Genomic DNA, 108,725 nt, shown 5'->3' with positions numbered 1-108,725 from the left:
TGATCGATGACAAGATCGTCATGAGCCTGACCATCAAGGTCACGGGCAAGCCGACGTATCTGGCGGTCTAAGCTATGGCCAATCGCGAGAAGGGTCAGGTGGCGTTCGACGTTGAGGGCAGGACGTATCTCCTCGTCTTCAACGTCAATGCTCTGTGCGAGGTCGAGTACCTTCTAAACCTCTCGACGGACCGCATTCTGGCCGCGCTGATGGTGTCGCCCCCGCTCCATGTCGTCCGCGCCCTGCTTTGGGGCGGGCTGCGCCAGCATCATCCGGAAGTCGACCTAAAGATCGCGGGCGACCTGATCGAAAGCGCGGGTGGTTCCGGCCCCGCTCTTGAGAAGATCGGCGAGGCACTGATGTCCGCCTTCCCTGAGGCTGAGGAAGGCTCGGATACCTCGCGCCCTCAGAAGGGGGCGACGACTGGGATTGGTCGTCGCTCCTAAGATCGTGGGTAGCCTGTAACCAGGACCCAGACGCCTTCTGGCGCTTCACTCCCCGGCTGATCGGTATCGTCCTGGCGGGAGCCTCTGAGCGGTTTGAGCGCGAGCAACAGGGCCGGGCTTGGCTGGCGTGGCATACGGCGGCCCTGCCCCGAATGAAGACCTTCCCGAGGCTGGAAAGCCTGATGGGTATCAAGCGCGAGATGCGCCGCCAGACGCCTCAGGAAATCGAGGCCATCTGCCGGGCCATGGGGGGAGGATAGAATATGTCTAAAGCCGTCGTCGGTTCGCTCAGGGTGGATCTGGGCCTGAATTCCGCGCAGTTCACCGAAGGGCTGACCAAGGCGCAGATCGGCCTTCAGCGGTTCTCAGGCTTGGCCAAGACCGGAGCGCTGGCCATTGCCGGGGCCATGGTCGCAGCCGGCGGTGCAGTCGCCCTGGCGATGAAGGGGATCATCGACCGGGCCGATGAGATGTCGAAACTGTCGCAGTCGATCGGCATCCCGATCGCCGACCTGAGTCGACTGGGCTATGCCGCCGACTTGGCTGGCGTGGACATGGAAGGGCTGGAAAAAGGCGTCAAGCGTCTGTCCGTCTCCATGCTGGACGCGAGCCAGAACATTGATGGAGCGGCGGCGCAGAGCTTTACCGCCCTCGGGCTCAGCGTGCAGGATGCGCAGGGCGATCTGCGAACAGTCCCCGACATGGTCGCGACGATCTCCGACCGGTTTGCGGCCATGCCTGACGGTGTCGAGAAGACCGCAATGGCAATGCGGATCTTCGGCAAGTCGGGCGCTGACCTGATCCCGTTGCTGAACGGCGGATCGGCGGCGCTGCGCGAGGCCTATGCAGAGGCTGAGCAGCTGGGCATCGTGCTGGACGAACGGACTGGCAAGGCCGCCGAGGCGTTCAACGACAATCTAACTCGCCTCGGCGTCGTCAAGGACGGCATCGTCACGAGGATCACAGCCGGGATGCTGCCCGCGCTGCTGCAACTTTCGGAATCCATGGTTGGCGCTGCCAAGAACAGCGACGCCATGCGGATTGTCGGCGCCGCTCTGGGCTGGACGCTGAACAGCCTGGTCACCGTTGCAGTGACCGTGGGGGCCGCTTTCATCGGCGTCGCTTCTGATATCGGGGCGGCGTGGGATGCAGCCAACCGCTTCGTACGGATGGACTTCTCAGGGGGTGTCGCCGCCTTCCGTGCGGGGACGAGCAGAACACAGACGCTTCTCCGGGGAGCGGAGACTTTTGTTCGCGATCTTTGGCGCCCCCCCTCTGGACCGCCCCCCGCAACCCAAGCCCTGAACACGGGCCTGGCTCTCATCCCCCCAGCTGCCCGCGCTGCGACGCAACAGGTCGAGCGTCTGACCGATGCAGAACGCGAAGCGCAGCGGGCCGCAGAAGAGATGACGCGGTCTGGTCAGCAAACCTTTGAGCAAACGAGGACGGCGGCCGAGCAATACGCCGCCCGCGTCGCCGAACTGAACCGTCAGCTTGCGGCGGCGGCGATCAATCAGGATACGTTCAATCGTGCCATGCGTGATGCGAAGGACGCCTTTGACGCCAGCGATCCCAAGACCGCCATGCGCCAGCAGCTCGCCGACGCTGCACGGGACGCGCGTGCCGAGAACAAGGAAGATGCGATCCGGCTGGCGGCAGATCACGAAAAGGATATGCGCGACGCAACCTATGACGGGATTTCCGAAGGCTTACATGCTGCGGCGGACGGCACGCTTCTCGAATATCTGAAGACGCGGATGCGCGAGGCATTGTTCGACAGCGTCGCTGACAGCCTGACGAACCTGATCCGACCAGCCGGCGGCAAAAAAGGTGGCGGGATCTTGTCGTCGCTGACGTCGATGCTAGGCAGCCTGAGGCTGCCGGGCTTCAAGACCGGCGGCAGCTTCAAGGTCGGCGGGTCCGGCGGTGCGGACAGTCAGATGATGGCGTTCCGGGCCACGCCGGGCGAGATGGTCGACATCCGCCGGCCGGGTCAGGACGCAGGCGGCGGGGCTCTGGCGGTGCATGTGAACCCGTCGCCCTATTTCGACGTGAGGGTCGAGCGGGTCGCCGGGCCGCTGGCGGCGCAGGCGGGGCTTCAGGGCTTCAGCGCGGCGCGGTCGCAGGTTCCGGCCGATCTGGCCAAGAACAGCCGGTATCGGACGCGCTGATGGCTGTCCTGCCCCTGCCATCCAGCCCCCAGCCCCGCTCGGTCACGCCCCGGCTGATCACGGCGCGTAATGAACTGACGCCCGCGTTCGGCGGCACCGTCCAGCGGCTGAACCGCAAGGGGTCGCGCTACGCTCTCGCGGTCGAACTGCCGCCGATGAAGTATGTCGACGCCCTGGCGTGGGACGACCTGATGGCCGAGGTGGACACGGTTCTGATGAACGTGCCCCAGCCGGGTCTGGTCATCGGCTCGCCCGGTTCGCCTCTGGTCAACGGGGCCGGTCAATCGGGATCGTCGCTGACGCTCGACGGCCTGACCGGGGGTTATGTGATCCGCAAGGGGCAGTGGCTGTCGGTCGTGATCAGCGGTCGGCGCTTTCTGTATCGCGCGGCCTCTGCGGCGACGGCCTCGGGCGGTGGCACGGTGACCGTGGCGCTGCGGACCATGCTGCGGTCCCCGCCGCCCGACAATGCCGTGGTCGAGATCGCGGCGCCGATGATCGAGGGGTTTGCGCGCATGGCCGATGATGCCCTGGCGGTCGGGATCGAGCATCTGGTCTCGCTGAGCTTCACGATCGAGGAGCGGGCCTGATGGATTCGTCGCTGGTCGCGGCGCTCCAGGGTGATGCGCCGGTCAAGGTCACGCTGGTGCGGATCGCACTATCGTCCGGGGCCGTGTGTCTGACGGACGGCGGGTTCGCCGTGTTCGACGCCGGGTCGGGAAACGAGACCTATTTCGGTGAGCATTCGACCATCGGCGTGCTGTCGTCGGTGTCGTCGATCTCTGACGGGGCTGAGGCGACCACGACGCGGGTCGAAATCGCCCTGTTACCGCGAGACGACACGGCGGCGGCGGCTCTGGGATCGCCCACCAATCAGGGCTCGCGGGTCCAGTGGTGGGAGGGGGTCATCGACCCGGCCACCGGCGGCCTGATCGGGGCCCCGCTGCTGAAATTCGACGGCGAGATCGACAAGCCACGGCTGTCGGTCGGGGATAGCTGGTCGCTGACGCTGGAGTGCGGGACGCAGGCCGAACGCCAGCTGGAGCCGAACGCGGACTGGCGGCTGAACGACGCTTTTCACCAGAGGGTCTGGCCCGGCGAAACCGGCCTGATCAACGTCACGAACACGACGGTCAAGATCTACTGGCGGCAGGCCGCCCCTAACGGCGTGGTGACGAACCGATGAGCCCGACACACCCGTTGATTCGGCGTCAGCTGGCGGCGCAGGCCTGCGTCGAGCGGTTCGCCGGCCGTCCATACGAACCCGGTTCGCGAGATTGCGCCAAGCTGGCCGCCCATGTCCTGCATAAGCTGAACCGGAAGGTGCCTTTCTTGAAGGGCGTCCGGTGGAGTTCGGAGGCGGGCGGGGTTCGGGCGCTGAAGCGTCTCGGCTTCGACAATCTGCTTGAGGCCGTCGATGCGACCGGGCTGAGCCGCATCGCCCCGGCCGCCGCCCTTGTCGGCGATATCCTCGCGCTGCCCACAGCGTCGTCGATCGGCGCGCTCAGTGTAGCAGTCGGCAACGGGCGGGTGCTGGGCTTCATCGACGGCGAACTGGCCGCGACCATCATACAGCCGAGCGATTATGTCGCCGCCTGGAGCGTGCTCTAATGTCCAAGGCGCTGCGGACGGCCGGAACTGTCATTACGATCGCGGCAGGCGTTGCGCTGGCGGCGGTCACGGCTGGCGCAAGCCTCGGCATCTCCGCCGCCGCGCTCGGTGGCATACAGGCTGTCGGTGGGCTCATCGCGGCTGTCGGGACCGCGCTGCAAAAGCCTGAAATCGCATCAGGCAACCCGACCGACTGGGTCGCCGATCCGGACGCGCCGATCCCGTTCGCCTTCGGCCGCGTCGGTGCGGCCGGCAACATCGTGCACCGGACGACGTTCGGGCCGGACCTGATGTACGAAGGCTTCGTCACCGTCCTGTCGGGCGGTGGGCCGATCAACAGCTTCGTCGGCTTCACCGGCGACGACCAGTCCGTGACCTTCGACGGTGCGGGCAAGGCCAACAGCTCGCAGTGGACCGGCGAGATGTGGATGAAGACCAGCCTCGGGTCGCAACCCGCCTCGGCTCTGGTTTCGCCGTCCGGCCTGAAGAACAGCGCCGTGCTGCCCGCCTGGGGAATCGGCTACGCGCTTTCGGGCAAGGCGGCCTATATGCTGGTGCTGGGGGAGAACTCCAAGCGCACGGCCTATCCGACCGGCGAGCCGAAACCGCTGTGGGTGATCGAGGGGCTGAAGCTCTGGGACCCGCGTCTGGACAGCACCTATCCGGGCGGGTCCGGATCGTGCCGGCTGAACACGCCGTCCACCTGGGTCTATTCGACCAATCCGATCCTGTGCGGCCTGAAGTGGGCGCTGGGGCTGTGGGAGGGTCCGACTGGCCAGGGGGCGCCGGGCGTCGACTATCAGGTCGGCGGGATCGGGGCCAAGGTCGAGGGGATCGACGTCCCGGCGTTCGTGTCGGCGGCCAATATCGCCGACGCGAACAGCTGGTCGGTCGCGGCCTATCCGACATCCGATGACGACAAGGCGCAGGTGCTCGACGGCTTCCTGCAGGCGGGTGGCGCCATCTATGCCCAGAAGGCCGGTCGGGTCAGCTGCATCCAGCGAGCCGCCCCGCGCACATCCATCGTCACGATCAGCGCGACCGACACGGCCGGGCCGATGGAGTTCGACACGGCCGCCAGCCGGATCAACCGGATCAACACCCTGCGGCCCCGGTTCTGGTCCGAGGCCAACCGCTGGCAGATGACGGCGATCGATGAGGTCACGTCCAGCACCTATCAGACCGAGGACGGCGGCAAGCGCACGCGAGGGATCGACTTCCCGTTCGTGCCGGGTCAGGTCCAGTGCGGCCAGCTGGCGGCGCTTCAGATCGCCCATACCCGCGAGGGTATCACCGGGACCATCCCGCTGAAGCCGCACCTGCAGCGGATCGCACCGGGCGACGCCTTCACCATCACCGAGGCCGGGTTCGTCCTGAACGCGCTGAAATGTCTGTGTCTGAATACCGAATATGATCCGGCGACGGGGGTGCACCGCGTCACCTTCGTGTCTGAGACCGATGCGAAATACGCCTTCGCCCTGGGCCAGAGCCCGGACGCGCCGGAATCGCCGACGCTGACGCCGGTGATCACGTCCTATGTAGAGCCGCCCGCTTCTGGCGACTGGACCATCACCGTGCGGGCCACGGCCGCTAACGGCACGCGGGTTCCGGCATTCGACCTGGTCGGAGCGGTGTCGAATGCCACGGCCACGGGCCTGCTGGTCGAATGGGGCCTGATCTCAGACTCCAGCGATGCCGGGAACTGGACGATGGCCTATGAGGGTCCGGCCAGCGCGACCAGCGTGCCGATCACCGGCATGAACGCAGGCGCCGCCCTTTATGTCGCGGTCTCGCATCGGCGCGGTCAGAACATCTCGGCGCGGACTCTTTATGGTCCATTGACGGCCGGTGGCCTGATCGGAACAAATGATGCCGCGATCCTGGCCGCGCTGGATCGCATCGCCTCGGATGGATGGCTGACCAGGGGCGAGAAGCCCGAGGTCATCCGGCAGCACGGCTCGATCAACGGCGAGTATGCCGGGCTGGCGGCGCAGGGGAGCGCTCTGGGGCTGTCGACGCAGGTCACCGCCTATTTCGACGCCGTCACCGCCCTGAACACCTATCTGGCGGGCCTGACGCCCGCCTGGAACGACACGGCGTCGGACACCTCCATCGTGGGCACGACGTTCCGGTCGAAGTTCGTCGGCGCGTTGGTGGCCAAACAGGCCCTGATGGACGCCATGTACGGCGACCTAGGCGCCGACGTGACGGCCGCGCTTTCGCGACTGGACGTGATCGCGTCGGACTCGATCCTGTCCGCCGGGGAGAAGGGCGAGGTCATCCGGCAGCACGGCGCGATCAACGGCGAGTATGCCGGGCTGGCGGCGCAGGGGAGCGCTCTGGGGCTGTCGACGCAGGTCACCGCCTATTTCGACGCCGTCACCGCCCTGAACACCTATCTGGCGGGCCTGTCGCCCGCCTGGAACGACACGGCGTCGGACACGCCCATCGTCGGCACCATGTTCCGGTCGAAGTTCGTCGGTGCGTTGGTGGCCAAACAGGCCCTGATGGACGCCATGTACGGCGACCTAGGCGCCGACGTGACGACCGCGCTTTCGCGACTGGCCGCGATCGCCTCGGACTCGATCCTGTCCGCCGGAGAGAAGGGCGAGGTCATCCGGCAGTACGCGCAGGTGACCGGCGAATATACCGGCATCGCGACCCAGCTGAACGCCCTGGGCCTGACCTCGGCGCTGACGACCTTCAACAATGCCTACACCGCACTAGGCGTCTATCTGGGCGGCCTCTCTCCGGCATGGAACGACACCACCTCGGACACGCCGATCACCGGGGCGACCTTCCGGTCGAAGTTCAACGACTACTATCTGGCGCGCGAGGCGGGGCGGACGGCCATCGCCGATCGCAACCACACCGACGCCACCAGCGCCCTGGGCCGTCTCGACATCATCGTTTCGGACGGGTGGCTCTCCCAGGTCGAGAAGCCGGAGGCCGTCCTGCAAGTCGGGGTTCTGAACTCGGAATATGCGGGCCTGGCTGCTCAAGCCTCGGCGCTGGGCGTGACCACGGCGCTGACCAACCACGCGACCACAGTCAACGCGCTGAACGTCTACCTTGCGACCCTGTCCCCAGCCTGGAATGACCTGACGCAGCCGACGCCGATCACGGGCACGACCTTCCGCAGCAAGTTCGCTGATGCGTACGGGACCAAGACCGCCCTGTTGAACGCCATGTCAGCGGCCCTCGGCGCCGGGGTGGATACGGCGCTGGGCCGGCTCGATGTGATAGTGTCCGACGGCTGGCTTTCGCAGGTGGAAAAGCCCGAGGTCATCCGCCAGCACGCCACCTTCAACGGCGAATACGCGGGCCTGTCCGCCCAGGCCGGCGCGCTGGGCGTGTCGATGACCGACCACTTCAACGCCGTCACGGCGCTCAACACCTATCTGTCGAGCCTGAGCCCCGCGTGGGATGATCTGACCCAGCCGACGCCAATCACGGGCGCGACCCTGAGGTCCAAGGTCAACGACGCCTATCTGAGCAAGGGCGTGTTGCAGAACAACATCGCGGCGGCCTTGAGGGGCACTGGGGCTCGCGTCCCGGTGAGCCGGTCGGCCGCCTTCCCCGTCTCGTCCAGCCTGTCGACGCAGATCGATGTCGCCGCCCATAGCGTCGTCCTCGTTTCGGGCGAGGTGATCAGCATCCCCGGCGGCGCCCTGACGGGCCTGACCGCGTCGACCACCTATGGCGTCTTCTACCGATCGGACGAGGGCCTGACCTGCGCCGCCAGCCCGGCGGTGACGCTGATGTCCACCGGCGCGCGCATCTTCCTGGGGTGGCAATCGACGCCCTCAGGCGGCGGCGTCTTCCCCACGCCGCCCACGCCGCCCGGCGGCTACGGCGGCTCGGGCGTTACCTATCAAGAACCCTGATCCGGAGCCAATCATGAGCAAGACCACCCTCGATCGCCATCTCGACGCCCGCGCCGAGGTCGATGCGACGGTCGCAACCCACGCCCGCGCCATCACCGACTGCATCAACGCGGCCCGGGCGGAGGGTCTGTATCCCGATGGCTTGACCGTGAACCTGCAACGCGCCCTGAGCGTGAACCAGATGCTGGCGATCGAGCTGGGGCCAAAGCCTGAGGCGGTCGATGACGTGCCGGTCCCGGCGATCGTCGAACCGAACGCCTAACGCGAACCCGGTTCGCCCCTCCCCTTTAGAGAAACCAGAGCAACGGCAGGGCAAAAACGATAAGGGCCGCGGCGCGGTTGTGGCGGTGAAGAAACGCAAGGGTTTCGCCGAACATCAGGTCCGTCCTCTCAGGGGTGGCCAACCTCCGCTTATCGAGATGAACCTGGTGTGAAGCCCACGCCTTGCGTCGGCTGGCCATCCCTCCCTCAACATCGGCGCGGAGTTTTCGCCCATGACCACGACGAAGCCTCGCGCACCGCGCGCGATCCCGAACCGCTGTCCGGATGCCGAGTCTGCCGACCGGATAGCGGCGGCGATGGAGCGGATCGCCGACAGCCTGGAAGACCTGAAGCCCGCCGCCGACGTGATCCACGACCTGGCCGGGCGGCTGGACCGACTGTGTCAGTTCATGCGGCGGCGCGGGCCGTGGATACTGGCGTCCGCGCCCGTCGTCTTGTCGGCCATCGGGGCGATCACGCCCGAGCTGGCGGCGGGCCTCAAGGCTGCGATCGCCGCCCTGATCTCCGGAGCCGGTTCCGTCGGCTGATTTCTGAGTTCGGGCATCAGCCCGGCGGCGAACCCGGTTCGCGTTTTCACTTTTCCCCAGATTCCAGGAGATGACCATGCCCGGCAATGTCGCCATGCCCGCCAATATTGCCCCGATGCAGGCCCTCGCCTTTGGCGATGAAGGGAGTGCCGCGACGGCGGTGTCCCGGGCCCAGCCGCTACCGGCGACGCTGGATGGTCTGCTGCGCCCGTTTCGTGCGGTGGCCACCTTCAGCCGCCCGGCGGACGCGGTGGCCTATGCAATCGGCGACCTGATCGCCAACAGTACAACGGCAGCGTCGGTCACGCCTCTGTCGTTCACGGCTGGGCGGCTGGACTCATCGAGCGTGCTGCGCAACGCGAACGTCCTGATCACCTCCGTGCGGATCATCGCCAGCAGCGGGGCCCCGGCAATCCTGCCCCGGTTCAGCCTGTATGGCTTGGCCGGTCCGTTCGCCGCAGCCGCCTATCCCGCCGACAACGCCGTGCTGCGCGGGGCAACGGGTGCTCTGACGACGGCGGCGCTGGAACTGGAACAGATTGTCGGCGACGTGACGGCCTGGACCCAGGCGGCTTCCGGGCTGGCCTATGCCGACATCATCCCGACCGTACCCCTGCCGGTGACTACGGACGCGGCCGGCTTGGTGCGCGGCCTGCTGGAGGCCCGCAACGCCGCTACCCCGACCTCGGGCCTGACCTATACGGCGATCCTGCGTGGTCTGCACTGATGCTGGCCGCGCTCTATCCGACTGTTTACTCCCCCAACAAGGGCGTGGGGGACGTCCGCAACTGGGACCGGGCGGGCAACCTTGCGAACCTGCGGGCGGGCATCGCCGCTGTCCGTGCAGGAACGGGCATCTGCAAGATCGACTGCTACGGCGACAGCGCGACCTTCGCGGCCCTGAGCGCGGGCGTAAACACTCGTTCGCAGGGTTATCCAGCCCGCCTTGCCGCTAACCTCGTCCGGCGCGGGCTCTTCGCCGCCAATCAGGATGACTTCGGCGGCCTGGGGGCGTCAGCCACGCTCGCTGACTATACGGCCGCTGAGGCGCGGGGAGCTTTTGGACCGGGCTGGGCCGTAACAGGGCAGGGCTCTCTCGGCGGCAAGTTCCCCAACGCGTCCATCAGTGCGACCGGCGCTCAAACATGGACACCGACGGAACCGTTTAATGAAATCGAGATTGAGTATTTCCGTAACTCGGCAAACGGCAAGATCAATGTAGACATTGGCGGCGCGGTTCTAGCCACCGTCAACTGTGCGGGCAGCGCGGCGATCCAGAGAGCTATCGTTTCGACCGGGGGCGCTACCGCGACAGGCCTCGTCAACCTTAAGAATGATGGGACGGTCGGAACGATCTTCCCGTTCTATGTGCGCACTCGGAACACAGCCCTGAAGGCGGTGGAAGTCAGCAACTTCGGCTGGTCCGCGTCTAAGTCCGGGGACTGGGCCTCAACGGCTCTTTCTCCCTACGACCCCCAGTCGCGCATTGCCTTCAGAGCCCCGCATTGCGGCATTCTCTGCTTGGCTATTAATGACGCGAATGCGGGAACGTCACTGGCGACGTTCATCGCCAACACCCAAGCGCTGATCACGAAGATCAAGGCGACGGGCGACTGCATTCTCGTGACGCCGATGCAATCAAATCCCGCTACGTTCGCGTCGCTGGTCCAGCAACAGACTTACGTTGACGCGCTCTACGCCCTTGCCGACAGCAACAATGTTCCGCTGTTCGACCTAACTAAGCACTGGGGAACCTACGCCCAGCTTGTCACGCAGGACGGAAACGCGGCGGGCATTTACGGCGATGACCGCCACCCCGGCATTAACGGCAGCAACATCTGGGGCGACTGGATCGCGAGCTACATCGCGCGGCTCTAGACCCCCACGCCCCTTCATCAAATGGGGGGGGCTGAAGGATCTGGGCGGCCGTGCGTTGAGATGAATCTTGCGGTCGCCTACCGTCGGTTCAATGACTCCTTCCGACTGGCAAAGATTTCTTCAGAGCGGCCAGAGGTCGGAGCGGGCCGTGGGCCGCCTGTCAGCGTATCTCAACGGATACCTCAAGGCGTCGGACCGACAAGTTCGGATCGGTCATGATTACGTCGCCAAGGCAATCGAGAAACACGGCCTCACGATCGAGCATTTTCCGGTGATGGCGGAAGCGCTAGCAAACGGCGAAGCCTATCATGATCGCCCGCGACACCTGACGTTCCTGTACTTCTCGAGCGGCCATCAGCGATGGTTTCAGCTGACGGTGAAGTGCTGCACGGAGAAACGTCGACTGTTCGTGACGACCTTTCATGGCATGGCGCCCGACGATATTGAGCGAAAGCGGCGGCGCTATCAGGTCGTCTGGCCAGTGCTCAGTTAGTAAAAAGGGGCGGTCGCCCGCCCCTTTTGCGCGGTGGGGACTCCGCTTCCCCCACATGGCACCCGTCTACTTGCCTTAAAACAGACTGGCTACGGCCCGGAGATTCACCGTGTCGCGCGCGAGTGCATAATGCACGAGACGCCCGATAAGGTCCAGTTCGCAAGGTTCGCCTAGCGGCTGACCCACGGCCAGACTGTCAGCCCGATCATCACCGCGACAGCGATGATCATGAGCGTGATCCAAATCCATTCCTCGTGGTCGCGGCGTCGCATTGCGATTCCTCCGCTGATCTTCCCGGCGAAACGACCCGGCGGGCTTGGAAGAGGGTTGGAACCAGCCGGGTCGTCCGCTCCGAGGCCTGATCCTCGTTGCCCCATCGATATGACACGGACGGACGTTGTGCGGCAAACCCTCAACAACCAGAGATGATCAGAAGCCTGATCCCGGTGACCGCTCAGCGTTGATCAATGGCGGCCCGACCTCGCGTGGGGGACGCGGGATAGCCGGGCCGCACACCGGGCTGCAGACGGCCCGGCCTCGACACTCTGCCGATGCGCACGCTGTGCGCCAACCCCCGAATATCGGAGACCACCATGGACGTGCGCGACCTTCAGCGCCGACTGCATGCACTTGGCTGCTATGCAGGGGCGATCGATGGCTCATTCGGCCCGGCCAGTAAGGCGGGACTGAAAGCCGCTCTGACCGGCCCCCGCGACCGGCTGGCTCCCGAACAGATCGCGGCCGTGGCGGCGAGCCTGGACCTGACCCCGGCCCACGTCGGCGCGGTCTATGACGTCGAAAGCCGAGGCAACGGCATGGCGTCGGATGGTCTGCCGATCATCCTGTTTGAGCGCCACTGGTTCGCCCGCCTGACGAGCGGCAAGCACAACGCCTATTCCGCGATCTCCAATTCCAAACCCGGCGGCTATCCGAAGACGCAGGCCGAGCGCTGGGACCAAATGCTCCGCGCGGTCGCTCTCGATCCTAACGCCGCATTGCAGTCCGCCAGCTGGGGGCTGTTCCAGATCATGGGCTTCAACCACGCAGCGGTCGGACAATCGACGCCCTGGGCTTTCGCCCGCGAGATGGCGGCCGGCGAGGGCGCGCACCTTCAGGCCTTTGCCGCCTTCATCAAGTCCAAGGGGCTCGTCGACGAGCTCCGGGACAAGCGGTGGGCCGCATTCGCTCGCGCCTACAATGGGCCGAACTACGCCATCAATGCCTACGACACCAAGCTGGCGGCCGCCTACGCCGCACGGGGCGGAAGATGACCCCGCGCGCTGTGTACCTGGCGCTGGCCGTGGTCGGCGCGTTGGCCCTTCTGACCCTCGGCTACTGCCAGATCACTGGCCCGTCGCGCGAAGCCGCCCGCCAGTCCCGCAACGACGCCACCATGGCCCAGACCCGCACCGAGTCCGCGGTCGAGGCCATCTCCGAAATCGGCGGGCTTCAAGAGCGCGGCCGTGTCACCGAAACCCAAGTCCTGGAGGCTGAGAATGCAATCCGCCAAGCTGCTCCTGCTGACCGCGACCGCGTCGCTCGCCATCGTCTCTGCGTCCTGCAGCACCGTCCCGATTGCGACCGGCTGCTCGGAACTGGCCCGACCGATCTTGAACCGGGAAACGCCGCACGCTGAGATCGGCGACAGCGGAGACGTTGCTCTGGACTGGCAGCTTTATGGCGCCGCCGAGGCCGGCCAACTGACGAAGGCGAACGACGACAAGGGGACCGGGTTCGCGATCATCAATGCCTGCGAGGTCAGGGACGCGACGATCACGGCAAGGCTGAACCGACCGTGGTGGCGAACGCTCTTGCCGGGCTAGCTGGCCCTGTAGAATACCCAGATCCAGCGTCGAGCCCCGGCTCCGCACCTATCCGCAATGCGGCTCGCGGCCCGGCGCGCAACCCGGGTCATCCCAAACACTGGAGTAAGACCATGATCACCATGCGTGCCAAGCTTCACGTCGGTAGCGTTTCGCCGACCGTTCAAACCGATGGCGTCACGACCCAGGAGCGCCTCGTGTTCCACGGCGTCGCTGCCAACAGCTACCCGAACGACGGATCGGACGAGGACAACACCTACGCGAAGTTCTCGCCTTCGGCCCTGTTCGATCTGACGCTGGCCAACCCGGATCTGATCGGCAAGTTCGCGCCGGGCGACACCTTCTACGTGGACTTCACGCCGGTAGAATAGTCGACTGCAAGGCCTGCCCTCGAAGCCCGTCCCGGTCACCCGGGGCGGGCTTCTGTCGTTTCAGCGGGCGCTGGGGCTGTATTTCTTCAGGAGTTCGACTCCGCCCGTCAGTCCATGGTGGGCCGCCCAGTCGAAAGGCTGTCTGAGTTCTATAACGGCGACCCGGTCATTGGTGTCGACGGAGCGCACGATGAAGTCGCGAACGTTTGGCGCCGGACCTTTCAGTTCGGCCAACCAAACGCTCTCGGCTATCTTCGAAGCCTTCCAACTGTCCCGGAGGAGTGCGTACAGATTGTCATAGTTTCGACCTGGCTGGCAGAGGTCGTAGGTGATCAGAAACAGGCCCATCAGGCTGCGCGCGGAAGCGAACGCTGACGTTCGCGTTGCTCGAGCGCCGCGATGGTTGCGGTCGCCTCGGCATGTCCGATCTTCTTCTGGCGGACCTGGTCCTTCAGATAGTCAGGCATCTTCAGCGGGACGTAGACCTCGCGGAGCCAGCGCTTGAATGCCCCAAGCGCCTCTTCGGGGTAGCAGTAGGGCGTTTGTGGATTCGACAGCGACTGCGCCCAATACGCCGGGAAGTGATGGTCATATCGAGCGCGCGTGCCGTAGGTGGCCTCAAGGCCAGCGGACACCCAATGCTTGGACCAGTGACGTCCGACGCTGATGTCGAGCAGAATCCGGAGGCCGGGGTTGATGCCGCCCCGGATCATCGAAGCATAGAGGTCCGCCGTTTCGCGGAAGATGCAGAAGAACCCGGCCGGCACCTGATCGCTGACGAGATCGAGCCGGTCGGTGAAGATCTTCCACGACCGGTCGGCGGCGCCCGCGCCGGTCATCCATTCCAGCACCCACTGGGAGACGAGGACGGCGAAGCGGGGCGAGGCCCACTGTGCGAGGTGGATGGCGACCTGGGGGTGGACCCAAGTACCCTGCAGCGTGGCCACACCGCCCGAAAGCGATTGAACAAGGACCGTAGTCGGAATTCCGACCTCGGTCGCTAGGGCGTCGAGGAAGTCCTTCGTTGATCGGTTTTCACGGTAGTGTTTGAACTCGCGGCCCGCGGCCTGGCACATAGCCGTGGCGTTGATGTAGCCGTCCTTCGCTCGCTGCCCGATGATGGAGCCGCGATAGTCGTGGGGGATGAGGTCGAGCCTCGGTTGTGTGGGAGTATTCATGGTTGTCGTCGTCCTGTCGGCCCTTCCGGGTCCGCTAAACGGATCGTTGACGACCACCCCATCAGAGTGCTTACACTCCGCTTGAGAGCTGGTGGTAGTCGCTGCCGGTCGATCCAGACCCCGGCAATATCGTCAGAAGTAGAGGCCGTCGGCGCGCCAACGCCGGCGGCTTTTCTTCATCAAATATCAACAGTCATATGGGGCGCAGATGCCTAACCAATGGTCAACGGGCTTGACTGTGGAATTCGTATCGAATCACCGCAGCCGCGGGGGATGAGCCTGTGCAAAAGCCCTGCTGCAGGGTGCGCTGGCTTCCGCTGAAGGCTTGCAAGAAGCCGTGATCGGGAACGACCGCATGAAGCGGCAACCGCAACAGCGTCAGAACATCTCGACAGCTTGATTGGTTTGGGGCGGGTAACACCAGAAGGCCATACGCCCGCCGCACCGCCAGCGTTTGCAGCGGACGGACCTCCCCCAGAGAACGTAATCCCAGCCCTTCGCGGAAGCCGTCACCTCAAGATGGACCGGCATCGGCAAGTCGCATTGCTTGCACCGGGCGATGACCAGAAAGCGGTGCTGGCGCAGGTCGGCGAGCGTCGGCGCCCGATCCCGCCACATGGCAGGCGTCCAGTTTCCGTAACGAGGGTTGTGCGCCAAACCGGCCTCCAGCGACCGAGGGCGGCATAGAGGCGAACCCGGTTCGCGGGCAAGCGGAACGTGAACCTAACAAGAACGCACTACGGGACTATTCCGGGACTTTCGGTCCCGGAGAGGACCGATCTTCGCCGAATGTTCCCATACCCACAAAAGTGATAGCCCAGAGAGGGGAGGCTAACCGGCGGAAATGTCGGAAGAAAATGGCGCACCCGACAGGATTCGAACCTGTGACCCCTGCCTTCGGAGGGCAGTACTCTATCCAGCTGAGCTACGGGTGCATCCGCCGGGCCTCGCGGCCGGACGAAGGGCTTTACAGCAGGTCGCGGCCGGCCTCAATCCCGGAAAGGCTTGACCCGGAACGGCTTGGCGAAGGGCGCGGCCCCGCCTAGCGTGCCGGGGTCTTTGCGGAGTCCGTCCATGCGTCGCCTGTTCCTTGCCGCCCTCGCCCTGCCCCTTCTGCTGGTCGCGGCCTGCGCCAGCGCCCCTGTGCCCGATCCGTCCGGCGACAGTCTGGACGCCGTGGCGCGGGACTATGTGGCTCTGATCCTGGAGATCGGCGAGCGCGAGCCCGGCTATGTCGACGCCTACTACGGTCCGCCGGAATGGGCTGCAGCGGCGAAAGCCAACCCGCGCGAGGTCCCGGCCCTGATCCAGGGCGCCGCCTCCCTGACCGGGCGGCTGAACGCCCTGTCGACGCGGGGCGCGGAGCCCGCCGTGGTGCAGCGGAAGGCCTATCTGCTGGCCCATGTCTCGGCGGCATCGGCCCGTCTGCGCATGATCGGCGGGGAGCGGATGAGCTTCGCCGACGAGGCCTATGCCCTGTTCGGCGTCCGGCCCGAGCTGAAGCCGCTGACCGCCTATGATCCGATCCTGGAGCGGATCGACGGTCTGGTTCCGGGAGCCGGCCCCCTGGCCGACCGGGTCTCGGCCTTCCGCAACGGCTTCGTCATTCCGACGGACCGGCTGCAGGTCGTGATGGACGCCGCCATCGCCGAGTGCCGCGCCCGGACGATCCGCCATATTCCCCTGCCGGCCAACGAGCAGTTCACCCTGGCCTTCGTCACCGACAAGCCATGGTCGGGCTACAACTATTTCCAGGGCGACGCGGCCTCGAAGATCGAGATCAACACCGACCAGCCGATCTTCACCGACCGGGCGATCGACCTGGGCTGCCATGAGGGTTACCCCGGTCACCACGTCTACAACGCCCTGCTGGAACGGACCTTCGTCGCCGAGCGCGGCTGGGTCGAGATGAGCGTCTATCCGCTGTATTCGCCGATGTCGTTCGTGGCCGAGGGCAGCGCCAACTACGGTATCGACCTGGCCTTCCCGGGCGACGAGGCGGCGACGTTCGAGCGCGACGTCCTGCTGCCTCTGGCGGGACTGACCGGCGCCCCGGTCGAGGAAAAGGCCGAGCTGAACGCGCTGGTCCGCCAGCTGGCGCGGGCCGAATACACCATCGCCGACGACTATCTGGCCGGCCGCGTCGGTCGCGAGGCGACCATCGCCAAACTGTCGAAATACATGCTGACGACGACCGAGCGGGCGACCCAGCGGCTGCGCTTCATCGAGACCTACCGCAGCTACATCATCAACTACGGCCTCGGACGCGACACGGTGCAGGCCTGGGTCGAACGCCAGGGTCCGGATCACTGGCAGGGAATGGAGACGCTGCTGTCCAGCCAGATCCTGCCCGCGGATATCATCTGAGGCGGCCCGACCCAAAAACACCGTCCGAAGCGTTCGATGCGTCCGAAGCGATCGGATGAAAGGCAGCGAGACTCCAGAATTGGTGGGGCGGAGTCGACAGAGTCTACATCGACGACGGTTCGGAATGGCGATGTCAAAGACCGGCTGATAGTATCGCACGGTTTTCGGGGGCGCCTGCGATAAAGCTTTGTTTTGAGGCCTGGCGTTGATCCGATTGAGGAAATCGAACGATCCGTTGATGGGTATGGCCCTCAAAGGTCCCTCTCACCTTGCGGGAGAGGGAGGCGGCGCACGAGAGCGCAGCGATCGTCCTTGCGCCGGCGGGTGAGGGGTGACGCAGGCGCTCACCGACAGATGGCAGCAAAACCCCTCACCCTTTCGGCCGAGACGCATTGCTGCGCTCTGCGGGCCTCAAGCCCTCTCCCGCAAGGGGAGAGGGAAAACGGCTACTGGGCCGTCATGCCGCCGTCGATCTTGAACTCGGCTCCCGTTACGAATTTGGCTTCGTCGGAGGCGAGGTAGAGGACGCAATACGCCACGTCGTTCGGTTCGCCGATCCGCTTGAGCGGGATGCCGCGCGCGAGGCGTTCGTGGGCCTTGGCCTCGTCGCCGCCGGCCATGGCGATGAAAGGATCGAGGATGGCGGTCTTGATGAAGACCGGGTGGACCGAGTTGACGCGGACATTCCACTCCATCTTCGCGGCCTCGAGGGCGACGGTCTTGGTGTACATCCAGACGCCGGCCTTGGTGGCGTTGTAGGCGCCCATGCCCGGCCCTGCGGCCAGCCCGGCGATCGACGAGATGTTGACGATAGCGGCCGAGCCAGACGCCCGCAGATGCGGCATGGCGTGTTTGCAGCCGAACATGACCGAGCGCAGGTTGATCTCGTACTGGCGCTGCCAGTTCTCGGTCGTGTCCTGCTCGACGAAGAGCAGGACGTCGCCAACGCCGGCGTTATTCACCAGAATGGATAGACCGCCCATATCGGCCGCGGCCCGTGCGACGACATCGATCCACTGGGCTTCCGAGGCCACGTCGTGGGCATAGGCGAAGGCGGCGCCCGGGATCTCGGCGTTGATCCGTTTGGCCAGATCTTTCGCGCCCGCGCCGTTGATGTCGGTGATCGCGACCTTCGACCCTTCGCGCGCCAGCATCCAGGCGATGGCCTCGCCCAGTCCCTGGGCCCCGCCCGTGATCAGCGCGGCCTTGCCCGCGACGCGTCCAACCGTGCTCATTGTCATTCCCCTCCCAGGGATTTCGCGGCGGCGTCGATGAAGCGCGCCATCGTCGTGTCGAGATCGGTGACGCCGTCGACGTCGTGGGTCGTCAGCAGCACCGTGACCCGGTTGTAAACGTTCGACCATTCCGGATGATGGTCCATGGTCTCGGCCTTCAACGCCACGCGCGTCATGAAAGCAAATGCGGTGTTGAAGTCGGCGAATTTCAGCGTCCGCTCGATCGCGGGGCGGTCCCCGTCGTGGACGGACCAGCCGGTCAGGCCCTGGATGGCGGCTGCGGGATCGAGGGTCGGTCTGGCCATGAATGTCTCCTGATCGTCGGGGGTAGCGGCAGCGCCGCGCCCCCGCAAGGCGCCGCTACGTCAGCCGGCCGGCACTGGAACAGACGAAGACGCTGAGGCGTTGGGAAGCGTCACCATACGGAACGGAGCTACATCGTGGACAATCTCTGGATCGCCTCGCTGGACGACGCCGACCGCAAACGGCTGGAGCCGCACCTGGCCGAACGGGCTTTCACCCAGGGGCAGATGCTGTACGACGCGGGCGAGGCTGTGGACCAGGTCTGGTTCCCGCTGAACGGGATCGTGTCCCTGATGACCGTCCTGGCCGAGGACAGGATGGTCGAGACCGCCGCCATCGGCCGCGAAGGCCTGATCGGCGTGACCTGCGGCCCCATGAACGCCCGCGCCTCGAGCCGCGCCATCGCCCAGATCGAGGGCTCCGCCGCCTGCTGCTCCTCCGACGTCTTCTCCGATGCCCTGGCAGAGAGCCCCGGCATGCGCACCGCCCTGTCCAAATTCACCGAGAGTCTGTTCGCCCAGGTGCAGCAGACCGCCGCCTGCAACGCCCAGCACCGGCTGGACGAGCGGCTGGCCCGCTGGCTGCTGACCCTGCACGACCGCGCCCAGTCCAACCGGTTCCACCTGACCCAGGCCGACATCGCCGGCATGCTGGGTGTTCGTCGCGCCACCGTTTCCGAAGTCGGGGCCGAGCTCGAGGGCAAACACCTGATCCGGCGCGGCCGGGGCTGGGTCGAGGTGCTGGACCGCACGGCGCTCGAGGAGGCCGCCTGCGGCTGTTACGGCGCCATGCGCGGGGTGATGAAGGATCTCGGCGTGCCGCGGCCCAGGGCGCCGAACGCCTGAGTCGATGGCCCGCGACGGCGAGGCCCGGTGACGCAGGCTTCACAGCGCGCTAGACCGCAAAGATGAGCGCTTCTCCAGATTCCTCTCGGCCTCGGGGCCCGCACTCGTCAGGCGACACCTCCTCCTTCGGTTTCCGCGACGTGGACGCCCGCGAGAAGGTGCGGATGGTGCGGGGCGTGTTCGACAGCGTGGCCTCCAGCTACGACCTGATGAACGACCTGATGAGCGGGGGCGTGCACCGGCTGTGGAAGGACGCGGCCGCCGCCAGGCTGAACCCCCGGCCGGGCGAGACCATCCTGGATGTCGCGGGCGGCACCGGCGACATGGCGCGGCGCTATTCGAAGATGGCGCGGCGGGCGCAGGAGCGGCGCGGCGGAGACGACGCCTCGGTCATCGTGCTCGACTACAATGCCGAGATGATCCTGGCCGGCGTCGAAAAGGGCGGCGAGCCAGAGATGATCTGGACCGTCGGCGACGCCATGGCCCTGCCGATCCCCGACGCCTCGGTCGACGCCTATTCGATCAGTTTCGGCATCCGCAATGTGTCGGACATCGCCGTCGCCCTGAAGGAAGCGCGGCGGGTGTTGAAGCCCGGCGGGCGGTTCCTGTGCCTGGAGTTCTCGCGGCCCACGGCCGAGGCGGTGCGCAAGGCCTATGACGCCTGGTCCTTCCACGCCATTCCGCGCATCGGCGGCTGGGTGGCCAAGGATCGCGACAGCTACCAGTATCTGGTCGAGAGCATCCGCCGCTTCCCCGACCAGTCGACCTTCAAGGCCATGATCGAGCAAGCCGGGTTCTCCCGCGTCGCCGTGACCAACCTGTCGGGCGGCGTCGCCGCGATCCACTTCGGGTGGGCGGTCTGAGCTTTCCGGCCGCATATCGGGTCGCGCCCGCCGCCCCGCCGACCGTGGCCGTGCGCGATCCCGTCGGCGCGACCTGGCGGTTGATCCGCTGGGGCGCCGCCCTGGCCAGGCACGACGCCCTGCTGCCGCGCGAGATCACCCCCCTGCTGCCCGCCTGGGTCAGGGTTCTCGCGGGGTTCATCCACCTGTTCGCCGGGCGCGAGGGTCGCGACGGACGGCCGGGCCAGCGTCTGGGTCGGGCGTTCGAAACCCTGGGGCCGGTGGCGATCAAGCTCGGTCAGGTCATGGCCACGCGGGCCGACATCTTCGGCATCGAGTTTGCGCGCGACCTGGGCCGGCTGAAGGACAAGCTGCCGCCCTTCCCGACCGACGAGGCGCGCCGCGAGATCGAGCGCTCGCTGGGTCGGGCGGTCGAGAGCCTGTTCATCGATTTCGGCGATCCGATCGGGGCGGCGTCCCTGGCCCAGGCACACCCCGCCTGGCTGGCCGATGGGCGCAAGGTGGCGGTCAAGGTGCTGCGCCCCGGCGTGGAACGTCGCGTGGTCAAGGGGCTGGACGCCATGCGTCTGGCGGCCGGACTGGTGCACAGGCTGGTCCCCGCCGCGCGGCGACTGGAGCCCGAAGCCTTCGTCGAGACCGTGGCCCGGTCGATGTATCTGGAGCTCGACATGCGGCTGGAGGCGGCGGCAGCCTCCGAACTGCACGACATCATGGAGAAGGCCCGGGCCGACGGCGCCCATATGACCGCGCCCAAGGTGGTCTGGGACGGGGTCGGCAAGCGGGTGCTGACACTGGAGTGGGCCGTCGGCCTGCCGATGACCGACCCGGCCGCGATCGAACAGCCGGGCATGGACATCAACGCTCTTGCCGACAATGTCGTCCGCGCCTTCCTGGTCCAGGCGCTGGACTACGGGACGTTCCACGCCGACCTGCACGAGGGGAATCTGTTCGCCTCGGCCCCGGCCGAGCTGAGCGCCGTCGATTTCGGCATCATCGGCCGGCTGAACCCCGGCGAGCGGCGCTATCTCGCCGAGATCCTGTGGGGCTTCCTGACGCGCGACTACCCGCGCATCGCCCGGGTCCATTTCGAGGCCGGCTACGTGCCACCGCACCATTCGGTCGAGGCCTTCGCCCAGGCTCTTCGCGCCGTTGGAGAGCCGGTGATAGGCCGGGCCGCGTCCCAGGTCTCGATGGGCCGGCTGCTGGGCCAGCTGTTCGAGATCACCGCACTGTTCGACATGCATCTGCGGCCCGAACTGATCCTGCTGCAGAAGACCATGGTCTCGGTCGAGGGTGTGGCGCGACGCCTGAACCCGGACCACGATCTGTGGGCCGCGGCCCAGCCGGTGGTGGAGCGCTGGATCACCCGCGAGCTCGGCCCCAGGGCCCAGGTGCGCGACGGCCTGCGCGAGATCCTCTCGGGCGCCCGGGCCCTGTCGCGACTGGTGCAGGAGCCGCCCACCAGCCAGACGGTCATCGTCGAGCGGGTGAAGACCCCGACCTGGCTGGCCGTCTGCGTCGTCGTCGCGACCGGCCTCTCCGCCGCCGCCCTCATTGTGTCGCTTTGGCCCCGGATTGTGGGCTGACACAGTCGGAGTCCGCATGACCGTCTCGATCAAGATCCCCCTTCTCGTCCTCGCCCTAGCCGCCCTGGCCGGGCCCGTGCTCGCCCAGTCGACGCCCCCGGCGCAGCTGGCCCCCCGCGGCGGCGCCGCCGCCACCCTGCCCAACACCTTCGACAACCCGACCGCCCCGGCCGCGCCCGCCGTGCGTGCGCCCGCCGTCCCGGGCGGTCAGGTCTCGGATGCCCAGATGGCCGAGGCCGCGCTGCGCGCCGTCATCGAACAGCTCAAGGCCGGCGACATCCAGGAGGCGATGTTCACGCCGGACCTGGGGCGTCGCCTGAACAGCCAGATGACCACCTTCTCGCCCCTGGTCCAGGGCTTCGGCGACCTGCAGACGATCGAGCCGTCTGGCGTCGACGATGGCGTGGCCCAGTATCTGGTCACCTTCGACAATGCCGCGACCCAGTGGCTGATCGGGCTGGAAGAGGGCGGACTGATCGCCGCCCTGCTGTTCCGCCCGGCGCCGCCTGAATCGTCCGAGCGGTCGTCGCCCGACGCCTGATCCCCTCCGCCCCTCCTTTCGGGAACCCTCCATGAAGCGTCTCGCCCCCATCGTCCTCGGCGTGGCCGTCCTGGGTCTCATCCCCGGCGGCTGCGCGTCCGGCCCGGGAGGCCCGATGGGGGGCCCCGGCGGTGCGCAGGGATCGGGTCCTGGTCTGTTCGTCAGTCCCTTCGGCGAGCTGTTCTTCGCCGAACCGGGCGAGCCCTGGCCGGTCGCCGGCTGGTTCTCGGGCGCCGATGCCGACAGCGACGGCAGGGTGACGCCGGAGGAATTCACCGCCGACGGGATCCGCCAGTTCCGCGCACTGGACGTGCGCCGCGACGAGCGGCTGACCCCCGACGAGATCGCGGCCTACGAAGCGGATCTGGCGGAGGCCCGCGCCCGTCTGCCGGGCATGGCGGGCGGGCCCCGTGAGCCCGGGCGCCGTCTGCAAGGCTTCAGCGGCGGCATGGCCCTGGGTCTGGCCGAACCCGCCCAGCAACAGGGCAGCCGCAGCGCCCCCCGCCAGCGCGCGCCGACCGGCCCTCTGGCCTACGGACCGATCGCTGCGGCCGGGTTCTTCAACTATCCGCAGCCGGTCAAGGCCGCCGACCTCGACATCAACCAGACCGTAACGGCCCAGGAATGGGCGCAGGCGACGGACCGCTGGTTCATCGCCCTGGACACCGATCAGGACGGCGCCCTGACCCTGGCGAGCCTGCCGCGCACGCCGCTGCAGCAGATGATGGATCGCGGTCCGCGCTAATCCAGCGTCGGCTTGCCGCGTCCGCTCTTGATCGTGGCGCGGCCCGACTTGGCCTGAAGACGGCGTTCTTTCGATGCCCGCGTCGGCCGGGTCGGGACGCGGTAGGTCGGGGCCACCGAGGCCTTGTCGACGAGGTTCTGAAGCCGTTCGATGGCGTCGGCGCGGTTGCGCTCCTGGGTCCGGTGACGAACGGCGGTGATCAGGATCACGCCCTCCAGGGTCAACCGGCTGCCGGCCAGTTTCATCAGCCGTTCGCGCACGGGCTCCCTCAGCGAGGGCGAGTTCTTTGCATCGAACCGCATTTGAACGGCGGTCGAGACCTTGTTGACGTTCTGGCCGCCCGGCCCGCCGGCGCGGTAGAAGTGAAACTCCAGCTCGCTCTCGGGGATGGTGGTCATCGCGGCGCCCGCTTCGCCATGATCACCGCGCGGTCCAGCGCCTGAAGAAAGGCCGAACGGTCCCTGGGGCCGAACGGCGGCGGGCCGGAGGTGGCGACGCCCATGGAGCGCAGATGCTCGCCCACCATCCGCCCGGCGAGGGCTGAGCCGATCGAGTCCGGCGTGAACGGCTGGCCGTTCGATTTCAGCGCCTGGGCCCCGGATTTCAGGCAGCGGTCGGCGAGCGGGATGTCGGCGGTGATGACGATATCGCCCGGTCCAGCCCGTTCGGCGATCCAGTCGTCGGCGATGTCGGGACCGGCGTCGACGACGATCTGTTCGATCCACGTTTCGCGCGGCGTATTGATCCAGCTGTTCGAGACCACGAACACCTGCAGGCCATAGCGGGCCGCCACGCGATAGACCTCGTCCTTCACCGGACAGGCGTCGGCGTCGATGAAGAGGCGGGGGGCGGACATGAGCCGGAGATAGCCCTTCTCCCCTTGCGGGAGAAGGTGGCAGCCGAAGGCTGACGGATGAGGGGTCACGCTGACCTGACCGGTCAGCGCTGCCAGGACTTGTCCCGACCGTCGGCGTGACCCCTCACCCGCCCGCGCAAGAACGATCGCTTCGCTCTCGTGCGCCGGCTCCCTCTCCCGCAGGGGGAGAGGGCTTTAATTCCCATACGCCACCGGCATCCCTCCGGCCTGACGCCCGCCATTGCGATAGCGGTCGCGCAGGAGGATCTGGCGGCTGGTCAGGGACTGTTCCTGGCCGTTGATGAACTCCGCCGTCACCGACGACAGCGGCTCCAGCGGATCGCCGGACCAGACGACCACATCGGCCGCCGCGCCCGCGCGCAGCTCGCCGAACTGGCCCGCCATGCCGAAGATACGCGCCGGATTAACCGTCAGGGCCGCGATCGCCGCCTCGAACGGCAGGCCGTGGGAGACGGCGTTGCCGGCGTTGTAGCGGGCCTCGCGCGCCCGGTGGACCGAGCCCTCGTTGCCCTTGATGGCGATGACAACCCCGGCGGCGTTCAGGGCCGCGGCATTCTCCATCCGCGCCGCCCGGGTCTCGAGATCGCCCGGCAGGTTGGAGATGGGGTTGAGCAGCACCGGCACGTCGGCGGCGGCAATATCGGCGGCGACCAGCCAGCCTTCCTCGGCGCCGTCCAGGATCAGCTTGACCCCTTCCTCGCGGCCGAGACGCAGGATCTGCTGGATGTCGGCCGCCCGGTGGACGGTGACGATGAGGGGCATCGAACCGTCAGCCACCGGGATCAGGGCCTCGAGATCGGCGCGAGAGATCGACAGGTCGCGCAGGGCCGCGCGGTCATAGGCGGCCTTGTTGCGGGCATAGAGGCGGACCTCAGCCAGTGTTTCCTTGAACAGGGTGAATTCGGCGCCGCGCGCGCCGCCGGCGACGCCCGCCCCGGCCTCGCCGAACGGAGCGACCATGGCCACGCGGGGCTGGACCAGGATGTCGGTCCCGGCCGCCAGGTGGATCACCGAGGCCGTACCCGCGAACAGGCCCGGCGTCTGGAACCCGCCCGAGCCGGCGCCGGCGAAGTCCGAGTCATCCTGATGCTGGTGACCGCCCGAGCCGCCCGGATGGTTGGGGACGACGATGGCGCGGGTGATGCCGCCCAGACGCGCGACCGGAATGGCGATCGACCAGGGGTCGAGGCCGTAGCTGACGTCGAACGAGGCCGAGATGGTGTTGGCGCCGTTGGACTGATCCTCAGACCCCTCGACAGACGAAATCTCGGTCAGGCCGAGGCCGGAATCGACGGCGACGAAACCGGGGGTGACCACCTTGCCACGCGCGTCGATGACGCGCGCGCCGGCCGGAGCGGCGCCGGTCCCGACCGAGACGATACGGCTGCCGGAGATGACGACCGTGCCGTTCTCGATCACCGACGTGCCGGTGAGGACACGCCCCCCGGTGATGGCGGTCACCTGCGCCAGTGCGGGCATGGCCGACAGCGCCAGAGCGGTAAGGGAGATGAGGGCGAAACGGCGCATCAGCGGGCTCCCGGAACGATGTTGGCGGCGGCGATGCCGAAGCCGGGCTGGCCCAGCTCGAAGTCCGAGACCGGCTGATAGCGTGGGTCGAAGCGGTCGAACGTGAGAGCGCCGTCAATGAAGACCTGATCGGCGCGGGCGTAGACCGAGAACGGATTGGCGCTCCAGATCACCACGTCGCCGCGCAGGCCCGGCGTCAGCGCACCGGTCTCGTCGCCGATTCCGATCGAGCGGGCGGCGTTGGAGGTGATCCAGCTGATCGCGTGTTCTTCACTGATGTTCAGCCCGGCGCGACGCCCCGCGGCGAGCGCGGCGGCGACTTCCTGGTTCAGGCGCTGGGTCAGCTGGGCGTCGTCGGAGTGGATGACGGCGCAACCGCCCTTGGCGGCATCGACCAAGGCGGCGTTCTCCTCGACCGCGTCGAGCGCCTCCATCTTGAAGCCCCACCAGCCGGTCCACATGTCGGCGCAGACGCCGGCGGCGGCCAGTTGCGGCGCGATCTTGTAGGCCTCGATGGCGTGGTGGAAGGCCGTAACGCGGTAGCCGAACTCATTGGCGATATCGAGCATCACCATCATCTCGTCGGCGCGGTAGCAGTGGTTCTGGACCAGGATCGACCCGTCCAGCACCCCGGCCAGGGTCTCGTTCTGCAGGTTGCGGGTCGGGGGCGAGCCTTCGCCCGTCTCACGCCACTTGTCCCATTTCTCGCGATAGTCCTGAGCGGCGATGAAGGCGGCGCGATAGCCGGCGACATTGCCCATGCCGGTGGCCGGCGACTGGTTGCGGCCGCCGTAGACGCGCGACGGGTTCTCGCCGCAGGCCATCTTCACGCCATAGGGGGCGCCGGGGAACTTCATCCCCTGCATGGTGATCGACGGGATGTTGCGCACCGTCACCGAGCGGCCGCCGAACAGGTTGGCCGAGCCGGGCAGGATCTGGAGGGTCGTAACCCCGCCGGCGCGGGCGGTGTTGAACCCGGGGTCCTGGGGCCAGATCGAATGTTCGGCCCAGACCTGGGCCGTGTTCGGGCTGGTCGCCTCGTTGCCGTCGCTCATGCCGCTCACGCCGGGCGAGGGATAGACGCCGAGGTGGGAGTGGACGTCGATGACCCCCGGGGTCACGAATCGGCCGCGTGCGTCGACGACGCGGTAGCCGGCGGGGACAGGCGTCGAGGCCGGGCCCACGGCCTCGACCTTGCCGTCCGACATCAAGACGACGCCGTTCTCGATGCGCTGGTCCGTGCCGGTCAGGACCGTGCCGCCGACGATGGCGACGTTGTCACGCGGCAGCGGCTGGTAGGTCGAGGGATAGGGATCGAGGTTGGTCGAGGCGTCCAGACCGCGCGCCATGGTGCGATCCGTGGAGGCGCCGCCGCTGCTCGAACCGTCGGCCGCGGGCGGGGCGTCAGTGTCCGTGGTGGCACAGGCCGATAGCGCCAGAGCGCAGGCGACGACGGCGAGGCTGGAGCCCCTCAAGGCGTGACGGATCATTGAACGCTCCCCTTCGCGCCGACGGCGCGGAACGGGGCGGATTACAAAAGCGTCCCAGGCCGTCCGTCAAAGGCGGAAACATTACATTCCTGTAAGGCGGGCGCGAAGCTCCGCATCATCACGGCCTTCGACCTCGATCATCTTCAGCCGGGACTGTCCGCCGCGCGCCAGGGACACTGCCGAACGGGCCACGCCCAGAGATTTCGCGAGCAGCAGGATCAGGGCGGCGTTGGCCCCGCCTTCGACCGGTCGCGCGCGCACTCGGACCTTGAGGACCGGCCGCCCTTCGGGGTCGACATCCCAGCCGTCGATGCGGTCAGAGGCGGCGCCGGGGGTCAGTTTGATGGCGATCCGGGCCATGGCGTCGCCCTGATCAGGCCGCCTTCGCCCGGTTCCGCGGCGACAGGCAGTAGCCGAAGGTCACCGCCATCCCGAGGAGCACCGCGCCGCATCCGACCACGACCGCCGTCATGATGGTCGGCGCGAAGACGAACGCTCCAGCGTAGACGAGGCCGCTGAGCACCATGGACCAGGCGGTGACGCGCTGGGCCTTTCGGGCGCAGTTGCTGGGGGCGAAGGTCTTGGGTATGCGATTGCCGAACGAGGCGATCATCAGGCCGGTGGCGCCCAGGACGATCCGGATCGTCGTCTCCTGGTCGATGAAGCCGAGGTTGCGGGCGAGGCTTGCAGCCAGCGCCAGCACGAGGATGCCGCCGCCCCAGGCGAGGCTGTTGATCAGGTCCTTGTTCATTTCGCAGGCTCCTCTTTGGGCGTCGGCGTTTCCGCGCCGCGGCCGAATGAATGGACGAAGCCCAGCAGGGCCTCTTCGAGCACCGAGAGCTTCAGGTGATAGATGACGGACTTTCCGACCTTCTCGGCGTGGACCAGATCGGCCTCCTTCAACACCGCGAAATGCGCCGACATGGTCGGTTTGGAGACCTGGAACCGGGCGCTGAGTTCGCCGGCGCTCATCGGCCCCTGACGCAGGAACTGAAGCACCCGCCGGCGGGTCGGATCGGAAAGGGCCCTGAAGACACTGCTCATAATGCGATAATTAGCTAATCATCGAAATGAGTCAAGAAGCCTGATCTCCGGGCATTAAAAAGGGCGCGGGCCTATCGGCGCCGCGCCCCCGTTCGAAGCCTCAGAAGGCGTTAGCCCAGAGCGGCCATCAGCTCCGGCACGACCGTCTTGTAGTCGCCGACGATGCCGAAATCCGCGACCTGGAAGATCGGGGCGTCGGCGTCCTTGTTGATGGCGACGATGATCTTGGAGTCCTTCATCCCGGCCAGGTGCTGGATGGCGCCCGAGATGCCGATGGCGATGTAGAGGCCCGGAGCGACGACCTTGCCGGTCTGGCCGACCTGATAGTCGTTGGGGGCGTAGCCGGCGTCCACAGCTGCGCGAGACGCGCCGACGGCGGCGCCCAGTTTGTCGGCCAGGGGATCCATGACGGCATGGAACTCCTCGGCCGAGCCCAGGGCGCGACCGCCGGAGACGACGATCTTGGCGGCGCCCAGTTCGGGACGGTCCGACTTGACCATCTCCTCGCCGACGAAGGCCGCCTTGCCGGCGTCCGAACCGGCCACGGTCTCGACCGGGGCCGAGCCGCCGTCAGCCGCAGGGACGAAGGCGGTCGGACGCACGGTGATGACCTTTTTCGCGTCCGACGACTGGATCGTCTCCAGAGCGTTGCCGGCGTAGATCGGGCGCACGAAGGTGTCTGCGGCGACGACCTCGACGATCTCGGAGATCGGGGCGACGTCCAGCTTCGCCGCAATCCGCGGCATGAAATTCTTGCCGTCCATCGAGGCGGGAGACAGGAACGCGTCGTAGCCGGCGGCAAGGGCCACGACCGTGGCGGTCACGGCCTCGGCCAGCTGGTGGCCCAGCTCGCCGCTCTCGGCCAGCAGCACCTTGCGCACGCCAGTGATCCTGGCGGCGGCATCGGCGGCGACCTTGGCGCCCGAGCCCACGACCAGAATGTCCACGTCGGAGGACAGGGCGAGGGCCGCGGTCACGGTCTTGTTCGTGCTGTCGCGGACGGCCGAACCGTCGTGGTCGGCGATGACGAGGACGGCCATTACAGGGCTCCCGCGGTCTTGAGTTTGGACACCAGTTCGGCCGCATCGGCGACCTTGATCCCGGCCGAGCGGGTCGGCGGGGCCGTCACCTTGACCACCGTCAGCCGGTTGGCCGTATCGACGCCGTAGTCGGCGACCGCCTTCATCGCGATCTCCTTCTTCTTGGCCTTCATGATGTTGGGCAGGGAGGCGTAGCGCGGCGTGTTGAGGCGCAGGTCCACCGTGATCACGGCCGGCAGGGCCGCTGACAGGGTCTGGTTGCCGCCGTCGACCTCGCGCGTGACCTTTGCCGTGCCGCCGGCGATCTCGATCTTCGCCGCGAACGTGGCCTGGGGCCAGTCGAGCAGGGCGGCCAGCATCTGGCCGACCGCATTGTTGTCGCCGTCGATGGACTGTTTGCCCATCAGGACCAGGTCGGGCTTCTCTTCGGCCACGACGGCGGCCAGCAGCTTGGCGACGGCCAGCGGCTCCAGGTCTGCGTCGGACTGGATCAGGATGCCGCGATCGGCGCCCATGGCCAGGGCCGTGCGGATGGTTTCCTGGGCCTGGGTCACGCCGATGGAGACGACCACGATCTCGGTCGCGGTGCCGGCGGCATGATGCTCCTTGCCCTCTTTCAGACGAACCGCCTCTTCGACAGCGATCTCGTCGAAGGGATTCATGCTCATCTTGACGTTGGCGAGATCGACGCCGGTCTGGTCCGCCTTGACGCGAGCCTTGACGTTATAGTCGATCACCCGTTTGACGGGGACGAGAACCTTCATGTTTGACTGTCCATAGGATCGCCGGAATGTTGCGGCAGGGAATGGAACGGGCGAAGGAGCCTGTCAACGTAACGCGACGTGAACTTGAAGCGTCGCCGGGAATGAGATTTCGATGAACCGCTTCCTGACCATGCGACGCCTGTCGATCCTGTTCTTCGGACTGTTCGCCGTCTGCGTCGCCGGAGCCTTCGCCTTCCAGCGCTTCTATGTCGCGCCCGCCGACGCCTGCGCGCAGAGCGGCCGCTGGTGGTATGAGGAGGGGCGCGAGTGCGTCCAGCCGATCTACCTGCCCGACATCACCGGCCGCCCGGCCGGCGTGACGCGGGCCGAGGCTTCGAATGAGCAGAACCGCCAACTGCTGGCGATCGAGGACCGGCTGGCTGCCGAGCGCGCCGCCCGGGCCGCGGCGACGGAGCGCGACCGCGCCGACTACGCCGCCAAGACCGGCAAATGATCTAGACAGCAGCGTCGAACAGGGCGTCGCGGGCGATATCGGGGCGCAGCATCGGGAAGAAATGCGTGCCGCCGGCCACCGTCTCGACCGAGACCAGCGGCAGGCCGCGCGGCGCGGCCTCGACCGCACAGGTCGAGTGGATCTCCGCCTTCAGGATGCGGATCGGCCGGCCGCAATCGCGCATCGCCTTCCAGGGATCGTGCCCCTGGGCGCAATAGTTCGAGGCCTCCCACGTCGGGGGACAGGCCAGGCCGAACCCGTCGCCGTCCTCGGTCAGGCCGGCGCCGAGATAGTCGATCACCATGATGTCGGACCAGCCCTTGAAGGCGCCCCGGCCGCGATAGGCCGCCAGAGCCTGTTCCCGGCTGTCGAACCGCGCACGACGTCTGAGCGCGCCCTTCACCAGCGGGATATGGCCGGGCAGACGGTTCAGCAGCGGCAGTTGCAGCGCCGCCACCATCCAGCGCTTCCAGACGACCGGATCGAGGGCGACGACCTGGGAGACCTTCCCGGGCCGTTCGGCCGTCGCGAGGATGGCGCTGGTCGCGCCCATGGAATGGCCGGCCATGACCACCGGCGGTCCGTCCAGGCTGTCGAGCAGTGAGACGAGGTCGTCGCGGTGATCCTGCCAGCCCTTCCGGCCGGTCGGGAGCGGCAGGGTGGTTGCCCCATGCCCCCTCAGATCGGGCGCGAGGATGCGCAGGGACGACGTCAGCGGCGCCAGAATCGAGCGATAGGTCGCGGCGTTGAAGCCGTTGGCGTGACAGAAGATCAGATCGACAGGCCGCCTGGGGTCGCCGAAATCGAGCAGCGACATGTCTCCGTCGCCCCATCGATTGGCGATGGGCACGGTCATGCGGCGGGGCGGGGAGAGCCGGGCAGCGTTCATGCGGGAAACCTAGGGAGCCGGAGACCCCGACGCCAGCGTCTATCCGCCTATGCGGCGACGCGGTTTCCCGGTCATGCCGCTACACGGCAGGCGGGACAGCGGCCATGGCCCTCGATCGTGGTCCGCTCCAGCGCATAGCCGGCGGCGGTCGCGGCCTGTTGCAGGGCTTCGCCCTCCGGCGGCGTGACCTCCTCGGTCGCGCCGCAACAGTCGCAGATCAGAAAGGCGGCGGCGTGGGCCCGGTCACCCACCGAACAGGCGACATAGGCGCTGATGGAGGCGATGCGGTGGGCCAGCCCGGTCTTCTCGAGAAACTCCAGCGCGCGATAAACGGTCGGCGGCTTGGCGGCGACGCCGTCCAGGCCGTAGCGGGCGATCAGGTCATAGGCCTTCACCGCCTCGCCGGCCTGCAGCAACAACTCCAGCACCCGGCGGCGCGGCGCGGTCATCCGCTCGCCCTGCTGCACGCAGCGGGCCTCGGCAGAGGCCAGGGCGCGGCCGACCTCTCCGGCGTCGAGGCCGGTTTCGTCGTGCGCGTGATCGCAATGGGAACCCATGGGCCAGAGCTAAGCCGCGCGAGGCCCCATCGCAACCGTCGCGGCTTGACTACGCGTGATGTTATCTCATAACACTTCGACCTCTTGCTCCCGAGAGATTGTCATGCGTCCTGCTTACCTGTCCCGTTCCGCCCTTCTCGTGGCCGTCGCCTCGAGCGCCCTCGCCGGCGCCGCCTCCGCCCAGACCGCCCCACCCGCGCAACAGGCCGATGCGGTTGAGGACGTCATCGTCACGGGACGTCCCTTCGGTGTCACCGACAACGCCAGTCTGATCGCCGTCGACGTGCTGGACGAACAGGCCCTGGCCGTCGCCCCGGTCCAGACCCTGGGCGACCTCGTCGCCGGTCTGCCGGGCGTGCGCTCGTCCAGCTTCGCGCCGGGCGCGAGCCGCCCCGTCATTCGCGGCCTGTCCGGTCCCCGGGTTCAGGTCCTGACCAACGGCCTCGGAATGATCGACGCCTCGGCCGTCTCGCCGGACCACCAGGTCGCTGTGGATCCCGCCGAGGCCAGCCGGATCGAGGTCGTGCGCGGCCCCTCGACCCTGACTTTCGGCGGTTCGGCCATCGGCGGGGTGGTCAACATCCTCGATGAACGCATCCCGACCCATGCGGTCGAGGGCGGCGTCGACGGCCATGTCTCGACCCAGTATTCCAGCGTCGACCAAGGCTATGGCCTGGGCGCACGCCTGGCGGCCAACGCGGGCCCGTTCGTGTTCACGGTCGACGGCTTCCGGCGCGACAGCGGTGACTACGACATCCCCGGCTCGGCCATCTCACAGCGGCTTGCGGATGCAGATGGCGTGGCCCGCGATGACGCCGGCACCGTGGTCAACTCCTTCGCCAAGATCGAACAGGTCGGCGCCGGCGTCTCCTATGTCGACGACCGCGGCTTCGTCGGCGTCTCGATCAAGAACACCCGGTCCAACTACGGCACCGTGGCCGAGCCCGATGTCTCCATCGACCTGGAACAGACGCGCTACGACTTCCGAGCCGAGCGGGAGCTTGATACCCCCTGGTTCCAGTCGTTCAACCTCTCGGCCGGCTATGCCGACTACGCGCACACCGAGTTCGAGGGCCCCAGGGTGGGCACCGTCTTCCAGTCCTCGGGCTATGAGGGCCGGGCCGAACTGATCCAGCGCCAGCGCGACGGCTGGCAGGGCGTGGTCGGGGTCCAGGTGCTGGACCGCGAATTCGACGCCATCGGCGATGAGGCCTTCGTCCCCGCGACCTCGATTCAGGAAACCGGCCTCTACACCGTCCAGCGGCTGGATCTCGACGCCTACGGCTTCGAGGGCGGCGTCCGCTACGACCGCCGCGAGCTGTCCGCCACCCCGATCGGCGGGACGTCGGAGATCAATCGCCAGTTCGATAACTGGTCCGCCTCGGGCTCCGTCTTTGTCAAGCCGGCCCAGGGCCTGTTCCTCGGCCTCAGCCTGTCGTCGAGCGAGCGAGCGCCGAGCGAGGTCGAACTGTTCTCCGACGGCGTCCACGTCGCCACGGCGGCCTATGAGCTCGGCGATCCGACGCTCAATTCCGAGAAGGTCCTGACCCTCGAGGGGACGGTCCACCTGTCGCGCGGCGCGCTGGACGGCGATCTGCACGTCTATCGGGCGAAATACGACGGCTTCATCGACCAGCGCCCGACCGGCGCCGCTTTCGACTTCGACGGCCAGCCCTTCCCGATCTTCGCCTATGTCCAGACCGACGCGACCTTCACCGGCTTCGAGATCGAGGGTGACTATGCGCTGTGGGAATCGGGCGAACGCAGCCTGAAGCTCGGCGGCTCGGCCGACTATGTGAAGGCCGATACCGACCTGGGTCCGGCCGCGCGCATTCCGCCATACTCGGTCACCGGCCGCCTGATCTGGACCGACGCCCGATGGGACACCCAGCTTGAGGTCCGCCACGTCGGCGAACAGGACAAGACCGCCGCGTTCGAGCTGCCGACCGACAGCTACACCATGGTCAATCTGTCCGGCTCTGTCCGACCGTTCGCGGACCGCAACGTCACCGTCTTCGCCGAGGCGCACAACCTGACGGACGAGGAGGCGCGCGAACACGCCTCCTTCCTGAAGGACATCGCGCCCCAGCCCGGACGGAACCTGCGGGTCGGCGTCACCTGGCGCTTTTAAGCGCGACAGGCGCACCGGTTTGCGGCGGCGGGCCGGTTCCGCTAGAAGGCCCGCCTTTCCGTCATTCCCAGAGCTCTCGAGTCCATGACCGACACCACCGCCTCCAACGACTCCGGCCTCGACGGCAACGTCCTGTTCTACGCCAAGCCCGAGCCGCTCTCGAGCGACCTGCACGGCAAGCTGGGCGTCAACCCGATCGACAAGCCCTACGCCTTCGTCGCCGCCTCGCACGTCGTGCCGCTGACGGTGACCGAGTTCGCCCCGGCTGCCCTGTCCTACCCGGTGGTCTTCCTCGGCGAGTCCAAACAGCCGGTCGCGGTCATGGGCCTGCGCCAGAGCGAAAACCTCTATGTCAGCGCCAAGGGCGAGTTCCGCCCCGAGGCCTACATCCCCGCCTACGTCCGCCGCTATCCGTTCGTCTTCGCCAACGACCCGCAGGGCCAGCGCCTGATTCTGTGCATCGACCGCGATGCGCCGTTCATCGTCGAGGGCGGCCAGGCGCCGCTGTTCGAGGACGGCAAGCCCTCCGAATACGTCAACCAGGCCATGGAATTCTGCAACAACTTCGAGCAGGAGCGCCAGCGCACCGACAGTTTCATCAAGCTGCTGACGGACCTGGACCTGTTCGACGTCCGCGAAGCCGTCTTCACGCCGCGCAACGAGCGCGGCGAGCCGGGTGAACCCCAGAAGCTGGCCGACTATTTCGCCGTCTCGGAAGAGAAGCTGAAGCTCCTTCCGGCCGAGAAGCTGGCGGAACTGCGCGACAACGGCGCCCTGGGCCAGATCTACGCCCACCTGGTGTCGCTGCTCGGCTGGGACCGCCTGATCGCCCTGGCCTTCCAGCGCGCGAACGACAACGGCGAACTGCCAGCGGGTAACGCCTAAGACTGAAACGTCTCCTCCCCGTTCGCGGCTTCGCGAATGGGGAGGTGGATGCGAGCTCTTGCGAGCAGACGGAGGGGTTCTGCGCGCACAAAGAACCCCTCCCGTCGTCGGGTCGCATGCGGCCCTTCCTCCACTCCGCTCCGCTACGAGCCACCTCCCCATCGCTGCGCGACGGGGAGGAGACTTCTCTTCACCTACCGCCTGACGAACACCCCCCGGGTCAGGCACGAGAAGACCAGCCGGCCGCCCTCGTCGAGCAGGTCGTGCTGGGCGATGACGATGCCCTTGTCGTCACCCACTGGGTCCTTGCCCATCACCGTCATCCGACCGCGCAGCAATTCACCGGCCGGCGGATTGCGCATGAAGCGCAGGCCGTCGACCGCCAGCAGTTTCGACTGGGCCCAGCCGGCGGCCTTGTCGGCCGTCAGCCGGCTCCACAACGCATAGACGAGCGCATCCGGCGCGCCATAGGCCGGATCCCAGCCTGGCGCGAAATGCGCCACGAACAGCTCGATCGCCGCCTCGTCCACGGCGCAGGCGCCGAGCTGAAGCACCTGGCCGTTCTCGATGTCCTCAAAATGAACATGCAGCGGATCGCTCATGGTGTCCCTTTGTTCGATCAGGCCGGTTCTTCGGAGACGCGTACCAGAAGCTTGCCGTCATGGTCGCCGGTGAAAAGCCGATTGAGCGATGTCACAGCGCCTTCCAGGCCGTTGTCGACATGGACCTTCCACTGGACCTTGCCCGACGCCAGCCACGGCCCGACCTCGGCGATGAACTCCCTGGCGCGCGGCGAATAGTCCATGACCAGGAAGCCCTGCATCGTCATCCGGTGGGTGATCAGGCGGCTGAGATCCGGCGACGGCGGCCGCTTGGTGGCGTTATAGGCCGAGACCATGCCGCAGACGGCCATCCGGGCGTGGATGTTCAGCCGGTTCCACACCGCGACCATGATGTCGCCGCCGACATTTTCGAAGTTCAGATCGACGCCGTTCGGGGCCAGCCGGTCGAGCGCCGCGCCCACGTCCTCGTTCTTGTAGTCGATGGCGGCATCGAACCCGAGTTCCTCGGTCAGCCAGCGGCATTTCTCGGGTCCGCCGGCGATGCCGATGACATGGGCGCCCTTCTGTTTGGCGATCTGGCCGGCGATCGAGCCAACCGCCCCGGCTGCCGCCGAGATGACCATGACCTGTCCCGGCTCGGGCCGCAGCACGTCGGTGACGCCGGCCCAGGCGGTCAGACCCGTCATGCCCAGGACTGACATGTTCGCCGTCAGCGGCATGCCCGGGGCGCGATGCACCCGGCTCACGCCGCTGTCCGGCACCACGCCATAGTCACTCCAGCCGCCCATGGCCGTGGTGACGAGGTCGCCTTCCTTGAATTTTTCGGACTTCGACTGCTCGATGACGCCGAGCGTCAGGCCGCGCATCACGTCGCCCAGGCCCACCGGCGGCAGATAGCCGACCGCGTCGTTCATCCAGGTCCTGTTCGTCGGGTCCAGCGACAGATAGACGGTGCGGACCAGGACCTCGCCGTCCTTCAGATCACGAACCGGACTCTCGACCAGTTCCAGGTCGTCTTGCTTGATCAGACCCTGCGGCCGCTGGCGCAGCACCCACTGGCGATTGGTCAGGGCCATGGTCGTCATCTCCGGGTTGGTTTCTTTTGCAGACCCATCATGGGCACAGGCCGCGGGCAGAGCAAAGAAAAAGGCGATCCCCTGGGGGATCGCCTTGAAGTGGCATCATCGAGAATGAGGCGCGAAGGCGGCAGGACCGGCTGAGGCCGGTCCGGTCGGGGGGGGCGTCGCCGCCTCCGCAGATTGAGAACGACGTCATTTCATAACGGTTCCCCTGTTCGGCGATGTTTTCTCGCTGCTTGCACGACAGGCCGCCCGGACGGAACGGCCCCGCTCGCCGAAGCGTTGTCTGACCTGGACGTTCACCGTCGGAAAGCAGCCCCATGACCCATCACGACCCCCATTCCGAAGCCGCCGACGCCGTCCACGAAGGCCGCCCGGTCGATGCCCAGTATGTGCGAGGCGCCAGACCCGGCAAACGCATGCTGTTGCTGCTGATCGTTTCGGCGGGTGCGGCGGCCATCCTCCTGCTGGGGATGTGGTTCGTGTCCAACGGCGGCTTCGCCTCCCAGAACTCCAACACCGGCGCCCAGGCGGTGGATGCCGCCGCCTTCGACAATTCCGGTCCGCCCACTCCCGATGCGCCCACCACCGCCACGGGCGAGCCGACCTCGCCGGCGGCCGGGACCGCCCCGAACGTCAATCAGCCCGCCAATTGATCCCTGCACACGAAGAAGCCCCGCCGGACCGATCCGGCGGGGCTTTTCATTGCCTGGGCGGCGCTGGGATCAGGCGACTTCCTTCTGGCGGGTCGGGTGGAAGAAGAGGGCCTGGCTGATCGCCGCCTTCACCGTTTCCGGCTGGAAGGGCTTGGTGATCAGGAACGTCGGTTCCGGCCGCTCTCCGGTCAGCAGACGCTCGGGGAAGGCGGTGATGAAGATCACCGGCACGTCGAACTTCTTGAGGATATCCTTGACCGCGTCGATGCCCGACGAACCATCGGCCAGCTGGATGTCGGCCAGGACGAGGCCCGGACGATGGCGGGCGACCGCATCGACCGCCTCATCATGCGTCGTCGCCGTGCCGGTGACATTATGCCCCAGTTCGCGAACCAGGCTCTCGATGTCGGCGGCGATGATGGCCTCGTCCTCGATGATCAGGACGTCGGTAGCCAGTTCGGCGTCGATCTCGGCCTGGGCGTCGCCGATCAGCCGCTCGACCGAATGTGCGTCGGCCGAGAGGATCTGCGCCGCTTCGGACGGCGTGAATCCTTCGAGCGCGGTCAGCAGGAAGGCCTGACGCGAACGCGGAGCGATCCGCATCAGTCGGCTGGACGCATCGGTCAGCCCTTCCATGCCGCTGGTGTCTTCCAGCTGGGCGCCGGTCGTGGACCAGATCGTATGGAACACATGATACAGGGCCACGCGCGGCGTCATGTCGGGCGACAGCTGGCGCTCGCCGGCGGCCAGGGCTTCCAGCGCCACGCGCACATAGTTGTCGCCCGTTGCCTGATCCCCGGTAAGGGCCCGCGCGTAACGGCGGACGTAGGGCAGGTGCGGCGCAAGTCTGGCCAGAAGGCTCATTTAGATATTCCCCGACAAATCGACCGTGCGCCTTTAATCGCGGCACGCCTGGCGATCGAACGTATCACGACCGTCACGGTTCCAACGGATCTGATTTAGCTTCACCATAAAATGCGCAGCCAACGGAACTCGTGCGCGCGAGCGACGTTGACGGCCTGAACAAGAAGCCCGGCGCGTTGAGCCGGCGCATACTCGCGGATGAGTTTCAACGATTGGCGGCGCAGACATACATGATCGATTCATCGGACTCCGGGCGAAAACCCGCCAATGCCCGGCCTGCAGGCGGGGAGCCGCCGCTTGAGGAAGCGCGGCTGCGTCAGCAGGCCATCGGCGTGAAGCTGCGCCACCTGTTCGACGAGGTCGTCAACGAGCCCGTCCCCGATGAGTTCCTGGAAATCCTGCGCCGCGCCGACCAGCGCGCTTCCGACGAGAACAAGGCGTGAGCGTCTCAGGCCGTTCGACCGCGCCCAAGCCTCCCTCCGCCGACGACGAGGGGTTCAAGCGCGAACTGGTCCAGCTGATCCCGCATCTGCGCGCCTTCGCCCGCACCCTTACGGGCGATCCGACCGCCGCCGACGACCTGGCGCAGGACGCCATGATGAAGGCCTGGGACGCCCGCGCCTCCTATCAGATGGGCACCAACATGAAGGCCTGGACCTTCATGATTCTGCGCAACCAGTTCTATTCGGAGAAGCGTCGCTCGTGGCGTTCGTCCCAGCTGGATCAGGAAGCCGCCGAACGGACCCTGGTCGCCGTCGATGATCCCGAAGCGCCGGTCGCCCTGGACGAGTTGCGTCAGGCCCTGAACACCCTGCCCGAGGAACAGCGCGAAGCCCTGATCCTCGTCGGCGCGGGCGGCTTCGCCTATGAAGAGGCGGCCGAGATCTGCCAGTGCGCCGTCGGCACGGTGAAGAGCCGCGTCAGCCGCGCCCGCAAGGCCCTGGCGGCGACCCTGGAGCGCGGCGGCTATGGCCGTGACGGCCGTGCGGCCGGCGACGCCATGCGCTCCATTCTTGCCGACGCCGACCGTCTGAGCGGCGCTCGGCAGGGCTGATCGTGGATTCTCCCAGGCCCGCGCGGGGTCGTATCGCCCGCCGCGCGGCCTCTTCCTTCAGTCGGTTCTGGGCGCGACGCGCGGGCGCGTCCGGAGGCGGGCGGATTCACGTCCAGGGCATCCGCTTCCGACTGGGCCTGGCCATGGCCATCGCCCTCATGCCCATCCTCCTGCTGGGCGCCTTCCAGGCCCAGGTGGAGTTCCGTCGACAGGCCGAGGATCGCCGCGGCGACCTGCAGTTCGCCGCCGAACGGACCGCCGAGGCCGCCAAGTCCCGGCTGGACTCGGCGAGCGTACTCCTGAGCGCCCTCGCCCCGGAGGCGAGCGGACCGGACTGCGGCCCGCGTCTTGCGGCGCTGGTCCAGCGGCTCGACGGCTACGACGCCCTCTATCGCATCGGCATGGGCGGACAACCGGTCTGCGACTCCAGGCCGACGCCGATCGTCGGCGAGGGGGTTTCCTTCGCCGACGGCCCCTGGTTCCAGCGGCTGCGGCAGGGCGAGGAAGTGACTCTGGCTCGCGCCTCGTCGGACCTTAGCAGTACACCTGCGCTGGTGGTCGGGGTGCGTTGGGACCGACCGCGCGGCGTCTTCGCCGGAGCCATGGCTGCGGTCCTGCCCCTGTCGGTGTTGCAGCCGGACATCGCCGACCCGTCCCTGCCGGACGACGCCCAGGCCGCCCTGACCGACGCCGAGGGCCGCGTCCTGGTCTCTACCGACATCCGCGCCTTCACCTTCAACGAAGGCCCCGGCCTGCTGGGCTGGGTCGAACGCGCCCGCGAAGACCAGTCCTCGGTGTTTGAAGCCGACGACGCCACCGGGAAGCATCGCGACTATGCCGGGGCGGCCCTGGCCGGCCGCGATGTCTATGTGGTCATCTCCGCCCCCTCGCCGGGTCTCCTGTCCTGGGCCCGACTGAACCCGATCGGCGTGCTGATCCTGCCGCTCGCCGCCTGGGTCACGGCCTTCGGGGCCGTCATGCTGGTGTCCGAGCGGATCGTGGTGCGCTGGCTGGACTATCTGGAGCGGATCGCCGCCCTCTATGCGCGCGGCCGCTATTCCGTCCGTCCGGTCCAGGCGGCCCAGGCACCCGCCGAAATCCGCCGGCTGGCCCAGACGCTCGACGAACTGGCCGAGGCCATCGCCACCCGCGACCGCTCCCTGCACGAAAGCCTGTCGGAAAAGGACGCGCTGATGCGCGAGATCCATCACCGGGTGAAGAACAACCTGCAGATCATCTCGTCCCTGCTGTCGATGCAGCAGCGGGCCCTGAAGGACGAACCGGCCAAGGCGGCGCTGGGCGACACCCGCCAGCGCATCTCCGCCCTCGCCCTGATCTATCGTACCCTCTACCAGTCCGACGACATCCGCCACGCCGACGCGCGCGAGTTCATGACCGAGCTGGTCGGTCAGCTGGTGGCCTCGGAATCCGGACGCGGCCACACCGTCACCAGTTCGATCGACGCCGACAGTCTGGTGGTCGATCCCGACAAGCTAGCGCCGCTGGCCCTGTGGCTGGTCGAGGCCATCACCAACGCCCAGAAGCACGCCTTCGCCGGTCGCGGCGGGGCGCTTCAGGTCCGCTTCCGCGTCCTTGGCGACACCAGTACGCTGGAGGTTCAGGACGACGGTCCCGGCTCTTCCAACGAGGCGGGCCGCAGCGGGGTTGGTCGCACCCTGATGGGCGCCTTCGCCAAACAGCTGCGCGGCGAGGCCGAGCTTCTGCCCGCCCCCGGCGGCGGCACGATCGCGCGTATGGTCTTCGCCACACCCGAGGCTGTGGGCCCCACCAATCCCGACGACCTCAAGCCCAGCGACGCCACGGTCACGCCCGGAACCCTCAGCCGCACCTCGCGTTGACATCTCACACGGCGAGATCCCTCTCCGCCTCGAGATTTCAGGAGTTCCTCATGCGCAAGCTTTTCGTACTGATCGCCGCCGCCGCCGCCCTGACCACCGCCGCCTGCAACACCATCTCGGGTGTCGGCCGCGACACCTCGGCCGCCGGCCAGGCCGTCACCGGCGCCGCGGAAGAAGCCAAGAACTGATCCCTTTCGGGTCGCGGTCTCTCGAGACACGGCGTGGATGAAGAAGGCCCGCCGGTCCCCCGTCCGGCGGGCCTTCGCTTGTCCGCTTGGCCCCCGCGAGAGACGCCGCTAGGCTTATCGCGAGGCGTCCGGCAGACGACGCCCGGACTCACAGGCGGGGAAAGCGATGACCGACACGACCACCGAGCAGGACACGGATGAACCGGGTCTGAAAACCGTCGTGACGGCCTCGGCCGCGGGCACGGCGTTCGAGTGGTACGACTTCTTCATCTTCGGCTCGCTGACGACCATCATCGCGCACCATTTCTACGCCGACGTCGGCGAGGCGACCTCCTACATCCTGGCCCTGCTAACGTTCGGCGTCGGCTTCGTCGTGAGGCCGCTGGGCGCGCTGGTGTTCGGCTGGTTCGGCGACAAGACGGGGCGCAAGACCACCTTCCTCGTGACCATCTCCCTGATGGGCGTGGCCACTGTCGCCATCGGCCTGTTGCCTGACTACGGCCAGATCGGCATCGCCGCGCCGATCCTGTTGCTGTTCATGAGGGTCCTGCAGGGCTTCGCCCTCGGCGGCGAATACGGCGGCGCCGCCATCTATGTCGCCGAACACGCCCCGCCGAAGAAGCGCGGCTTCCTCACGGGCTGGATCCAGACCACGGCCGCGATCGGCTTGATCATGGCGCTGAGCGTCATCCTGATCACCCGCTGGATCCTGGGGACCGAGGCCTTCGACGCCTGGGGCTGGCGCATCCCCTTCCTGCTGTCCTTCTTCCTTCTCGTGATCAGCCTGTGGATCCGGTTGAAGCTGAACGAAAGCCCCGCCTTCAAGCGCATGGTGGCCGAGAGCACCGAACGACAGGCGCCCTTTCGCGAAAGCTTTGGGACCTGGAAGGTCGGCAAGTTCGTGCTGATCGCCCTGGTCGGCATCATGTTCGCGCAAGGGGCCGTCTGGTACGCGGGCTATTTCTACACCCGGTTCTTCATGGAGCGGGTGCTGAAGGTCGAGGTCGCCACAGTCGACATGATGATCCTGGCCATCACCGTGGCCTCAGCCTTCCTCTATGTCTTCTTCGGCTGGCTGTCGGACCGGGTGGGGCGCAAGCCTGTGATGATCGGCGGCATGGCCCTGTTCCTGATCGCCATCTTCCCCGGCTTCCACGCCCTGACGCAGGCGGCCAACCCCGCCCTGGCCATGGCCCAGTCCTCGGCCCCGGTCACCGTCATCGCCGACCCGGCGACCTGCGCCGTGCAGTTCGATCCGGTCGGCAAGACCGCCTTCGCCTCATCCTGCGACCTGGCCAAGACCGTGCTGTCCAACGCCGGGGTCAGCTACGACAACCTTGCCGCCGAGCCCGGTTCGCTCGCCGCCGTCCGCGTCGGTACGGTCGAGATCGCCTCGGTCGAGGGCGCAGGCCTCGACGCCGCCGCCCTGAAGTCCGCCCGCACCGATGTCGAGACCCGCGTCAAGGCGGCCCTGACCGAGGCCGGCTATCCGGCCAGGGCCGATCCAGCAGGCATCAACCTGATCGCCGTCTTCGCCATCCTGATGGTCTTCATGGTGGCGGCGACCGCCGTCTACGGCCCCCAGGCCGCGGCCCTGGTCGAGCTGTTCCCGACGCGGGTCCGCTATACGGCCATGAGCCTGCCTTACAACATCGGCACCGGCTGGGTCGGAGGCCTCCTGCCCGCCGCCAGCTTCGCCCTCGTGGCCTGGTCGGGGAACATCTATTTCGGCCTCTGGTATTCGGTCGGCTTCACTGCGGTCGCCGCAGTCGTGGCCCTGCTGTTCCTGCCGGAGACGAAGGGCCGCGACCTGCATACGATCGGCGACTGAGGCGTTAGATCAGACAACGGCTTCTCCCTCCCCCTCGGGGGAGGGTGGCTGAGCCGAAGGCGAAGTCGGGTGGGGGCGGCAAGGCAACGCCGCACCTATGCGTCGGATCGCGTCGCCTTGCCCTCCCCATCCGGTCGCTTCGCGACCACCCTCCCCCGCGGGGGAGGGAGACGTTCGAGGATTGGTTTCATGAACACCGCCGCCCGCAACGCCGGCCTCAAGCTCCTGCGCGAGCAAGCCTTCATCGCCGGAGAGGCCATCCCTGCCGGCGCCAACGGCATCGCCGTGGACGATCCCGCGACCGGCGAGATCATCGGCCATATCCCCGACCTCGGCGTCGCCGGGACGGAGCGCGCCATCCAGGCGGCGCACGACGCCTTCCCCGACTGGTCGCGCTCCGACCCGCACAAACGCGCCGCCTTCCTGCGCGAATGGGCGCGGCTGATCGATGAGAACACCGAAGGGCTCGGCGCCCTGATGGCCATTGAAAACGGCAAGCCGTTCGAGGAGGCCAAAGGCGAGGTGACCTACGCCAACGGCTTCATCAAATGGTTCGCGGGCGAGGCCGAACGGCTGATGGGCGAAACCCAGGACAGTCCGCTGGGCCACGTCATCCTGACCTTCCGCGAGGCCGTCGGCCCTTGCGCCCTGATCACGCCGTGGAACTTCCCGGCCGCCATGCTGACGCGCAAGCTTGGCCCCGCCTTCGCCGCCGGCTGTACCGCCGTGGTCAAGCCTGCGTCCCAGACCCCGTTCACGGCCATCGCCCTGGCCGAACTCGCCTACAAGGCAGGCCTGCCCAAGGGGGCGCTCAGCGTCATCACCGGCGATGCGGCGACGATCGGCGGCGTTCTGACCGCCTCGCCCCTGATCCGCAAACTGTCCTTCACCGGCTCGACCCCGGTGGGCAGGAAGCTCGCCGAGCAGTGCGCCCCGACTCTCAAGCGGGTGTCGATGGAGCTGGGCGGCGCCGCCCCCCTGATCGTGTTCGAGGACGCCGATCTCGATCTCGCCGTGGCCGAGACGATCAAGGGCAAGTTCAGGAACTCGGGCCAGACCTGCGTCTGCCCCAACCGCGTCTATGTCTGGGCCTCGGTCGCCGAGGCCTATGCGACGAAACTCGCCGAGGCGGTTTCGAAGATCCCCGTCGGCCCTGCCTTCGAGGATGGCGTCAAGGTCGGACCCCTGATCGAGGACAAGGCCATCGCCAAGGTCGAGGATCACCTCAAACGGGTTCAGGCCTCGGGCGGCAAGGTCCTGACCGGCGGCGCGCGCCACGAACTGGGCGGTCGCTTCTTCCAGCCGACGGTGACGCTCGGCGGCGACGACGAACTGTTCCGCCACGAGGAGACCTTCGGCCCCCTGATCCCCGTCTTCCCGTTCGAGACGGAGGAGGAATGTCTGACCAAGGCGAACGACTCCGAGTTCGGCCTCGCCTCCTACCTGTTCACCCGGGACCTCGACCGCGCCATGCGCATCGGCCGCCGCATCGAGGCGGGCATGATCGGCATCAACACCGGCCTGATCTCGACCGCCGTCGCCCCGTTCGGCGGGGTCAAACAGTCGGGCTACGGCCGCGAAGGCTCGACCCACGGCATTGAGGAATACGTCGACATCAAACAGGTCACCCTGGCACTGAAATGAAATTCAACCGTCGCCTGAAGCCTATGGTGTGGCCCGTCGCGCTGCTGATCGCGGCCGGGCTGACGGCGCTAGCGGCCGAGGCGACGACGCGGTCGGTGGAGACGGTGACGCTCTACGGGATGATCAAGCTGGCCAGCGATCTGGTGCTGGTGATTGCATTCGTGTGGCTGGTCGTCGCCCTGTTCCGGGTATTCAGACCGGCAGCGCCCCGCGCTTGACCACCGTCCGCATCGCCACGCTGGACGAGACCCGCGTCACCCCGGGGATGGTCGTCAGGGCCTTGGCGTGGACCCGCTCAAGATCGTCGACGTCGCGCACCACCAGCCGTAGCAGATAGTCGGATCCGCCGGTCATCAGATAGCATTCCACCACCTCCGGCACGCCCGTGATCGCGGTCTCGAACGCGGTCAGGGCGCTCTCGGCCTGGGACGACAGGGTCACGGTGACAAAGACGCTGATCGGAAGGCCCACGGCGCGCTCGTTGATGATGGCGGCGTAGCGGCTGATCACCCCCGCCCCCTCCAGCGCCCGCAGTCGACGCAGGCAGGCGCTCTCGGACAGGGCCACCGCCTTGGCCAGATCCGTGTTGGTCATCCGCCCGTCCGTTTGCAGCGCCCGGAGCATCTTTCTGTCGGTCCCATCGAGAGCGACAGCGGAAACGGCCTTCATGTCTACCCTTTGCGCAAGTTTCTGCGACTTTACGCTGATCACTTGCCGAAAAGAACAGGAACCTGCACGGCGCGGGTCGCTAGAAGATACAGCCATCGCCTCAGTCGGCCCCCGGGCCTCGCGGGGCCCGTCTGAACCGGAGAGATCTGATGCGCGTCGGCGTTCCCAAGGAAATCAAGAAGAACGAACACCGGGTCGGCCTGACCCCCACGGCCGTTCGGGAATACATCGCCCACGGCCATACGGTCACGGTCCAGACGGGCGCAGGCCTCGGCGCCGGCTTCACCGACGACGCCTTCGTCAAGGCCGGTGCGACCCTGGTCCCCGACGCGGCCACGATTTTCGCGACCTCGGACATGATCGTGAAGGTGAAGGAGCCGCAGAAGGTCGAGTGGGAGATGCTGCGCGAGGACCAGATCCTCTACACCTACCTGCACCTCGCGCCTGACCCCGAGCAGACCAAGGGCCTGCTGGCCTCGAAATGCGCGGCCATCGCCTATGAGACCGTCACCGACGCGCGCGGCGGCCTGCCGCTGCTGGCGCCGATGTCGGAGGTCGCCGGCCGGATCGCCGTCTTCTCGGCCGCCGAGACCCTGCTCAAGCACAACGGCGGCATGGGCCTGCTGTTCTGCGGCGTACCGGGCGTGGCTCCGGCCCGCGTGCTGGTCCTGGGCGGCGGGGTCGTCGGCCTGAACGCTGCGCGCATGGCCATGGGCCTGGGCGCCGAGGTCGTGGTGCTGGAACGCTCGATCCCGCGCATGGCCTATATCGACGAGGTCACCAACGGCCGCGTCATCACCCGCTACTCCTCGATCGGCGCGATCGACGAAGAAGTGGTCAAGGCCGATGTCGTCATCGGCGCCGTCCTGGTTCCGGGCGCCGAGGCCCCCAAGCTGATCAAGAAGGCGCATCTGAAGTCGATGAAGCCGGGCTCGGTCCTGGTCGACGTCGCCATCGACCAGGGCGGCTGCTTCGAGACCAGCCACGCCACGACCCACGAGGATCCGACCTACGTCGTCGACGGCGTCGTCCACTACTGCGTCGCCAACATGCCGGGCGCCGCCCCGCGCACCTCTTCGGAAGCCCTGAACAACGCCACGCTTCCGTTCGGCCTGGCCCTGGCCAACCACGGCCTGGAAGCGCTGAAGAAGGACCCGCACCTGGCGCGCGGCCTCAACGTCCTCAAGGGCGAGATCACCTACCCGGCGGTCGCCGAAGCCATGGGCCTGAGCTGGTCCGATCCGTTCGGCGTCTGGGCCAAGGGCTGACGGCTACCCCCTCTCCCCTTGCGGGACCCTTGCGGGAGAGGGATCAGCTTGCGGTCGCCAGCCGCACCAGCTTGCCGTCATCCTCGTCGGTGATGACCCAGACCGCGCCGTCCGGCCCCACGGCGACGTCGCGGATACGCTCGCCGAGACCGGTCAGCAGCCGCTCCTCGCCGACCACGCGGTCGCCGTCCAGCACCAGCCGGGTCAGCGACTTGCCGCCCAGCCCGGCGATCAGCAAATTGCCCTGCCAGCCCGGGAACATCGCGCCGGAATAGAAGGCCTGGCCGCCCGGCGCGATCACCGGATCCCAGTAGTAGACCGGCTGCTCCAGACCAGCCCGCGCCGTGATCCCCTCGTTGATCGGGGCGCCGCGGTATTCGACGCCATAGGCGATGATGGGCCAGCCGTAGTTCCTGCCGGCCTGCGGCCGGTTCAGTTCGTCGCCGCCGCGCGTGCCGTGTTCGATGGTCCAGACCGCGCCCGTGCCCGGCTGGACCGCGATGCCCTGCACGTTCCGGTGCCCCAGCGACCAGATCTCGGGCAGGGCGCCGGCCTGACCGACGAACGGATTGTCCTGCGGGACCGACCCGTCCGCATTGATGCGGATGACCTTGCCCATATGACTGTCGAGCTGCTGGGCCTGGGGCCGCATCGGCGCGTCGGACCGCTCGCCCAGGGTGATGAAGAGATGGCCCGCCGGGTCGAAGGCCAGCGAGGAGCCGAAATGCTTGTCCCCGTCATAGGTCGGCAGGGCGCGGAAGATGACCTGAACATTTCCGACGGAGACGCCGTCTTCCGCCAGCACGCCGCGCGCGACCGAGGTGGCGTTGCCGCCCTCGCGCGGTTCGGCATAGCTCCAGAAGATCGTCCGGTCGGTTGCGAAGCCCGGCGACAGGATTACGTCGAGCAGCCCGCCCTGACCGCGCGCGTCGACAGCGGGCAGACCCGTGATTGGCGCCCCGACCTGGCCCTGGGCGCTGACGATCCGCAGGCGGCCCGGACGCTCGGTCACCAGCCAGTCTCCGTCGGGCAGCAGGGCCATGCCCCAGGGATGCACGAGGCCAGACGCCACCACGGCGTGCCTCAGCGTGCCCTGCGTCTGGACGCCCGGCGCGCGGGTCTGGCCGGCGAAGGCGGGGGTCTGGCTGACGCCGTTGGCTGGGCGGGTCTCGACGGGCGCTCCGGGCGCGGCGGCCTGTCCAGTCTGGCCGTTGGCCCCGCAGGCGGCGCCCAGCATGAGAAAGGATGAGGCGGCGGCGAGGACGATCGGGCGCATGGGAACTCCGGGTCTGACAGGGGCGCGACCGCCCAGAAACGGCGCACAAGCTCCGCCGTTCCTGCCCCCGCTTCCACGTGACAGCAAGTCGCAGAACACACCGGCTGTTCAACTCACTTGAACCGGAGGGGCCGCGACGATATACGCACGCCTCTCGCGTCATCCGGCACCGGCCTGAAGACGACCGATGCGCTGGGCTGGGTAGCTCAGATGGTTAGAGCGGTGGATTCATAACCCACAGGTCGGCGGTTCGATCCCGCCTCCAGCCACCAGCGCATTCCCCTATCTGCGGACCCTCAGGTCGGTCGGCGCCGCACGGATGCCGATGGGTCTGGCGCTCTCGATCAGGCCGTCCAGTCGCTGGACCAGCTCGACCCCGGCCTCGGTCAGATAGAGGTGGCGCGACACCGCCTCGCGCCCGTTCGACGCCATCAGCAGCCAGCCGCGACCAGGCGCCCGAGCACCCGGTTCGCCGGCGTCCAGCAAGGATCGCGACGCGCGGGACGCTGTCGCCTCGGTCGTCTCCATCAGGGCGGCCAATTCCTTGACCCGCACGCCGGGATTCTCGGCCACATAGAGGAAGGCCAGAATCTCCGACTGAGTGATGTCGGGCGCCAGCTTCTTCAGCAGGACCAGTCCGGCCAGCAGCGTGTTTCTTCGCCGGCCGCCGGTCTCAGTCATCGGCATAGGGCGCGACCACCAGAGCCGGCGCCGGGGGGCGACGACCGGCGCGGGGTTTCCGGCGCTGGAAGGCGAGGGCCGCAGTCGGGTGGATGCGCTTGACCATCTCGAACTGGCCGCGAACGGCCTCCGACTGGCGTTCTGCGTCTTCGGCATCATGGGCGTCGATGTCGATCGTGATCGTCGCGCGAAGGCGCAATGTATGCGCCCGAGCCCGGGCGGCAGGGGTGTTGGCGATCGCAGCAGACGGCGCGACCGACCTGGCGGCGCGGGTCGCCATCACGGCCCAGCCGATACTGGCCTGGATCCATTCCAGCAGTTCCGTTCGTACAGGATTGATCATGCCGGATCCCATCTTTCCGTGTTCGGCCACGGCGGCAGAACAGGTCGAAATCGTGGTCCCACAATGTCGAAAATCATACTTCGTTGTAAGGTTTGGGCGCCGCTATCAGGTTTCGTCAGGGCCTCGCCTATCTGCAGTAGAACCCCGCTCAAAGCCCCTGCCCGCGGGACGGGACCGCAGAGCGGCCAAGCCCGACGTCTGCCCTTGCGCTGAAGAGCCGCAGCCCCTGGCGCCGCCTGCGCCAGCGGCAGCCCGCCGGCTGACCGACCGGAAGCACGGCCATGGCGAGGCGCACCAAGGCGCCCGGAACCAACACGAACGCCGGCCCCGGTTCGCGGGGCCGTAACCGCGCCTCTGGTGCTGCGCCGCACCATCGCCGCAACCGATCATGGCGACCGGCGTTCACGGCAAAGGTTCAACGCTATCCGAGGGCTCCCCAATGACCATTCGCATTCCGTCGCTTCTGGCTGTCTCCGCCGTTGCCGCCCTGTCGCTGGGCGTCGTCGCCTGCACCGAGACTGAACAGGAGAACACCGAAGCCAAGGCGGAGGTCGCCGCCGACAACGCCGGGGTCACGGCCTCGGAGGCCGCCGACAGGGCTGGCGTCGTCGCCGCCCAGGCCGGTGAAGTGATCGAGTCCGGCGCGATGAAGGCGGCCCAGGCCGTGGAGACCGGCGCCGGCAATGTCGCCGATCGTCTGGAAGCCAATCAGGCCGAGGCCGCCGCCGATGGTCGCCCGGGCGCAGTCAACCCGACGACAGATCAGCGCGTCCCGGCCCCGGCGCAGTAAGCGTTCAGCAGCGGGCGACAGGGACCTAGGAAGACAGCGGCTCCGCCAGCACCGCGTCGATCAAGGCCTTCGCCTCGGGGCTGTTCCAGTCGGCTTCTCCGGCGAAGGCGGCGCGGATCCGGCCCTGACGGTCCAGCAGGATCGTCTGGGGCATCTTGCCCTTGCCCGGAAACTCGAACGGCAGCTGGAATTTCGGATCGCCGTAGAAGGGCAGCGGCTCGTGCACGTCGATGAAGCTCTTCGCGTCGGCCACCGGGTCCGCGCCCGTGTCGACATTGATCGGCAGCACCACCAGATTGCCGCCCGGATAGGCTGAGGCCAGGGCCGCGATCGTCGGCATCTCGGTGCGGCACGGGGCACACCACATGGCCCACAGATTGACCAGAACCACCTTGCCCCGGAAATCGGCAAAACGGACGTCGGCGCCGTCGCGGGTCTTGAAGACATAGTCGGGCGCAGCGTTCAGGGCGGCCGGCGTGTCCAGGGCGGCCAGCGAGCCGACCGCGAACCGGGCCAGTTCGCTCTTTTCGGCCACCGCGGGCGCCTCGGCTTTGAAAGGACCGGCGTGCATGGCGTATAGGGTGCCGACCGCTCCGCCGGCGACGACCGCCAGCGCCGACGCTCCCACGATCCAGACGCCCCTTTTCGAGCCGCTCATGCCCAACTCCAAAGACCCGGCCCACACTACGGCCCCGGCCGGGCAGACCCTATGGGGCGGACGCTTTTCCGCCAAGCCCGCCGACATCATGCAGGCGATCAACGTCTCCATCGGCGTCGACCAACGCCTGTGGGCACAGGATCTGCGCGGCTCGCGGGCGCATTGCCGCATGCTGATCGACCAGGGCATCGTGACGGCGCAGGACGGCGCAGCCATCCTCGGTGGTCTCGACACGATCCAGGCCGAGATCGAGGCCGGGACCTTCCCCTTCCGCGACGAATACGAGGACATCCACCTGAACGTGGAGGCCCGGCTGTCGGAGCTGATCGGCGAGCCGTCGGGCCGTCTGCACACGGCCCGCAGCCGCAACGATCAGGTCGCCGTCGACTTCCGCCTGTGGGTTCGGGACGCCTGCGACCGGTCGGTGGAACAGCTGCAGGCCCTGCAGCGCGCTCTTCTGGCCCGCGCCGAACAGCATGCCGGAGACCTGATGCCCGGCTTCACCCATCTACAGACGGCCCAGCCGGTCACACTCGGCCACCACCTGATGGCCTATGTCGAGATGGCCGGTCGCGACGCGGGCCGGTTCTCCGACGCCCGAACCCGCATGAACGAGAGCCCGCTCGGCGCCGCCGCCCTGGCCGGCTCGCCCTTCCCCATCGACCGCCATGCGACGGCGGCCGCGCTCGGCTTCGACCGGCCGATGGGCAATTCGCTGGACGCCGTCTCGGACCGTGATTTCGCGCTGGAGACCCTGGCCGCCGCCTCGATCACCGCCGGCCACCTGTCGCGTCTGGCCGAGGAGATCGTGATCTGGATGACGCCGATGTTCGGTTTCGTCTCCCTGCCCGACGACCTGACCACCGGCTCGTCGATCATGCCGCAGAAGCGCAACCCCGACGCCGCCGAACTGGTCCGCGCCAAGACCGGCCGGATCGTGGGATCGTTCGTCGCCCTGTCGACCGTGATGAAGGGCCTGCCGCTCGCCTATTCCAAGGACATGCAGGAGGACAAGCCGCCGGTGTTCGAGGCCATGGACGCCCTCGACCTGGCCCTGACCGCCATGACCGCCATGGTCAGCGCCTTCCGTCCGAACACGGAACGGATGGCCGAGGCCGCGGGCTGGGGCTTCTCCACCGCCACCGATCTGGCCGACTGGCTCGTGCGCGAGGCTGACCTGCCGTTCCGCCAGGCGCACCATGTTACAGGCGCGGCGGTGAAGCGGGCGGAACAGCTGGGCGTGGGTCTGGCGCAACTGCCGCTCGCCGAATTGCAGAGCCTGCATCCCGGCGTCACCGAAGCCGTTTACAAGGTGCTCACGCCTGAGGCCTCCTGCGCCAGCCGCCAGAGTTTCGGGGGAACCGCGCCGGAACAGGTCCGCGCGCGCATCGCCGATTGGAAAGTCCGACTGTCATGACCAAGGTCCTCACCCTCGGCGCCCTCGCCATTCTCGCTGTCGCCGCCGCCGGCTGCGGCCGGATGGCCGACCTGGAGAGTCCGGCCCCGCGCCAGACCGAGCGCGCGCCGCGCGACGCCCGCGCCCCGGCCCTGCCCGACCCGGCGACGATCAACCGTCCGTCCAGCCAGATGCCGATCGACGGCGGCCCCTCTAACCCCATCGGCGGCACCGCCGCCGGTCGCGAGCCTCAATAGGTCTTGGATCACTTCGAACTCAGGGACGGCGCCCTCCACGCCGAGGGCGTCGACCTGACCACTCTGGCGGTCGAGGTGGGCACGCCGGTCTACGTCTATTCGAGCGCCACCCTGACGCGGCATTACCGGGTTCTGCGCGAGGCGCTGGACGCCCATCCGTCGGTGCTGGGCGACAGTCTGATCGCCTTCGCGGTGAAGTCGAATTCCAACCTGTCGGTGCTGGCGACCCTGGCCCGTCTCGGCTGCGGCGCCGATACGGTGTCGCAGGGCGAGATCCGGCGCGCGCTCAAGGCGGGCATCCCGGGCGACCGCATCATCTTCTCGGGCGTGGGCAAGACCGACGCCGAACTGGCCTTCGCCCTGGACGTCGGGGTGCGCCAGATCAATGTCGAGAGCGTGCCCGAACTCGACCGCCTCATCGCCATCGCCGATGCGAAGGGCGCCAAGCCCGACGTCGCCATCCGGGTGAACCCCAGGATCGGCGCCGGCGGCCATGCCAAGATCACCACGGGCGGAGAGGGCGACAAGTTCGGCGTCCCGGCCGACGAGGCGATGGCTCTCTACGCCCGCGCCGCCGCCAGCCCGCACCTGAACCCGGTGGCGCTGGCCTGCCATATCGGCAGCCAGATCACCGACCTGGCGCCGCTGGAGGCCGCCTTCAGCCTGTTACGCAAACTGACCGAGACCCTGCGTCAGCAGGGGCTGCCGGTGACCCGCATCGACCTCGGCGGCGGCCTTGGCGTGCCCTACACCCGCGGAGCGAAGACGGCCTCGCCCGCCGACTACGCCGCCATGGTCGCCCGCGTGCTGGACGGCCTGAACGTCGAGGCGGCGTTCGAGCCGGGCCGCCTGCTGGCCGCCAATGCCGGGGTCCTGCTGACCCGGGTCATCCAGGTCACCGAACGGGCAGACGGCCGAAAATTCCTGGTGCTGGACGCGGCCATGAACGACCTGATGCGCCCGGCCATGTACGACGCCTTCCACGAGGTGAAGCCCGTGGTCCCGCGCGAGGGCGCCGAAGTCGTCTATGACATCGTCGGTCCCGTCTGCGAGACCGGCGACACCTTCGCGCGCGGCCGTTCGCTCGCCCCGCTGCAGGCCGGCGACCTCGTCGTCTTCACCGGCGCCGGCGCCTACGGCGCGGTCATGTCGAGCGAATACAACTCCCGCCCGCTCGTGCCCGAGGTGTTGGTCGACGGCGACCGCATGGCCGTTGTCCGGGCGCGGCCGACGTATGAGGAGATGCTGGCCCGCGAGACCACGGCGGAGTGGCTGGCTTAGTTGCCTAGCGCTTTCTTGTAAGGACCAGAAACAAGGCGAACGCGCCGCACAGCGCCAAGCCAGAAGCGAGGGTCTGAAGGGGCGTGAACCCATAGGCCGTGGCGACCGCGGCGATAGCGACCCCGCAGACAACCAGAATGGCCACATGGACCCAGTTCGTGTTCCTCAATTCCATGCCCGCTATCCCAGAAACCGCGTCACCGCCGCCAGGAACCGCGTCGGCTGGTCGATCATGACCATGTGTTCGGCGCCCTCGATCCGTTCGAACCGGGCGGGCGCGCGCAGGTTGCGGTAGCCGGCGGCGAACAGGGCATCCAGATGGGCGCGCGGCGAGTTCCCGTCTGCGCTCCAGCCATAGACGACGGTCACCGGCGCCGCGATGTCCGGCAAACGACTGCGCAGGTCCGTGGTCATGACCTCGTAGAGGCCCTGGGCCAGCACCTGACGGTCGCCGCCCTGCCAGCCGAGAGTCCCGAACACGCTGTCGGCCGCGCCGCCGAGCTGTTCGCCCAGCAGGGTTCCCTGCGTCCGCAAGGCCTCGTCGCCGAGGAACAGCAGGGCCTGATAGGCGATCTGGGCCAGGGGTTCGACATCTCCGACCGTCGCGCCCGGACTGATCAGGGAGGGGAAGAAGGGGGTGGCGTCCACCACCATGACCCGGCCGAACTGGCCGCCGCGTCGGTCCCGCCCGGCGTCGGCGGCGGCCCTGAGCGCCACCAGCCCGCCCATCGAATGACCGATGACCGCAGGGCGTCGCAGGCCCTGCGAGGCGATGTAGCGCCGCAGCTCCGCCGCCACCGGCGCCACCAGCGCCCCGTCCATGTTCGCCCCGGCCGGGACGTTGCCGAAGCCCCGGATCGACACGAGGTGCACCCTGTAACGATCATCGAGCCGGTTCGCCGTCCGCGCCCAGACGTCACTGGTCGAGGCCAGGCCGGGGATCAGGATCACGTCGGGCCCCTCGCCCCGGACCGTGACGACCAGCCGGTCGGATCGGAACGACCCGCTCGACTGCGCCTCGGCGACAGTCGGGAGGAGGAACAGGGCGAGTGAGATGATCAGGGCGCGCAACATGTCAGGACCCTGAACGGGGAAGTGGGCAAAGGGTTGACCGGTCGACCCTTGATCTTCGCTTCGCAACGGCGCGAAATATGGCAGACAAGTGTCCGTCTGGGGAGGCGACTATGACTATCCGGAAATACGCGATCGCGACCGCCATGGTAATTTTCGGGGCCGCTGCGGCGCAGGCCCAGACGGTGCCGCCTCAGGAAGAGGTGCCGGGCGGCGCCCCCGCGCCGGTTCAGGAAGCCACCGGGCCCGAATGGTGGGCCTTCTCTCGCGCCGAGGCGAAACACTATCTGATCGATGTGAACAGCGTCGTCCGGACCGGCGACGAGCTGACGGTCATGGTCGCCCGCGTGCCCATGGAGACGACCGCCGGCGACTATTCCCATACGGTCGACCAGTTCGGCATTCGCTGCAACGGCCGTCAGTCGCATGTCGCCACCTCGAGCGACGCCTTCGCGGATGGCGTGCCCGAGGAACCCTACGACACCGAGGAGCCGTGGGAATCGATCGCCCCCGACAGCTTCGACGACGCCATCCGCGAGATCAGCTGCGAGGACATGCGCCCCTCGCCGCCGTCCTATGCGAGCGTGAAGGCCTATATCGACGCGGGCCGGCCCTGAGACCGATCCTGGACGTCGCCGTCAGACGTCGACGGCGGCGTCCAGGGCGTTTTCCTGGATGAACTCGCGCCGCGGCTCGACCACGTCGCCCATCAGCTTGGCGAACAGATCGTCGGCGTCATCGGCGTGGTCGACCTGTACGCGCAGCAGGGTGCGGGCATTGACGTCCAGCGTCGTCTCCCACAGCTGTTCGGGGTTCATCTCGCCCAGACCCTTGTAGCGCTGGATCGACAGGCCCTTCTTGCCGGCGTCGAGCACGGCGTTGAGCAGGTCGAGCGGACCCCGGATCGTCGTCGACTTGTCCTTGCGGCGATAGGTGGCGGGCGCCGCGAACACGCCCTCGAACGCACTCGCCCGTTCGGCCAGGCGACGCGCGTCCAGCGAGCGGATCAGCGCCTCTTCCAGCACGATGGTCTCCTGCACCGCGCGGCGTGATCGGGTGAAGACCACGGCGCCCTGCTCTCCGGGCTCGCCCGTCCACGCCCCGTCGCCTTCCTCGGCATAGAGGTTCAGCCGCGCGGCCGCAGCGGCGGACACCCCGGCCATGTCGGCCTCATCGGCGAACAGACGGGCCAGGGCCGCCTGTTCGATGGCGAAGGCCGGAGCGCGCTGGCTCAAACGGTCGACGCTGGCGCTATAGGCCTTGGCGTCACGCACCAGGGACTGCAGATCGAGACCCATCCGGCGTTCGCCGTTCGACAGGTCCAGCTCGGCCTCCGATGACCCTTCCTCGATCAGGTAGGAGTCCATCTCGGACTGGTCCTTGAGGTACCGGCTCTGCTTGCCCTTGGCGACTTTGTAGAGCGGCGGCTGGGCGATATAGACGTGGCCGCGTGTGATCAGCTCCGGCATCTGGCGATAGAAGAAGGTCAGCAGCAGGGTCCGGATGTGGGCGCCGTCGACGTCGGCGTCGGCCATCAGGATGATCTTGTGGTAACGCAGCTTGTCGGCGTTGAAGTCGTCACGCCCGATGCCGGTGCCGAGCGCCAGGATCAGGGTTCCGATCAGTTCGGACGACAGCATCCGGTCGAACCGGGCGCGCTCGACGTTGAGGATCTTGCCGCGCAGCGGCAGGACGGCCTGGTTCTCGCGGTTGCGCGCCTGTTTGGCCGAGCCGCCGGCGGAATCGCCCTCGACGATGAACAGTTCGGACTTGGCGGGATCGCGCTCCTGACAGTCGGCCAGCTTGCCGGGCAGGCTGGAGATTTCCAGCGCCGACTTGCGCCGGGTCAGGTCGCGCGCCTTGCGGGCCGCTTCTCGCGCCGAGGCCGCCTCGATAATCTTGCCGACGACCTGTTTGGCCTCCAGCGGATGTTCCTCGAACCATTGTGCCAGCCCTTCGGAGCAGAGCCCCTCGACCGCCGGCCGCACCTCGGACGAGACCAGCTTGTCCTTGGTCTGGGAGCTGAATTTGGGATCCGGCACCTTGACCGACAGGACGCAGGTCAGACCTTCGCGCGCGTCCTCGCCGGTGACGGAGACCTTCTCCTTCTTGCCGGCGCCGGAGCTCTCGATATAGGCGCCCATGACGCGGGTCAGGCTGGCGCGAAAAGCCGAGAGGTGGGTGCCGCCATCCCGTTGCGGGATGTTGTTGGTGAAGCACAGCATGGTCTCGTGGTAGGAATCGTTCCACCACAGGGCCAGGTCGATCTCGATATTGTCCTTCTTGCCGCGAATGACGATGACGTCCTTCAGGAGCGGCGTCTTGGACTTGTCCAGGTGGCGCACGAAGGCCTCCACGCCACCCTCGTAATGCAGCAGGATATCGACGGCTTCGGCATGGCGATGGTCTTGCAGCTTGATGACAACGCCCGAGTTCAGGAAGGCCAGCTCCCGCAGGCGATGCTCCAGCGTCTTCAGGTCGAAGTCGATGTGGGCGAAGGTCGTGATCGAGGGGTAGAAGGTCACCTGGGTGCCGCTGAGAACCTTGCCGTTGTCGCGCATGGGGGCTTCGCCGGTGACGCGCAGGCTCTCGACCGTGTCGCCGCGCTCGAACCGCATCTCGTGGCGCTGGCCGTTGCGGAAGATCACCAGCTTCAGCCAGTCGGACAGGGCGTTGACCACGGACACGCCGACGCCGTGCAGGCCGCCGGAGACCTTGTAGGAGTTCTGGTCGAACTTCCCGCCCGCGTGCAGCTGGGTCATGATGACCTCGGCGGCGGACACGCCCTCCTCGGCATGGATGTCGACCGGGATGCCGCGGCCGTTGTCGGTCACGGTGACCGAGCCGTCGGCGTTCAGGATGACCTCGACCAGGTCGGCGTGACCGGCCAGGGCCTCGTCGATGGCGTTGTCGACGACCTCGTACACCATGTGGTGCAGGCCGGACCCGTCGTCGGTATCGCCGATATACATTCCAGGGCGTTTGCGCACCGCGTCCAGGCCCTTGAGAACCTTGATGGATTCCGCGCCATAGGCGGCCTCTTCGGCCGTGTCTTCGGTGCGTGCGCTCAGGGGTTCGTCGGTCATTCAATCGTCCGGAGACGCGGGCGTCGCGGACCGCGCCCTGCGCCGTCCAACCCGCTGAGAAATGGCATTTGCCCGGCGACCAATTCAGGCCGCCCGGATACGTCGTTTATATAGGAATTCGCAGGCGAAAAGCGAGCGATCAGGACGTTTTGCGGCCTTGTCCCTCACCGGTTGAGACCCAATATCTGGCGTTCACCCATCGAGAGACACACCAGCCCTATCCGGGAGCGCCGATGCCGCATGCCGACAGCCTGATTTCCACCCTGGTCGCCGGCTTCGTGATGGCTTTCGTGTTCGGCATGATCGCCAATCGGCTGAAGCTGTCGCCCTTGGTCGGCTATCTGGTGGCGGGCATCGCGGTGGGTCCCCACACCATCGGTTTCGTGGCCGACACCACCCTGGCGCCCCAGTTGGCGGAGATCGGCGTCATCCTGCTGATGTTCGGCGTGGGTCTGCATTTCTCGCCCGCGGACCTGATGAAGGTCAGGAAGGTCGCCATTCCGGGGGCCCTGGTGCAGATCGCCTCCGCGACGGTGCTCGGCTGGGCGCTCGGCCGTTTCGCCATGGGCATGTCGGACATGGAGGGATTGCTCATGGGGTTCGCCCTGTCGGTCGCCTCCACCGTCGTCCTGATGCGGGCGCTGGAGGAGCGCCGCCAGAACAAGGGCGAGGTCGGGCGCATCGCGGTCGGCTGGCTGATCGTCGAGGACCTGGTCATCGTCATCGCCCTGGTCATGTTGCCGATGATCATCCTGACCAACGGCCAGGTCGTCGATCCGGCCGCCCTGGCCCTGAACGTCAGCTGGACCCTGCTGAAGGTCGCAGGCTTCGTGGTCGCCATGCTGTTCGTCGGCGGCAAGGTCCTGCCCTGGATCCTGGTGCGGATCGCCCATACCCGGTCGCGCGAACTGTTCACCCTCGGCGTCCTGGCCATCGCCCTCGGCATCGCCTGGATCGCCTACCATCTGTTCCACTCGTTCGCGCTCGGGGCCTTCCTGGCCGGGCTGGTGCTGAACGGGACGCCGCTGGGGCATAACGCGGCGGAGCGATCCCTGCCGTTGCGCGACGCCTTCGCCGTCCTGTTCTTCGTCTCGGTCGGCATGCTGTTCGATCCGATGATCCTCGTCGAGCGCCCCCTGTCGGTGCTGGGCGTCCTGGCCATCGTCATCGTCGGCAAGACCCTCGCCGCCCTGGCCATCACCCACAGTTTCGGTCTGGACCGGGCTGCCGGCCTGACCGTCGCCGCCAGCCTGGCCCAGGTCGGGGAATTCTCCTTCATCCTGGCCGCGGTCGGAGTGTCGCTGGGGGCGTTGCGACAGGAGACCCACGACCTCATCCTGGCCGCCGCCCTGCTGTCGATCTCGCTCAACCCCTTGGTTTTCCTGGTCATGGACAGGCTCGGAGGCAAGCCGCCCAACCCGCGCGTCGAAGGCGAAGCCAACCCGGCGACGGCATAGCCTCACCCTCGCTTCCTTCCTTTGGTCATCCTCCGGCAAGCCGCCCTTGCGGCGCAGACCGGGGGACCCAGCGGCGCGCGAGAGCGCGAACCTGTCGCGGCTGCCGCTAGCCGATGCATCGTGTCTGAACAGATCGCCTTCGGCGCCGCTGGGTCCCCCGGTCTTCGCTGCGCTTCGCCGGAGGATGACGAAAGAAAGCAGCGACAAAGGAAAATATTCTTCCCTTACCCTTGATCTTAACCGTGACCGCTCCCACCTCCCAAACAGGTTTTTGAAATCCTGAACACGGCGGCGTTCGTCCGTTTTGTCGGTTTCGTCACCCTGTTTTCGAGGGACGAAACGGACGCGTCATCCCGGCGTCAGCGCCCCACCCTCAACCCGCACGAAGGTCGCCCGCCCGACCAGCGGCTCGAACAGCTCGGCCTCCGTCCCGGTCATGAAGGCCTGCAGGCCCAGGGCTGTGATCTCGTCGAACAGGGCCGCCCGCCGATGGGAATCCAGATGCGCTGGCGCCTCGTCCAGCAACAGGACCGGCGCGGCCTCGCCCCCCGACAGCCGCCCGACCTGGGCCAGGATCAGGTTGAGGACGAGGGCCTTCTGCTCGCCCGATGACCCCTCCGCCGCGGGTCGGTTCTTCTCCCGGTGCAGGGCGGTCAGGTCGGCGCGATGCGGCCCGAACAGCGACCGGCCCGCCGCCCCGTCCCGGCTCCGCGCCCGCGCCATCCCCTCGCGGATCGAACCCGCCAGGGCCTCCTCCCCAGCGCCGCCCTCGGCCAGTCGCTCCGTTTCCCCGACCAGGGCCAGATCCGCCTGCGGGAAGGGCCGTTCCGACCGGGCGTCGATCGCCGCCTGCAGCACCGTCAGCGCCCGCGCCCGCGCCGTCGCCGCCCGCGCCCCGGTCTCGGCCAGTCGGGCTTCGAGCGCATCGAGCCAAAGCGGGTCGGCTTCCCTGCCCTCGGCGCCGTCGATCAACAGCCGCAGCCGCTCGCGCAGCGCCTTCTCGTATCCCGCGACCGCCGCTGCATGGCCGGGGTCGGCGGCGAACACCAGCCGGTCGAAGAACTTCAGCCGCTCGGCCCGGGCGTCGGAGAACAGCCGGTCCTGCTCCGGCGTCGCCCAGACGGGCCGCAGATAGTCCAGCAACCGCCCGGGCTGGGCCGTCTCCCCGTCGACCCTCACCATCCGCCGCCCGGCCCCGGCGACTTGCACGCCCGTCCCGAGCCGCACCGCGTCGCCATCGGCGCCGTCCAGCGTCAGCGCCACGGCCCAGGCTCGCCCCCCGGGCTCGCCTGGCTCCCGCCGCCCCATCTCCTGCGCCGTCGCAGACCTCAACCCCCTGCCCGGCGTGAACAGGCTCAGCGCCTCCAGCAGATTGGTCTTCCCCGCCCCGTTCGGCCCATGCAGCACCACCGGCCCCGCCGGAATGGGCAGGGCCGCAGAGGCATAGGACCGGAAATCGGTGAGGGTGAGGGAGGTAATCACGAGGGGCGAACCCGCCGCCTCAGGCTTAAACCCGCAGCGGCATCAGCACGTACTGGACGCCCGGATCACCCGGATCCAACACCAGCGTGGGCGAGGCCGGGTCGGCGAACATGAAGGTGGCGTTCTCCCCCGTGATCTGGCCGGCGACGTCGAGCAGGTAGCGGGCGTTGAAGCCGATCTCGAAGGGCGCCTCGGAATAGCCGATCTCGACCTCTTCCACGCCTTGACCGGCCTCCATGTTGCGGACGGTCAGGGTGACGCGATCCAGCTCGAAGGCCAGTTTCACCGACCGGCTCTTCTCGGCCGAGATGGTGGCGACCCGGTCGACGGCGGAGGCGAAGACGGCGTTGTCGATGTCGGCCTGTTTGTCGTTCCCCTTGGGGATGACGCGCATATAGTCGGGGAAGGCGCCGTCGATGACCTTGGACGTCAGGGAGGCCTGGCCGAACTCGAAGCGGATCTTCTGCGGCGAGACCTGGATCTCGACCGGGCCCGAGCCGTCGTCGAGCAGGCGGCGCACCTGGTCGATGGTCTTGCGCGGCACGATCACGCCGGGACCGCCGGCTGCGCCTTCGGGGGCCGGGGTCTCGGCCAGGGCCAGGCGGTGACCGTCGGTCGCCACCGCGCGCAGCAGGGGGATCCCGCCCTCCGACACGGTGTGGAGATAGAGGCCGTTGAGATAGTAGCGCGTCTCTTCGGTCGAGACGGCGAAGCGGGTCTTGTCGATCAGGCGCGCCAGATCTTCCTTCATCAGGGTGAAGCGTGTGCCCGAGGTCTCGGTCGACATGACCGGGAAGTCGCCGGCCGGCAGGACCGGCAGGTTGAATTTGGACCGGCCCGCCTGGACCGTCAGTCGCGGATCGTCGCCATTGTAGATCAGGGCGACCTCGGCCCCGTCCGGGAGCTTGCGGACGATCTCGTAGAGGGTGTGGGCCGGCGCGGTGATCTGGCCCTCGACCTGGACGGTCGCATCGGCCTCGTCGACCATCTCCATGTCCAGATCGGTGGCGGCGAAGCTCAGCTTGTCGCGCCCCGCCGACAGCAGGACGTTGGACAGGATCGGAATTGTGTTCCGGCGCTCGACCACGCTCTGAACGTGGCCAAGGGCCTTCAGGAGCGCGGAACGTTCGATGGTCAGTTGCATGTCGTCTCAGGGCCCGGGGCGAGCTGAATCAGCGGTCGCCGATAGTCGTGGTCCCGGACACTAAAGGATTGGCGGCCGGGAGCAACCGTGGGGTCAGGCTTCCTCGTCCCCGGCCAGACCCATCATGTGGAAGCCCGCGTCGACGTGGATGACTTCGCCCGTGGTGGAGAAGCCGAGGTCCGAGCACAGCCACAGGGCGGCGCCGGCGACCCCCTCCATCGAGGTGTCCTCCTTCATCGCCGACATGGCGCGGCCCTGGGCGATCATGCCCCGACCGCCGGAGATGCCCGCCAGAGACAGGGTGCGCATGGCGCCGGCCGAGATGGCGTTGACGCGAATGCCGCGCGGACCCAGGTCGCGGGCGATGTAGCGGGTCGCCGCCTCCAGCGCCGCCTTGGCCACGCCCATGGTGTTGTAGTTCGGGATGGCCCGCTCCGAACCCAGGTAGGTCATGGTGATCATCGACCCGCCGTTCGGCATGATCTTCGACGCCCGCCTGGCCACATCGACGAAGCTGAAGCAGGAGATGTTCATGGCCAGCAGGAAGCTGTCGCGCGAGGTGTTGTCGACGAACGAGCCCTTGAGCTCGTCCTTGTTGGCGAAGGCGACGGAGTGGACGACGAAATCGATCGTGCCGAACTCGGCCTCGAGCTGTTCGAAAGCGGAGTCCATCGAGGCGTCGTCGGTGACGTCGGCCTGGATCAGCAGTCTGGCGCCGACGCTTTCGGCCAGCGGGCGCACGCGGCGCTCCAGCCCCTCGCCCATATAGGTGAAGGCCAGTTCGGCCCCCTGCGCGGCCAGCTGGGAGGCGATGCCCCAGGCGATGGAGTTCGAGTTCGCGACCCCCATGACCAGGCCCTTCTTGCCCTTCATGAGTTCGCCTGCGGGCATGTTCCAGCCGCTCTCGCTCGCCATGGTCGTCTCTCCTTCAGGCCCGGCGGTCAGCCGGGTCGTTCGTCACGCGGAGGGTTAGCAGGGGCGGCTCTCCCCTGCAAAGACCGGCCGGCCAGTCGCTCCAGCAGCGCCATCAGTGGTGTCGCCGTGATCCCGTGGACGATGATCGACACCAGGATGATGAAGCCCGTGATCGCCCAGAGACGCTCCGAGTCGCCGAAATCCCCGTGGCTGAGACCGAAGGCCAGGTAATAGACCGAACCCAGACCCCGGATGCCCAGCCAGGCGAGCATGACGCGATCACGCTTCAGCAGCGGCGATCCGATCAGCGACAGGTAACTCACGACCGGCCGGACGATAAACAGAACCCCGAGGCCTATCAGGGCGTCGGTCCAGGTGAGCGCGTCCAGCAGGCCGTTGGCCAGGGCTCCCCCGAACAGCACCAGCACGAGCATCATCAGAAGCCGTTCGATCTGTTCGGCGAAGTCGTGCATCTCCTCGTGGAAATCGTCCTCGCGCTCCGAGGCCCGGATCGTCAGGGCGCAGACGAAGACCGCGAGAAATCCGTAGCCGTGAACGATTTCGGTCGCCGCATAGGCGATGAAGGTGGCCCCGATCGCCACCAGTCCGTCGGCGTGGCGCGAGATGCCATTATTGTGGGCCTGGAAGATCAGCCAGCCCATCGCCTTGCCGACGGCCCAGCCCATGGCCGCCCCCGCGACCAGCTTCCAGGCGACATCGACTGCGGCCCATTGCGCCAGCCCCTGGCCTGTCCAGACCGCCGCCCCCGACAGCGAGACGAGAATGGCCAGGTTCACGAACGGGAAGGCCAGGGCGTCGTTCAGCCCGGCCTCGGCGGTCAGGTTGAAGCGGACCTCGTTCTCCTCGCCCGATTTCGGCGGTCCGGTCTGGACGTCGGAGGCCAGGACGGGATCGGTCGGCGCCATCGCCGCGCCAAGCAGCAACGCCATGGCCAGGCTGAACCCCAGACCTGCGACCCCCAGCCAGGCCGTGGCCGCGATGGTCAGCGGCATGGCGATGGCGAGCAGCCGCCAGGTCGGCCCCCAGCCCTTCAGGCTGACCGGTCGATCCAGCTTCAAGCCCGCTCCCATCAGGGAGATGATGACGACCAGCTCCGTCAGCCGTTCGGTCAGGGTGTCCCAGGTGCGCGGATCCGGATCGAAGGACAGCACGTCCAGACTGAAGATCGCAACGCCCAGCCCGACACAGATCATCGCCAGCGAGATCGGGAATCGGCTGAGCCCCTTTGGAGCCCAGGAGACGAGCAGAACCACCGCGCCAAGGCCCAGAAGGAAGAGGATATAGGGGTTGGGTTCCAGGGTTTCGTCTCCAGCGGTCCCGGGGGAATGCCGGCGCGTCCCGGTCGCGTCAGACCTTCGAGAGGATCAGCGTCCCGTTGGTGCCGCCGAAGCCGAACGAGTTGGACATGACGTGCTTCAGCTCGCCGTCATGGCGTTCGCGCAGGATCGGCATGCCCTCGAACTCAGGGTCGAGGTTTTCGATATGGGCGCTCTCGGCGGCGAAGCCGTGCTTCATCATCAGCAGGCAGTAGATGGCTTCCTGCGCCCCTGCCGCGCCGAGCGAATGGCCCGTCAGCGACTTGGTCGAGGAGATCATGGGCATCTGGTCACCGAAGACATTGCGGACCGCCCCCATCTCCTTGGAGTCGCCCACCGGGGTCGAGGTGCCGTGCGGGTTGAGGTAGTCGATCTTCGGATTGCCGGCCATGTCGAGGGCGATCTTCATGCAGCGCTCGGCGCCCTCTCCCGACGGGGCGACCATGTCGTAGCCGTCGGAATTGGCGCCGTAGCCGGTGACCTCGGCATAGATGGTCGCGCCGCGCGCCACGGCCCGCTCATACTCTTCCAGCACCACGATGCCGGCCCCGCCGGCGATGACGAAGCCGTCGCGGTCCTTGTCATAGGCGCGGCTGGCGTGGCCCGGCGTTTCGTTGAAGTCGGACGACATGGCGCCCATGGCGTCGAACATGTTGGACATGGACCAGTCGATGTCCTCGACCCCGCCGGCGAAGACCACGTCCTGCTTGCCCCAGGCGATCTGTTCGGCGCCCGCGCCGATGCAGTGGGCGCTGGTCGCGCAGGCTGATGAGATCGAATAGTTGATCCCCTTCAGCTGGAACCAGGTCGCCAGGACGGCCGAGGGGCCCGAAGCCATGGCCTTGGGCACGGCGAACGGGCCGATGCGTTTGGGCGCGCCCTTTTCGATCGTCGTCTGGGCCGCCTGCAGGATGACCTGGGTCGAGGGGCCGCCCTCGCCGACGATCAGGCCGATGCGCTCGGACTTGATCTCTTCCGGGGTCATGCCGGAATCCTTCAGCGCCTCCTCGAAGGCGATATGGCCCCAGGCGGTGCCATTGGCCAGGAAGCGCGCCGCGCGACGGTCGACCAGCGGGGCCCAGTCCTCGGCCGTCACGCCCAGCGACGGGGGCGCCCAGACCTGCGAGCGGAAGCCGTACTTGATGTGATCGGGGGCCGAGACCACGCCCGACCGGGCATTGCGCAGGGAGGCCGTGACCTCCTCCTGGCCCGTACCGATGGAGGAGACGATGCCCAGACCCGTGACGACGACACGCCGCATAGTGTTTCCTTTTGCCTTGTCCACGTTGGTCGCGGATTATGTCGATTAGCCGACTTCGGACGAGCCGCCGACCGGTTCGGGGGCGGTCTGACCCGCCCCGAACAGGCCCACGCGCATGTCCGTGGCCGTATAGATAGGCACGCCGTCGGCTTCCATCACCCCATCGGCGATTCCCATCACCAGACGACGGTTGATGACCCGCTTCAGGGTGATCTTGTAGGTGACCTTCTTCACGTCCGGCTGGACCTGGCCGGTGAACTTGACCTCACCGACGCCGAGCGCGCGACCCCGGCCGGGGCCGCCGATCCAGCCCAGATGGAAGCCGACCAGCTGCCACATGGCGTCCAGACCGAGGCAGCCGGGCATGACGGGATCGCCGATGAAGTGGCACTGGAAGAACCACAGGTCCGGATGGATATCGAGTTCGGCCTCGACGTAGCCCTTGCCATGCTCACCGCCGTCGCCGCTGATCTCGGTGATCCGGTCGAACATCAGCATCGGCGGAGCCGGAAGCTGGGCGTTGCCCGGCCCGAAGAGCTCGCCCCGGCCAGAGGCCAGCAGGGCGGCGTGGTCGAACGACGACGGGTATTTCGAGGCGGTCAAGGCGATTGCGACTCCGTGGTGTTGCGCCGGGGTTACACGAGGGGAGCGAAGGGCTCAACTGGTGACGGGGGCAAGCTTGGCTATTGGGCGAGACTGTCCCTCCCCCTCGGGGAGGGTCGTCGCGCAGCGACGGGGTGGGGGCGGCAGGGCGATGCGGATGCAGGCCCTGGTAGTTTGCCTTGCCGCCCCCACCCGGTCTCCGCCTTCGGCTCCGACCACCCTCCCCCGAGGGGGAGGGAGAAGTGTACGCCCGATCTGGGGGGCACCTGGTAAAAGAGCTCTAGGTTAAGCCGGGCATTGATTTCAAAGGCGGATTCGGCCGATCCGTTGATGGGTATGGGGGTGTTTTCCTTCTCCCCTTGCGGGAGAAGGTGGCAGACCTCCGACTTGATCGGAGGGCTGTACGGATGAGGGGTCATGCCGCTGGAGTGAGTTGGACGAGCGACGACCTTTGACGTCAACGTGACCCCTCATCCGATCGCGCCAGGACGACGGCTGCGCCGCCGTGCGCGATCTCCCTCTCCCGCAGGGGGAGAGGGCAATAATCAGGGCGCTTCGCCCGCCGGGCGTGACGCGTCGCACAGGGGACGGACGCCGGCGCCGAAGATCGACCCTTCCGCCACCCAGCCGCTCAGCTTGCGGGCCCGGACCTCGCACCAGCCGTCCTTGCAGTCGTCGAGGGCGACCACGGAGCGCGGCGAGAACCGGGCCTTCACCGCCGCGTCATCAGAGCGACCGGTGCGGATCGGGACCTCCTGCAGCGAGGCGTTGAAGGCGCCGCGTCGGGCCGAGACCACGCTGCGATGGACCCAGGCGACGGAGCCTTCAGGGTCGCAGATCTTTCGCCATTCGCGCGTCTCGGCGATGACCTGCACCGGCAGGCCGGCGGCGCGATATTCCCAGAGGATACGGTAATCGAGGCCCGGTCCCATGCGGGCGCGCACTTCCGAGGACTTCAGCGTCAGCCAGCGCGGCACCTCCAGCCCCGTCGGCGTCGGCCGCCCGTCGGGCATGGTGGCGCTCGCTCCGGCGAGGACCGCCAGACCCAGCAAGGCCGCCACGCCGCCGATACGACGCGAGAGGCTTTGGAAGCGGCTGCGAGACTTGCTAGACCCGAACTTGCTAGTCACTGGCATCGACCCGGCGCACCCGGGCCTGCCCGTGTGGCGCCCGTGAATAACCCAAGGTCCCTATGTCCAGCCCCAGGCTTAAGGTCGTCTTAACCAGAAGATTGCCCGACGCAGTCGAGACGCGCATGCGCGAACTGTTCGACGCCGAACTGAACCTGAAGGACATCCCGATGGACCGGGCGGCGCTGGAGGCCGCCGTCCAGCGCGCCGACATCCTGGTTCCCACCATCACCGACGAGATCGACGCCGCCCTGATCAACGGCGCCGGCGCGCAGCTGAAGATGATCGCCAATTTCGGCGCCGGGGTGGATCATATCGACATCGACGCCGCCGTCGCGCGCCAGGTCATCGTCACCAATACCCCGGGCGTCCTGACCGAGGACACCGCCGACCTCGCCATGGGTCTGATCCTCGCCGTCAGCCGCCGTATCGTTGAGGGCGCCGAGGTCGTGGCGGCCGGCAAGTTCGAGGGCTGGACCCCGACCTGGATGTGCGGACGCAAGCTGTGGGGCAAGCGGCTGGGGATCGTCGGCATGGGCCGGATCGGACAGGCCCTGGCCCGACGGGCCCGGGCCTTCGGCATGCAGGTCCACTATCACAACAGGAAGCCTGTCTCGGAACGGATCGTCGAAGAGCTGGGCGCGACCTGGTGGGACGACCTGGACCAGATGCTGGCGCGAATGGACGTCATCTCGCTGAACTGCCCGGCGACGAGGGAGACGCACCACCTGCTGTCAGCCCGGCGGCTGGCGCTGCTGCCGCCGCACGCGATCCTGATCAACACGGCGCGGGGCGAACTGATCGACGAGGCGGCCCTGGCCGAGGCCGTGGCGCGCCGGGCGCTGTCGGGCGTCGGTCTGGACGTCTACGAGAATGAGCCGGTGATCCATCCGGGCCTGATCGGCCTGCCCAACGTCGTCCTGCTGCCCCACCTGGGTTCGGCGACGCTGGAGGCGCGTCAGGATATGGGCGACCGCGTGATCCTCAATGTGATGACCTACCAGAACGGCCACCGTCCCCCTGATCGTGTCATTCCCGCGATGCTCTGAGGCCGGAATCCGACGTGATCCGGCCGATACGGGCGCGGAAAAGGTCATTTCCGGGCGCCTGAAACAATCCGTAACGGATGTGGTTAGGTCCATCGGCGGGCGCTCTCGTCCCGCTCCATCAAGCGACAGAAACATGATCCGCAAGACAGTTCTTCTGGCCGGCGTGACCGCTGCTTTCCTGACCGCCGCCCCGGCCCTGGCCCAGGACGCCATGGCTCCGGCCGCAGCGCAGACCGCACAGGCCCAGGGCTCGTTCCAGCTGCAACCGGGTTCCAGCGTCACGGGCTCGGACGGCACTGTTCTCGGCACCCTCGAAGGCGTTCACAGCAATGCCGCCGGCGAGCAGGAGCTTACCGTTCGCGGCGCTGACGGCGATCTGCGCGGCGTCCCGATGGGCGGCCTGACCCAGCAAGGGGCCGAGGTCGTTGTCGGCATCAGCTCGGCTGAGTTCAACACGGCTGCGGTGGTCGAAGAGGCTGCTCCGGTCGGCGAGACCGGCACTGTGCCTGCCGCCGGCGATCCGTCCGCCAATCCGAGCCCGACCCCGGCGCCGGCTGAACCCAAGACGACCGACGGCACCCGTGAGCCGGACGGCTCGACCCCGCCGACGCCTCAAGCCTAGGGCCTCGTCGATCCAACGAAAAAGGGGCGGCCCGACGGGCCGCTCCTTTCTTGTGTCCGCAAACGACGGATCAGCCGCGACGCTTGACCAGACCCAGCAGGAACAGCAGCACCACGGCGCCGCCGAACGCGACCAGCAAGGTCACAAGGTTGAAGCCGCCGACGGCCAGACCCAGCAGGTTGCCGGCGATGAAGCCGCCGAGCAGGGCGCCGATGACGCCGACGATCAGATTGGTGACGAGGCCGTGATTACGACCCATGACCTTTTCTGCAAGCCAGCCGGCGACGATGCCGATGACGATCCAGCCGATAATTCCGAGACCCATGGTTCCATTCCTTCCAAAGCTTAGGTGGCCTGAATAATGCGCTTCGGCGGCAGAGGTTGCCTGTCCATGATCACGGGTTCCTCAACCCGCGTTCGCCATCGCTCGCCCGTCACGGGAACACGGCATGGTCGTTGCGGCAGTTCGGGCGAGCCGTGCCGCTTTGGCACAGCCCGCTAGACCAAGGGGACTGGGCAATGGCCACCGATATCGACCTTCACCTGGGGCGCCGCCTGCGCCGTCGTCGTCGCCTGCTGGGGCTGACGCAACAACAGCTGGCCGTCCAGGTCGGCATCCGCTTCCAGCAGATCCAGAAATACGAGTGCGGCGCGAACCGTATCTCGGCAGCGCGCCTGTGGCAGCTGTCCGAAGCGCTGGAGACGCCGATCAGCTATTTCTACGACGGCCTGGCCGAAGCCATGGAACGCAAGGAACAGGCCGGCGCCAACGGCGGCGAGATGTTTTCCCGCAAGGAAACCCTCGACCTGATCCAGGCCTACTACCAGCTGGGCGAGCGTCCGCGCCGCCGTCTGCTGGACCTGGCCAAGTCGCTGCACACGGAAGGCGAAGCCTTGCCTTCCTGACTTTTAAGGGCGCTACCGCTTGGCTCGCCCCCCGGTCCGATCTTCGATCGGCCGGAGGACAGGCTCCGCCTCGCTGCTTGAGCGCGGACTCGCGATTTGGATCGGAGTGTGTCTGGTGATGACGCGGGGGGGCGGCGTCTGTATGCCCTCCGCTCATGACCGAGTTTGAATCCTTCGCCGTCGAACTGGCCGCCGTGGCCGCCACGGTGACCCTGCCCTTCTTTCGCGGCGACTACGCCGAGGAGAACAAGGCGGGCCCCGGCGCCTTCGATCCGGTCACCCAGGCGGACAAGGAGGCGGAGGCCGCCATCCGGCGACTGATCGCCAGCCGGTATCCCGACCACGGGGTCATCGGCGAGGAGTACGGAGAAGACCGGCCGGACGCGGAACACGTCTGGATCCTGGACCCCATCGACGGGACGCGCGCCTTCATCGCCGGCCTGCCATTGTGGACGACCCTGGTTGCACTTTCGGTCGGTGGACGATCGACGGTCGGCGCCATCTCCCAGCCCTACATCGGCGAACTGTTCCTGGGCGGGCCTTCGGGCGCCGTCCTGATGAGCCGGGGCGAGACCCGACCGATCAAGGTCCGGGACTGCGCTAAACTGACCGACGCGGTCATCGCCACCACGGCGCCGGAGATCTTCACCAAGCCGGAACTGGGCGCCTGGACCCGGGTGATGGCGGCGGCCCGACTGGCCCGCTACGGCTGCGACGCCTATGCCTACGCCATGCTGGCCATGGGCCGGATCGACATGGTGGCCGAGACCGGCCTGAAGCTGTGGGACTGGTCGGCCCTGATCCCGGTGGTCGAGGCGGCCGGGGGCGAGGTCACCGACTGGCGCGGCGGGCCCGTGAACGGCGACGGACGCATCATCGCGGTCGGCGACGCCAGAGTCCGCGAACAGGCCCTGGTGGCGTTCCGGCGCGGAACGAACTAGCGGCCCCGCCTGCTCCCCTTAGAACGGCAGCAGGTTGCGCTGGCGGCTGTAGGACATGGTGCCGACATTGGCGCCGAGACGCAGGCCCACGCCGGTGCGGACCGGAGCCAGGACGATACCGTCGGCGCGCTGATAGTTCACGCCCAGGCCGCCGATCAGATAGGCCGTGCCCTCGATGCCGGGATAGCGGCGATAGATCGCGTCGGGCGCATAGAGGCCATAGACCAGGGTGAAGACCCGGCTGGCGTTGCCGCCGATGTCCCAACCGATCGAGGTTCCCTGCCAGAACACCTCCTGCGAGGCGGAATGGTCCTTCATATGCAGGGCGCCGCGGCCATAGCGCAGGCCGATCACGGCGGCGCCGGCGCCCTCTTCTCCGGCGATATAGGCGGTGGGGGCGTCGCCCTGGTCGCGGAAGATGCGTTCGATGGCCGACCCCATGGCCTCGGCGGCGATGCCGAGTTCGCGCGAGCCGGCGGCGACCAGTTCGTCGGCCGTATAGGCCTGGGCGTTGGCGTCGGAGGCGATCGGGTAGTTCGGCTCGGTCGGCTGGCGCGGGCTGGTGGCGCAGGCGCCCAGCGCCGTCACGGAGGCGGCGGCGAAACCGGTCTGGATCAGTTGGCGGCGGTGCATGGCGGTGTCCCGAATTTGGAAGGCTCGTCCCCGCGAGCCTGTGACCAGCATCACCGGGTTTTGCGTCAGCCTTGGGGCGACGAGGTTAACGAGAGGTTGCCGTTCGGGATCGCTATAGTGGGTCGATGGAATTGCCCCTGATCCCCGGCCGCGAATGCGGTCCCTGCGTCGAATGCTGCCGGTTCATTCCGCTGGACCTGCCCGAGCTGTCCAAGCCGACGGGGCGGCTGTGCGCCTATTGCGTCGACGGGGCCGGGTGTTCGGTCCATGCGGTGCGGCCGCAGACCTGCCGGACGTGGTTCTGCGTCTGGCGGGTGGTGGAGCTGTCGGACGACTGGCGGCCGGACCTCAGCGGCATCATCGTGCGGCCGGACGGCCTGCTGACCGGCGAGATGACCCTGTATGTCGTGCGGCGGACCGACTTCCTGCGGTCGGCGCTGCTGTTCGACACGGTGGCGCAGTGGCTGTCGGAGGGGTTGAGGCTGGCGATCAGCGTGCCGGGACCGGTGGGGACGCTGCCGGTCCGGGCGGAGGTCACCGACTATCTGCTGCCGACGCTGGCGGCGGGGGACGGCGGGCTGTTCCAACGGCTGGTGGAGGCTTGCCTGGACAGTCTGGACCGGCATGAATTCGAGGCGGACGGGATCGAAGAGCGTTACGCCGTCACCTGATCCCTCTCCCTCCCGGAGAGGGCCCCTAGTGTTTGTCGGTCCTGCCGGTCAGCCAGTCCATCAGGGCCAGAAGCACCCCGGAGGTGACGAAGGTCAGGTGAATGATGACGCCCCACATGGCCTCGACCTGACTGATCTCTCCGCCCTCGGAGAAATGCATGAAGAACTTCAGCAGCTGGATGCCCGAGATCGCCACGATCGAGGCGATCAGCTTCATCTTCAGGCCCGAGAAATCGACGGTGCCCATCCATGGCGGCCGATCCGTCTCGCCGTCCAGATCCAGCTTGGAGACGAAGTTCTCGTAGCCTGAGAACATCACGATCAGCAGCAGATTGCCGGCCAATGACAGGTCCACCAGCGACAGGACGGCCAGGATGACGTCGTTGGAGCTCATGCCGGGTCCGGCCACAAAGGCCTGGGGCAGATAGTAGAAGAGCTCGCGCACGAAGACGACGAGCAGCATCAGAAGCGCCGCCGCCAGGCCGACGTAGAAGGGCGCCATCAGCCAGCGCGAGCGGAACAGCAGGCGTTCGAACGCAGTCTCGAGTTTCGGCTTGGGCATGCGGTCCCCCTCAGTCCCGTCCGTTCTGGCCGAAAGGGCGCGAAGGGATCAAGGGCTAGCTTCGAAGCGTCGCACCCAGCTTGCCGGCCGCGGCGACGACCCTGGCCGACAGGGCCTCGATCTCGACCTCGGTCAGGGTGGCTTCGCGCGGCTGGACGACGACCTCAATGGCCACCGATTTGGAGCCCTCCGGCACGCCGGCTCCGCGATAGACATCGAACACCCGGACGTCGGCGATCAGGGTCTTGTCGGCGCCCTGGACAGCGCGGACGAGGTCGCCGGCCGCCTTCGCGTCCTCGACCACGAAGGCGAAGTCGCGGGTCAGGGGCATGAGGTTGGGCAGGTCGGCGACGCCCTTCGACTTGGTCGCGCCAGCCTTGGCCTTGGGCTCCGGCACAGAGTCGAGCACGATCTCGAAGGCCAGGATGGGGCCGTCGGCGTCGAGGGCCTTGAGCACGCGCGGATGGACGGCGCCGAACTCAGCGACGATGGTCTTGGGACCCAGCTGCAGTCGGGCGGAACGGCCCGGGTGCCACCAATCGCGGTTCTGACCTTGGGCCAGTTGCAGCGAGGCGGTCGGGGCGCCGATGGCGTCGAGCACAGCGATCAGATCGGCCTTGAGCGTGAACAGGGTGTCGTCGCCCTGACCGGTCCAGCTGCGGGCCGCGCGGGGAGAGATCAGGCCGGCGATGACGGTACGCTGATCGTTCGGCTGGTCGCCGAGGTAGATCGGGCCGATCTCGAACAGGGCGACATCGCCGTGTCCGCGCGCAGCGTTGCGGGCGGCGGCCTGGATCAGGTTCGGCAGGGCCGAGGGCCGCATGCAGTCGAGATCCGAGGCGATGGGGTTGTCGACCAGCAGACGCTCATCGCCGCCGCCAAACAGAACGGCCGTCGATTGTTTGGTGAAGGACCAGGTGACGGCCTCGGAGTAGCCGAGCGAGGCCAGGGCCCGACGGGCGATGCGGACGCGGGCCTGACGCGGGTTGAGCACGCCTTTGGACGGCGCGCCCTGATCCGGCAGGGGCGTGTTGGGCAGGTGCTGGAAGCCATGGATGCGGGCGACCTCCTCGACCAGGTCGGCCTTGCCCTCGACGTCGCGACGCCAGGACGGCGGGGTGACGATCCAGGGCTGGGCGGAACCGGCGGGCGCGGCCTGAACCAGGAAGCCGAGCTGGCCCAGGATGGCCCCGATGCGATCGTCATCGAGCTCCATGCCCGACAGTTGCTTCACATAGGCCGGGTCGAAGGCGAACGGCAGCGGATTGGCCGGATGCTCGCCGGCCAGCACGATCTCCGACGGCTCGCCGCCGCAGAGGTCGAGGATCAGGCGGGTGGCCAGCTCGATGCCCGGCACGACCGAGGCCGGATCGACGCCGCGCGCGAACCGGTACTGGGCGTCGGAACTGATGGTCAGGGTCCGGCCGGTCTGGGCCGTGACGATGGGGTCGAACCAGGCGCTTTCGAGGAAGACGTCGGTCGTCTCGTCGGAACAGCCGGTGCTTTCGCCGCCCATGACGCCGCCGAGGCCGATGGGGCGTTCGCCGCCCGCGTCGGCGACGACGCACATGGTCGGGTCGACGGTGTAGGTCTTGCCGTCCAGGGCGATCAGATGCTCGTGCTCGCCCCCCTCCTGGCTCGGCGTCGCGGCCGAGATCTGGCCGGCGCGGACGACGATCCCGGAGCCGACCAGCCTGGCCATGTCATAGACGTGCAGCGGGCGGGCGCGGTCGTAGGCGATCAGGTTGGTGACATCGACCAGACGGTTGATCGAGCGCAGGCCGATGGCGGTCAGCCGGGTCTGGAGCCAGGCCGGCGACGGGCCGTTCTGCATGCCCCGGATGACGCGGCCAGCGAAGACCGGGCACATCTCCGGCGAGTCGAGCCGCACCGAGATCGGCGAGGGGAAGGCGCCGCGCACCGTGGCGACATCATAGTGTTTCAGCGTGCCGACCCCGGCGGCGGCCAGGTCGCGGGCGATGCCGGCCACGCCCAGCCAGTCGGGGCGGTTGGGGGTCACCTCGAAGTCGATGACCGGTTCGGCGCCGAACAGTTTGGCGACCGGCGTGCCGACCGGGATCTCGGGCGGCAGTTCCTGGATGCCGTCGCTTTCCTCGGACAGATTCAGCTCGGAGGCCGAGCACAGCATGCCGTTGGACACGACGCCGCGCACCGGCTTCTCGACCAAGGTGACGCCAAGGCCGGGCACCCAGGCGCCGATAGGGGCGTAGATGGTGGTCAGGCCCGCGCGCGCGTTCGGGGCCCCGCAGACGATTTCCTTCATCCCGTCGATGGTCTCGACCTGACAGACCTGCAGACGGTCAGCGTTCGGGTGCTGGGCGGCCGAAACGATCTTCGCGACCGTGAAGGGGGCGAGCGCCGCGGCCGGGTCGGCGACATGCTCGACCTCCAGCCCGGCCATGGTCATGGCCTCGGCGATGGCGTGGACGTCGGCGTCCGCTTCCAGGTGGTCCTTAAGCCAGGACAAGGTGAACTTCACGGGATCAGGCTTTCTTGGGCGTCAGTATGTCGATGAAGGCATTGACGAAATCGTCGTGGCCGGCGAAGCCCACGCCCATGAAGATGCAGCCGTCGAAATGGCTGTCGTTCAGGGGGATGGCGCCGATGACCATGGGTCCGGCGGACCGCAGGAACAGGTTGCGGACGTCGCCGGCCACATCGCCGAGATTGCAATTGTCGAACTTGGTCTCGTTGGCCGGGATGACGACGCAGGGCCCGTGCACCACGCAATCGACGAAGCGGCGGCCCTTCAGCGTCTGGCCGGCGACTTCCAACGCCTCAACCAGCTGAACGAGGGGGATGCGCTCCTTCTCGAACACCAGGCGCGTGCCGAGGTCGTCCGGGATGGGGCCGGTCGTGTGCAGATCGTACATCAGCCGACGGCCTTGATGGCGAGGATTTCGCTGAGGATCTGTTCGTTGCCGGTGAAGCCCAGGGCGTGGAACTCACAGTTCTGGAAGGTGCAGTTGATCACCGGGATCGCCCCGATGGCCATGTTGCGCACGGGGCGCAGGACCAGGTTGCCGATGTCGCCCTTGGACTCACCGAAATTCACCGCGTCGAAGGTCGTGCCTGGCAGGATCAACATGATCGCCGGGCCCTCGATGCGGCAGCCCGTGAAGCTGATGCCCTCGATCATCGAACGGCCGTGGCGAAGGTGGAAGGCGAATAGGTCGTAGAGGGCCATGTCCTCGTTGACGAAGGCGCGCTTGCCGAGGTCATCGGTGATGTTCAACGGGCGGCCGAGGCCGGTCATCGGCAGGCCTTGCGCGGGATCGATGAAACTCATTGGCCGGACTCCTGAAGGCTGGACAGGCTGGGCACGCCGGCGGCGAACATCTCGCGAAACGCCTCGTGACCGACGAAGCCGACATAGAGGAAGCGGCAGCGCACGAAACGGCAGTCCGCCACGCCGATGGCGCCGGTGACCAAGTCTCCAACCGGCGCCAGCAGCAGGTTCTGCGGGCTTGAGGCCGTGCCCATGTGGCAGTCCTCGAAGACCACGTCGCCGGCCGGCAGCATGACCGCCGGACCCTCGATCAGGCATTCGGTGAAGGTCTTGCCGCGGATCGCGTCATGACCGGCGTTCAGATGCTCGACCGAGAGGCGCGGCAGCCAGATCGATTCGCCCTCGAACGCGGTGCGGGTCACGTCGGGCGACGGGGCGGCTGCGGTAGATGGGTTGATGTCGGTCATGAGGTCAGCTCAGGCCAGAGGCCGGGTTGGGGGCGGCGAAGGCGGAGAAGCCATAGTGGGCCAGCCAACGGATGTCGGCCTCGAACATCGGCCGCAGGTCGGGCACGCCGTATTTCAGCATGGCCATGCGATCGACGCCCATGCCGAAGGCGAAGCCCTGCCACTCGTCCGGGTCGATGCCGCAGGACCGCAGGACGTTGGGATGCACCATCCCGCAGCCGAGAATCTCCAGCCAGTCGTCGCCTTCGTTCAGCACCAGCTTGCCGCCGGAACGGTCGCAGCGGATGTCCATCTCGGCCGAGGGCTCGGTGAAGGGGAAGTGGTGCGGGCGGAAGCGGGCGTCGACGCCGTCCAGCTCGAAGAACCGCGCGACGAAGGTTTCGAGGGTCGTCTTCAGGTGACCCATGTGGATGTCCTTGCCGATCACCAGCCCCTCGATCTGGTGGAACATCGGGGTGTGAGTGGCGTCGGAGTCCTTACGGAAGGTGCGGCCGGGCGCGATGATGCGGATCGGCGGCGTCTGCGACAGCATCGTCCGCACCTGGACCGGCGAGGTGTGGGTACGCAGGACCTTGCGCTCACCCGTCTCCGGGTCGGGCTTCAGGAAGAAGGTGTCGTGCATCTCCCGCGCCGGGTGTTTGGGCGGGAAATTCAGGGCCGTGAAGTTGTGGAAGTCGTCCTCGATGTCCGGCCCCTCGGCGACGGCGAACCCCATCTCGGCGAACAGGGCGATCATCTCGTCCATCACCTGCATGGTCGGATGGACCCCGCCCTTGCGACGCGGACGGGCCGGCAGGGTCAGGTCGATGCGTTCGCTGAGGAGGCGGGCGTCGAGCTCTGCGGCGTCCAGTTCGGCCTTCTTCGAGGCAAGAGCGGCGGAGACCCGGTCGCGCAGGCCGTTGATCATCGGCCCCTGTTCGCGGCGCGCGTCGGGGCTCATGGCGCCCATGCCCTTGAGCAGGCCCGAGATGGTCCCGGTCTTACCAAGGGCCGCGACGCGCACGGCCTGGACCTCGGCGACGGTGGTCGCGGAGCCGATGGCGTTGATCAGTTCGAGTTCGAGGATGGCGAGAGGCGCTGAAGAGTCTGGCATGGTGCGGATCGTCTAGCGGCTGGGGGCGAAAGCAAAAAGCCCCCCGGCGCGAACCGGAGGGCTTTTGATCGTTCCGGCGGACCGGATCAGTCCTACTTCAGGGCTTCGCGCACCTTGGCGGCGATGTCCGAGAAGCCGACGCCGTCCATGGCGATCGCGGCCAGGACCTTGCGGTCCAGCTCGATGCCGGCCTTCGACAGGCCGTGGATGAACTGCGAGTAGGTGAAGCCTTCCTGACGGGCGGCGGCGTTGATGCGCTGGATCCACAGGGCGCGGAAGTTGCGCTTGTTGATGCGGCGGTCGCGGTAGGCGTATTGCCCGGCACGATCAACGGCGGCCTTGGCCGTGCGGATGGTGTTCTTGCGGCGACCCGAAAAGCCCTTGGCCTGTTCGAGAACCTTCTTGTGACGGGCGTGCGATACGACGCCCCTTTTTACGCGAGCCATGATGTGTCTTCCTTCGGAAGGGCCCTAACGCTCGCGACGCGGTCGCTTGCTGCTTGAGGGCCCGAATTCAAATTCAATGCGGTGAGATCGGGTCTGATGTGCCGCCTACGCTTACGCGTACGGCATGTAGGACTTGATCTTCTTGGCGTCGGCGTCGGCCATGACCTTGGTGCCGCGGTTCTGGCGGATGTATTTGGAGTTGTGGCTGATCAAGCGGTGACGCTTGCCCGCAACCCCGGACTTCACCTTGCCCGTCGCAGTGAAAGAGAAGCGCTTCTTGGCGCCCGACTTCGTCTTAAGTTTCGGCATTTTCCACTCTCTTTTGGGGCTACCGTCCGGTCGGGCTACTTGAGCCCGAGGGTGGATGGTGGCCGGGATTAGGAACCGCCCAGGCATGCCTGTTAGCCCGGCGGTTCGTTACGCGAAGGCGCGGCTAGTAGGGGAACCGGCGCTCAAAGGCAAGCGGAGTCTACTCCGCGGGGACGCCGGCCGTCGCCTGGCCCCGCCGCAAGGCCCGCCCCGCGTTGATGGCGATGATCGCCGCCGGGACCGTCAGGGCCGCGCCGACCAGGAAGGGCCAGTTGTGGCCGAGGCCCGAAAACAGGGCGCCGGCGACGAGCGGGCCGAAAATGCGGGCGATCGAGCCCGTGGCCATGTTCAGCCCCAGCATGGAGCCCTGACGGTCCGGCGGAGTCGCGCGCGAGATCATGGCCGAGATGTTCGGCATGGCCATCGACATGCCGCAAGCGCCCAGCGCCATGATGATCGGGATGCTCCAGCCCTGGACGACCGGCAGGGTGGAGGGGCCGAGGTCGAGGGTGACGGCCGGGAACCAGGCGACGGGGGCGATGGCCTGCAGCACCAGCGAGCCGCCGAACAGCAACATCCCCGTGGCCAGCACTCGGGTCTCGCCGAACCGTTTGGCCAGCTTGCCCGTGAACAGGCCCTGGTTCAGGGCCGAGACGATGCCGACAATCATGAAGCTGAGACCCACCTCGCGGGGCCCCCAAGCGTAGCGGTCCTCGGCCCACAGGCCGAACACGCTCTCCATCGCCGAGAAGCCGGCCATGTAGATCAGCGTCACAAGCAGGACGCGCGACACGACGGGATCGGCCCGCGCATCATGCAGGCCGGACATGAAGCCGGGACGGGGCACGGCCGGATCAGCCCTGGCCCGGCTTTCCTTCAGGAACACGATCACGCCGAGGGCGGCGAGCCCGGCCAGGGCCGAGGCGACGAAGATCGGCAGTTGGTAGCCGATATGCCCCAGTTGCGGCTGGGTCAGGATGCCGCCGAGGCCCGGCCCCACGATAAAGCCCATGCCGAAGGCCGCGCCGATCATCCCCATACGGCCGGCCCGCTCGGCCGGCGGGGTCACGTCGGCGACATAGCCCTGCACCGTCGAGACGTTGCCGGCCCCCAGCCCTGTGAACAGCCGCACCGCCACTGCCAGCCAGATGTTCGGCACGAAGGCGAGGGCCAGATAGCCGACGGCGTTGGACACAAGCGTGATCAGAAGAACGGGCTTCCTTCCGATCCGATCCGACAGCCGGCCCCAGAAGGGTTCGGCGAAGAACTGGCCCAGGGAATAGGCCGAGAACATCACCGTGATCTGCCACGGCTCGGCGTTCAGGCTCTGGGCGAAGAAGGGCAGTAGCGGCACCACCAGGCCGAACCCGACCAGGTTGATGAAGACGATCAGGAACAGCATCGCCAGCGCCGGAGCCTTGGCTTTCGGGGCGGGATCGGCGGGCGAGGACATGAGGCCTTCTATCCGAGCCGTCGCCGGACCGCGAGGGACGTGATTCCAATGCCGGCGAGCGCGCGATCACAAACTCCGTGCACGGATATACTTCTCTGAAACTGCTGCAAAAAATTCAAGAACGGCAAAGCCTGCATTAAGGCAGCGGCCCCTATCAGCGGCTCCGCAAGGAGTGTGCATGGCCCGTATCGGCGATTTCGTGGACGCAGTGGAGCCGGTCTCGCCAGAGACGCCGGGCTCGGTGGTGTTCGACCGGTTCCAGAACGAACCCAACGCCCTGGCCATCGCGGTCGTCGATCCGGAGGGTCGACCGCTCGGCCTGATCGAGCGCAACGCCTTCACCCTGAAGATGGCCGCCGAATTCGGGCGCGCCCTCTATGCCCGCCGGCCCGTGTCCGGCCTGATGGACGCCAATCCGCCTCTGGCCGAGGCCGGGGCCAGCGCCGAGACCTTCTTCCATACCGTCGACGCCGCCGAACTGAACATGCTGTTGCGCGGTTTCATCGTGGTCGAGAACGGTCTCTATGTCGGCGTCGGCGCGGGGGTGCAGATCCTTCAGGCCGGGGCGGCCCTGTACCGGACCAAGGCCGAGGAGATGGGGTTGCTGGCCCGGAACTTGGCGGTCGCCGAGGCCGAGGCCCGGGCCTCGAGCCGCGCCAAGTCCGAGTTCCTTGCGGTGATGAGCCATGAAATCCGCACGCCGCTGAACGGCGTCCTCGGCGTCGCGGGCCTGCTTCAGCGCAAACTCGAACAGCCGGAACTGCGGCCGTATGTCGAGACCATCCTGGATTCCGGACAGACGCTGCTGAGGCTGCTGACCGATGCGCTGGACATGTCGCGGGCCTCGGCCGGCATCCTGAGCGTGGACCCCGCGCCCCTGCGCATCGACAGCGTCGGCGCCGATCTGGAGGCTCTGTGGCGGCCGCGCGCGGAGGAAAAGGGGCTGATCCTGACCGTCGGCTGCGACACCGCCGGCGCCGACTGGGTCATGGCCGACGCCATGCGGATCAAACAGTTGCTCAACAATCTGATCGGCAATGCGCTGAAGTTCACACAAGGCGGCGAGGTCGTCGTCTGCCTGGCCTCGCGCCGGGTCGATGGCGCGATCCGGCTCGACGCGATTGTCGACGACAGCGGTCCGGGCGTGCCGGACGATGCGGCCGCGACCATCTTCGAACCGTTCAACACCGGTCAGGCGGGACGCGAGGGCGCCGGCGCCGGGCTGGGCCTCGCCATCTGTCGCCAGATCGTCGAGCGGATGGGCGGGACGATCGGCCTGACCCGTTCGCCCCAAGGCGGGGCGCGGTTCCGGTTCTCGCTCGACCTGCCCGACTGCGGGCCCGAGACACGCGCCGCCGCCGATGTCGTGGCGGAGCCGACGCCGCATGAGACCCTGCATGTGCTGGTCACCGACGACAAAGCTACAAACCGGTTCGTCGCCACCCGCCTGCTGGAGATGTTCGGCTGCACCCATGAGACGGCCGAGAACGGCGCCGAGGCGCTGGAGGCGGCGTCGCTGCGGCCGTTCGACCTGATCCTGATGGACATCAAGATGCCGGTGATGGACGGCGTCACCGCGACCCGGGCCATCCGCCGCCTGCCCGGCGCCGCCGGGCGCACGCCGATCCTGGCCCTGACCGCCAACGCCGATCCCCGCGACGAGGCCGATTATGTCGCCGCCGGCATGAACGGCGTGGCCCAGAAGCCCATCCAGCCGGACACCCTGCTGAACGCCATCCGCCTGGCGCTGGGGTCGACTGTCGTCGAGGCGGAAGCGGCCTGAAACGCAAAACGCCCCGGACGATGCCGGGGCGTTGGAAGCTGTAGTGACGCCGGCGCCTACTTCGGCGCCAGGATCATGATCATCTGGCGGCCTTCCATACGCGGCGCGTATTCGACCTTGGCGATCTCGTCGAAGTCGGCCTGGACTTTGTTGAGCAGCTTCATGCCCAGTTCCGGGTGAGCCATTTCGCGACCGCGGAAGCGCAGGGTCACCTTGACCTTGTCGCCTTCGTCGAAGAAGCGCGTCATGGCCTTGGTCTTCACTTCGTAGTCGTGAACGTCGATGTTGGGGCGGAGCTTGATCTCTTTCAGCTCGACGACCTTCTGGCGCTTGCGGGCCTCGGCCTTCTTCTTCTGCTCCTGGAAGCGGAACTTGCCGTAGTCGAGAATCTTGGCGACGGGCGGCTCCGACGTCGAGACGATCTGAACCAGATCCATGCCCGCCTCCTCGGCGGCCTCCAGCGCGGCGGAGGTCGGCATGACCCCCTGTTTCTCGCCGTTCTGATCAATGAGCAGAACGCGCGGGGCGCGGATATCGTGGTTCATGGGCGGGCCGTCCTTGGTGGGCGGCTGGTTCATCGGACGGCGAATGAGCGTCGTTTCCTTGTGTTTCTGAAGGCGCAGTGATGTCGCAGGGGACAGCGCACGGCATACCGCCGCGTTCCCTCGCGAAGCTATATGACCGCGAATGGCCCACGCTTCAAGCCGTGGCGGGGTCCGATGCGCCGATCCAGGTGTCGTGCAGCGCGAGGACGGCCTCGAAGACACGCTGGGTCGTCAGGGCCTCTATGGGTGCGAATTCGCCCCGGACAGGGTTGGAGGCCGCGATCGCGGTGCGGGGACCGCGTGGCCCGTACAGCCACCATTCGGTCGGCCCGAACAGCCCCAGCGTCGGCTTTCCGGCGGCGGCGGCCACATGCATGAGGCCGGAATCATTGCCGACGAACAGGGCCGCCCGGTCGATGGCGGCGGCCGAGGCGAGGATGTCGCCCTTGCCGACGAAGTCGATGGCCAGAGGTCCTGCGGCCTCCAGGGCGGGGGTCGCGGGCGGCCGGTCGCCGGGTCCGCCGACCGGCATGAAGCGCCAGCCGGCGAAGCGGGGCTCGGCCTTCAGCATGTCCACCAGCTCGCCCCAGCGATCGGCGGGCCAGCTCTTGCCCGGCTGGTGGGCGATGGGGGCCAGCGCGATGATCGGACCCGGTGCGGTCGCCAGGGCCGGGTCGATGACGGCGGCGGCCTCGGCGCGGGCGCGATCGTCGATGAACAGGTCGGGCTCAAGCGCCGCCGCCGATCCCATCAGGCGCGAGATCATCTCGACCTTGGGCTGGCCTGTCTCCCAGCGGCGGTTATAGACGATGCGGCGATCGGCGTTCAGCAGGTAGGACAGGGCCGAGCCGCGAATGTCGATGACGAGGGCCCAGTAGGTCCCGATGACCTGACGCCACAGGTCGAGCCAGTGTCCGGCGGCCTTTTTCTTGTCCAGCACGATGACCCGTTCAACCCCCGGGGCCGAGCGGAAGAAGGGCGCCGGCGGGCGACCGCAGGCGACGGTGATCTCCGCGCCCGGAATTTGGCGTCCGATCTCGCGGATGATCCCCGACGAGATGACGCAGTCGCCGATGCGATTGGAGGTGACGAACAGGACCTTGTTGGACGGCACGCTTTATTTCCTCGTCAGCTCTTCTTTCACCGTGCACCCCGGCGAAGGCCGGGGTCCAGATGGAAGTCCGTAACGGGGAAGGCAAGAAATTCGTTTCTCGACACTGGACCGCGCGTCCGTGATCTGGACCCCGGCCTTCGCCGGGGTGCACGGTGGGGAATGAGCGATATCCAACTTCTGACCCGCCCCGACGGCGAGACCCTGGCCTGGCGCCGCATCGCGGGCTTCGGTCCGACCGTGGTCTGGATCGGCGGGTTCCGCTCCGACATGGAGGGGACCAAGGCCTTGGCGCTGGAGGCGGCGGCGACGGCGCGAGGGTGGTCCTACGTCCGGTATGACCATTTCGCCCACGGTCAGTCCTCGGGCGACTGGCGTCAGGCTACGATCGGACGCTGGCGTGAGGACGCAATCGCCCTGATCGACACTCTGGAAGGGCCGATCATACCGGTCGGATCGTCGATGGGCGGCTGGCTCGCGCTTCTGTTGGCGCTGGCCCGGCCTGAGCGGATGCAGGGCCTGGCCCTGGTCAACCCGGCTCAGGATTTCACTGAACGGCTGATGTGGCCGTCCCTGCCCGACCATGTGCGCCAGTCGATCCTCAGGGACGGCGAGGCGCTGATTGTCGAGGACGGCCCCCCTGGACAAGGATTGGGTGAATACGTCCTGACGCGGCGGATGTTCGAGGAAGCTCGCGACTGGCTGTTGCTCGATGCGGCCCTTCCGATCGCGGCGCCGGTGCACGTTCTTCAGGGGCGGGCTGACGAGACCGTGCCTGAGTCCCATGCCTTGGCGCTGGTCGAGCGTCTGAGCGGCGGCGATGTCCGGCTGGATCTGGTCGAGGGTGGCGATCATCGCCTGTCGACGCCGCGCGATCTGGCGCGGCTGGTCGAGGCGGTGGAGGGCCTTAGACGCGTTTAGGTCGCTGGTTCTTACGTGGCTCTGGCGGCCGGACGCAGGCCTTCGATATTGGCCTGCAGCACCGTCGGGCGACGCTCGCCGCCGGAGGCGATGATGCGGTCGATGCGGGCCTTCTCGGCGCGGAAGGCGGCCAGATCGTTACCTGCTAGGACGGTGCTCTCATCCATGCGGATGCCGGACGGATTGATCCGTTGGCCGTTGCGCCAGATTTCGTAGTGCAGGTGCGGACCGGTCGAGGCGCCGGTCGAGCCGACATAGGCGACGACCTGCCCCTGGGAGACGCGCTGGCCGGCGCGGATGCCTGCACCATAGCGCGATAGGTGGCCGTAGCCGCTCTCCAGGCCGTTGGCGTGACGGATGCGCAGCCAGTTGCCATAGCCGCCCCAGCGACGCGCCTCGACGACGACGCCGTCCGAGGGGGCCACGACCGGCGTGCCGGTGCCGGCAGCGAAGTCGATGCCCTGGTGCATCTTGCGATAGCCCGAGATCGGGTGGACGCGGAAACCGAAGCTGGACGAGACGCGAGCGGCGCGATCCAGCGGCGTGCGCATCATCGAGGAGCGCATGTTCTTGCCGGTGGCGTCGTAGTACTGGGCCTCGCGCGCGCCGGCGGGCTGGAAGCGATAGAAGACCACGCCCTTCATCTCGGCATACAGCAGGTCGCCGGTGTCCACGGTGCGACCGGTCTCGGTGACCGAACGGTCGAAGACCAGGGTGAACTCGTCGGCGGCGCGGACATCACGGTCGAGGTCAAAGCGGTGGGCGAACAACTGGGTCGCCTTGCGGCGGACGGCGGCGTCGGCGCCCATGCGCTGGGCCGTGGCTGAAAGCGAGCCGCGCACTTCGGATTTCAGGACGACGGTCTCGTGCGTCACGCGCTCCTCGAGCGCCCGAAGGCGCAGCGCGCCGTCGAAGCTGCGCGACACGGTCAGCTGGCTGGCCGGGCCGGTGCGCATCGTCAGGCCGATCAGGCGGGCGTCGCCACGGCCGCCGCGCGGACGCGAGACGGCGGTTTCGAACCGCAGGCCGGCGCGCAGCTGGGTCAGGTCGAAGGCGTTGGAAATGGTCGCGGCGACGGCCGAGGCGTCGGCGGCGCCGATGCCGGTGCGGCGGACGGCCTGTTCGAAGGTCTCGCCGCGGCGGATCTGGACGGGAATGGCTTCGGGAGCGGTGAGCCCGGCGGGGGTCCCCGCAGCGTCGAACGCGCGGGCCTCCAGCGAGGCGATCTGCAGGGCGGTCAGTTCGGGAACGACTTCGGCCTGGGCGGGTTGATAAACTCGACCGGCGAGCATGGCCACCGTCACGGCGGCGGCGGCCGTCAGGAGATGCGGAGCGAAGCGCATCGGCTGGCGTCGCGGATCGAACTGGGCCATCGGTCCCCGGCAGAAAACGACGCCAAGCGGCGCCCAGTCTCAACTCAAAGCAAGGATCGCGCCCAAGTCCCCCCGGCCACGAAGCGCGTCCTATACCGCGCCAGCCCCAAGATGGGAAGACGGGTCGTTACAAATGATTAACCGCAGTGAATCTGGCCGGTAACTCGAGGGCTTTTGGGTATTCCGACAGGTCATGGGACAGTCTATCGCGACGCTATGCTCGTCTGTGCTGTCGTTCCCGAATCATTGCGAGACGATCGCAGCCTTTGCTCCACTCAAAGTGACCGTGGGGCCACTCATTGTGGCGTGTTCGCAACGGTCATGTCCCGATGCGACACCTTGGGGATGCTGATGGATGACTCAGTCCTGATCCGGGACAGCGGAGAGCGCGTGGAATGAGCGATACGCCCCAGGAGCGAAAAAAACAGGGCGGCCTTCGCCTGGCGCGCGCAATCGGGATCGGCCTGGCGATCGGGCTCATCGTCCTGTCGCTGCTGGCCGCCGTCATCTGGCTGAACCGGCGGGCGGCGGCGCGCGAGGTGCTGGTCGGCTGGCTGGACCAGCGCGGCATCCAGGCGGATGTCGAGATCGAACGCCTGGAACTGAACGGCTTCGTCGGCAGCGTCCGCATCGGCGACCAGACAAACCCCGATGTGACCATCCAGCGGGTCGAGGTCGACTACGCCCTCGGCCTGCCCTGGTCCTCGACCGGTCTCGGCGTGACCCCCAGCCGCATCCGCCTGGTCCGCCCGGTCGCGCGGGCGACGTGGAAGGACGGCGAACTGTCGTTCGGTTCGCTGGACTCGTTGATCGAGGAGTTCATCGGCAAGCCGCCCCGCCCCGACAGCCGGGGCCCTGTCGTCATCGTCGAGACCGGCCGCCTGCGTCTCGATACGGAATACGGCCCCCTGTCGCTGCTGGCCGATGCCCGCATCGACGACGGCAAGCTGATGCGGCTGGCGGCGCGCATGCCCGCCGCGTCGCTGAAGAGCGGTGAAATCGAGGCGCGGGGTCTGGGCGGATCGCTGGACCTGACGACCATGGGCGACCGGGTCGCGCTGGACGTCGATCTCGCCGCCGAGGGGTTCGCTGCGCCAGGCCTGAGCGGCGAGGGCGCCCGCCTGTCCGGGACGGCCGAGCTTCCCTATCCCGACCTGAAGGCGCGTCGGGGCGGCGGACGCGCCACCGCTGACATGACCCTGTCCGGCGACCGGGTGGCCGTCGGAGATGCGGCGACGACGGGCGCGGTCCTGACCCTGATCGCGGACGGACAGGTCAGCGGCTGGATCGAGACCCTGGCCTTCAACGGAACCGCATCGACCCGGCTGCGCGCGGGGAACGTGTCCGCGCCGGGCCTGTCCGCCCGCTCGGCGGAGGGTTCCGCGACGGAGGCCCGCGTCGCCCTTCAGCAAGGCGCCGACGGCCTGTCGTGGAGCGTCGAGGGCCCCGCCCGCCTGAGCGCCGCATCGGGGCAGGCCGGCGACCTGGTCCTGAGCGGCGCCGAGGCCACCTCCTCCCGACTGGCGGTCAGCGGCGCGGCCGGCGCCGTCGAGGCCAGCGGCTCGCTGTCGGCCCGCCTGTCGCGCGCGGCCTTCGACGCCCTGGTGTTGAACCAGGTCGGCGGACGATTCGCCCTCAACTTCGCCTCCGGGCGGTCGACGGCGCTGGTGGTGACCGGCTCTCTGGCCTCGGCGCGCGGCGCCTGGCCCCTGTTCGGCCCGGTCGCGGCCGACGACTTGCCGGAACTGGCGGAGATGAAGCGGGCCCTGGGCGCTTTCGCTCTCGACATCCCGGCGCTGCGCCTGACCAGCGGCGACGCCGGTCTGGCCGTGACCCTGCCGCGCGCCGCCCGCCTGACGCCCGCCAACGGCGGCGCCCTGACCATCAGCCCGGTCGCCACGCCGATCTTCGCCGCCCGGCCCGGCGAGCGCGGCGGCGGAGCCTTGACTCTCGTTGCCACGCGCGGACAGGGGCTGCCCGAGGCGACCTTCGTCGTCCCGAACTGGCGGCTGACGGCGGGTGGGTTCGAGGCGACCCTCGACGGCCGCGCCACGCTCGACTTCGGCCTGGCGCGTGGACTGAACGTTCAAACCCGGGGCGTGCTGGCGACCAATGCGGGCCGCTTGACCTATGTCGCGTCCGACTGCCTGACCTTCACCGCCGAGCGGCTGGAGCTGGAGGAGAACGACGTCATGGACCTGTCCGGCGGCCTGTGCGCCTCGGGGAGGCCTCTGGTCGTGTCGCAGGACGGCCGCTGGCGCGCGGGGGGTCGGCTGACCGACGTCGCTGCGTCTGCGCCTTTCCTGGCCATGGGCTTCTCCGCCATCCAGGGCATGGCCTTCGCCACCGGCTCGAAGGCCGGTCTCCGACTGGAGGCCGTGATCGCCTCCGCCGACGTCGAGGACGCCACGCGACCCCGCCGGTTCAACCCGCTGACCGCTTCCGGTTCGGCGACCCTGGCCGAAGAGCGCTGGACCGGCGTCTTTGATCTGGCCCGCAACGACATCGTCCTCGGCAAGCTGACGCTGGCCCATGACGGCACGACCGGAGAGGGCGGTATCGTCATCGATGCGCCGTCGCTCACCTTCGCCGAGGGCGGGCTCCAGCCCGCCGACCTCAGCCCGCTGGCGGCCGATTTCGTCCAGTCGCCCGCGACCGGCACGGCCGCCTTCAGCGGCCGCCTCAACTGGAGCGACGACCTGCCGGAAGGAACCAGCTCGGGCCGTCTCGTCATCCCCGGCCTCGACTTCGTCAGTCCTGCCGGGGCGGTGAAGGGCCTGAGCGGAACGATCGACTTCACCAACCTCGCGCCCCTGACCACGGCGCCGGACCAGTCCCTGCGCGTCGCCACCCTGGAGTCGGTCGCCGACTTCACCGAACTGGACCTGACCTTTTCTCTCGACAAGGCGGCGATCAGCGTGGCCGGCGGGGAAATCCGTGCGGCCGGCGGCACGATCAGGGTCGAACCCTTCTCCGTGCCGCTGGACCGGCGTCCGTTCTCGGGCGTCATCGTGCTGGACCGGGTGCAGCTGGGCGAGCTGATCGCGGGCGCGGGCTTCGGCGACCGGGTGAAGCTGGACGCCGTGGTGTCCGGCCGCCTGCCCTTCACCTCCGACCCCGATGCGGGCGTGCGGATCACGGGCGGGACACTCTACGCCGCCCAGCCCGGCCGCCTGTCGATCGCGCGCGATGCCCTGTCGGACCTCGAGGCCGGCGGCGGCGGCGACGTGCCCCCGAACACCGTCGAGGATCTGGCCTATCAGGCGATGGAGAACCTCGCCTTCGACACCCTGACCGCCGACCTCGAATCTAAGGACGAGGGCCGGCTGGGCGTGCGCTTCCACATCATGGGTCGACACGATCCGCCGCAGCGACAGGAACTGCGTCTCAGCCTGTCCGAACTGATAAGCCGCGAGTTCCTGAACCGGACCCTGCCCCTGCCGTCCGGCACGGGGATCAACCTGACGCTCGACACCACCTTGAACCTCAATCAGCTCGTCTCGGACCTGCTGGCCGTCAATCGGGCCAGAAACGGCGATCCTGACCCCGAGTCTGGCTCGGAACAGCCTTGACCGTTCAGAGCCCGTTCACGCGACAGGGTGCATCCCCTGTGCCAGTGAGAGCGTTGAAGATCCTGGAGACCGACCGATGACCCCACCTTCCTCCCGCGCCGTTCGCCTCGGCCTCCTGGTCCTGGCCGCCTCCGCCATGCTGGGCGCCTGCACCCCGACGATCCGGCTGGAGGTCGCGCCGATCGAGATCTACGCCAAGCTGGACGCCGACGTCCGCGTCCGCCTGGACCGCGAGCTGCAGGACCTGCTGACCGAAAATCCCAATCTGTTCTGATGGAAAAGAGCTCCTCCATGACCTTCCGAAAATTCTTCGTTCTGGGCGCCGCCGTCGTCGCCCTGGGCGTTGCCGCGGGGGCCGCCCTAGCACAGACCCCGGCCCAGAAGTCGCTGATCGATGCGGCCAAGGCTGAAGGCGTCGTCGGCGAACAGGCCGACGGCTACCTCGGCATCCGCACCACCGCCGCTCCGGAGCTCCGGAGCGCCATCACCGTAACCAACAACGCCCGCCGCCAGGTCTACGCCGCCAGCGCCGCAGATGTCGGCACCTCCACCGAGGTGGCCGCCGCCCGGATGTTCGAGAGCCAGCTCCTGCCGCGCATCTCGACGGGCCAGTGGTACCGCAATGCATCGGGCCAGTGGGTGCAACGCTAGACGAGACATCCGGAGAAACCACGCCCCGTTGATCCCCCCGCAATTTCCGGCTTAGGTCTGCGGCTTCTTCGAGGGGACCGCCTGATGACCGATACGCCCGCCGCCGCCCCCGTTGCCGGGCCCACAAAACGCGTCGAACTCACGGTCCGCGCCCTGATCCTGGGCTGTCTGCTGGCGGTCGTGTTCACCGCGGCCAATACCTATCTGGGCCTGAAGGTCGGGCTGACCTTCGCCTCGGCCATCCCGGCGGCGGTCATCTCCATGGCCATACTGCGAGCGTTCAAGACCTCCACCATCTGGGAGAACATGACCGTCCAGACCGTGGCCTCGGTCGGCGGGGCCATGAGCTCGATCATCTTCGTCCTGCCCGGCCTGGTCATGGTCGGCTGGTGGCTGGAGTTCCCGTTCTGGGAATCGGTGTTGATCTGCGTCTTCGGCGGCGTCCTGGGCGTCACCTTCTCCATCCCTCTGCGTCGCGCCCTCGTGGTCGAGGCCGGCCTGCCCTATCCTGAAGGCGTCGCCGCCGCCGAGGTCCTGACCGTTGGCTCGCGGGGGGCCGAACAGACCGAAAGCGCCGTGCGCGAGAACAAGGCCGGCCTGCTGGTCGTCAGCACCGGCGCGATCATCTCGGCGGGCTACGCCCTGCTGGTCGCCGGCCGGGTCTTTGCAGGCGAAGCCGCCAGGTTCATCAAGATGCCGGCGGCGCTGGGCGGCGGGGCCACGGGTCTCGGCTTCGGCATGCAGTTCGCCCTGCTCGGCGCCGGCCACCTGATCGGCCTGACCGTGGGCCTGGCCCAGCTGTTCGGCCTGATCGTCGCCTGGTTCATCTTCGTTCCGATCATGACGTCGCCCGATTTCATCGCCTGGCTGTCGTCGCACGGCATCGCCTCGATCGCCTCGACCGTGCCTGTCGGCGCTTCTCCCGAGGAGCTGGCCGTGACGGTCTGGCGCAACGAGGTCCGCTTCATGGGCGCGGGCGTCATCGGCGTCGCCGCCATCTGGACCCTGATCAAACTGGCCGGTCCGCTGGTCGGCGGCCTGACCTCGGCGCTCGCCGCCAACCGCCGCCGCAATGCCGGCGAGGTGCTGGACCGCACGGAACAGGACATTCCGATCAATATCGTCGCCGGACTGTCGGTCGCCTGTCTCATCGGCATCGGCGGCATCCTGGCCTGGTTCGCCCAGGGCAATCCAACCCTGGCGAGTTCGACCGTCCTGCTGGTTGCCGGCGGGCTCATCTATGTCGTGCTGATCGGTTTCGCCGTGGCCGCCATCTGCGGCTACATGGCCGGGCTGATCGGCTCCTCCAACAGCCCGGTATCGGGCGTCGGCATCCTGGCCATCGTGATCGCCTCCTTGCTGATGCTGGGCGTGCTGGCCATCGCCGGCCTGCCCGCCGATCCGTCAGTCGTGGCGTTCGCCCTGATCGTGACAGCGGTCGTCTTCGCCGTCGCCGTGATCGCCAACGACAACCTTCAGGACCTCAAGACCGGCCAGCTGGTCCAGGCCACGCCCTGGCGTCAGCAGACGGCCCTGATCGTCGGCGTCATCGCCGGAGCCATCGTCATCCCCCTGATCCTCAACCTGCTGAACAAGGCCTTCGGCTTCGAGGGCGGACCCGCCGGCATCGCTGACGAGCCGCTGGCGGCCCCGCAGGCCACCCTGATCTCGGCCCTGGCGCGCGGCGTCATCGGCGGCGACCTGCGCTGGGACCTGATCGGCATCGGCGCGGTGATCGGCATGGTCATCATCGTGCTGGACGCGGTGCTGAACGCCTCGACCAAGGGCAGGGTCAAGCTGCCGCCCCTGGCCGTCGGCATCGGCTTCTACCTGCCGGCCGCGGTGACCACGATGCTGGTCATCGGCGCCGTCTGCGGCTGGATCTACGACAAGTCCATCAAGACCACCCGCTTCGCCGATGTCGGTCGCCGCATGGGCGTCCTGCTGGCCTCGGGCCTGATCGTGGGCGAGAGCCTGTTCCTGGTCATGACCGCCGGGGTCATCGTCGGCACCGGCAATGACGCCCCCTTCGCCATGCTGCCGGAAGGCTCGACCTGGCCGGCGATGTTGTCAGGGCTCGCGGTTTTCGCGGTCTTGATCGTCGCCCTCTACGCCTGGGTGCGCGGACGCTCGGCCAAGGTCTGAGTTAGACCTCAGGCGCGAAAGTCTGTGTCAGGAACCGCTTCCAGCCGGTCCTCACCCGACTTTCGACCGTGAAATGGAATCCGGGTTCGCCGTCGTCGCGCGGCCAGTAGACCATGCGCGCCAGCCCGGCCTTCATCTGGGCCTCGAAGGCGATCGCGTCCGGATGGACGTCGGTCCCATCCGTCAGCCGCGCGGTCGACCGCTTGCCGTCGTTGGTGAAGGAGTGGAACGCCAGTGTCCCGTCCTCGCCCTTTCCGAACAGGGCGACCTCGCGATAGGGCGGGCGGTCGCCCATCCGCCATTCCGCCTCCAGACGGATCCAGTCCTTGCCGAAGGCGGTGAAGGCGCGACTGCACGACATTCCGTGGGCCGGGGTCGAGCCCTCGCCCGCGCCCGTCGTGATCCACGCCCCGATCAGCGGCGCTATGGGGCCGAGCGCGCCCCGCCCCTTCTTCCAGCCGGACAGGATCCCTGTCCTACGACCTGTAGGTGTCGTGGCAGGACTGGCACGAGGCCCGCACGACCATGAACTGGGCCTGGGCTCCGGCCGTATCGCCGGCGGCGATCAGTTCCTGCAGTCGGGCGGCGGCGGCGGCGTAATCACCTGCCCTGGCTTCAAAACCCGCGCGGTCGGTCCAAATTTCGGGCCTGGCCTTGGTCGCGGCGCCGAGCGTGTCGGATCCCGTGCCCGCCGGGAACATATTCGGCAGGGCTGTGGCCCAGCGTGTCAAAGCCCCGGAGCTGAACCCCATCGACTGGGCCGGGGCGCCGGCGTCCAGCCCCGCCTTGATCGAGCCCATGGTCACGCCGGACATCATCAGGGACGCCTGACGCGCCGCGACGATCTGGGCTGGAGACATTGCGTCCTCCTGAGCCCCCGCCGCCCCGCCGGCGCACATCAGGGCCACAGCGCCCGCCACGATCAAACGTTTCATCCGCCCACTCCAGAGTCAGATCCGAACGCTGCTCCCCGACCCGATGTCTGTCAAACGCTCGCCATCTTGACCCGCTATGGCCTTTCGGCCGCCCAAGCTGTAAGAGGCGCGCGCTCCCCGCATGACACCCCTAACGAGCGGCCCCCGCATTTGTCGGCCGCCTTTTCGCATTGAACGACCATGAACCTACGTAACGTCGCCATTATCGCCCACGTTGACCACGGCAAGACCACTCTGGTGGACCAGTTGCTGGCCCAGTCCGGCGTCTTCCGAGCCAACGAAGCCCAGACCGAACGGGCCATGGACTCCAACGACCAGGAGAAGGAACGCGGGATCACCATCCTCGCCAAATGCACCTCGGTGCTCTGGCACGGCAAGGCGGGCGACACGCGCATCAACATCATCGACACCCCGGGCCACGCGGACTTCGGCGGCGAGGTCGAGCGCATCCTGGGCATGGTGGACGGCTGCGTCATCCTTGTGGACGCCGAAGAGGGCGTGATGCCCCAGACCAAGTTCGTGCTGACCAAGGCGCTGAAGATGGGCCTGCGTCCGATCCTGTGCATCAACAAGGTCGACCGCGCCCACGCCGACCCGGACCGCGTCCACAATGAAGCCTTCGACCTGTTCGCCGCCATCGGCGCGACGGACGAGCAGCTGGACTTCCCGCACATCTACGCCTCGGGCCGGAACGGCTGGGCGACAATGGACATGAATGTCCCCAACGATAACCTGGCCCCGTTGTTCGACCTGATCGTCGAGCACGTCCCGCCGCCCAAGGTCGCCGAGAACAGGGACAAGCCGTTCCAGATCCTGAACGTGCTGATCGAGTCCGATCCGTTCCTGGGCCGTCTGCTGACCGGCCGTATCGAGAGCGGCAAGGCCGTTCCCGGCATGGCGATCCACGCCCTCGACCGTGACGGCAAGGAAATAGAGCGCGGCCGCATTACCAAGGTGCTGGCCTTCCGCGGCCTGAAGCGTCAGGCCGTCGAGGAGGGCGCCGAAGCAGGCGACATCGTCGCTATCGCCGGCATGTCCAAGGCCACCGTGGCCGACACCCTGTGCGCCATGGAAGTCACCGATGCGCTTCCCGCCCAGCCGATCGATCCGCCGACCATCTCCATGACCGTGTCGGTCAATGACAGCCCGCTTGCCGGTCGCGAGGGCGACAAGGTCCAGTCGCGCGTCATCCGCGACCGCCTGCTGAAGGAAGCCGAAGCCAACGTCGCCATCCGCGTGACGACCAGCGAAGGCGGCGACGCCTACGAAGTGGCCGGTCGTGGCGAACTGCAGCTGGGCGTGCTGATCGAGAACATGCGCCGCGAAGGCTTCGAGGTCTCGATCTCGCGTCCGCGCGTGGTGTTCCAGGAGGGCCCGAACGGCGAGAAGATGGAGCCGATCGAAGACGTCATGATCGATGTCGACGACGAGTTCTCGGGCGTCGTCATCGAGAAGCTGTCGGCCCGCAAGGCCGAAATGACCGACATGGGTCCCTCGGGCGCCGGCAAGACCCGGATCAGCCTCAAGGCCCCGTCGCGCTCGCTCATCGGCTATCAGGGCGAGTTCCTGACCGACACGCGCGGTTCGGGCGTGTTGAACCGCGTCTTCAGTCACTACGAAGCCTACAAGGGCGAGATCGCCGGCCGTCTGAAGGGCGTGCTGGTCTCCAACTCCGACGGCGACACCGCCGCCTTCGCCCTGTGGAACCTCGAGGATCGCGGCATCATGTTCGTCGGCGCCGGCGAGAAGACCTACGAAGGCATGATCATCGGCGAGAACGCCCGCTGGGACGACCTGGACGTCAACCCGATCAAGGGCAAGCAACTGACCAACGTCCGCGCCTCCGGCAAGGACGAGGCCGTGCGCCTGACCCCGCCGCGCCAGATGTCGCTGGAACAGGCGATCGCCTACATCGGCGACGACGAACTGGTCGAGGTCACGCCCAAGTCGATCCGTCTGCGCAAGCAGATCCTGAACCCGTCGTTCCGCAAGAAGCGCGCGCGTCCGGAGTAGCCGTCCTCTCCATCGGGGGATGGGGACCACGAACTGGTGGAGGAGGCTCACCGCAGACACCGCGTCTGGGGTGAGCCCCCTGCGTCACGTCGCGATGCCGCTCAGCGCCACCTCTTGCGCTGGGGGCGGATTTACACCGCGCACACCGGACACCCCGGATCGGCCGTGACCGCCACGACCCGACTCGTCGCCGCGAGGCCGTCGTAGAGCAGCAGCCGTCCGGTCAGCGGCTCGCCCGCCCCGGTGATGAGCTTGATCGCCTCCAGCGCCGCCATCGCTCCGATCACCCCGGCCAGAGCGCCCACGACACCAACCCGCGCGCAGGTTTCGGCGTCCGGCGGGGTCTCGGGCACCAGGCAGCGGTAGCAGGGCTTGCCCGTGAACACGCCGACCTGACCGGTCCAGCGGCCAAGCGCCCCGGAGACAAGCGGAACCCCTGCCGCCACGGAGGCTGCGTTGACCCGATAGCGGGTCTCGAAATCGTCGGCGCCGTCCAGCACCACATCCGCTCCGGCGATTACGGAGGCGGCGTTCTCGGCTGTCAGCCGATGATTCAGCGTCTCGACGCGGACATGGGGGTTGATTGCCTCCAGCCGTCCGGCCGCCGCCTCGACTTTCGGCCGGTCGATATCGGCCGTGTCGAACAGGATCTGGCGCTGCAGGTTGGACAGGGAGACGGTGTCGCCGTCGATGATGCGCAGCGATCCGACGCCCGCGGCCGCGAGATAGAGCGCCGCCGGAGAGCCCACCCCGCCCGCGCCGACGAGGACCACGGTCGCGGTCTTCAGCCGCTGTTGGCCCGGGCCGCCGACTTCCGACAGGACCAGGTGGCGGGCGTAGCGTTCGACCTCTTCGGGGGAGAAACTCATGCGCCTCAAGTAAGCGCGACAGGCTTCGGCGTCACGCAGCCAGTTTCAGTCCCACGATCTTCTCGGCCTGATAGCCGGTGATCCCGGCCAGATCGGCGAGGCCGACGGCGCCGACCATGGCGCGGGGGTCGTCGCACAGGGTCATCGGCTCGCAGAAAGACCGCGCGGCGATCGGCTTGTCGACCAGGACCCGCAGGCCTTTCAGGCGGCGATCTTCCGTCAGGCGCCGCAGCAACCGGTCGAGATCGACGCGATGTCCCTCCATGCCCATCAGGCACCAGCCATCAAGGAACATCAGGCCGCTGGTGATGTCATCGCGACGATTGTTGCGCTCTGAGATGCCGACAATTTGCGCGATCGACAGGGTCGACACACCGGTCGACCCGATAGTTTCGGCGGCGATGATCGCGCGATATAGCAAAGCTTGGCCTCGTTTTTGTTTTTTTGGGGTTTGATCATCCCTTGTAACGGGTTACGTGGCTAGAAATATGGCCAATTACGAACGCTGTTTTTGCAGGGATTTCGTCTTGCCCCGACGCATTTCGGTCGCCATCTGGTCGGGATGACCAAGACTTCCGACAGCTTTCCCGACTGGCACGGCACGACCATCCTGGCGGTGCGAAAGGACGGCAAAACCGTTATCGCCGGCGACGGCCAGGTCTCGATGGGGGCCACCATCGTCAAGGGCGCGGCGCGCAAGGTCCGCACCCTGGCGGGTGGCAGGGTGCTCGCCGGCTTCGCGGGCGCCACGGCCGACGCCTTCACCCTGATCGAGCGGCTGGAGGCCAAGCTGGAGCAGTATCCGGATCAGCTGGCTCGTGCCTGCGTCGACCTGGCCAAGGACTGGCGCACCGACCGCTACCTGCGCCGGCTCGAGGCCATGCTGCTGGTCGCCGACAAGGACGCCATCTTCACCGTCACCGGCGTCGGCGATGTGCTGGAGCCGGAATACGGCGTCGCCGCCGTGGGATCAGGGGGCAACTACGCCCTGGCCGCCGCCCGGGCCCTGATCGACAACACCGACCTGGACGCCGAGGCGGTCGCGCGCCGGGCCATGGCCATCGCGGCCGACATCTGCGTCTACACCAACGGCAATCTGACGGTGGAGCGGCTCTAGCCTCGCTCATGCAGCGAGGCAGAGCCTGTCCTCCGGCTGATCAGAGATCGGACCGGGGGGCGCGCCGAACGATAGCGACCAGAAATGAAGCCAGCGCCGGGCCCCGATCAGGAATCGTCAGGCCGGTGCGCCCGGGGGTTTCGGCGATTTAACGGGACATCCACGCCGATCCCGGCATGACTGAAGGCTGGAGTTCCCATGCCTCGTCTGATCGTTCTCGTCACCCTGCTGCTGGCCTTCGCCCGCCCGGTCACGGCACAGCCGGCCGAGGCCTCGTCCATTGTGGCGGCCGAGCGCGCCTTCGCGGCCGACGGCCTGACCATGGGCGTCGACGGCTCCTTCCTGAAATGGTCGGCGGACGACGCGATCATGATCGTGGGCGGAGCGCCGCGACTGGCGCACGACATTCTCGATCCCGCCGCCGTCTTCGACCCGGCCGCGCCGTCCCTGGTCTGGTGGCCGAACTGGGCGGGGATTTCGAAGTCCGGCGACCTGGGCTTCACTACCGGCGGGGTCGAGGTCGGCGGCGCACGCACCGGCCACTACTTCACGATCTGGAAGCGCCAGGCCGACGGCTCGTGGAAATGGGTCTATGACGGCGGGGTCGCTGCGAGCGCCGCCGACGTTCCCGGCCCCGGGACCGAGCCCCTGCTGCTGCCCACCTCCATCCTCGAATCGTTCAGCGCGGATGCCGCGATGTCCGAGGTGCGCGCCGTCGAGGCCGTGCTGGCCGCCGCCGTAACGCGCGATCAGAAAGAGGCCCACCTGGCCCTGCTGGCCCCTGACGGTCGCCTCTATGTCGCCCCGCTGCCTCCAGCGATCGGCGCGGTGGCCTTCCCCGCCGCGCTCGACGCCTGGCCGCGCCGTTTCGAGTTCAGCGCCCCGTTCGGCGGCGGATCGTCGGCTGCCGGCGACATGGTCTGGACCTATGGTCGCGCCCTGTGGACCCGCGACGAGACTCCGCTCGCCGGCCACTACGTCCACCTGTGGCAGAAGCGCTCGATGGGCTGGGTGCTGGTGTTCGCCCAGATCCTGGCGGATCCTCCGCCTCCGCCCCCTCCCGCTGCGGGCTGACAGCGACTATCTTCGGACCATGACCGATCTGTCTCCCCGCGAAATCGTCTCTGAACTCGACCGCTTCATCGTCGGCCAGCACGACGCCAAGCGCGCCGTCGCCGTGGCCCTGAGGAACCGCTGGCGCAGGAAGCGCGTGCCCGACGACCTGCGCGACGAGGTCACGCCCAAGAACATCCTGATGATCGGCCCGACCGGAGTCGGCAAGACCGAGATCGCACGCCGTCTGGCGCGCCTCGCCGGCTCGCCCTTCCTGAAGGTCGAGGCGACCAAATTCACCGAGGTCGGCTATGTCGGCCGCGACGTCGACCAGATCATGCGCGACCTGGTCGAGGCCGCCCTGGTCATGGTCCGTGACGCCCGCCGCACGGGCGTCCGCGCCAAGGCCGAGGCGGCCGCCGAGGAGCGCATCCTCGACGGTCTGGTCGGTCCGGGGTCGCAGCCGGCCACCCGCGACAGTTTCCGCAAGAAGCTCCGTGCCGGCGAAATGGACGACAAGGAGATCGAGATCCAGCTGGCCGACACCTCGTCCCCGATTCAGGGGCTGGATGTCGGCGGCGGCGGCAATGTCGGACTGCTCAACCTTTCGGACATGCTGGGCAAGCTCGGCGGCGGGCGTACCAAGTCGGTGCGCACGACGGTCAAGGACGCGGTCGCCCCGCTGGTGACGGAGGAGAGCGACAAGCTGCTGGATCAGGACAGCCTGAACCGCGACGCCCTGCTGCTGGCCGAGAACGAGGGCATCGTCTTCATCGACGAGATCGACAAGGTCGCCGGTCGTCAGGATCGCGGCGGCGCCGACGTCTCCCGCGAAGGCGTGCAGCGCGACCTGTTGCCCCTGATCGAGGGCACCACAGTCTCGACCAAATACGGACCGGTGAAGTCGGACCACGTCCTGTTCATCGCCTCGGGCGCCTTCCATGTCGCCAAACCCTCGGACCTTTTGCCCGAGCTTCAGGGCCGCCTGCCAATCCGGGTCGAACTCAAGGCCCTGACCCGCGACGACTTCGTGCGCATCCTGACCGAGCCCGAGGCCAACCTGATCCGTCAGAACCAGGCCCTGCTGGCCACCGAGGACGTGACCCTGACCTTCACCCCGGACGCGGTCGAGGCGATGGCGGACGCGGCGGTGGCGGCGAACGGCGCGGTCGAGAACATCGGGGCGCGGAGGCTGGTGACCGTGATCGAGCGGGTGCTGGAGGAGACCTCGTTCAAGGCCTCGGACCTGTCGGGCCAGACGCTGGTCTTCGACGGCGACGCAGTGCGCGACAAGGTCGGAGACCTGTCGAAGAACGCGGATCTGAGCCGGTTCATCCTCTGACCGACCGGCGCTGGCCTTAAATCCAGCCCGATCCGTGCTATAGGGGGCGTTCCCCTTCATCCAGGATCACCGCCCGTGAGCGTTACGCTCGACCTGTCGCGCACTTCTGCCCCGGCCAAACCGGCCCCCGTCAACCTCTCAGGTCTGACGCGCGCGGGCCTGCGCGAGGCGCTGATCGATGCCGACATCTGCCCGCCCGAGAAGGCGAAGATGCGCGCGTCACAGGTGTGGAGCTGGATCCATCACTATGGCGTCACCGACTTCACGGCGATGACCAACATCGCCCGCACCGCCCAGGAGGCCATGTCCGGCGCCTTCACCCTGGCCCGCCCCGAGATTGTCGAGCGTCAGGTCTCCGCCGACGGCACGCGCAAATGGCTGATCCGCACGGCGCCGGGCATCGAGATCGAGACGGTCTACATCCCCGACGTCGGTCGCGCCGGCGCCCTGTGCGTCTCGTCCCAGGTCGGCTGCACCCTGAACTGCACCTTCTGCCACACCGGCACCCAGGCGCTGGTGCGCAACCTGACCGCCGCCGAGATCGTGGCCCAAGTCCAGGTCGCCCGTGACGACCTGAACGAATGGCCGTCGCCCAAGGAAGACCGCCGTCTGTCGAACATCGTCTTCATGGGCATGGGCGAGCCGCTGTATAATCTCGACCACGTCGCCGACGCGATCGACATCATTTCCGACAACGAAGGCATCGCCCTGTCGCGCCGCCGGATCACGGTCTCGACCTCGGGCGTCGTGCCCCAGCTCGACCCGCTCGGAACCCGCACCCAGGCCATGCTGGCGATCAGCCTGCACGCGACCAACGACGCCCTGCGCGACGTGCTGGTGCCGCTGAACAAGAAGTACAATCTCGAAGCTCTGATGGCCGGCATCCGCGCCTATCCGGGTCTCTCCAACGCACGGCGCGTGACGTTCGAATATGTGATGCTGAAGGGCGTCAACGACAGCCCCGACGAGGCCCGCGCCCTGTTGAAGCTGATCGAGGGCATCCCGGCCAAGGTGAACCTGATCCCGTTCAACCCCTGGCCCGGCACGGACTATGAGTGCTCGGACTGGAAGACGATCGAACGGTTCGCCGCCATCCTCAACAAGGCCGGCTACGCCTCGCCCATCCGCACCCCGCGCGGCCGCGACATCCTCGCCGCCTGCGGCCAGCTCAAGTCCGAAAGCGAAAAGGTCCGGGCGTCGACGCTCAGGAAGGCCGAGCAGGCGGCAGCCTGAGCCCTCCCGCGATGACCAGATCGCGGGAGGGCTGAAACCGCAATCTCATGGCGAAAATCGAGTGGCGGTGAACGGCAATCTTTTGCCGACGTGAACCGCCGACACCGCCAATGCGCCAGCCAACACCGCTGATTGCGCCAAAGCGCGGCGCCTGCCCCAGCGACAATCGGCCGGTGATCTTTTCAGTCGCTGCGGTGTTAAGCCGCCACCTCCTTCGCGGATACGCACCATGACCCATCGCCTTCTTCGAACCGCCCCCGTGATCATTGCAGGCGCGTTCGCTCTCGCCGCCTGCCAGACGGCCCCTGCGGCCAACGGCGGCTTCCTGCAGAGCTATGACGGCCTGCAGACCAAGGAGGGCACGCTGCGGGTCTCGGTCCGGGACCGCCGCGACGATCCTGCGGCGCAGGCCATCGAACGCGTCTTCGTCGAGCCCTCGGTCCTGACCGCCGGCGCGGCTGACGGTATCGCTCCGGCCGACGTGGCGATGGTGCTGGGCGAGGTGGATCGTCAGGTCTGCTACGAGATCAGCGAACGGTTCACGATCGTGCCGCAGCCGGCCGCCGACGCCGCCCGCGTCCGCGCCGCCGTCACGCGGATCGCCCCGACCGAGCCCACGGGTTCCGGCGCGGCGGCGGTGGCCAACTTCTTCATCCCCGGTCCGATCGGCGTGCGCGCGCCCGGCACGACCGGAACCCTGGCCGCCGAGGCCGAACTGATCGCTGTCGGCGGGACCCAGGTCGCGGCCCTGGCCTGGGCCCGCTCGGCCAATGTCGTGGGCATGGACACGCCGTCCCTGTCACGGGTCGGCGACGCCCTGCAGTTCGCTGAATTGTTCGGAGACCAGGTCGGCGACAGTTTCGCGCCCCAGGATCGCAAGGTGCGCGACATCGCCACGCCCGATCCCTGCGAACGTTTCGGCCCGCGCAACCAGCCGGGCGGCTTCATCACGCGGGCGGTCACCGGCCTCTATGTGCCCCAGACCCAGGGCGTCAGGCCCCAGACACCGCAGTAGCTGGACGATTCTTCCCCCATCGGGGGAGGACTGAGCCGCGGTCAGCTCCGATAGTCGCCGTTGATCTCGATGTAGCCCTTGGTCAGATCGCAGGTCCAGACGGTGGCGGAGGCGCGGCCCGAGCCGACGTCGACGCTGATGTCGATCTCGGCGTTCTTCATATAGGCGCTCATCTTCGCCTCGTCGTAGGTCGGGGAGACGGCGCCGTCGACGGCGGCGACGTGGGGGCCGAAGCGGATGGCGAGGTGGTCGCGGTCGACCGGCTCATCGGTCTTGCCGACGGCCATGACGACCCGGCCCCAATTGGCGTCCTCGCCGGCGATGGCCGTCTTGACCAGGGGGCTGTCGGCGATCGACTTGGCGAGCTTGCGGGCCGAGGCGGGCGAGGCCGCGCCGTCAACGGTGACGCGGACGAATTTGGTTGCCCCCTCACCGTCCCGGACCAGCTGGTGGGCGAGGTCGAGCATGACCTTGTCGAGGGCGGCCGAGAAGTCCTTCAGGCGGCGGTCGCCGACCCGGCCGATGCGCGGCGCGCCCGAGGCTCCGGTGGCGAACAGCAGGCAGGTGTCATTGGTCGAGGTGTCGCCGTCGACGGTGACGCTGTTGAAGGTCGTGCGAACGTGCAGGCCCAGCAGCGCCCGCAGCACGGTCGGGTGGATGCTGGCGTCGGTGACGATAAAGCCCAGCATGGTGGCCATGTCGGGCGCGATCATGCCCGAACCCTTGGCGATGCCGGCGATGCGGACCTTGAAGCCGTCGATGGTCGCCTCGGCGCAGGATCCCTTGGGGAAGGTGTCCGTGGTCATGATGCCGCGACCGGCGGCGGCCCACTGCGCCGTCGGCGGGACGTCGGAATCGAGCTTCGTCTCGACCTCCTGCAGCCGGGCGGCGATTTTCTTGTCGTCCAGCAGGACACCGATCACGCCGGTCGAGGCCAGCATGACGTCGCGCTGGCGGCAACCGAACCGCTTGGCGACCTCGGAGGCCGTGCGGCGGGCGGCGTCGGCTCCGGCCTTGCCGGTGAAGGCGTTGGCGCAGCCGGCGTTGACCACCAGGGCCCGGACGTCGAGCCCGCCTCCGGGCGCGTCGAGTTGTCGACGGCACCAGTCCACCGGAGCCGAGCCGACCTTGTGGCGGGTGAAGACGCCGGCGCAGGTCGTACCGCAAGCAAAACGGAAGATCGTCAGGTCGTCGCGCTCATGCTTGTAGAAGCCCGCGCGGGCGGTGGTGATCTCGACCCCGCCGATGGGCGGAATGGCCGGGAAGGGCACGGCCAGCGGCGAGATCTTGAGGCCGGGTTTGCCGGGGGCGGCGGGCGGCGTTGTGACCGGCTGCGGCTGGGTGGCGCGCTTGATGGCCGAGGCCAGCGGGTCGAGGGCCTTTTCGATGGCGTGCTCGATGGCCTTGCCGGTTGAGCCGGGCTTCTTCGCGTCGTTGCTCACCGGGCGGCGGCTTTCGCAGTGGTCGCTGTGGACGGGGCGGCGGGCGTGGGCGTCGCGACCGGCGCGACCGCGGGCGCCGGAGCCGTAGCGGTCGGGGCCGTCGGGGTCGGGCCAGCCGCAGGCGCGGCAGAGGCCGGTTCCTGGGGCGCGTCGCTCTCGGCGGCCAGCAGCACGTCGACTTTCGCCTTGCCGCGCAGTTCCTCAAGCAGTTGACGCACGCCTTCATAGGTCAGGTAACGGACGATCTGGGGCCGGGCCTGATCCAGCGTCGGCGGGCTCTCGCGGCGCCGGTCCTCAACCCGCAGGACAGCCCAGCCGCCCTCGGTCTGGAACGGGCCCACGGTCGAACCGGCGGCGGCGTCACGCAGGGCGTTGGCATAGGCCTGGGGCATGACGTCGGCAGTGGAATAGCCGAGGTCGCCGCCGGAGAACCGGGTCGCCTCGTCGATGGAGCGTTCCTGGGCGACGGCCTCGAAGCTGGAGCCCTGGCCCAGGATGCCGATGACGGCGTCGGCCTCGGGCTTCGTCCGCGACAGGATCAGGCGCACACGGATCTCCTCCGAGGTACGGGCGAGGCGAAGTTGCTCCTGGTACAGGGTCTGGACCGCCTGGTCAGAAATGGCGCCGTTGACGACGTTTTCGACGAGCATGTCGCCGAGGATGCGCTCGCGGGTCGCCTCCAGCCGGCGCTGGGCCAGGGCGGAGTTGTCCAGGCCGCGCCGTTCGGCCTCGCGGGCCAGCAGCTTCTGGTCGATGACCTCGTCCAGCACCCGGCGGAACAGGTCCGAGGTGACGTCAAGGGGCTCGCCCTCGCCGACCAACCCTTGCGCCACCGCCTCGCGCTTGACGTCGGAGGCCCAGATGGTCTGGTCCTGCACCTTGGCCACGGCCCGGTCGCCCGGTTCCGGCGCGCGATCGTCGCCCCCGCCGCGCCCGCAGGCCGCCAACGTCAGGACCAGCGCGAGGCCGAGGAAAACCAAAGGGTTGCGCGAATGTCGCATCGGACGCTCCGTCCCGCGTGAAGGGGTCCAAACGCCGGGCCGCAAAGCCCCTCGCGTTGACAGGGGTATGGCCGGTGCTTAAGTCCCGCCTGCGCCCAAGTCGAGGGGTTTTCGATCGTATGCGCGGCGTGTTTCGCCGCCTTGCCCGGCAGCCCCTCTCGCGGCGTCTTATCGCCGCCCCTCATGGGCAAATTCCAGAGCTCTAGACCGCTCGATCGCCACCGGATCGCCCATGCTCGGCTTCGCCAAGAAATTTTTCGGCTCTTCCAACGACCGCAAGGTCAAGGACTTCATGAGCCGGGTCCAGAAGATCAACGATCTGGAGCCGAAATTCGCTGCCCTGTCGGACGACGAGCTGCGGATGATGACGCAGACCTTCAAGGACCGGGTCGCGGCCGGCGAGACGCTGGACAAGATCATGAACGAGGCCTTCGCCGTGTCGCGCGAAGCCTCCAAGCGTGTCCTGGGCCAGCGCCAGTACGACGTGCAGCTGACCGGCGGCATGATCCTGCACGACGGCGGCATCGCCGAGATGCGCACCGGCGAGGGCAAGACGCTTGTGGCCGTGGCCCCGGTGTATCTGAACGCCCTGTCCGGCAAGGGCGTCCACGTCATCACCGTGAACGACTATCTGGCCCGCCGCGACGCCGAGTGGATGGGGCGCGTCTATCGCTTCCTGGGTCTGGAAGTGGGCGTCATCGTCAACGGTCTGTCGTCCGGTCAGCGTCAGGCCTCCTACGCCGCCGACATCACTTACGGCACCAACAACGAATTCGGTTTCGACTATCTGCGCGACAACCTGGTCTATGACCGCAAGGAGATGGTGCAGCGTCCGCACCATTTCGCCATCGTCGACGAGGTCGACTCCATCCTGATCGACGAGGCGCGCACGCCCCTGATCATCTCGGGCCCGACCGAGGACCGGTCGGACCTCTACAAGATCTGCGACACCCTGATCAAAGAGCTGATCAAGGACACCTCGACCTTCGACCTCGACGAGAAGCAGCGTCAGGCCCTGCTGACGGAAGAGGGCTCCGAACAGGTCGAGCTGCTGCTGGAAGCCGGCGGCCATTTCGCCGAGGACACGACGGGCCTGTACGACGCGGCCAACATCAGCCTGGTGCACCACGTCAACCAGGCCCTGCGCGCCAACACCCTGTACCAGAAGGACAAGGACTACATCATCAAGGCCGGCGAGGTCGTCCTGATCGATGAGTTCACCGGCCGGATGATGACCGGACGCCGCCTGTCCGAGGGCCTCCACCAGGCCATCGAGGCCAAGGAGGACGTCAAGATCATGCCCGAGAACCAGACCCTGGCCTCGGTGACGATCCAGAACTATTTCCGCCTTTACGAGAAGCTGTCCGGCATGACCGGCACGGCCGCCACCGAGGCCCAGGAATTCCTCGACATCTACAAGATGGACGTCCTGGAAGTGCCGACCAACCGCCCGGTCCTGCGCATCGACTATGACGACGAGGTCTACCGGACCTATGCCGAGAAGAACCTGGCCATCGCCCAGCAGATCGCCGACTGCCGCGAGCGCGGCCAGCCGATCCTGGTCGGCACGGTCTCGATCGAGAAGTCCGAACAGCTCTCGGCCCTGCTCGACAAATACGAGCACAAGGTCGAGATTTCGCGCACGCTGAAGAAGGAATTCGTCGGCAAGGACAAGGAGGCCGCCAAGGTCGGCGACGCCGCCTACGACATCAAATACGAGACCAAGTTCAAGGGCATCCCGCACAACGTCCTGAACGCCCGCCAGCACGAGCAGGAGGCCTTCATCGTGGCCGACGCCGGCCTGCCGGGCGCGGTGACCATCGCCACCAACATGGCCGGTCGCGGCACCGACATCCAGCTGGGCGGCAACCTCGAGATGCGTCTCGAGAAATACCGCCTCGACCAGCGGAACCTGGCCGTCGAGGTGACGCCGGAGATGCTGAAGGTCGAGGAGGCCCGGCTGAAGGCCGACATCGCCGTCCAGAAGAAGATCGCCCTGGACGCCGGCGGCCTGTTCGTGCTCGGCACCGAGCGCCACGAAAGCCGCCGCATCGACAACCAGCTGCGCGGCCGAACCGGCCGTCAGGGCGACCCCGGAACGTCGAAATTCTACCTGTCGTGCGAGGACGACCTGCTGCGCATCTTCGCGGGCGACCGTCTGGACGCGATCATGCGCAGCTTCGGCGTGGCCGAGGGCGAGGCGATCTCGCATCCCTGGCTGAACCGCGCCGTGGAAACCGCCCAGAAGCGCGTCGAGACCCGCAACTACGACATCCGCAAGAATCTGCTGAAATACGACGACGTCGTGAACGACCAGCGCAAGGCCGTGTTCGAACAGCGCCAGGAGTTCATGGACTCCACGGACCTGTCGGAACTGGTCGGCGAGTTCCGCCGCGACGTGGTCACCGACCTCGTCGACCGCTTCATGCCGCCCAAGGCCTATGCCGAACAGTGGGACATCGACGGCCTTGACGAGAAGGTGAAGTCCACGCTCGGTCTCGACCTGCCGCTGCACGACTGGGCCGCCGAGGAAGGCGTGTCGAACGAGGAGGTCGAGGAGCGTATCCAGGCCGCCGCCGAGGCGCGCGCCGCCGATCGACTCGCGCAACTGGGCGAGACCCAGACCCGGGGACTGGAGAAGCAGTTCCTGATGCAGATGATCGACATGCAGTGGCGCGAGCATCTGGTGCATCTGGACCATCTGCGCGGCGTCATCGGCCTGCGCGGCTACGGCCAGCGCGATCCGCTGAACGAGTACAAGACCGAGGCCTTCTCGCTGTTCGAGACCCTGCTGCACGAGCTGCGCCACAATGTGACGCGCTGGCTGATGACGGTGGAGTTCCGCTTCGAGGCCCCGCCGGCGATGGAGATGCCCGAGTTCCAGGAAATCCACCTGAACCCCGGCACCGGCGTCAACGAGATGGCGGATCCACTGGCCCAGAACCCCGAGGGGCAGCTGACCGGCGACGCCCGTTCGCGCCTGCCCGTCGAGCTTCTGCCGGCCGGGTGGGAGCGCACGCCCCGCAACGCCGACTGCCCCTGCCACTCGGGCCGCAAGTTCAAACACTGCCACGGGGCGCTGGTTTAAGGGCGTTAACGCGAGCGACGCGGTTGCTCGCTGCTTGAGCGCGGGCGTGGTCTGGGGGAAGAGGGGAGATGACCTACAAACACCTCTTCTCCCGCGCCCTCACCCTCGATCCCGAGCGGCTGCATTTCGCGGCGCATAGCCACCACCTGTGGCCGGACGCCTCGTTCGACGGACAGGTGCGGGCCTGGGTCGAGGCCAACCATTTCGCCGACCGCAAATGGGATCTAATCTTCGGCGAGGTCGTGCCGGAGGCGCAGAGACATATCGCCAGGGAACTGGGCCTGACGGACCCGGAGACGGTGGTCTTCGCGCCCAACACCCACGACTTCCTGATCCGCATCTTCTCCGGCTGGGAGACGAAGCCCGTCCGCATCCTGACCACGGACGGCGAGTTCCACGCCTTCCGCCGTCAGGCCGAGCGCTGGGAGGAGAGCGGCGACGCCGTCGTCGCGCGCGTGCCGCTGGAGCCGTTCGACACCTTCGACGCGCGGTTCACGGCGGCGGCGCAGGCGGGCGGTCACGATGTGATCGTGGTCAGCCAGGTCTTCTTCAAGACGGGCCAGGCTATTGGCTGCATCGACGACCTGGCGGCGCTGGCGAAACCGGAAGGGCCGTGGGTGATCGTCGACAGCTATCATGGCTTCATGGCCACGCCGACGGACCTGTCGGCAGTGGCGGACAAGATCTTCTACGTTGGCGGCGGCTACAAATACGCCATGACGGGCGAGGGCGCAGGCTTCCTGCACGCGCCGGCCGGCTTCTGCGAGCGGCCTGTGGCGACCGGCTGGTTCGCCGAGTTTGGCAATCTGATGGGGCCGCCCGAGGGCGTTCAGTACCGGGGCGACGCGGGGCGGTTCTGGGGCGCGACGTTCGATGCGACTCCGCTGTACCGGTTCAACGGCGTGCGGCGGATGCTGGACGAACAGGGGCTGACCACGGCCGCCGTCTCGGCCCACGCCGATCGGTTGCAGGCGCGGTTCGCCCGGGCCCTGGCGGCCGGAGAGTGCGGCGCCCTGGTCGAGGCCGAGGTGTTGAACCCGATCATGGGCGACAACCGGCCGCGCGCCCGGTTCCTGGCCCTGAAGCACAGGGACGCCCAGCGCTGGCGAGCCGATCTGCTGGCCGCCAATGTCGTCACCGACGTGCGCGACGAGGTCATCCGCTTCGGCTTCGGCCTCTATCAGACCGACGAGGACGTCGAACGGCTGATCGGCGTCTGCAAACGCCTGTTCTGACGCCCGGCTAGAAGAAGGTCGTGTCTTCCTGCTGCGTCGCTTGCGGCGGAGCGGCCGGCGTGGTGCGCGGCGGCGTGGTCGGGCGGGCAGGGGTGGTTCCGGGCGCCGCGCCCGGCCGAGCCGTACCCGGCAGGGGCGGGATCGCCTCCCCGGCGGGCGGGATCGGCCCCAGGGTCGGATAGGGCAGGCTTTCCGGCGTGCCGTCGCCGGGTGTCGGCACGGTCGGCGGGATGGCCGGGCCGGGTTCTCCCAAGCCTGCCGGGGCGACCACGTCAGGGGCAGAGAAGTCGTCGCGGATGAAGGCCCAGGACCGGCTGTCAGCGCAGGCGCAGGCCTTCATGAATCCGTCCCGGTCGCGCCAGATCACGAGGGGATAGCCGGTCGGGGCGCCCGCATCGCGCAGCAGCGCGTTCAGCCGGGTGACGAACTGGCGGCTGGCCTCGACCACGGCGGAGCGGGCCAGGTTGCCATCGGCCGCCGGAATGCCCGCCGCCGTCCAGTTGCGTGACGGCGTGGCGGTCCAGCGCTGATAGAGGCTCCAGTCGCGGCTCAGCCACAGCTCGGCCACCGTGGCCCGTTCGGCGGGGGTCGACTGGACCTGACCCTCGCGATCGGGACGGGCGAAGACGACCACGCGGGCCTCGACGCCTCCGGCGCGCAGCTTCTCCGTCTCTTCCCGCTCGTAGCGCTGGGTGGAGGCGCTGTCGCGATAGCCGATGATGTAGAGGGGTTCGCCCCCGCCGCCGCCCGAGACCCACGAGGCCTCGTCCAGCAGGCGCTGGATTTCCGCCTGGTTGCGGCTGATCGTGACCGGCTGGAACCGGGCGTAGAAATTCCAGTAGGCCCAGTAGCCTCCGCCGGCCAGGGCCAGGCCGATGACCACCGCCAGGGCGGACCAGATCAGAAAGCGACGCATGCGGGGGAGCGCTCCAGCTTCAGGATATGTGCGAACTTAACGCTTAACACCGAATTGCGTCGCCTGCTCTATGACTCCCCCAGCGGGGAGGGGGGCCGGCTCCAGACACCGAATCCGGGATGAGCCCCCTCCGTCTCTACGCTGCGCTTCAAGCCACCTCCCCCGATGGGGGAGGAATGGATCACCCCATCGTCGGGATCACGAACGAGCTATCGGCGTGCTCGAGGTCACTGTCCGGCCAGCGGGCGGTGATGGTCTTGACCTTGGTCCAGAACTTCACGCCCTCCATGCCGTGCTGGTTGGTGTCGCC

Annotated in this window: 113 protein-coding genes and 2 tRNA genes (1 of these 115 running past the window's edge); 60 read left to right on the top strand and 55 right to left on the bottom strand. The window is 67.7% G+C overall.

Translation table 11 applies throughout. The annotated features are described in order from the left end of the window. From ACP7A5_RS08455 to ACP7A5_RS08380, 16 genes are all read left to right on the top strand, one after another. Window positions 1–71, top strand: partial view of a phage tail tube protein gene (locus tag ACP7A5_RS08455; RefSeq protein WP_426041504.1) — the end only. It extends 346 nt beyond the left edge of the window; the window shows 71 of its 417 coding nt (coding positions 347–417); the start codon falls outside the window, past its left edge; it ends in the stop codon at window positions 69–71. Between the two features lie 3 nt (window positions 72–74). Then, complete coding sequence (locus ACP7A5_RS08450; RefSeq protein WP_426041503.1) at window positions 75–446, top strand: hypothetical protein; 372 nt, start codon at window positions 75–77, stop codon at window positions 444–446. Window positions 447–709: 263 nt separating this feature from the next. Beyond that, window positions 710–2,617: a hypothetical protein gene (locus ACP7A5_RS08445; protein ID WP_426041502.1), complete on the top strand. Its 1,908-nt coding sequence runs from the start codon at window positions 710–712 to the stop codon at window positions 2,615–2,617. Beyond that, entirely contained in the window at window positions 2,617–3,207 is a 591-nt protein-coding gene (locus tag ACP7A5_RS08440; protein ID WP_426041501.1) for a hypothetical protein, read from the top strand. Before ACP7A5_RS08445 ends, ACP7A5_RS08440 begins: the two co-directional genes overlap by 1 nt. After that, window positions 3,207–3,803, top strand: a complete 597-nt coding sequence (locus tag ACP7A5_RS08435; RefSeq protein WP_426041500.1) for a hypothetical protein — start codon at window positions 3,207–3,209, stop codon at window positions 3,801–3,803. Before ACP7A5_RS08440 ends, ACP7A5_RS08435 begins: the two co-directional genes overlap by 1 nt. Next, window positions 3,800–4,228, top strand: a complete 429-nt coding sequence (locus tag ACP7A5_RS08430; RefSeq protein ID WP_426041499.1) for a DUF6950 family protein — start codon at window positions 3,800–3,802, stop codon at window positions 4,226–4,228. The genes ACP7A5_RS08435 and ACP7A5_RS08430 overlap by 4 nt, the downstream gene beginning before the upstream one ends. Then, entirely contained in the window at window positions 4,228–8,115 is a 3,888-nt protein-coding gene (locus ACP7A5_RS08425; protein ID WP_426041498.1) for a hypothetical protein, read from the top strand. The genes ACP7A5_RS08430 and ACP7A5_RS08425 overlap by 1 nt, the downstream gene beginning before the upstream one ends. Before the next feature lie 13 nt (window positions 8,116–8,128). Next, complete coding sequence (locus ACP7A5_RS08420; protein ID WP_426041497.1) at window positions 8,129–8,377, top strand: hypothetical protein; 249 nt, start codon at window positions 8,129–8,131, stop codon at window positions 8,375–8,377. A gap of 232 nt (window positions 8,378–8,609) precedes the next feature. Continuing rightward, window positions 8,610–8,924 (top strand): hypothetical protein, encoded by a 315-nt coding sequence (locus ACP7A5_RS08415; RefSeq protein WP_426041496.1) that lies wholly within the window; start codon window positions 8,610–8,612, stop codon window positions 8,922–8,924. A 76-nt stretch (window positions 8,925–9,000) separates the two neighbouring features. Then, the gene (locus tag ACP7A5_RS08410; RefSeq protein ID WP_426041495.1) at window positions 9,001–9,651 is read left to right on the top strand and encodes a hypothetical protein; all 651 of its coding nucleotides are present in this window, start codon (window positions 9,001–9,003) and stop codon (window positions 9,649–9,651) included. After that, a complete protein-coding gene (locus tag ACP7A5_RS08405) occupies window positions 9,651–10,802 on the top strand; it encodes an SGNH/GDSL hydrolase family protein (protein ID WP_426041494.1) in 1,152 nt (383 codons plus the stop codon). The genes ACP7A5_RS08410 and ACP7A5_RS08405 overlap by 1 nt, the downstream gene beginning before the upstream one ends. Before the next feature lie 148 nt (window positions 10,803–10,950). Continuing rightward, window positions 10,951–11,295: a hypothetical protein gene (locus tag ACP7A5_RS08400; RefSeq protein ID WP_426041493.1), complete on the top strand. Its 345-nt coding sequence runs from the start codon at window positions 10,951–10,953 to the stop codon at window positions 11,293–11,295. A 593-nt stretch (window positions 11,296–11,888) separates the two neighbouring features. Continuing rightward, window positions 11,889–12,566, top strand: coding sequence for an N-acetylmuramidase domain-containing protein (locus ACP7A5_RS08395; RefSeq protein WP_426041492.1), 678 nt, complete (start codon window positions 11,889–11,891; stop codon window positions 12,564–12,566). Further along, window positions 12,563–12,931, top strand: coding sequence for a hypothetical protein (locus tag ACP7A5_RS08390; RefSeq protein WP_426041491.1), 369 nt, complete (start codon window positions 12,563–12,565; stop codon window positions 12,929–12,931). Before ACP7A5_RS08395 ends, ACP7A5_RS08390 begins: the two co-directional genes overlap by 4 nt. Then, window positions 12,906–13,118: a hypothetical protein gene (locus ACP7A5_RS08385; RefSeq protein WP_426041490.1), complete on the top strand. Its 213-nt coding sequence runs from the start codon at window positions 12,906–12,908 to the stop codon at window positions 13,116–13,118. Before ACP7A5_RS08390 ends, ACP7A5_RS08385 begins: the two co-directional genes overlap by 26 nt. A gap of 113 nt (window positions 13,119–13,231) precedes the next feature. Then, window positions 13,232–13,489, top strand: a complete 258-nt coding sequence (locus tag ACP7A5_RS08380; RefSeq protein WP_426041489.1) for a hypothetical protein — start codon at window positions 13,232–13,234, stop codon at window positions 13,487–13,489. 60 nt (window positions 13,490–13,549) lie between these two features. Here the strand turns inward: ACP7A5_RS08380 and ACP7A5_RS08375 are convergent, their stop codons facing one another. The 3 genes from ACP7A5_RS08375 to ACP7A5_RS08365 all read right to left on the bottom strand — a co-directional run bounded on the left by ACP7A5_RS08375 (window position 13,550) and on the right by ACP7A5_RS08365 (window position 15,602). Beyond that, window positions 13,550–13,837 (bottom strand): hypothetical protein, encoded by a 288-nt coding sequence (locus tag ACP7A5_RS08375; protein ID WP_426041488.1) that lies wholly within the window; start codon window positions 13,835–13,837, stop codon window positions 13,550–13,552. Then, window positions 13,837–14,667 (bottom strand): KilA-N domain-containing protein, encoded by an 831-nt coding sequence (locus ACP7A5_RS08370; protein WP_426041487.1) that lies wholly within the window; start codon window positions 14,665–14,667, stop codon window positions 13,837–13,839. Before ACP7A5_RS08370 ends, ACP7A5_RS08375 begins: the two co-directional genes overlap by 1 nt. Window positions 14,668–15,525: 858 nt before the next feature. After that, window positions 15,526–15,602, bottom strand: a tRNA-Arg gene (locus tag ACP7A5_RS08365). A gap of 139 nt (window positions 15,603–15,741) precedes the next feature. On the opposite strand from ACP7A5_RS08365, the gene ACP7A5_RS08360 reads away from it, so the two are divergent. Next, window positions 15,742–17,034 carry a hypothetical protein gene (locus tag ACP7A5_RS08360; protein WP_426041486.1) on the top strand — a complete coding sequence of 431 codons (1,293 nt, stop codon included), beginning with the start codon at window positions 15,742–15,744 and terminating at the stop codon, window positions 17,032–17,034. A gap of 446 nt (window positions 17,035–17,480) precedes the next feature. Here the strand turns inward: ACP7A5_RS08360 and ACP7A5_RS08355 are convergent, their stop codons facing one another. Together ACP7A5_RS08355 and ACP7A5_RS08350 are read right to left on the bottom strand one after the other, a co-directional pair. Next, complete coding sequence (locus ACP7A5_RS08355) at window positions 17,481–18,275, bottom strand: SDR family oxidoreductase (RefSeq protein ID WP_426041485.1); 795 nt, start codon at window positions 18,273–18,275, stop codon at window positions 17,481–17,483. Then, window positions 18,272–18,574 carry a 4a-hydroxytetrahydrobiopterin dehydratase gene (locus tag ACP7A5_RS08350; protein ID WP_426041484.1) on the bottom strand — a complete coding sequence of 101 codons (303 nt, stop codon included), beginning with the start codon at window positions 18,572–18,574 and terminating at the stop codon, window positions 18,272–18,274. Before ACP7A5_RS08350 ends, ACP7A5_RS08355 begins: the two co-directional genes overlap by 4 nt. Window positions 18,575–18,709: 135 nt before the next feature. Here ACP7A5_RS08350 and ACP7A5_RS08345 point away from each other — a divergent pair, with 135 nt between their 5' ends. The 5 genes from ACP7A5_RS08345 to ACP7A5_RS08325 all read left to right on the top strand — a co-directional run bounded on the left by ACP7A5_RS08345 (window position 18,710) and on the right by ACP7A5_RS08325 (window position 23,152). Continuing rightward, the gene (locus ACP7A5_RS08345) at window positions 18,710–19,417 is read left to right on the top strand and encodes a Crp/Fnr family transcriptional regulator (protein WP_426041483.1); all 708 of its coding nucleotides are present in this window, start codon (window positions 18,710–18,712) and stop codon (window positions 19,415–19,417) included. A gap of 62 nt (window positions 19,418–19,479) precedes the next feature. Continuing rightward, a complete protein-coding gene (locus tag ACP7A5_RS08340; protein WP_426041482.1) occupies window positions 19,480–20,280 on the top strand; it encodes a class I SAM-dependent methyltransferase in 801 nt (266 codons plus the stop codon). A 44-nt stretch (window positions 20,281–20,324) separates the two neighbouring features. Continuing rightward, complete coding sequence (ubiB, locus tag ACP7A5_RS08335) at window positions 20,325–21,866, top strand: 2-polyprenylphenol 6-hydroxylase (protein WP_426041550.1); 1,542 nt, start codon at window positions 20,325–20,327, stop codon at window positions 21,864–21,866. A gap of 16 nt (window positions 21,867–21,882) precedes the next feature. Next, complete coding sequence (locus ACP7A5_RS08330) at window positions 21,883–22,407, top strand: hypothetical protein (protein ID WP_426041481.1); 525 nt, start codon at window positions 21,883–21,885, stop codon at window positions 22,405–22,407. A gap of 31 nt (window positions 22,408–22,438) precedes the next feature. Next, window positions 22,439–23,152: a hypothetical protein gene (locus ACP7A5_RS08325; protein ID WP_426041480.1), complete on the top strand. Its 714-nt coding sequence runs from the start codon at window positions 22,439–22,441 to the stop codon at window positions 23,150–23,152. On the opposite strand, the gene arfB is transcribed toward ACP7A5_RS08325, so the two are convergent. The 9 genes from arfB to ACP7A5_RS08280 all read right to left on the bottom strand — a co-directional run bounded on the left by arfB (window position 23,149) and on the right by ACP7A5_RS08280 (window position 29,894). Then, the gene (gene arfB, locus ACP7A5_RS08320) at window positions 23,149–23,550 is read right to left on the bottom strand and encodes an alternative ribosome rescue aminoacyl-tRNA hydrolase ArfB (protein ID WP_426041479.1); all 402 of its coding nucleotides are present in this window, start codon (window positions 23,548–23,550) and stop codon (window positions 23,149–23,151) included. The genes ACP7A5_RS08325 and arfB overlap by 4 nt on opposite strands. After that, window positions 23,547–24,008, bottom strand: a complete 462-nt coding sequence (locus ACP7A5_RS08315; RefSeq protein WP_426041478.1) for a YaiI/YqxD family protein — start codon at window positions 24,006–24,008, stop codon at window positions 23,547–23,549. The genes arfB and ACP7A5_RS08315 overlap by 4 nt, the downstream gene beginning before the upstream one ends. A 195-nt stretch (window positions 24,009–24,203) precedes the next feature. Further along, window positions 24,204–25,556, bottom strand: coding sequence for an amidohydrolase family protein (locus tag ACP7A5_RS08310; RefSeq protein WP_426041477.1), 1,353 nt, complete (start codon window positions 25,554–25,556; stop codon window positions 24,204–24,206). Continuing rightward, the gene (locus ACP7A5_RS08305) at window positions 25,556–27,046 is read right to left on the bottom strand and encodes an amidohydrolase (protein ID WP_426041476.1); all 1,491 of its coding nucleotides are present in this window, start codon (window positions 27,044–27,046) and stop codon (window positions 25,556–25,558) included. The genes ACP7A5_RS08310 and ACP7A5_RS08305 overlap by 1 nt, the downstream gene beginning before the upstream one ends. An 81-nt stretch (window positions 27,047–27,127) precedes the next feature. Beyond that, window positions 27,128–27,406 (bottom strand): DUF167 family protein, encoded by a 279-nt coding sequence (locus ACP7A5_RS08300; RefSeq protein WP_426041475.1) that lies wholly within the window; start codon window positions 27,404–27,406, stop codon window positions 27,128–27,130. A 13-nt stretch (window positions 27,407–27,419) separates the two neighbouring features. After that, window positions 27,420–27,797, bottom strand: coding sequence for an ammonium transporter (locus ACP7A5_RS08295; RefSeq protein WP_426041474.1), 378 nt, complete (start codon window positions 27,795–27,797; stop codon window positions 27,420–27,422). Then, the gene (locus ACP7A5_RS08290) at window positions 27,794–28,090 is read right to left on the bottom strand and encodes an autorepressor SdpR family transcription factor (protein ID WP_426041473.1); all 297 of its coding nucleotides are present in this window, start codon (window positions 28,088–28,090) and stop codon (window positions 27,794–27,796) included. Before ACP7A5_RS08290 ends, ACP7A5_RS08295 begins: the two co-directional genes overlap by 4 nt. 110 nt (window positions 28,091–28,200) lie before the next feature. Further along, window positions 28,201–29,130: an electron transfer flavoprotein subunit alpha/FixB family protein gene (locus ACP7A5_RS08285; RefSeq protein ID WP_426041472.1), complete on the bottom strand. Its 930-nt coding sequence runs from the start codon at window positions 29,128–29,130 to the stop codon at window positions 28,201–28,203. Further along, window positions 29,130–29,894, bottom strand: a complete 765-nt coding sequence (locus tag ACP7A5_RS08280) for an electron transfer flavoprotein subunit beta/FixA family protein (protein ID WP_426041471.1) — start codon at window positions 29,892–29,894, stop codon at window positions 29,130–29,132. Before ACP7A5_RS08280 ends, ACP7A5_RS08285 begins: the two co-directional genes overlap by 1 nt. 112 nt (window positions 29,895–30,006) lie before the next feature. Between ACP7A5_RS08280 and ACP7A5_RS08275 the strand changes: the two genes are divergently transcribed. Then, window positions 30,007–30,348, top strand: coding sequence for a hypothetical protein (locus tag ACP7A5_RS08275; RefSeq protein WP_426041470.1), 342 nt, complete (start codon window positions 30,007–30,009; stop codon window positions 30,346–30,348). 1 nt (window position 30,349) lies between these two features. Here ACP7A5_RS08275 and ACP7A5_RS08270 read toward each other — a convergent pair whose 3' ends face one another. Together ACP7A5_RS08270 and ACP7A5_RS08265 are read right to left on the bottom strand one after the other, a co-directional pair. Further along, on the bottom strand, window positions 30,350–31,237 hold the full coding sequence (locus tag ACP7A5_RS08270) for an alpha/beta fold hydrolase (RefSeq protein ID WP_426041469.1): 888 nt from the start codon (window positions 31,235–31,237) through the stop codon (window positions 30,350–30,352). Between the two features lie 71 nt (window positions 31,238–31,308). Beyond that, window positions 31,309–31,794 (bottom strand): Fur family transcriptional regulator, encoded by a 486-nt coding sequence (locus ACP7A5_RS08265; RefSeq protein ID WP_426041468.1) that lies wholly within the window; start codon window positions 31,792–31,794, stop codon window positions 31,309–31,311. A gap of 103 nt (window positions 31,795–31,897) precedes the next feature. On the opposite strand from ACP7A5_RS08265, the gene ACP7A5_RS08260 reads away from it, so the two are divergent. Both ACP7A5_RS08260 and ACP7A5_RS08255 read left to right on the top strand, forming a co-directional pair. Further along, window positions 31,898–33,925, top strand: a complete 2,028-nt coding sequence (locus ACP7A5_RS08260) for a TonB-dependent receptor (protein WP_426041467.1) — start codon at window positions 31,898–31,900, stop codon at window positions 33,923–33,925. Window positions 33,926–34,009: 84 nt separating this feature from the next. Then, window positions 34,010–34,810, top strand: a complete 801-nt coding sequence (locus tag ACP7A5_RS08255) for a SapC family protein (protein ID WP_426041466.1) — start codon at window positions 34,010–34,012, stop codon at window positions 34,808–34,810. 194 nt (window positions 34,811–35,004) lie between these two features. Here the strand turns inward: ACP7A5_RS08255 and ACP7A5_RS08250 are convergent, their stop codons facing one another. Both ACP7A5_RS08250 and ACP7A5_RS08245 read right to left on the bottom strand, forming a co-directional pair. Then, window positions 35,005–35,412: a MaoC family dehydratase gene (locus ACP7A5_RS08250; protein WP_426041465.1), complete on the bottom strand. Its 408-nt coding sequence runs from the start codon at window positions 35,410–35,412 to the stop codon at window positions 35,005–35,007. Window positions 35,413–35,429: 17 nt separating this feature from the next. Continuing rightward, window positions 35,430–36,449 carry an NADP-dependent oxidoreductase gene (locus ACP7A5_RS08245; RefSeq protein WP_426041464.1) on the bottom strand — a complete coding sequence of 340 codons (1,020 nt, stop codon included), beginning with the start codon at window positions 36,447–36,449 and terminating at the stop codon, window positions 35,430–35,432. A 323-nt stretch (window positions 36,450–36,772) separates the two neighbouring features. On the opposite strand from ACP7A5_RS08245, the gene ACP7A5_RS08240 reads away from it, so the two are divergent. After that, the gene (locus tag ACP7A5_RS08240; protein WP_426041463.1) at window positions 36,773–37,108 is read left to right on the top strand and encodes a hypothetical protein; all 336 of its coding nucleotides are present in this window, start codon (window positions 36,773–36,775) and stop codon (window positions 37,106–37,108) included. Between the two features lie 69 nt (window positions 37,109–37,177). On the opposite strand, the gene ACP7A5_RS08235 is transcribed toward ACP7A5_RS08240, so the two are convergent. Then, a complete protein-coding gene (locus ACP7A5_RS08235) occupies window positions 37,178–37,972 on the bottom strand; it encodes a response regulator (protein WP_426041462.1) in 795 nt (264 codons plus the stop codon). A gap of 131 nt (window positions 37,973–38,103) precedes the next feature. Here ACP7A5_RS08235 and ACP7A5_RS08230 point away from each other — a divergent pair, with 131 nt between their 5' ends. From ACP7A5_RS08230 to ACP7A5_RS08200, 7 genes are all read left to right on the top strand, one after another. Then, window positions 38,104–38,415, top strand: a complete 312-nt coding sequence (locus ACP7A5_RS08230) for a NepR family anti-sigma factor (protein WP_426041461.1) — start codon at window positions 38,104–38,106, stop codon at window positions 38,413–38,415. After that, the gene (locus ACP7A5_RS08225) at window positions 38,412–39,026 is read left to right on the top strand and encodes a sigma-70 family RNA polymerase sigma factor (RefSeq protein ID WP_425991074.1); all 615 of its coding nucleotides are present in this window, start codon (window positions 38,412–38,414) and stop codon (window positions 39,024–39,026) included. The genes ACP7A5_RS08230 and ACP7A5_RS08225 overlap by 4 nt, the downstream gene beginning before the upstream one ends. Before the next feature lie 143 nt (window positions 39,027–39,169). Continuing rightward, window positions 39,170–40,885, top strand: coding sequence for a sensor histidine kinase (locus tag ACP7A5_RS08220; RefSeq protein ID WP_426041460.1), 1,716 nt, complete (start codon window positions 39,170–39,172; stop codon window positions 40,883–40,885). A gap of 50 nt (window positions 40,886–40,935) precedes the next feature. Beyond that, window positions 40,936–41,073, top strand: a complete 138-nt coding sequence (locus ACP7A5_RS08215) for an entericidin A/B family lipoprotein (protein ID WP_426037882.1) — start codon at window positions 40,936–40,938, stop codon at window positions 41,071–41,073. Window positions 41,074–41,239: 166 nt separating this feature from the next. Then, entirely contained in the window at window positions 41,240–42,904 is a 1,665-nt protein-coding gene (locus ACP7A5_RS08210) for an MFS transporter (protein ID WP_426041459.1), read from the top strand. Window positions 42,905–43,093: 189 nt separating this feature from the next. Next, window positions 43,094–44,548 carry an NAD-dependent succinate-semialdehyde dehydrogenase gene (locus ACP7A5_RS08205; RefSeq protein ID WP_426041458.1) on the top strand — a complete coding sequence of 485 codons (1,455 nt, stop codon included), beginning with the start codon at window positions 43,094–43,096 and terminating at the stop codon, window positions 44,546–44,548. Then, window positions 44,545–44,766, top strand: coding sequence for a hypothetical protein (locus ACP7A5_RS08200; RefSeq protein ID WP_426041457.1), 222 nt, complete (start codon window positions 44,545–44,547; stop codon window positions 44,764–44,766). The genes ACP7A5_RS08205 and ACP7A5_RS08200 overlap by 4 nt, the downstream gene beginning before the upstream one ends. On the opposite strand, the gene ACP7A5_RS08195 is transcribed toward ACP7A5_RS08200, so the two are convergent. Further along, entirely contained in the window at window positions 44,741–45,217 is a 477-nt protein-coding gene (locus ACP7A5_RS08195; RefSeq protein ID WP_426041456.1) for an Lrp/AsnC family transcriptional regulator, read from the bottom strand. The two genes, ACP7A5_RS08200 and ACP7A5_RS08195, sit on opposite strands and share 26 nt — an antisense overlap. Before the next feature lie 149 nt (window positions 45,218–45,366). Here ACP7A5_RS08195 and ald point away from each other — a divergent pair, with 149 nt between their 5' ends. After that, a complete protein-coding gene (gene ald, locus ACP7A5_RS08190; RefSeq protein WP_426041455.1) occupies window positions 45,367–46,485 on the top strand; it encodes an alanine dehydrogenase in 1,119 nt (372 codons plus the stop codon). 43 nt (window positions 46,486–46,528) lie between these two features. Here ald and ACP7A5_RS08185 read toward each other — a convergent pair whose 3' ends face one another. Beyond that, on the bottom strand, window positions 46,529–47,761 hold the full coding sequence (locus tag ACP7A5_RS08185; protein ID WP_426041454.1) for a PQQ-dependent sugar dehydrogenase: 1,233 nt from the start codon (window positions 47,759–47,761) through the stop codon (window positions 46,529–46,531). A gap of 195 nt (window positions 47,762–47,956) precedes the next feature. Here ACP7A5_RS08185 and ACP7A5_RS08180 point away from each other — a divergent pair. Next, window positions 47,957–48,033, top strand: a tRNA-Met gene (locus tag ACP7A5_RS08180). Between the two features lie 10 nt (window positions 48,034–48,043). On the opposite strand, the gene ACP7A5_RS08175 is transcribed toward ACP7A5_RS08180, so the two are convergent. Together ACP7A5_RS08175 and ACP7A5_RS08170 are read right to left on the bottom strand one after the other, a co-directional pair. Next, window positions 48,044–48,448, bottom strand: a complete 405-nt coding sequence (locus ACP7A5_RS08175; protein WP_426037868.1) for a MarR family transcriptional regulator — start codon at window positions 48,446–48,448, stop codon at window positions 48,044–48,046. Further along, window positions 48,435–48,785, bottom strand: coding sequence for a hypothetical protein (locus tag ACP7A5_RS08170; RefSeq protein WP_426041453.1), 351 nt, complete (start codon window positions 48,783–48,785; stop codon window positions 48,435–48,437). The genes ACP7A5_RS08175 and ACP7A5_RS08170 overlap by 14 nt, the downstream gene beginning before the upstream one ends. A 439-nt stretch (window positions 48,786–49,224) precedes the next feature. On the opposite strand from ACP7A5_RS08170, the gene ACP7A5_RS08165 reads away from it, so the two are divergent. Further along, window positions 49,225–49,575: a hypothetical protein gene (locus ACP7A5_RS08165; RefSeq protein ID WP_426041452.1), complete on the top strand. Its 351-nt coding sequence runs from the start codon at window positions 49,225–49,227 to the stop codon at window positions 49,573–49,575. A gap of 25 nt (window positions 49,576–49,600) precedes the next feature. Here the strand turns inward: ACP7A5_RS08165 and ACP7A5_RS08160 are convergent, their stop codons facing one another. Further along, window positions 49,601–50,233, bottom strand: coding sequence for a TlpA family protein disulfide reductase (locus ACP7A5_RS08160; protein WP_426041451.1), 633 nt, complete (start codon window positions 50,231–50,233; stop codon window positions 49,601–49,603). Between ACP7A5_RS08160 and argH the strand changes: the two genes are divergently transcribed. The 3 genes from argH to lysA are packed head-to-tail and all read left to right on the top strand — an operon-like array spanning window position 50,232 to window position 53,167. Then, window positions 50,232–51,650: an argininosuccinate lyase gene (gene argH / locus ACP7A5_RS08155; protein WP_426041450.1), complete on the top strand. Its 1,419-nt coding sequence runs from the start codon at window positions 50,232–50,234 to the stop codon at window positions 51,648–51,650. The two genes, ACP7A5_RS08160 and argH, sit on opposite strands and share 2 nt — an antisense overlap. Next, the gene (locus ACP7A5_RS08150; RefSeq protein ID WP_303696658.1) at window positions 51,647–51,886 is read left to right on the top strand and encodes a hypothetical protein; all 240 of its coding nucleotides are present in this window, start codon (window positions 51,647–51,649) and stop codon (window positions 51,884–51,886) included. Before argH ends, ACP7A5_RS08150 begins: the two co-directional genes overlap by 4 nt. A 3-nt stretch (window positions 51,887–51,889) precedes the next feature. Beyond that, window positions 51,890–53,167, top strand: coding sequence for a diaminopimelate decarboxylase (lysA, locus tag ACP7A5_RS08145; RefSeq protein ID WP_426041449.1), 1,278 nt, complete (start codon window positions 51,890–51,892; stop codon window positions 53,165–53,167). Between the two features lie 180 nt (window positions 53,168–53,347). Here lysA and ACP7A5_RS08140 read toward each other — a convergent pair whose 3' ends face one another. Beyond that, window positions 53,348–54,241: an alpha/beta fold hydrolase gene (locus ACP7A5_RS08140; RefSeq protein WP_426041448.1), complete on the bottom strand. Its 894-nt coding sequence runs from the start codon at window positions 54,239–54,241 to the stop codon at window positions 53,348–53,350. A 110-nt stretch (window positions 54,242–54,351) separates the two neighbouring features. On the opposite strand from ACP7A5_RS08140, the gene ACP7A5_RS08135 reads away from it, so the two are divergent. Further along, window positions 54,352–54,855: a surface-adhesin E family protein gene (locus tag ACP7A5_RS08135; RefSeq protein WP_426041447.1), complete on the top strand. Its 504-nt coding sequence runs from the start codon at window positions 54,352–54,354 to the stop codon at window positions 54,853–54,855. A 21-nt stretch (window positions 54,856–54,876) separates the two neighbouring features. Here the strand turns inward: ACP7A5_RS08135 and gyrB are convergent, their stop codons facing one another. Beyond that, the gene (gene gyrB / locus ACP7A5_RS08130) at window positions 54,877–57,324 is read right to left on the bottom strand and encodes a DNA topoisomerase (ATP-hydrolyzing) subunit B (RefSeq protein WP_426041446.1); all 2,448 of its coding nucleotides are present in this window, start codon (window positions 57,322–57,324) and stop codon (window positions 54,877–54,879) included. Between the two features lie 233 nt (window positions 57,325–57,557). Between gyrB and ACP7A5_RS08125 the strand changes: the two genes are divergently transcribed. Beyond that, window positions 57,558–58,781: a cation:proton antiporter gene (locus ACP7A5_RS08125; protein WP_426041445.1), complete on the top strand. Its 1,224-nt coding sequence runs from the start codon at window positions 57,558–57,560 to the stop codon at window positions 58,779–58,781. A 348-nt stretch (window positions 58,782–59,129) separates the two neighbouring features. Here the strand turns inward: ACP7A5_RS08125 and recF are convergent, their stop codons facing one another. The 7 genes from recF to ACP7A5_RS08090 all read right to left on the bottom strand — a co-directional run bounded on the left by recF (window position 59,130) and on the right by ACP7A5_RS08090 (window position 66,584). Beyond that, on the bottom strand, window positions 59,130–60,263 hold the full coding sequence (gene recF / locus ACP7A5_RS08120; RefSeq protein WP_426041444.1) for a DNA replication/repair protein RecF: 1,134 nt from the start codon (window positions 60,261–60,263) through the stop codon (window positions 59,130–59,132). A 25-nt stretch (window positions 60,264–60,288) separates the two neighbouring features. Further along, a complete protein-coding gene (gene dnaN / locus ACP7A5_RS08115) occupies window positions 60,289–61,407 on the bottom strand; it encodes a DNA polymerase III subunit beta (RefSeq protein WP_303696651.1) in 1,119 nt (372 codons plus the stop codon). Window positions 61,408–61,500: 93 nt separating this feature from the next. Next, entirely contained in the window at window positions 61,501–62,298 is a 798-nt protein-coding gene (locus ACP7A5_RS08110; RefSeq protein WP_426038467.1) for an enoyl-ACP reductase FabI, read from the bottom strand. A gap of 50 nt (window positions 62,299–62,348) precedes the next feature. After that, complete coding sequence (locus ACP7A5_RS08105) at window positions 62,349–63,596, bottom strand: cation:proton antiporter (protein WP_426041443.1); 1,248 nt, start codon at window positions 63,594–63,596, stop codon at window positions 62,349–62,351. 94 nt (window positions 63,597–63,690) lie between these two features. Continuing rightward, on the bottom strand, window positions 63,691–64,920 hold the full coding sequence (gene fabB, locus ACP7A5_RS08100) for a beta-ketoacyl-ACP synthase I (RefSeq protein ID WP_426041442.1): 1,230 nt from the start codon (window positions 64,918–64,920) through the stop codon (window positions 63,691–63,693). A 45-nt stretch (window positions 64,921–64,965) separates the two neighbouring features. Next, on the bottom strand, window positions 64,966–65,523 hold the full coding sequence (gene fabA, locus ACP7A5_RS08095) for a 3-hydroxyacyl-[acyl-carrier-protein] dehydratase FabA (protein ID WP_426041441.1): 558 nt from the start codon (window positions 65,521–65,523) through the stop codon (window positions 64,966–64,968). A gap of 545 nt (window positions 65,524–66,068) precedes the next feature. Further along, window positions 66,069–66,584 (bottom strand): SH3 domain-containing protein, encoded by a 516-nt coding sequence (locus tag ACP7A5_RS08090; protein WP_426041440.1) that lies wholly within the window; start codon window positions 66,582–66,584, stop codon window positions 66,069–66,071. A gap of 131 nt (window positions 66,585–66,715) precedes the next feature. Here ACP7A5_RS08090 and ACP7A5_RS08085 point away from each other — a divergent pair, with 131 nt between their 5' ends. Both ACP7A5_RS08085 and ACP7A5_RS08080 read left to right on the top strand, forming a co-directional pair. Then, window positions 66,716–67,702 (top strand): 2-hydroxyacid dehydrogenase, encoded by a 987-nt coding sequence (locus ACP7A5_RS08085; RefSeq protein WP_426041439.1) that lies wholly within the window; start codon window positions 66,716–66,718, stop codon window positions 67,700–67,702. Between the two features lie 133 nt (window positions 67,703–67,835). After that, window positions 67,836–68,324 carry a hypothetical protein gene (locus ACP7A5_RS08080; protein ID WP_426041438.1) on the top strand — a complete coding sequence of 163 codons (489 nt, stop codon included), beginning with the start codon at window positions 67,836–67,838 and terminating at the stop codon, window positions 68,322–68,324. 70 nt (window positions 68,325–68,394) lie between these two features. On the opposite strand, the gene ACP7A5_RS08075 is transcribed toward ACP7A5_RS08080, so the two are convergent. Beyond that, window positions 68,395–68,649 (bottom strand): GlsB/YeaQ/YmgE family stress response membrane protein, encoded by a 255-nt coding sequence (locus tag ACP7A5_RS08075; protein ID WP_426041437.1) that lies wholly within the window; start codon window positions 68,647–68,649, stop codon window positions 68,395–68,397. A gap of 194 nt (window positions 68,650–68,843) precedes the next feature. Here ACP7A5_RS08075 and ACP7A5_RS08070 point away from each other — a divergent pair, with 194 nt between their 5' ends. Beyond that, window positions 68,844–69,230, top strand: a complete 387-nt coding sequence (locus tag ACP7A5_RS08070; protein WP_426041436.1) for a helix-turn-helix domain-containing protein — start codon at window positions 68,844–68,846, stop codon at window positions 69,228–69,230. 155 nt (window positions 69,231–69,385) lie between these two features. Continuing rightward, on the top strand, window positions 69,386–70,171 hold the full coding sequence (hisN, locus tag ACP7A5_RS08065) for a histidinol-phosphatase (RefSeq protein ID WP_426041435.1): 786 nt from the start codon (window positions 69,386–69,388) through the stop codon (window positions 70,169–70,171). An 18-nt stretch (window positions 70,172–70,189) separates the two neighbouring features. Here the strand turns inward: hisN and ACP7A5_RS08060 are convergent, their stop codons facing one another. Continuing rightward, the gene (locus tag ACP7A5_RS08060; RefSeq protein ID WP_303696642.1) at window positions 70,190–70,804 is read right to left on the bottom strand and encodes a DUF1134 domain-containing protein; all 615 of its coding nucleotides are present in this window, start codon (window positions 70,802–70,804) and stop codon (window positions 70,190–70,192) included. Between the two features lie 125 nt (window positions 70,805–70,929). Here ACP7A5_RS08060 and ACP7A5_RS08055 point away from each other — a divergent pair, with 125 nt between their 5' ends. Further along, window positions 70,930–71,475: a hypothetical protein gene (locus ACP7A5_RS08055; RefSeq protein WP_426041434.1), complete on the top strand. Its 546-nt coding sequence runs from the start codon at window positions 70,930–70,932 to the stop codon at window positions 71,473–71,475. 25 nt (window positions 71,476–71,500) lie between these two features. Here the strand turns inward: ACP7A5_RS08055 and ACP7A5_RS08050 are convergent, their stop codons facing one another. From ACP7A5_RS08050 to ACP7A5_RS08010, 9 genes are all read right to left on the bottom strand, one after another. Continuing rightward, entirely contained in the window at window positions 71,501–72,037 is a 537-nt protein-coding gene (locus ACP7A5_RS08050) for a TIGR00645 family protein (protein WP_426041433.1), read from the bottom strand. A gap of 55 nt (window positions 72,038–72,092) precedes the next feature. After that, window positions 72,093–74,537 (bottom strand): phenylalanine--tRNA ligase subunit beta, encoded by a 2,445-nt coding sequence (gene pheT / locus ACP7A5_RS08045; protein ID WP_426041432.1) that lies wholly within the window; start codon window positions 74,535–74,537, stop codon window positions 72,093–72,095. Window positions 74,538–74,541: 4 nt separating this feature from the next. Continuing rightward, window positions 74,542–74,931 (bottom strand): hypothetical protein, encoded by a 390-nt coding sequence (locus ACP7A5_RS08040; protein WP_426041431.1) that lies wholly within the window; start codon window positions 74,929–74,931, stop codon window positions 74,542–74,544. After that, window positions 74,931–75,347, bottom strand: a complete 417-nt coding sequence (locus tag ACP7A5_RS08035) for a hypothetical protein (RefSeq protein WP_426041430.1) — start codon at window positions 75,345–75,347, stop codon at window positions 74,931–74,933. Before ACP7A5_RS08035 ends, ACP7A5_RS08040 begins: the two co-directional genes overlap by 1 nt. Further along, window positions 75,344–75,754: a hypothetical protein gene (locus tag ACP7A5_RS08030; protein WP_426041429.1), complete on the bottom strand. Its 411-nt coding sequence runs from the start codon at window positions 75,752–75,754 to the stop codon at window positions 75,344–75,346. The genes ACP7A5_RS08035 and ACP7A5_RS08030 overlap by 4 nt, the downstream gene beginning before the upstream one ends. Before the next feature lie 4 nt (window positions 75,755–75,758). Further along, a complete protein-coding gene (gene pheS, locus ACP7A5_RS08025; protein ID WP_426041428.1) occupies window positions 75,759–76,847 on the bottom strand; it encodes a phenylalanine--tRNA ligase subunit alpha in 1,089 nt (362 codons plus the stop codon). Window positions 76,848–76,939: 92 nt separating this feature from the next. Further along, the gene (rplT, locus tag ACP7A5_RS08020) at window positions 76,940–77,293 is read right to left on the bottom strand and encodes a 50S ribosomal protein L20 (RefSeq protein ID WP_303696636.1); all 354 of its coding nucleotides are present in this window, start codon (window positions 77,291–77,293) and stop codon (window positions 76,940–76,942) included. Between the two features lie 111 nt (window positions 77,294–77,404). Then, window positions 77,405–77,602 (bottom strand): 50S ribosomal protein L35, encoded by a 198-nt coding sequence (gene rpmI, locus ACP7A5_RS08015; protein WP_131250811.1) that lies wholly within the window; start codon window positions 77,600–77,602, stop codon window positions 77,405–77,407. Window positions 77,603–77,762: 160 nt separating this feature from the next. Beyond that, window positions 77,763–79,055 carry an MFS transporter gene (locus ACP7A5_RS08010; RefSeq protein WP_426041427.1) on the bottom strand — a complete coding sequence of 431 codons (1,293 nt, stop codon included), beginning with the start codon at window positions 79,053–79,055 and terminating at the stop codon, window positions 77,763–77,765. Window positions 79,056–79,233: 178 nt separating this feature from the next. Here ACP7A5_RS08010 and ACP7A5_RS08005 point away from each other — a divergent pair, with 178 nt between their 5' ends. Beyond that, window positions 79,234–80,838, top strand: coding sequence for an ATP-binding protein (locus ACP7A5_RS08005; protein WP_426041426.1), 1,605 nt, complete (start codon window positions 79,234–79,236; stop codon window positions 80,836–80,838). Window positions 80,839–80,894: 56 nt separating this feature from the next. Here ACP7A5_RS08005 and infC read toward each other — a convergent pair whose 3' ends face one another. Both infC and ACP7A5_RS07995 read right to left on the bottom strand, forming a co-directional pair. Then, the gene (gene infC / locus ACP7A5_RS08000; RefSeq protein ID WP_303696632.1) at window positions 80,895–81,416 is read right to left on the bottom strand and encodes a translation initiation factor IF-3; all 522 of its coding nucleotides are present in this window, start codon (window positions 81,414–81,416) and stop codon (window positions 80,895–80,897) included. 121 nt (window positions 81,417–81,537) lie between these two features. Beyond that, window positions 81,538–82,497 (bottom strand): glycosyltransferase family 9 protein, encoded by a 960-nt coding sequence (locus ACP7A5_RS07995; protein WP_426041425.1) that lies wholly within the window; start codon window positions 82,495–82,497, stop codon window positions 81,538–81,540. A gap of 159 nt (window positions 82,498–82,656) precedes the next feature. On the opposite strand from ACP7A5_RS07995, the gene ACP7A5_RS07990 reads away from it, so the two are divergent. Further along, window positions 82,657–83,415, top strand: a complete 759-nt coding sequence (locus tag ACP7A5_RS07990; RefSeq protein WP_426041424.1) for an alpha/beta fold hydrolase — start codon at window positions 82,657–82,659, stop codon at window positions 83,413–83,415. Window positions 83,416–83,426: 11 nt separating this feature from the next. On the opposite strand, the gene ACP7A5_RS07985 is transcribed toward ACP7A5_RS07990, so the two are convergent. Then, entirely contained in the window at window positions 83,427–84,788 is a 1,362-nt protein-coding gene (locus ACP7A5_RS07985; protein WP_426041423.1) for a peptidoglycan DD-metalloendopeptidase family protein, read from the bottom strand. Between the two features lie 395 nt (window positions 84,789–85,183). On the opposite strand from ACP7A5_RS07985, the gene ACP7A5_RS07980 reads away from it, so the two are divergent. The 4 genes from ACP7A5_RS07980 (at window position 85,184) to ACP7A5_RS07965 (ending at window position 91,156) form a co-directional block, all read left to right on the top strand. Then, complete coding sequence (locus tag ACP7A5_RS07980) at window positions 85,184–88,360, top strand: intermembrane phospholipid transport protein YdbH family protein (protein ID WP_426041422.1); 3,177 nt, start codon at window positions 85,184–85,186, stop codon at window positions 88,358–88,360. A 76-nt stretch (window positions 88,361–88,436) separates the two neighbouring features. Then, complete coding sequence (locus tag ACP7A5_RS07975; RefSeq protein WP_426041421.1) at window positions 88,437–88,634, top strand: YnbE family lipoprotein; 198 nt, start codon at window positions 88,437–88,439, stop codon at window positions 88,632–88,634. A 17-nt stretch (window positions 88,635–88,651) separates the two neighbouring features. Further along, complete coding sequence (locus tag ACP7A5_RS07970) at window positions 88,652–89,011, top strand: YdbL family protein (RefSeq protein WP_426037790.1); 360 nt, start codon at window positions 88,652–88,654, stop codon at window positions 89,009–89,011. A gap of 84 nt (window positions 89,012–89,095) precedes the next feature. After that, window positions 89,096–91,156, top strand: a complete 2,061-nt coding sequence (locus ACP7A5_RS07965; protein WP_426041420.1) for an OPT family oligopeptide transporter — start codon at window positions 89,096–89,098, stop codon at window positions 91,154–91,156. Window position 91,157: 1 nt separating this feature from the next. Here ACP7A5_RS07965 and ACP7A5_RS07960 read toward each other — a convergent pair whose 3' ends face one another. After that, the gene (locus tag ACP7A5_RS07960; protein WP_426041419.1) at window positions 91,158–91,517 is read right to left on the bottom strand and encodes a hypothetical protein; all 360 of its coding nucleotides are present in this window, start codon (window positions 91,515–91,517) and stop codon (window positions 91,158–91,160) included. 115 nt (window positions 91,518–91,632) lie between these two features. Further along, complete coding sequence (locus tag ACP7A5_RS07955; RefSeq protein WP_426041418.1) at window positions 91,633–92,091, bottom strand: c-type cytochrome; 459 nt, start codon at window positions 92,089–92,091, stop codon at window positions 91,633–91,635. 180 nt (window positions 92,092–92,271) lie between these two features. On the opposite strand from ACP7A5_RS07955, the gene typA reads away from it, so the two are divergent. Beyond that, complete coding sequence (gene typA / locus ACP7A5_RS07950) at window positions 92,272–94,104, top strand: translational GTPase TypA (protein WP_426041417.1); 1,833 nt, start codon at window positions 92,272–92,274, stop codon at window positions 94,102–94,104. Window positions 94,105–94,235: 131 nt separating this feature from the next. On the opposite strand, the gene ACP7A5_RS07945 is transcribed toward typA, so the two are convergent. Then, on the bottom strand, window positions 94,236–94,973 hold the full coding sequence (locus ACP7A5_RS07945) for a HesA/MoeB/ThiF family protein (protein ID WP_426041416.1): 738 nt from the start codon (window positions 94,971–94,973) through the stop codon (window positions 94,236–94,238). A gap of 31 nt (window positions 94,974–95,004) precedes the next feature. Continuing rightward, window positions 95,005–95,394: a BLUF domain-containing protein gene (locus ACP7A5_RS07940; RefSeq protein ID WP_426041415.1), complete on the bottom strand. Its 390-nt coding sequence runs from the start codon at window positions 95,392–95,394 to the stop codon at window positions 95,005–95,007. A 141-nt stretch (window positions 95,395–95,535) separates the two neighbouring features. On the opposite strand from ACP7A5_RS07940, the gene hslV reads away from it, so the two are divergent. The 5 genes from hslV to ACP7A5_RS07915 all read left to right on the top strand — a co-directional run bounded on the left by hslV (window position 95,536) and on the right by ACP7A5_RS07915 (window position 100,733). Next, window positions 95,536–96,090 carry an ATP-dependent protease subunit HslV gene (gene hslV / locus ACP7A5_RS07935; protein WP_425991149.1) on the top strand — a complete coding sequence of 185 codons (555 nt, stop codon included), beginning with the start codon at window positions 95,536–95,538 and terminating at the stop codon, window positions 96,088–96,090. Window positions 96,091–96,288: 198 nt separating this feature from the next. Continuing rightward, window positions 96,289–97,164, top strand: a complete 876-nt coding sequence (locus ACP7A5_RS07930; protein WP_426041414.1) for a DUF4440 domain-containing protein — start codon at window positions 96,289–96,291, stop codon at window positions 97,162–97,164. A 19-nt stretch (window positions 97,165–97,183) separates the two neighbouring features. After that, window positions 97,184–98,485, top strand: coding sequence for an ATP-dependent protease ATPase subunit HslU (gene hslU / locus ACP7A5_RS07925; protein ID WP_426041413.1), 1,302 nt, complete (start codon window positions 97,184–97,186; stop codon window positions 98,483–98,485). A 75-nt stretch (window positions 98,486–98,560) separates the two neighbouring features. After that, entirely contained in the window at window positions 98,561–99,718 is a 1,158-nt protein-coding gene (gene rlmN, locus ACP7A5_RS07920; protein WP_425991154.1) for a 23S rRNA (adenine(2503)-C(2))-methyltransferase RlmN, read from the top strand. Window positions 99,719–99,947: 229 nt separating this feature from the next. Continuing rightward, the gene (locus ACP7A5_RS07915) at window positions 99,948–100,733 is read left to right on the top strand and encodes a DUF3313 family protein (protein ID WP_426041412.1); all 786 of its coding nucleotides are present in this window, start codon (window positions 99,948–99,950) and stop codon (window positions 100,731–100,733) included. Window positions 100,734–100,774: 41 nt separating this feature from the next. Here the strand turns inward: ACP7A5_RS07915 and argJ are convergent, their stop codons facing one another. After that, the gene (gene argJ, locus ACP7A5_RS07910) at window positions 100,775–102,175 is read right to left on the bottom strand and encodes a bifunctional glutamate N-acetyltransferase/amino-acid acetyltransferase ArgJ (RefSeq protein WP_426041411.1); all 1,401 of its coding nucleotides are present in this window, start codon (window positions 102,173–102,175) and stop codon (window positions 100,775–100,777) included. Continuing rightward, window positions 102,172–103,176, bottom strand: coding sequence for a peptidyl-prolyl cis-trans isomerase (locus tag ACP7A5_RS07905; RefSeq protein ID WP_426041410.1), 1,005 nt, complete (start codon window positions 103,174–103,176; stop codon window positions 102,172–102,174). Before ACP7A5_RS07905 ends, argJ begins: the two co-directional genes overlap by 4 nt. Before the next feature lie 232 nt (window positions 103,177–103,408). On the opposite strand from ACP7A5_RS07905, the gene secA reads away from it, so the two are divergent. Continuing rightward, the gene (gene secA / locus ACP7A5_RS07900; protein ID WP_426041409.1) at window positions 103,409–106,264 is read left to right on the top strand and encodes a preprotein translocase subunit SecA; all 2,856 of its coding nucleotides are present in this window, start codon (window positions 103,409–103,411) and stop codon (window positions 106,262–106,264) included. Between the two features lie 68 nt (window positions 106,265–106,332). Further along, complete coding sequence (locus ACP7A5_RS07895) at window positions 106,333–107,499, top strand: aminotransferase class V-fold PLP-dependent enzyme (RefSeq protein WP_426041408.1); 1,167 nt, start codon at window positions 106,333–106,335, stop codon at window positions 107,497–107,499. Between the two features lie 7 nt (window positions 107,500–107,506). On the opposite strand, the gene ACP7A5_RS07890 is transcribed toward ACP7A5_RS07895, so the two are convergent. Both ACP7A5_RS07890 and ACP7A5_RS07885 read right to left on the bottom strand, forming a co-directional pair. Continuing rightward, the gene (locus ACP7A5_RS07890) at window positions 107,507–108,415 is read right to left on the bottom strand and encodes a hypothetical protein (protein ID WP_426041407.1); all 909 of its coding nucleotides are present in this window, start codon (window positions 108,413–108,415) and stop codon (window positions 107,507–107,509) included. 181 nt (window positions 108,416–108,596) lie between these two features. Beyond that, window positions 108,597–108,725: hypothetical protein (locus ACP7A5_RS07885; protein WP_426041549.1), on the bottom strand; the 129-nt coding region annotated here is incomplete at its 5' end.

The organism is Brevundimonas sp. TWP2-3-4b1 (assembly GCF_049897665.1).
Taxonomy (GTDB): domain Bacteria; phylum Pseudomonadota; class Alphaproteobacteria; order Caulobacterales; family Caulobacteraceae; genus Brevundimonas; species Brevundimonas subvibrioides_B.
Note: the sequence above shows the minus strand (reverse complement) of the source record. Positions and strands in the feature narration are given on the sequence as shown.

What these genes read in the sequence shown, in the direction of transcription:
- ACP7A5_RS08185 (WP_426041454.1), bottom strand. Translation starts at nt 47,761, where the DNA reads ATGCGCCCGATCGTCCTCGCCGCCGCCTCATCCTTTCTCATGCTGGGC.
- ACP7A5_RS08255 (WP_426041466.1), top strand. Translation starts at nt 34,010, where the DNA reads ATGACCGACACCACCGCCTCCAACGACTCCGGCCTCGACGGCAACGTC.
- hslV (WP_425991149.1), top strand. Translation starts at nt 95,536, where the DNA reads ATGACCAAGACTTCCGACAGCTTTCCCGACTGGCACGGCACGACCATC.
- ACP7A5_RS08420 (WP_426041497.1), top strand. Translation starts at nt 8,129, where the DNA reads ATGAGCAAGACCACCCTCGATCGCCATCTCGACGCCCGCGCCGAGGTC.
- ACP7A5_RS08110 (WP_426038467.1), bottom strand. Translation starts at nt 62,298, where the DNA reads ATGCCCGCAGGCGAACTCATGAAGGGCAAGAAGGGCCTGGTCATGGGG.
- secA (WP_426041409.1), top strand. Translation starts at nt 103,409, where the DNA reads ATGCTCGGCTTCGCCAAGAAATTTTTCGGCTCTTCCAACGACCGCAAG.
- ACP7A5_RS08305 (WP_426041476.1), bottom strand. Translation starts at nt 27,046, where the DNA reads ATGATCCGTCACGCCTTGAGGGGCTCCAGCCTCGCCGTCGTCGCCTGC.
- ACP7A5_RS08330 (WP_426041481.1), top strand. Translation starts at nt 21,883, where the DNA reads ATGACCGTCTCGATCAAGATCCCCCTTCTCGTCCTCGCCCTAGCCGCC.
- ACP7A5_RS07890 (WP_426041407.1), bottom strand. Translation starts at nt 108,415, where the DNA reads ATGCGTCGCTTTCTGATCTGGTCCGCCCTGGCGGTGGTCATCGGCCTG.
- ACP7A5_RS08250 (WP_426041465.1), bottom strand. Translation starts at nt 35,412, where the DNA reads ATGAGCGATCCGCTGCATGTTCATTTTGAGGACATCGAGAACGGCCAG.
- ACP7A5_RS08290 (WP_426041473.1), bottom strand. Translation starts at nt 28,090, where the DNA reads ATGAGCAGTGTCTTCAGGGCCCTTTCCGATCCGACCCGCCGGCGGGTG.
- ACP7A5_RS08075 (WP_426041437.1), bottom strand. Translation starts at nt 68,649, where the DNA reads ATGGGTCTCGGAATTATCGGCTGGATCGTCATCGGCATCGTCGCCGGC.
- ACP7A5_RS07955 (WP_426041418.1), bottom strand. Translation starts at nt 92,091, where the DNA reads ATGAAACGTTTGATCGTGGCGGGCGCTGTGGCCCTGATGTGCGCCGGC.
- ACP7A5_RS08205 (WP_426041458.1), top strand. Translation starts at nt 43,094, where the DNA reads ATGAACACCGCCGCCCGCAACGCCGGCCTCAAGCTCCTGCGCGAGCAA.
- ACP7A5_RS07960 (WP_426041419.1), bottom strand. Translation starts at nt 91,517, where the DNA reads ATGTCGTGCAGTCGCGCCTTCACCGCCTTCGGCAAGGACTGGATCCGT.
- ACP7A5_RS08325 (WP_426041480.1), top strand. Translation starts at nt 22,439, where the DNA reads ATGAAGCGTCTCGCCCCCATCGTCCTCGGCGTGGCCGTCCTGGGTCTC.
- ACP7A5_RS07965 (WP_426041420.1), top strand. Translation starts at nt 89,096, where the DNA reads ATGACCGATACGCCCGCCGCCGCCCCCGTTGCCGGGCCCACAAAACGC.
- ACP7A5_RS08410 (WP_426041495.1), top strand. Translation starts at nt 9,001, where the DNA reads ATGCCCGGCAATGTCGCCATGCCCGCCAATATTGCCCCGATGCAGGCC.
- ACP7A5_RS08080 (WP_426041438.1), top strand. Translation starts at nt 67,836, where the DNA reads ATGATCCGCAAGACAGTTCTTCTGGCCGGCGTGACCGCTGCTTTCCTG.
- ACP7A5_RS08340 (WP_426041482.1), top strand. Translation starts at nt 19,480, where the DNA reads ATGAGCGCTTCTCCAGATTCCTCTCGGCCTCGGGGCCCGCACTCGTCA.
- ACP7A5_RS07915 (WP_426041412.1), top strand. Translation starts at nt 99,948, where the DNA reads ATGACCCATCGCCTTCTTCGAACCGCCCCCGTGATCATTGCAGGCGCG.
- ACP7A5_RS08355 (WP_426041485.1), bottom strand. Translation starts at nt 18,275, where the DNA reads ATGACAATGAGCACGGTTGGACGCGTCGCGGGCAAGGCCGCGCTGATC.
- ACP7A5_RS08170 (WP_426041453.1), bottom strand. Translation starts at nt 48,785, where the DNA reads ATGATCAATCCTGTACGAACGGAACTGCTGGAATGGATCCAGGCCAGT.
- ACP7A5_RS08135 (WP_426041447.1), top strand. Translation starts at nt 54,352, where the DNA reads ATGACTATCCGGAAATACGCGATCGCGACCGCCATGGTAATTTTCGGG.
- ACP7A5_RS08050 (WP_426041433.1), bottom strand. Translation starts at nt 72,037, where the DNA reads ATGCCCAAGCCGAAACTCGAGACTGCGTTCGAACGCCTGCTGTTCCGC.
- ACP7A5_RS07975 (WP_426041421.1), top strand. Translation starts at nt 88,437, where the DNA reads ATGACCCCACCTTCCTCCCGCGCCGTTCGCCTCGGCCTCCTGGTCCTG.
- argH (WP_426041450.1), top strand. Translation starts at nt 50,232, where the DNA reads ATGCCCAACTCCAAAGACCCGGCCCACACTACGGCCCCGGCCGGGCAG.
- ACP7A5_RS07945 (WP_426041416.1), bottom strand. Translation starts at nt 94,973, where the DNA reads ATGAGTTTCTCCCCCGAAGAGGTCGAACGCTACGCCCGCCACCTGGTC.
- ACP7A5_RS08415 (WP_426041496.1), top strand. Translation starts at nt 8,610, where the DNA reads ATGACCACGACGAAGCCTCGCGCACCGCGCGCGATCCCGAACCGCTGT.
- ACP7A5_RS08195 (WP_426041456.1), bottom strand. Translation starts at nt 45,217, where the DNA reads ATGAAGGCCGTTTCCGCTGTCGCTCTCGATGGGACCGACAGAAAGATG.
- ACP7A5_RS08240 (WP_426041463.1), top strand. Translation starts at nt 36,773, where the DNA reads ATGACCCATCACGACCCCCATTCCGAAGCCGCCGACGCCGTCCACGAA.
- hslU (WP_426041413.1), top strand. Translation starts at nt 97,184, where the DNA reads ATGACCGATCTGTCTCCCCGCGAAATCGTCTCTGAACTCGACCGCTTC.
- ACP7A5_RS08200 (WP_426041457.1), top strand. Translation starts at nt 44,545, where the DNA reads ATGAAATTCAACCGTCGCCTGAAGCCTATGGTGTGGCCCGTCGCGCTG.
- ACP7A5_RS08010 (WP_426041427.1), bottom strand. Translation starts at nt 79,055, where the DNA reads ATGTCCTCGCCCGCCGATCCCGCCCCGAAAGCCAAGGCTCCGGCGCTG.
- ACP7A5_RS08125 (WP_426041445.1), top strand. Translation starts at nt 57,558, where the DNA reads ATGCCGCATGCCGACAGCCTGATTTCCACCCTGGTCGCCGGCTTCGTG.
- ACP7A5_RS08430 (WP_426041499.1), top strand. Translation starts at nt 3,800, where the DNA reads ATGAGCCCGACACACCCGTTGATTCGGCGTCAGCTGGCGGCGCAGGCC.
- dnaN (WP_303696651.1), bottom strand. Translation starts at nt 61,407, where the DNA reads ATGCAACTGACCATCGAACGTTCCGCGCTCCTGAAGGCCCTTGGCCAC.
- ACP7A5_RS08310 (WP_426041477.1), bottom strand. Translation starts at nt 25,556, where the DNA reads ATGCGCCGTTTCGCCCTCATCTCCCTTACCGCTCTGGCGCTGTCGGCC.
- rpmI (WP_131250811.1), bottom strand. Translation starts at nt 77,602, where the DNA reads ATGCCGAAACTTAAGACGAAGTCGGGCGCCAAGAAGCGCTTCTCTTTC.
- pheS (WP_426041428.1), bottom strand. Translation starts at nt 76,847, where the DNA reads ATGCCAGACTCTTCAGCGCCTCTCGCCATCCTCGAACTCGAACTGATC.
- typA (WP_426041417.1), top strand. Translation starts at nt 92,272, where the DNA reads ATGAACCTACGTAACGTCGCCATTATCGCCCACGTTGACCACGGCAAG.
- ACP7A5_RS08060 (WP_303696642.1), bottom strand. Translation starts at nt 70,804, where the DNA reads ATGCACCGCCGCCAACTGATCCAGACCGGTTTCGCCGCCGCCTCCGTG.
- ACP7A5_RS08040 (WP_426041431.1), bottom strand. Translation starts at nt 74,931, where the DNA reads ATGTACGATCTGCACACGACCGGCCCCATCCCGGACGACCTCGGCACG.
- ACP7A5_RS08315 (WP_426041478.1), bottom strand. Translation starts at nt 24,008, where the DNA reads ATGTCCGCCCCCCGCCTCTTCATCGACGCCGACGCCTGTCCGGTGAAG.
- ACP7A5_RS08270 (WP_426041469.1), bottom strand. Translation starts at nt 31,237, where the DNA reads ATGAACGCTGCCCGGCTCTCCCCGCCCCGCCGCATGACCGTGCCCATC.
- ACP7A5_RS07980 (WP_426041422.1), top strand. Translation starts at nt 85,184, where the DNA reads ATGAGCGATACGCCCCAGGAGCGAAAAAAACAGGGCGGCCTTCGCCTG.
- ACP7A5_RS07930 (WP_426041414.1), top strand. Translation starts at nt 96,289, where the DNA reads ATGCCTCGTCTGATCGTTCTCGTCACCCTGCTGCTGGCCTTCGCCCGC.
- ACP7A5_RS08275 (WP_426041470.1), top strand. Translation starts at nt 30,007, where the DNA reads ATGAACCGCTTCCTGACCATGCGACGCCTGTCGATCCTGTTCTTCGGA.
- ACP7A5_RS08360 (WP_426041486.1), top strand. Translation starts at nt 15,742, where the DNA reads ATGCGTCGCCTGTTCCTTGCCGCCCTCGCCCTGCCCCTTCTGCTGGTC.
- fabB (WP_426041442.1), bottom strand. Translation starts at nt 64,920, where the DNA reads ATGCGGCGTGTCGTCGTCACGGGTCTGGGCATCGTCTCCTCCATCGGT.
- ACP7A5_RS08280 (WP_426041471.1), bottom strand. Translation starts at nt 29,894, where the DNA reads ATGAAGGTTCTCGTCCCCGTCAAACGGGTGATCGACTATAACGTCAAG.
- ACP7A5_RS08370 (WP_426041487.1), bottom strand. Translation starts at nt 14,667, where the DNA reads ATGAATACTCCCACACAACCGAGGCTCGACCTCATCCCCCACGACTAT.
- ACP7A5_RS08375 (WP_426041488.1), bottom strand. Translation starts at nt 13,837, where the DNA reads ATGGGCCTGTTTCTGATCACCTACGACCTCTGCCAGCCAGGTCGAAAC.
- ACP7A5_RS08445 (WP_426041502.1), top strand. Translation starts at nt 710, where the DNA reads ATGTCTAAAGCCGTCGTCGGTTCGCTCAGGGTGGATCTGGGCCTGAAT.
- ACP7A5_RS08245 (WP_426041464.1), bottom strand. Translation starts at nt 36,449, where the DNA reads ATGGCCCTGACCAATCGCCAGTGGGTGCTGCGCCAGCGGCCGCAGGGT.
- ACP7A5_RS08260 (WP_426041467.1), top strand. Translation starts at nt 31,898, where the DNA reads ATGCGTCCTGCTTACCTGTCCCGTTCCGCCCTTCTCGTGGCCGTCGCC.
- ACP7A5_RS08215 (WP_426037882.1), top strand. Translation starts at nt 40,936, where the DNA reads ATGCGCAAGCTTTTCGTACTGATCGCCGCCGCCGCCGCCCTGACCACC.
- ACP7A5_RS08265 (WP_426041468.1), bottom strand. Translation starts at nt 31,794, where the DNA reads ATGGGTTCCCATTGCGATCACGCGCACGACGAAACCGGCCTCGACGCC.
- ACP7A5_RS08085 (WP_426041439.1), top strand. Translation starts at nt 66,716, where the DNA reads ATGTCCAGCCCCAGGCTTAAGGTCGTCTTAACCAGAAGATTGCCCGAC.
- ACP7A5_RS08030 (WP_426041429.1), bottom strand. Translation starts at nt 75,754, where the DNA reads ATGACCGACATCAACCCATCTACCGCAGCCGCCCCGTCGCCCGACGTG.
- ACP7A5_RS08035 (WP_426041430.1), bottom strand. Translation starts at nt 75,347, where the DNA reads ATGAGTTTCATCGATCCCGCGCAAGGCCTGCCGATGACCGGCCTCGGC.
- rplT (WP_303696636.1), bottom strand. Translation starts at nt 77,293, where the DNA reads ATGGCTCGCGTAAAAAGGGGCGTCGTATCGCACGCCCGTCACAAGAAG.
- gyrB (WP_426041446.1), bottom strand. Translation starts at nt 57,324, where the DNA reads ATGACCGACGAACCCCTGAGCGCACGCACCGAAGACACGGCCGAAGAG.
- arfB (WP_426041479.1), bottom strand. Translation starts at nt 23,550, where the DNA reads ATGACCACCATCCCCGAGAGCGAGCTGGAGTTTCACTTCTACCGCGCC.
- ACP7A5_RS08390 (WP_426041491.1), top strand. Translation starts at nt 12,563, where the DNA reads ATGACCCCGCGCGCTGTGTACCTGGCGCTGGCCGTGGTCGGCGCGTTG.
- ACP7A5_RS08055 (WP_426041434.1), top strand. Translation starts at nt 70,930, where the DNA reads ATGGAATTGCCCCTGATCCCCGGCCGCGAATGCGGTCCCTGCGTCGAA.
- infC (WP_303696632.1), bottom strand. Translation starts at nt 81,416, where the DNA reads ATGAACCAGCCGCCCACCAAGGACGGCCCGCCCATGAACCACGATATC.
- ACP7A5_RS07985 (WP_426041423.1), bottom strand. Translation starts at nt 84,788, where the DNA reads ATGGCCCAGTTCGATCCGCGACGCCAGCCGATGCGCTTCGCTCCGCAT.
- ACP7A5_RS08165 (WP_426041452.1), top strand. Translation starts at nt 49,225, where the DNA reads ATGACCATTCGCATTCCGTCGCTTCTGGCTGTCTCCGCCGTTGCCGCC.
- ACP7A5_RS08405 (WP_426041494.1), top strand. Translation starts at nt 9,651, where the DNA reads ATGCTGGCCGCGCTCTATCCGACTGTTTACTCCCCCAACAAGGGCGTG.
- ACP7A5_RS08220 (WP_426041460.1), top strand. Translation starts at nt 39,170, where the DNA reads ATGGCCATCGCCCTCATGCCCATCCTCCTGCTGGGCGCCTTCCAGGCC.
- ACP7A5_RS08450 (WP_426041503.1), top strand. Translation starts at nt 75, where the DNA reads ATGGCCAATCGCGAGAAGGGTCAGGTGGCGTTCGACGTTGAGGGCAGG.
- ald (WP_426041455.1), top strand. Translation starts at nt 45,367, where the DNA reads ATGCGCGTCGGCGTTCCCAAGGAAATCAAGAAGAACGAACACCGGGTC.
- ACP7A5_RS08235 (WP_426041462.1), bottom strand. Translation starts at nt 37,972, where the DNA reads ATGAGCCTTCTGGCCAGACTTGCGCCGCACCTGCCCTACGTCCGCCGT.
- ACP7A5_RS07990 (WP_426041424.1), top strand. Translation starts at nt 82,657, where the DNA reads ATGAGCGATATCCAACTTCTGACCCGCCCCGACGGCGAGACCCTGGCC.
- ACP7A5_RS07905 (WP_426041410.1), bottom strand. Translation starts at nt 103,176, where the DNA reads ATGCGACATTCGCGCAACCCTTTGGTTTTCCTCGGCCTCGCGCTGGTC.
- ACP7A5_RS08440 (WP_426041501.1), top strand. Translation starts at nt 2,617, where the DNA reads ATGGCTGTCCTGCCCCTGCCATCCAGCCCCCAGCCCCGCTCGGTCACG.
- ACP7A5_RS08005 (WP_426041426.1), top strand. Translation starts at nt 79,234, where the DNA reads ATGGCCCGTATCGGCGATTTCGTGGACGCAGTGGAGCCGGTCTCGCCA.
- ACP7A5_RS08380 (WP_426041489.1), top strand. Translation starts at nt 13,232, where the DNA reads ATGATCACCATGCGTGCCAAGCTTCACGTCGGTAGCGTTTCGCCGACC.
- hisN (WP_426041435.1), top strand. Translation starts at nt 69,386, where the DNA reads ATGACCGAGTTTGAATCCTTCGCCGTCGAACTGGCCGCCGTGGCCGCC.
- ACP7A5_RS08150 (WP_303696658.1), top strand. Translation starts at nt 51,647, where the DNA reads ATGACCAAGGTCCTCACCCTCGGCGCCCTCGCCATTCTCGCTGTCGCC.
- ACP7A5_RS08425 (WP_426041498.1), top strand. Translation starts at nt 4,228, where the DNA reads ATGTCCAAGGCGCTGCGGACGGCCGGAACTGTCATTACGATCGCGGCA.
- ACP7A5_RS08160 (WP_426041451.1), bottom strand. Translation starts at nt 50,233, where the DNA reads ATGAGCGGCTCGAAAAGGGGCGTCTGGATCGTGGGAGCGTCGGCGCTG.
- ACP7A5_RS08175 (WP_426037868.1), bottom strand. Translation starts at nt 48,448, where the DNA reads ATGCCGATGACTGAGACCGGCGGCCGGCGAAGAAACACGCTGCTGGCC.
- ACP7A5_RS08395 (WP_426041492.1), top strand. Translation starts at nt 11,889, where the DNA reads ATGGACGTGCGCGACCTTCAGCGCCGACTGCATGCACTTGGCTGCTAT.
- ACP7A5_RS08070 (WP_426041436.1), top strand. Translation starts at nt 68,844, where the DNA reads ATGGCCACCGATATCGACCTTCACCTGGGGCGCCGCCTGCGCCGTCGT.
- ACP7A5_RS08285 (WP_426041472.1), bottom strand. Translation starts at nt 29,130, where the DNA reads ATGGCCGTCCTCGTCATCGCCGACCACGACGGTTCGGCCGTCCGCGAC.
- ACP7A5_RS08140 (WP_426041448.1), bottom strand. Translation starts at nt 54,241, where the DNA reads ATGTTGCGCGCCCTGATCATCTCACTCGCCCTGTTCCTCCTCCCGACT.
- ACP7A5_RS08300 (WP_426041475.1), bottom strand. Translation starts at nt 27,406, where the DNA reads ATGGCCCGGATCGCCATCAAACTGACCCCCGGCGCCGCCTCTGACCGC.
- ACP7A5_RS08435 (WP_426041500.1), top strand. Translation starts at nt 3,207, where the DNA reads ATGGATTCGTCGCTGGTCGCGGCGCTCCAGGGTGATGCGCCGGTCAAG.
- ACP7A5_RS07895 (WP_426041408.1), top strand. Translation starts at nt 106,333, where the DNA reads ATGACCTACAAACACCTCTTCTCCCGCGCCCTCACCCTCGATCCCGAG.
- ACP7A5_RS08350 (WP_426041484.1), bottom strand. Translation starts at nt 18,574, where the DNA reads ATGGCCAGACCGACCCTCGATCCCGCAGCCGCCATCCAGGGCCTGACC.
- ACP7A5_RS08210 (WP_426041459.1), top strand. Translation starts at nt 41,240, where the DNA reads ATGACCGACACGACCACCGAGCAGGACACGGATGAACCGGGTCTGAAA.
- ACP7A5_RS08295 (WP_426041474.1), bottom strand. Translation starts at nt 27,797, where the DNA reads ATGAACAAGGACCTGATCAACAGCCTCGCCTGGGGCGGCGGCATCCTC.
- ACP7A5_RS07970 (WP_426037790.1), top strand. Translation starts at nt 88,652, where the DNA reads ATGACCTTCCGAAAATTCTTCGTTCTGGGCGCCGCCGTCGTCGCCCTG.